This is a genomic window from Gammaproteobacteria bacterium (assembly GCA_016705365.1).
Classification (GTDB): Bacteria; Pseudomonadota; Gammaproteobacteria; order Pseudomonadales; family UBA5518; genus UBA5518.
Map to the genome: position 1 here is coordinate 634388 of JADIYI010000009.1, position 89324 is coordinate 723711.

An 89324-nucleotide genomic window follows, 5' to 3' on the forward strand; every position below is an offset into this window, starting at 1 on the left:
GCAGGCGTGGGTCACGCCCGAATCGAACCACACATCGAGGGTGTCGAGCACCTTGTCATAGTGCACGGCATCATCACCGAGCAGCTCCTCGGCATCGATGGCAAACCAGGCATCGATGCCCTGCTGCTCGATCCGCAGCGCCGCCGTCTCGATCAGCTCCGCCGTGCGCGGATGCAACGCCCCTGTCTGCTTGTGCGCGAACAGGGCGATCGGCACACCCCAGGTGCGCTGCCGCGAGATGCACCAGTCCGGCCGCTCCTCGAGCATGCCCTCGATGCGCGCGCGCCCCCAGGAGGGCACGAACTGCACGCTGTCGATCGCGCTGCGCGCACTCGCCAGCAGCCCGTTGCCGTTCATGCTCACGAACCACTGCGGCGTGGCGCGGAAAATAACCGGCGACTTGTGCCTCCAGCAGTGCGGGTAGCTGTGCTGGTAGGCCACATCGTTCAGCAACGCACCGCGCGCGCGCAACAACTCCACGAGGACCGCGTTGGCCTTGAACACGTATTGTCCGGCCACGAAGGGGGTGCCCTCGACGAACACACCCTGTCCGTCCACCGGGTTCAGCACCTCGAGCCCATAGGCCTGGCCGACCACATAATCATCCAGGCCATGCCCGGGAGCGGTATGCACCGCGCCGGTTCCGGCATCGGTGGTGACATGCGCACCGAGAATCAGCGGCACCTCGCGTTCGAGAAAAGGGTGGCGCAGGAGCTGGCGCTCGAGCGCCGCACCCGGCGCCTCGGCCAGCAACTCGAAGCTGTCGATGCCATAGCGCGCCAGCGCCTGGCGTGCCAGTGCTTGGGCCAGCACCAGGTAATCGCCGGCGGCACATTTCACCAGCACATAGGGAAGCGCAGGGTTCAGCGCCACGGCCAAGTTTGCCGGCAAGGTCCACGGCGTGGTGGTCCAGATGGGCACCGAGACCCGCGCGCCCGCTTCCAGCTCGATGCCAAAACACCTTGCCAGCGCAACACCATCCACCGCGTCAAAACGCACATCCACCGCGGGTGAGGTTTTTTCCAGGTACTCGACCTCGGCCTCCGCCAGCGCGGAACCGCAATCCATGCACCAGTGAACCGGCTTGAAACCCTTCTCGAGGTGGCCGTTGGCCACGATCTGGCCGAGCGCGCGCACGATGTCGGCCTCGAAGGCAAAGTCCATCGTCAGGTACGGATTCTGCCAGTCGCCCAGCACCCCGAGACGGATGAAGTCCTCCCGCTGGCGCTCCATCTGGGCACGCGCGTAGTGGCGGCAGTGGCTGCGGAATTCGTGATGGGAGATCTTCACCCCGGCCTTGCCGACCTTCTTCTCGACGTTGAGCTCTATCGGCAGCCCGTGGCAGTCCCAGCCCGGCACATAGGGCGCGTCGAAGCCGGCAAGCGTGCGCGACTTCACGATCACGTCCTTCAGGATCTTGTTCACCGCATGGCCGATATGAATCTCGCCGTTCGCGTAGGGCGGGCCATCGTGCAGGATGAATTTCGGGTGCCCGCGCCGCGCAGCGCGGATCTGCTCGTAGAGGCCTTCCTGCTGCCAGCGCGCGAGCGTCTCGGGCTCGCGGGTGGCAAGGTTCGCCTTCATTGCGAACCCGGTCTGAGGAAGATTCAGGGTGTGTTTGTAATCAGCCATGCCTTAGCCGTTCCATGCCTTTTGTGGCCCGCGCTCGAGCCCGAAATGGGTGCGCGCGATCGAGACATCGGTTCCGATCCGGGCCTTCAATTCATCGAGCGAACCGAACTTGCGTTCCTCGCGAATCCGCTTGCGGAAAATCACGTCGATGGTGCGCCCATAGATATCCTGCGCGAAGTCGAGGATATGCACCTCGAGATTTGCCTTGATCCCGTCGTCCACCGTCGGGCGCGTGCCCACGTTGGCCACCGCCGGCAGCAGCGCGTCGCCGATACCACGCACCTCGACGATATACACGCCGGCGAGCGCTGCCCGGTAACGGTGCAACTCGAGGTTTGCGGTAGGAATGCCGATCTTCGCACCGAGCTGGCGCCCGTAGACCACCTTGCCCGTCATGAAATAGGGTCTGCCGAGCAGGCGTTCGGCAGCAGCAAAATCCCCCTCGCCGAGCACCGCGCGCAACCGCGTGCTGCTTATCCGCTCGTCCTGCACCTCCACGGTACTGGTTGCCTTGACCTCGAAACCAACGCGCGCGCCCGCCTCGCGCAACATCTCGATATTGCCCTCGCGGTCGTGCCCGAAGCGCAGATCATCACCAACCACGATGTAACGCGCGCCGAGGCCATCCACGAACACGGTGCGGATGAACTCCGTCGCGCCCATGGCGCTGAAACTCCGATCGAAGCGGATGCGCAATACGCGATCGATGCCCAGATCGCGCAGCACGGCGAATTTCTCGCGAAAACTCATCAATCTCGGCGGCGATTGCAGCGGCGCGAAGTACTCCCGTGGCAATGGCTCGAACACGATCACGGTTGCGGGCAGGCCGAGCATGCGCGCGCGCGTCAGCACATCGCCGAGCACCGCCTGATGACCGCGATGCACGCCGTCGAACGCACCGATGGTCGCAACACTGCCGCGATGACGCTCACGCAGATTGTGCAGCCCGCGTATCAGTTCCAAGCCCTCGCTCCCGGGTACCGCGGCCAAAGCGGGCGATTATAGCCGAGCACGGGTTTCAACGTCCGCTACGAGCGCGTGCATGTTGCAGGAAGCGCGGCTGCTGCAGCCACAGCGCCCCGAAATACATGACCATTCCCGCTCCGCACACCCCGGCGAGGCGCAGCACGCGCTGCGGCCACGGCAGCTCCGCCAGGCCGTGCAGCCAGCCGCCGGCCAGCAGCAACACCCCTGCCATCAGCGCCGTCGCCAGCGCGATCCGTCCGATATCGGCCAGGAAGCCCCGCTCCGGGCGATAGATGTCCCGGCGCATCAGGCCGCTCAGCAGCAAGCCGGCATTGAGATAGGCTGAACAGGTGGTCGCCAACGACAGGCCTGCGTGACCAACCTGCCATAGCAGGTGCAACGGCACCACGAACAGCAGGTTCAGCACCATGTTGGCAACCATGGCCTTGATGCCGATCAGCACCGGGGTGCGCATGTCCTGGCGCGAGTAGTAAGCCGAGGCCAGCACCTTGATCACCATGAACGCGGGCAAGCCGAGCGCCATCGCCGACAGGCTGAGCGAAGCCATCTCGACATCACGCGCGGTGAGCGCTCCATACTGGAACAAGGTGGAGAGTATCGGCCGGGCAAGAATCAGCAGCGCGAAACTCGCCGGCAGCCCGATCATGCAGATCATCCTGATCGCCCAGTCGAGCGTATGGCGGAATTCCTCGGCGGACCGGGTCGAGAACTCGCGCGACAGGCCCGGCAGGATCACCGTCGCGATCGCGATGCCGAACACACCCAGCGGCAATTCGGTCAGGCGCTCGGAAAAATACAGCCAGGACACGCTTCCGGTTGGCAAAAACGAAGCGAGCACGGTATCGAGCAGCAGATTGATCTGGCTGACCGACACCCCGAACAGCGCCGGCAGCATCAGCTTCAGGATGCGGCGCACCCCCTCGTGACGGATATCGAGGCGTGGCCGCGGCAGCATGCCGATGCGCGCGATGAACGGGATCTGGAACACCAGCTGGACCAGGCCCGCCACCAGCACCGCCCAGGCGAGCGCAAAGGTCGGTTCGGCGAAGTACGGTGAGGCCAGCACCGCACCGGCGATCAGCGTCAGGTTCAGGAATACCGGCGTGAACGCGGGCACCGCGAAACGCGCATAACTGTTCAGCACCGCGCCGGCAAACCCCGTCATCGAAATCAGGAACAGGTACGGGAACGTGATACGGATCAGCTGGGTGGTCAGCGCCATTTTTTCCGGCATCTGCAGAAACCCGGGCGCAAACACCAGCGTCACCACGGGCGCCGCGATCACGATCAATGCCGTCACACTGAGCAGCGCCGCCCCGAGCACGCCGGAGACCGCATCGACCAGCACCTTGACCTCGGCCACGCTGCGGGTCGCCCGGTACTCCGAAAGCACCGGCACGAAGGCCTGCGAGAAAGCTCCCTCGGCGAACAGGCGACGCAGGAACTGTGGAATCCGGAAAGCGATATAGAACGCATCCGCGTTCGCGGCGGCACCAAACATCGTGGCCAGCACCACGTCGCGCACCAGGCCGGCGACACGCGAGATCATGGTCATCGCGCCCACGGTCAAGCTGGAGCGGAACAGGCGCTTGCCGGTCTGTGTCCGCGCGCTATCGGGCATGGTTCGCCCCCCTGCCGGCGGCGAGAGTGAACTGCGGCAGGTAACGCCCGTCACGGCTCTCGTACATCACGATGGCGTTCGCCACGCCCTGCAGCGCGATGGTCTCCTCCAGCGGCCGGGCCGGAGCCTGTCTGCCACGCCAGCGTGCGAGCGTGAGATGCGCACGAAAGGCGCGTCGTTCCACCGCGATTCCCCCCGCCTCGAGAGCCGCTACCAGCGGCACCTGCCAGCTCTCCAAAGCCGCCTGCCGCTCAGGCAAGGCCGCGATCGCGCGCGGACGCCGGGTATCGGGAAAGCAGCCGAGACGGGTCAGGCGATACCCGAAATGCTCGAGTCCCGCCATCACCAGGGCAAGACGGGGAGCGGTGCGGGCAATGTCCGAGCGCCGCACGGTGCCGATGAAGGCCAGCGTGAGATGGTAGTTTTCGCTCGCTACCCAGCGCCACGGCTCGGTGGCAAAACGCGGCTTCAGCGTTGCGCACAGGGATGCCAGCTGCCCACGCAGCAATTCGTCGGGCGCGATTGCCAGGAAAAAACGGGCTAGCTCCACGCGCGTCGCACCTCGTCACGCCGGCTGGCCAGCCATTGCAGCGCAATCAGGGTGTGGGCATTGTTGAACCGTCCCTGCTGCTGCATCCGCAATGCCTCGTCGAAGGCGATGACGTGCAGACGAATATCCTCGTGCTCACCCGGCTCGCCATGCAGCAGCCCGACATCGCTCAAGTCGGTGCGGGCGCAAAACAGGTGAAAATATTCGTCCGTGCCGCCGGGACTGGAGAAATACTCCGCCACCGGCAGCAATTCCTGCACCTCGCACCCGGACTCCTCGAGCGCCTCGCGTCGCGCCACCTGTTGCGGCGTCTCGCCTTCCTCCATCAGTCCGGCAACCAGCTCCAGCAACCACGGACTGCCCGGGCGAAATGCGGCACCGACACGGAACTGCTCCACCACGCCGATCGCATCGAGCAAGGGGTCATAGAGCAGCACGCCTACCGCCTCGCCGCGGCAATGCAGCTCCCGCCGCAGCGTCGGTGACCAGCCACCGGCAAACAAGCGATGGCGCAGCCTGAAGACCTTGAGCTTCCAGAACCCGCCCCAGGGAACAGACTCCTCGAGAATCTCGAAATCGGCGCGATCGAACTCAGTCACCGAAGCGCTTGCCCGTATACCAGCTCACCTTCGCCGCGTAGCTGGCGACCTGCGCCGTCACATCGAGCACCATGGCAAACAATGCCATGCGTACCAGCACGCCGTTGTCGGTCTGGCGGAAAATCGCGAGATTCGGGTTCTCGTTGAGATCGATGTCGAGTTCGTTGGCCTCCGAACGCGAGTCGCGTGGCAGCGGGTGCATGATCACGGTGTTCGGCTCGCAGAACTGGGTGTAGATCGCCTGGTTCAGGCGAAAGCGTCCACGGTAGAGATTGGCGTCCTCGCGGCTCGCGAACCGTTCCTCCTGGATGCGCGTTGCGTAGGCAATATCGACGTGCGCAATGGACTGCTCCATGGTGTCTGCCTCGAGCACCGTGTGTCCGCTCGCGCGCAGCTGCTCGACGATCTCGCCGGGCAGGCGCAGTTCCGCGGGAGATATGCACACCAGGCTGACGCGCCGGAAGCAGCACAACAGCTTGGCCAGCGAGTGAACGGTCCGCCCGTAGCGCAAATCGCCGATCATCGCGATGCGCAGCCCGTCGATGGTGCCGCCGCGATGGCGGACCTCCTTGCGGATCGTGTACAGATCGAGCAATGCCTGGGTCGGATGTTCGTTGGCGCCATCACCGCCGTTGATGACCGGCACCCGGCTCGCGGCCGCGAACTCGGCCACCGATCCCTCGCCTGGATGGCGCATTGCAATGATGTCGCTGTAACCGCTGATCACCCGCGCCGTGTCGTAGAGCGACTCGCCCTTGGCGATCGCGGAGTTCTCGATCCCGGTGGTCTCGCGCACTTCGCCGCCGAGCAGATTGAACGCACATCCAAAGCTCACCCGGGTACGGGTGCTGGGCTCGAAAAACATGTTGCCGAGAATCGCGCCTTCCAGCACCCGGGTGATGCGGCGCCGTTGCGCGTAGGGCAACATGGAGTCGGCCACGTCGAATACCTTTTCGATATCCGCGCGCTCGAACTGTGCGACCGACAGAATATGTGAACCGGCGAATTCCATCTGCGCTGTTCCACCCACCAGGAGATGCCCACAAACCGGCGGTAGTCTACCCGCTCGCCGCGCCTCATTCATCCACGAATTGCAGCGCCGCCCAGCGCGCGTAGAGCGGCGAGCCGGCCAGCAACTCCTCGTGCGAGCCGGTAGCGACAATACGTCCATGGTCCAGCACCACGATGCGATCAACCCGCCGTACCGTGGCCAGGCGATGCGCAATCACCAGCGTGGTGCGGCCCTGCATCAGGGTCTGCAATGCCTGCTGCACATGGAACTCGCTGTCGGCATCGAGTGCGCTGGTGGCCTCGTCGAGCAGCAGGATCGCCGGGTCGCGCAGAACCGCGCGGGCAATGGCAATGCGCTGGCGTTGCCCGCCCGAGAGCCGCACTCCGCCCTCGCCCACGAAACTGGCATAGCCCTCGGGAAGTCGCTCGATGAATTCGGCCGCATGGGCCGCCCGGGCCGCGGCAATGATCGCCGCCTCATCGGCATCGGGTACCGCGTAACGGATGTTCTCGAGCACCGATCCGGAAAACAGCACCGGATGCTGTGGCACGAGCGCAAAATGGCGCCGCAGTGCCTGCGGATCGACCCGCTGCGTATCGATGCCATCGACCCGGATACTGCCGCCGTCGGGCTCGTAGAAGCGCAACAGCAGATCGACCAGCGTGGATTTCCCCGCACCCGAACTACCCACCAACGCCACGCTGGAGCCGGCTGGAACCTCGAGGCTGATACCGTCGATGGCCGGCCGATCGGGATTCGAGGGGTAGGCGAAACGCAACCCGCTCAGGGTGATCTCGCCCACGAGACGCGCCGGCAATGGCAGCGGATCGAGCGGGGCGTGGATCTGCGGCTTTTCGTGCAGCAACTCCATCAACCGCTCGGTCGCGCCGGCGGCACGCTGCAGATCGCCGATCACCTCGGTCAATGCGCCGGTGGCGATCGCCACCATCACCGCGTAAAAAATGAATGCGGTGAGTTCCCCGGGCGTGGTCCGGCCCGAAATCACGTCGTGACCACCTACCCAGATCATTGCGGCGATAGCACCCAGCACCAGCACGAATGCAATGGTCGATAACCAGGATCGCTGCACGATACGCATCCGCGCGACCCTGAAGGTTTCCTCCACGTGTCCGGCGAAGCGCTCACGATCGACCTGCTCGTGATTGAAGGCCTGCACGGTCTTTATGTTGCCGAGTGTCTCGCCGACATAAGCCCCGGCGTCGGCGAGCCGGTCCTGGCTGCTGCGCGACAGCCTGCGTACCCGCCGCCCGAACACCACGATCGGCACCAGCACCAGCGGCACGGCCAGCAACACCACGCCCGTCAGCCGCGGATTCGATACAAACAGCAGCACCACGCCGCCGATCAATATCAGCAGGTTGCGCAGCGCAATCGACACCGTCGAGCCGATGACGGTCTGCAGCAGCGTGGTGTCCGCGGTGATCCGCGACTGGATCTCGCCGCTGCCGTTGGTTTCGAAGAATGCCGGATGAAGACGGATCACATGATCGAACACCGCGCGGCGGATATCCGCGGTAACCCGCTCGCCTATCCAGGACACGAGGTAGAAACGGGTGAAGGTTCCGGCCGCCAGCAGCAGCACGATCCCCATGAACACCAGCACGGCGTGGTTCAGCTGCTGCTGCGAACCCGAAACAAAGCCCTCATCCACCAGGATGCGCATTCCCTGCCCCAGGCTGAGGCTGACCCCGGCCGTGAACACCAGCGCCGCCGAAGCAGCGATTACCCGCCTCCAGTACGGGCGCAAAAAGCCCACCGCCGGCTTCAGCAGGCCGATGCGGGCGCGGGTCTCGCGCGCGTGTTCAATCCCGTTGCTCATCGAATATCTCGCGTGGTGGCTGCGCTGGCCCGGCAATTCCTGTCCGAAGGCTCAACAGGACAGCTCGAGCGCGTAGTCCTGCAACTCATCGAGCAGCGCCTGGGCGCGGGCATCGGTGGCGCGCTCCTGGCGCAGCTTCGCGATCGAGGCGTGGTAGCTTTCGCAGTTCAGCAAGCCCCTCTCCCCGGCCCCTCTCAGGCGCGCCGTGCAATGCTCCTGCCAAAGCAACCGTTCCGGCGCGCTCAATGTGTCCGGATAGTTGCGGGCACGATAGCGGAACAGCAGCTCCTGCAGGCGCGGGTCCGCAAAGGCAAAATCGCGTTCCGCCAGCTGATCCGGCGACAGTGTTCGCACCTGCGCCGCAAGCCGCTTGTCGGGTTCAGCGAGAAAGCTGCCTGCATACAGGGAGAAGTCCACGTCAACGGCTTCGCGTCCGCGTGGCGGCGTGAAAATCTCGCGCAGTTTCCGCGTCAGGTCCGGCGCGGCGTTCAGGCGCTCGAGATTGGCGTGGCAGCGCTCGATATCGATTCCCCAGCGCGCGGCGGCCCCGGCATCCAGCATCGCGGCAGGTACGACCATCGGGCACTTGTTGATATGGATTTCCTTGAGCGGGATACGGTCCATGCCCGGCGGCAGATCCCCGGTCCGGGTGTAGAGGTACTGGCGCAATACCTCGGCATCCAGGGTGAGTAGCGGCTCCGGGTCGAGCAACAGGTTGCAACTGATCACCGAATTCGCATTCGCCGGGTGGATCGCCAGCGGCACCACCAGCGCCGCACAACCCTGCTCGGCCGGAAAACGTGATGAAAAATGCAACAACGGCTTGCGCTCCACCACGTTCAGCACGCGCTTGGCCCAGGCCTTGTCACGCGCCAGCAGCGCGTATTCGAACAGCTTCGGTTGCTGCGCGCGCAGCAACCGCGCCAGCGCGAGCGTGGCACGCACGTCCGCCAGTGCATCGTGCGCGGCGCCATGTTCGATGCCGTTGGCACGCGTCAGGTCCCCGAGCCGGAAGCTTGGTCGCCCATCGTCCTTGCACGGCCATTCGATGCCCTGCGGGCGCAGGGTGCGCGTCATGCGCAGCACATCGATCAGGTCCCAGCGCGTGTTGCCATTGCGCCACTCGCGCTCGTACGGGTCGTGGAAATTGCGGAACAGGGTGTGACGGGTGACTTCATCATCGAAGCGCAGGCTGTTGTAGCCGACCCCGCAGGTGCCGGGCACGGCGAGCTCGGCGAGAATCCGCGCAATGAAATCGCGCTCGGCCAGACCTCGCGCGCGCGCCAGCTGCGGCGTTATGCCGGTGATCAGGCAGGCTTCGGGGTGCGGCAGATAATCCGGAGACGGACGGCAGTAGAGAAGCAAGGACTCGCCGATTTCATTCAGCTCCCCATCGGTGCGCACGCCCGCGAATTGCGCCGGCCGGTCGCGGACCGGATCGGCACCGAAGGTTTCGTAGTCGAGCCAATAGAACGTGTGCTGCATCCTTGCCCCCGATGGGTGGTCTCCGTTGGTGCGGGCGGAGCCGAAAGCCAGCCCCGCTTGCGAAGCCCCGGCCCGACGCGCTCCTAGCCTACCGCGATATGTTCGGCGGCGATCCTGGCCTGCCAGATTTTCGGGCCGGTGGTGTGCACGGATTCGCCGCGCGCATCCACCGCCACCGTCACCGGCATGTCTTTGACCTCGAATTCGTATATCGCCTCCATGCCGAGTTCCGGAAATGCCAGCACCCTGGCGCTGGTGATCGCCTTCGACACCAGGTAGGCCGCGCCGCCGACCGCCATCAGGTAAACGGCCCGGTTATCGCGGATCGCCTCGATCGCGGCCGGACCGCGCTCGGATTTGCCGATCATCCCGATCAGGCCGGTTTGCTCGAGCAGCGTGCGCGTGAACTTGTCCATGCGGGTCGCGGTGGTGGGCCCGGCAGGCCCTACCACCTCGTCACGCACCGGATCGACCGGGCCGACGTAATAGATGAAGCGGTTTTTCAGATCGACCGGCAGCGTTTCGCCACGCGCCAGCATCTCGGTGATCTTCTTGTGCGCGGCATCGCGCCCGGTGAGCATGTGCCCGGACAACAGCACGGTTTCACCGGTTTTCCAGTCCTGCAGATCCTCGCGGCTCAGTCCGTCGAGGTTCACCCGACGCGCGCTTCCCGCCTCCCAGGTGATATCGGGCCAGGCGTCGAGCGAGGGTGCCTCCTGGCGTACCGGGCCGCTGCCATCGAGCACGAAGTGCGCATGGCGGGTAGCGGCGCAATTGGGGATCATCGCAACCGGCAGGCTGGCCGCGTGGGTCGGATAGTCGCGGATCTTCACGTCGAGCACCGTGCTCAGCCCGCCGAGGCCCTGGGCACCGATGCCGAGCTGGTTCACCTTCTCGAACAACTCCAGCCGCAATTCCTCGATACGACTGCGGGGTCCGCGTTCCATCAACTCGTGGATATCGACCGGATCGAGCAACGATTCCTTGGCCAGCACCGCGGCCTTCTCCGCGGTGCCGCCGATACCGATGCCGAGCATCCCGGGAGGACACCAGCCCGCGCCCATGGTCGGCACGGTCTTCAGCACCCAGTCAACGATCGAATCGGAGGGGTTGAGCATCGCGAGCTTGGACTTGTTCTCGCTGCCGCCGCCCTTGGCCGCGACATGCACATCCAGCGTGTCCCCGGGCACCAGCTGGTAATGAATCACTGCCGGCGTATTGTCACGGGTGTTCTTGCGCGCACCGGCCGGATCGGAAAGGATCGAAGCGCGCAGCACGTTGTCGGGATCGAGATAGGCGCGGCGCACGCCTTCGTTGATCATTTCATCGACCGCCAGCGTTGCGCCGTCCCAGCGCACGTTCATGCCAACCCGCACGAACACCGTCACGATGCCCGTGTCCTGGCAGATGGGGCGATGGCCCTCGGCACACATGCGCGAATTGATCAGGATCTGCGCGATCGCATCGCGCGCGGCCGGGTTCTGCTCACGCAGCCACGCCTTGTGCATCGCCTGGATGAAGTCCACCGGATGGTAATACGAGATGAACTGCAGCGCGTCGGCCACGCTCGCGACCAGATCTTCCTGCTTGATCACAGCCATGGTACTGCTCCGGATGCGGGGTGCAGATTGTACACAATCGCCGGGCCCCGGATCCGCCCCCTGCTCCCTATTGCGCGGGCAGGGCCGTAGCGGGGTTCTCGAGACGCGTCAGGCGTTGTGCAACCTGCTTGCGGAATTCGATATTCGACTGCACCCACTGCTCGTTTTCCTTGAGCCGCGCCTCCTGCGCACGCTGGGTATTCGACAGCCCGTTGACGGTGCTGCCGAGGCGCGCGATCGTCGACTCCTGCTTTGCCTGCTGCTCCTTCACGGTTGCCAGTATCAGCGCGACACCCTGGTTTGCGGACACCTGCTGCTCGACTTTCTGCTGGGTGGCGGCAATGGCGGCGAGCTGTTTACGGTCCGCGGCGCCGGCTGCCGCGGCTTTCTGCAGCGCTGCTTCGAGTTCGTCGATGCGCGAGCCGTTCTTGCGCCAGGCCGAGGCCCACAGCTTGTCGATCTCGCCCGCCAGGTCCTTGATCTTCACCTGCATCGAGGCACTCGACTCGTTGACGCTGTCATCGGTTGTCGACAGGCGTCCCTCGAGGTCGGCAATGCGCAGGTTCGACTGGGCCAGTGCGGCGCTGAGTTGCACGCCCTGCTGGTAGAGCAAACCGGCGATGGCCGTGGCGGCAAGCGCGACCACCAGTGCAAGCGCCGCCACATAGCGCCAGCCCCCGGCGGCAGAACCCTCGCCGGCAGGTTTTGCGGCACGGGCTGTCTTGCGTGCTTCGCTGCTGCTGTCGGTGCGCTGGCGCCGATACGAGGCATCATCGTCGCGTTGTGGGACGATGCGCGGAATATCAGTCAGCTTGTCGTCTGAACTGGGCATGGAATTACGCGTCGGCTCGAAACGGTTTCATTATATTCAACAAGAAAGGGACCAGAGGCCCCTTTCTTGCCGAACTAGTACGGAATCACAACAGGTCCATGATCAGCCACAGTAGCACCGCGAGGGCGATCGAGCAGTGGATCACGCCCTTGACCGAAGCCAGCGGACCGACCTTGCCCTTCATTGCGTTGAACTGCAGCGCGGCGATGATCGCAACCACCAGCCACAGGGCCGGCCGACTGGCGCTGCCGAGCAGCCCGTGGGGAAGATGTGCGGAAGCGGCCATGAACATCAGCATCGGGCCCGAGAACAGGGTGTTGGTACGCGAGGCAAGCAGGGCCCTGGGCCCGGCGGCGGCCGCATCACCCTGCACGATACCGCAGATGATTTTCTGCGCCGGCCAGATGATCAGCCACACGTTCAGGAACATCAGGGTCCCGAGCAGGGCGCCGATCGTGATATCGAAGGTCCAGGCATTGGTCGGATGCCCGCGCCGCAGCAGGATGGCCGTGCCGGTCAGGAACGTGAACATCGCACCCCAGCGAAACCACCACAGCACACGCGGTACGAGTTTCTTGACCGCATCGGCTTTTGCGTCGGGGGTCGCTTCCTTGAAGTACTCGCCCTGCACGAAGTTGAAATAGTAGAGCAGCCCGATCCAGGTGATACCGGCCAGAAAATGTCCCCACCGCATGAGGAATTCAAATCCGGCAGCTGAAAGTATCGACATCTTCCCTCCGTTTCGTGAAATCAATCATTCGTCTTGTCGGGCGTCAGTCGTTCGGGCTTTTCCCGTTTGCGGCATCGCTTTCGTACCCGGTCGCCGACACCGCGGGCCTTGTTGACGATCAAAGCAGTGTATGCCCCGCGATTTCAATTTCCAAGCACCATAAAAAAACCCCGGACAAGCCGGGGTTTTCGTAGCGAACCGGGACGGTCTTGCAACCGTCCCTCCAGGGCAAACAGTTACATCATGCCGCCCATGCCGCCCATTCCACCCATGCCGCCCATGTCGCCACCACCGTGGCCACCAGCCGGCTTGTCTTCCGGCAGCTCGGCGATCATCACTTCCGTGGTGATCATCAGGGCCGCGATGGAAACAGCCGCCTGCAGCGCGGTACGCGTGACCTTGGTGGGATCCAGGATGCCCAGCTTGATCATGTCGCCGTACTCGTGATTGGCCGCGTTGTAGCCGAAGTTGCCCTTGTTGTCCTTGACCTTGGCCAGCACAACCGAAGGCTCGGCGCCGGCATTGGCCACGATGGCACGCAACGGCATTTCCATGGCGCGCAGACAGACCGCGATACCGTGGTTCTGGTCTTCGTTGTCGCCCTTGAGCTTCGAGATGGCCTGCACGGCGCGCACCAGGGCCACACCGCCACCGGCAACCACGCCTTCCTCGACCGCGGCACGGGTCGAATGCAGCGCGTCTTCGACGCGTGCCTTCTTCTCTTTCATCTCGACTTCGGTAGCCGCGCCGACCTTGATCACCGCCACGCCGCCGGAGAGCTTGGCAACGCGCTCCTGCAGTTTCTCGCGGTCGTAGTCAGAGGAGGTTTCCTCGATCTGTACGCGGATCTGCTTCACGCGCGCTTCGATATCCGCGGCATTGCCGGCGCCATCGATCAGCGTGGTGTTGTCCTTGTCCATCGTGATGCGCTTGGCGGTACCGAGATGCTCGAGCGTGGTGGTCTCGAGTTCCAGACCCACTTCCTCGCTGACCACGGTTGCGCCCGACAGGATCGCGATGTCCTGCAGCATGGCCTTGCGACGGTCGCCGAATCCCGGCGCCTTGCAGGCCGCTACCTTGATGATGCCGCGCATGTTGTTCACGACCAGGGTCGCCAGCGCCTCGCCTTCCACGTCCTCGGCAACCACGACCAGCGGCTTGCCTGATTTGGCAACCTGCTCGAGCAGCGGCAGCATGTCGCGGATGTTGGAGATCTTCTTGTCGACCAGCAGGATGTAGGGGCTTTCGACTTCAACGACCATCTTTTCCTGGTTGTTGATGAAGTACGGAGACAGGTAGCCACGATCGAACTGCATGCCCTCGACGATGTCGAGTTCGTTGTTCAGGCCCGAGCCTTCCTCGACCGTGATCACGCCTTCCTTGCCGACTTTCTCCATGGCTTCGGCAATGATGGTGCCGATGCTTTCGTCGCCGTTGGCGGAAATCGTGCCGACCTGTGCAATCGCCTTGGTATCGGCGCAGGGGGTCGACATCTTCTCGAGCTCGGCAACGGCCGCGGATGACGGCCTTGTCGATGCCGCGCTTGAGGTCCATCGGGTTCATGCCGGCCGCAACCGACTTAAGGCCTTCGTTGACGATTGCCTGGGCCAGTACGGTCGCGGTGGTGGTGCCGTCACCGGCGGTATCGGAGGCCTTGGAAGCCACTTCCTTCACCATCTGTGCGCCCATGTTCTCGAACTTGTCCTTCAGCTCGATTTCCTTGGCAACCGAAACGCCATCCTTGGTGACGGTCGGCGCGCCGAACGATTTGTCGAGGATCACGTTGCGCCCGCGCGGGCCCAGCGTGGTCTTGACCGCATCGGCCAGCAGGTTCACGCCCTTCAACATTTTCTGGCGGGCGGAGTCGCCAAATTTCACATCTTTAGCAGCCATTGTTCAGTTCCTTCTCTCGTTTGATACTTGCGGTTGTGACCAGCGATCGGGCGGCGTCTGCGCCGCCGGCGATCACTCGATCACGCCATAAACTTCGCTTTCGCTCAGGATGACCACTTCTTCGCCGTCGATCTTGACGGTATTTCCCGAGTACTGGCCAAACAGCACCTTGTCACCCACCTTCAGGGACATCGGGCGCACGTCACCGTTCTCGAGCACCTTGCCGGTACCGACTGCCAGGACATCGCCCTGGGTGGGCTTTTCCTTGGCCGAACCCGGCAGCACGATGCCACCAGCGGACACGGTTTCTTCTTCTTTGCGTTTCACGACAACGCGGTCGTTCAGCGGACGAATCTTCATCGCTTTTCTCCCAATCAATGGTTTGTGGTTACAAACACCCGAAAAAAACTGGAGGGAGGCTTGGCCTCTCCCGGTTAGCACTCTCCCTCGGGGAGTGCCAATCATATGCAGGAAACGCGTTTCGTCAAGTCTCGATCACCGGGCTCGAGCGTTTGTGCGTCCCTGATATGAGGCCATAACAGAGCAGTTCAAGGGGCCGGCAGCAAAAAATTCGCGGCGCGTCCGCGTTTCGGGAGAGAATTCGCGCCGTTTCAACCGCTTTTCGGGAGAATCGGGCGTGGACGTACGTGACAGGACTCTCGTCAAGACCCACGACGGCAGCCGGCCGTAGCCGATGCGCGATCGTCCCGGTCCCGGCGCTTCAGCCCGCGAGCCTTCGCCGCGCGAGCGGATCTGGCAAATCGTTGCGCTGATTCCAGCGGGCAAGGTCGCCAGCTACGGACAGGTCGCGACACTCGCCGGCATTCCCAACGGCGCGCGCTTTGCGGGCAGCGTGCTGCGCGAGCTGCCCGCGGGCAGCCGTATCCCCTGGCACCGCGTGATCAACGCGGCAGGCCGTATTTCGCTGCCCCCGGGCTCTACCTCGGCACAACGGCAACGCGCGCTGCTGCTCGCGGAGGGCGTGCTGGTGGTCAATGCGCGGCTCGATCTGAAACGCTTCGGCTGGGTTCCCTGATTCAGGTTTTCCGCTCCCACGGCGCGACTTTCAGCAACAGCAACATGCCGGGAATCGCCAGCACGAAACAGAGCAGGAAAAACATCGTCCAGCCGACCCACTCCACGAGGAATCCGGTGGCGGCATTGGCCAGGGTGCGCGGTAGCGCGGTCAATGCCGTGAGCAGCGCAAACTGGGTGGCCGCAAACAGCGGGTTGGTGCAGCGCGCAATGAATGCCGTGAATGCCGCCGTGCCGAGCCCGACCCCCAGGTACTCGAATACGATCACCACGGCGAGCGTCATTCGATCCGGGCCGGTCTCGGCAAGCAGGGCAAAACCGAGGATGCTGAGCAGCTGTACTCCCCCGAACAGCCAAAGTGCGTTGTTGATGCCGAGGCGGATCATCCACACCCCGCCCAGCAATGCGCCGATGATCACCGCCGCGAGCGATGCGGTCTTGGCGATCACGCCAATCTCCGTGAGGCTGAACCCGAGCTCGCGGTAGAACGGGTAGGACAGGGCCGTGGCCATGCTGTCGCCGAGCTTGTACAGGAACATGAAAGCCAGGGTCATCACTGCCAGCCGCCACCCGAGGCGCCCGAAAAATTCCTGGAAGGGCCGGGTAATCGCCTCACGCAACGAGACCGGCAGCACCGGCCTGTCGACCACTTCGCGAATGAACAGGGTGTTCATCACCCCGATCAGCATGAAGCCCGCGACCACCAGGTAAACGGAGGTCCACGGCAGGTACTCGGCCAGCACCAGCGCCAGCGAACCGGGAACCAGCCCGGCAATCCGGTAGGCCTGCACATGGACCGCGTTGCCGATACCGAGCTCATGATCGGGCAGCAGTTCGCGCCGGTAGGCATCGACCACGATATCCTGGCTGGCACTGAAAAATGCCACCGCCACACACAGCGCCGCCAGGTGCCACAGCGTCTTGCCAGGATCGAGAAATCCGATCGAGGCGATCGTGCCCAGCAACAGCAGCTGGGTCAGCAGCATCCAGCCGCGCCTGCGCCCGAGCAGCGGCACGCGGTAGCGCTCCATCAGCGGCGACCAGAGAAATTTCCAGGTGTACGGAATCCCGACCAGGGTAAACAGGCCGATGCCCGCGAGATCGACCCCCGCATCCTTCATCCACAGCGGTACCAGCTGGATCAGCACATACAACGGCAGCCCGGAAGTGAATCCGAGAAACACGCACTCCAGCACCCGCCGATTGAAGATCGAGGCGGCGATACCCGGCTCGGTCCGGCCCGCGAATGGATCGTTCAAAAAGCTTGCCCTGCCGACTTTGGGGCCAGGGCTAATCCCTGAAATTGTCGAACTGCAGCGGCACACCGAGATCGGTTTCGCGCAACAGCGCAATCACTTCCTGCAGATCATCACGCTTCTTGCCGGTCACCCGCACCTGCTCGCCCTGGATCGCGACCTGCACCTTGAGCTTCGCCTCCTTGACCATTTTCACGAGCTTGCGGCAGGTATCGATATCGAGGCCATGCTGCAGCGTTACTTCCTGCTTCACCACCTTGCCGGTTCTCTGCAGTTCGCCTTCCTTGATTGCACGCGGATCGATCTTGCACTTGATCAGCGCCCCGCGCAGGATGTCGAGCATCTGCTCGAGCTGGATATCGGCCTCGGCACGCATTGCGATCACCCGCTCCTTGCGCTCGAATTCCGCATCCACCCCCTTGAAATCGAAACGATTGCCGATGACCCGGCTGGCCTGGTCGACGGCGTTGGTCAGCGCATGCAGATCCACTTCGGAAATCACGTCAAATGACGGCATTCGATTGCTCCTTCAGCTCGCGCCGCGCTGCGCCTGCGCCTGCGCCGCGCGATCATGGATAATGGCCCGATGACAGCGAATCCGGCACCTACCTGGCACATCCTCGGCAGCGGCTCCATGGCCTGTTTGTGGAGTGCGTACCTGCTGGCGTCCGGGCACACGGTGCGGATGATCCGGCGTGAACCACCGCCGCGCGCAGAGTATCACGAGCTCGTGCTCGAGACAGCCGCGGCGGTGCGCGAATTTCAGCTGACGCTCGAGGCGCGTGATGCCGGTGATCCGCTCACCCGCCTGCTCGTATGCACCAAGGCGCACGAGGTGAGCGGCGCGCTGCGCCCGCTCGCCCCGCGCATCGCAACCGACGCTTGCGTTGTGCTGCTGCAAAACGGCATCGGCTTCCAGGACGAAGCCGCGCGCATCGCGCCCCGGGCACAGCTGTACTGCGCCCTCACGACCGAGGGCGCCTATCTGAAAGCGCCCTTCAGGGTGCGCCATGCCGGGATCGGACACACGCTCGTCGGAGGCTATCCGGCAGGAGACCTCACGCGAACCGGACAGCTCGCCACCGAATTGCGGGCGACCGGTCTCGAGATCCGGGTAACGACTGCTATCGACAGCGCCCTGTGGCGCAAGCTGGCGGTGAACTGCGCGATCAATCCGCTGAGTGCGGCGCACGGCTGCTCCAATGGCGCGCTGCTCGACGAACCGGCGCGCCACGCGGAATTTCTCGCCCTGTGTCGCGAGATCAGCGCAATTCTTCAAGGGCTCGGACGCAACGAGTTGGCCCTTGAGGTGGAGGCAGATGCCACCGCGGTGGCGCGTGCGACCGCACACAACCGCTCGTCGATGCTCCAGGATCTGGATGCCGGGAAACGCACCGAGATCGAGTACATCACCGGCTTCCTGTGCCGCCAGGCGCATCTGGCCGGCATTGCCAGCCCCCGCAACGATGCGCTGTACGCACGCATCCGCGCGCTGGAGCCGGCATGAGACCGAAAGCCCTGTTGCTGGCCAGCGGTGCGCTGGCCATGCTGCTGGCGCTTGCGGCGCGCGCCGCACCCGCGCAGCGCATCGTCTCGCTCAACCTCTGTACCGATCAACTGTTGCTGCTGCTGGTGCCACGCGAACGCATCGTCATGCTGAGCCAGCTGGCCACTGATCCGCAGCTGTCGGCGCAAGCGGTCCGCGCACGCGGCATCGCGCGCTTCGACGGCTCGGTCGAGAGCGTACTGAAGAAAGCTCCCGACCTGGTTCTCGCCGGCTCGATGGCCTCGCTCGGGACTACCCGGGTGCTGCAACGCCTCGGCTATCGGGTCGAGACCCAGGAGATGCCGGAATCCATCGACGCCGCGCTCGCGTTCATCGAGCAAACCGCCGCACTGGCCGGCGAACCGGCCGCGGGCCAGGCCTTGCGCCAGGCAACGCAGCAACGACTCGCCGCCGTGCAGGCCCGCGTGGCAAGCGGCACCCGTCCGCTCGTCCTGGTGTACCTGCCAAACGGTCTCACGCCCGGTACCGGTACCCTGAAGCATGAGCTGATCGAACTCGCGGGCTGGCGCAATCTGGCCGCCACGCAGGGAATTTCCGGCTACGGCACGCTATCGCTGGAAGACCTGCTGGCCCACGCGCCTTCGATGGTGCTGTTCGATTCGGTCGATCTGGAGCACGACTCGATGTCGCAGCAATTGCTGCATCACCCGGCCATCGACGGACGCTTCGATTCGCGCCGGATGCCAACGCGGGCCTGGATCTGCGGCGGCCCGCAGATCGCGGAAGCCGCCGAGATCCTCCAGCGCTTTCGCGACTCGCTGCCCCCTGCGCGCGATTGACACACCGGCACCCAGCGGGTAATTTGCCGCCCCATCGCGGACGGTGTCCGGCGCCAGCCTGAAATGGTGAGCGCCGGATGAAACGGGAAGACTGGTGAAAACCCAGCGCTGCCCCCGCAACGGTAAGTGAGCAGGAACGGCACAGAGCCACTGTCGGACACGCGCTTCAGGCGCGCCGATGGGAAGGCGCCGATTCGGGAGAAGGCTATCTCTCCCACTCACGAGCCCGGAGACCGGCCATCCGTGACAGCACTGCGATCGAGCGGCGGGCTCATCGGTAGGCGGCATTCAGTCATGAAGCCCCTCCATTCTCCCCTGCTCCTCGCGGACCATGTCCGTAAATGGGCCGGGGAGGCACCATGAAGACCATTCGTCCGTTTTACCCGCTCGCACTGTTGTGCGGCACATCGATCCTGCACGCCGCGGTGGCGGCTCCACCCGAACAGATCATCGTCACCGGCATGCGCACCGAGCAGTTGCAACTCAACAGCCCGGCCGCGGTCAGCGTGATCACCCGCGAGGAAATCGAGCAGAGCGGCGCGATCACGATCGCCGATGTACTGCGCGCGCGCGCCGGCCTGCAGATTCGCGACACCATCGGCGACGGTGGACGCGGGGTCGTGGTCAGCATGCGCGGCTTTGGCGAAAACGCGGCGAACAATACCCTGATCCTGGTCGACGGCCGCAAGCTCAACAACCCCACGCTGCAGCCACCCGACCTCAACAGCGTCGCACTGAAGGATATCGAGCGCATCGAGGTCCTGCAGGGTGGAGCCGGGGTTCTGTTCGGCGACCAGGCGGTTGGCGGAGTGATCAATATCGTCACCCGCACACCGGAAAAAGCCGCACTGGCGGTCGAGGCCGGCGCCGGCTCCGAGGGCGGCCAGCGGGTATCGGCCATCGCCAGCCAGCGCTTCGCCAACGGCGTCGGGGCGCGGCTGAGCGCGGAACAGCGCTCCAGCGACAATTACCGCGACAACAATGCCTCCGATTACCGCAATGTGCTGGGACTGCTGGAGTACGAGTGGAGTGAGGGCCGGGTATTCGGGGAAGCGCAGTACATCGACGACCAGCTCGAATTCCCCGGCGCGTTGCCGGTGGAAATGGCTGCCGCGGACCGGCGCCAGACGATCTATCCCGACGACTTCGGCGATCTCGAGACCTATTCGTGGCGCCTCGGCGGGCGTTATGCCCTGAGCGCACACTGGTCGGCGGAGATGGAACTCACCGAGCGCAATTCCGACGGCAATGGTTATCAGTTTGCGGCCAATACCACCGATATGCGGGTACGGACCGCCAACCCGCGCCTGATCGGCGAATACCGGAGCGCGGCGGGCCTCAGCACCGTGACCATCGGCTTCGATGCCACCGACAGCGACTATGAATTCGACATTCCGGAATACTTCTTCCTCACCGATTTCAGCCAGGAACAGCGCGACGTCTACGCGCAGATCGTGCATCCGCTCAGCGCCACCGTGCAGGTATCCTTAGGCGCGCGGCGGGCCGAGGTCGCGGATGAAAATCGCGGCAACGGCACCCGCAACAGCGATAGCGAAACGGTGACGACCGCGTCGATCGCCTGGCAATTCCACGAATCCATGCGTTTGCTGCTGCGCCGCGACGAAGTGCTGCGTTACGCGAACGTCGACGAGAACAGCTTCACCCTGCCGGCGGTGTCTTTTCTCGCGCCGCAGACCGGCACCTCGCTGGAAGGCGGTATCGAGTGGTTCGCCGAGCGCTTCAACGGCCGCGCCGTGGTGTTCGATCTGGACCTCGATGATGAAATCCTCTATGACCCGAGCGCACCCGGTCCGAGCGCCGAGTTCGGCTCCTTCGGCGCCAATATCAATCTCGAATCGTCGAGCCGGCAGGGAGCGTTGCTCGAATGGCAGTGGACTGCCTCGTCCCGGCTGAGCATCGGCGGCAGCTATACCTATACCGATGCCGAGGTCACGTCCGGAACCTTCGACGGCAATGAAATCCCCTACGTCTCGGAGCATGTCGGCGCGCTCAACGGCACCTGGAATTTCGGATACGGCATCAACGCTTACGTGGAATACGCCTACAGCGGTTCGCGGCGTGCGCTGGGTGATGACGCGAACACCTATCCGGGTGTCGATTCCGAAGGCCTGGTCAACATGGCGCTGCGCTGGGCCAGCGGTGACTGGTACACCAGCCTGCGTGCCAACAACCTGCTGAACGAGAAATACGATACCCTGACCACTGCCACGCCCTACGGCCGCAGTGTGTACCCGGCACCGGAACGCATGTTGTTCCTTAGCGTGGGTTACGCACTGTAGCCCTGATTGCAGCAAACAGGAGGACCCGGAACATGGGACACCGGCTTTCGAAAATCTATACCCGCACCGGCGACGACGGCAGCACCGGTTTGTCCGACCGCAGCCGCATCAGCAAGCACAGCCCGCGGATGCAGGCCATTGGCGCGATCGACGAAACAAACTCGCTGATCGGGGTGCTGGTGGCCGAGTTGCCGGCGGACGATCCGCTGGCTTCGATGCTCACCGTCATCCAGCACGATCTATTCGACCTTGGCGGCGAGCTCTCGATACCGGGCTCCGCGATGGTTGCCGCCCCACGCGTGGCATGGCTCGAGGAACAAACGGATGAGCTGAATGCGGAACTCCCGCCGCTGAAGAACTTCATTCTGCCGGGTGGCAGCCGGGCCGCCGCGTTCTGTCACCTGGCGCGTACCGTGTGCCGGCGCGCCGAACGCGAAATGGTCGGGCTGGCCGAACTCGAGGAGCTGAATGTCGAGGGACGCCGCTTTCTCAACCGCCTGTCCGACCTCTTGTTCGTCACCGCGCGCGCGATCGCGCGGCGCGACGGCGGCCAGGAAGTGCTCTGGCAACAACGCAAGCCGCCGGCGTGACACCTCGCAGCGAAATCCGACAGGCGCATGGAGAGGCCTGACTGAACGCCGGGTGATTCAGAAAATCATGACCAGCAGCGCGATCACCGCCAGCCACACCAGCAGCGCGCGGCGTTGCAAACCTTCGATCGCCACGATCTGCTGAGTGCCTCGCGCAATCAACGCTTCCCGCGTTTCTTCGGCGGGATCGGGGTCAACAAACTGCAGTGCCGCATTGCCACTGCATTCCAGCACCTCGCCGGCATCGGCCTGCACATCGTCCGCCAGCCGGCGCCAGGCCTTGGTGCAGGCATCGAAATCGGCCACCAGCGCAAAACCCAGACCCGCGAGGCGCACCGGCAGCCAATCGAGCCAGTGCACCAGCGCCAGACCTTGCGCCTCGCCTGACGCCTCGGCGCGCACCATGGCGCGATCCAGTGCCGCCAACCGGTAAACCAGCGCGCCGGCCGGACCGCATACCACGAACCAGAACAAGACCGCGAACAGCCGTTCGAAGCTCCGGTAGTAGAGACGGCGCCGGGCGCGCGTATGCAATGCCTGCGGATCCGGCACATCCGTCTCCACCGCGGTAGCGACTGCCTCCCTGCCCTCGTCCTGCAACTGCTCGAAAGCAGCCTGGAAGTCCCCTCGCCCCCAGCGCCGCAGGTACTCGGTAATCGCGCTGCCCAGATCGCCTCGCCCCAGCGAATAGAGCAGGACCAGCACGAACAGGGCGAGTTCGGCGAGACCATAGGCAACGCCGCCAAGCCACGTCTGCAGCACGACAACCGCAACGCCCGGCAGCAGCACCACCCCGAGTTGCCGGGTCAGGCCACCGGTGCGTGAACCGAACCAGCGCCGAAAGTCCAGGAACCATGCATCGTGCTGCACCGGGCCACCGGAACCCCAGACCTGGAGCAGTGCCAGTGCGATCAGTATTGCCAGAAATTCCACTACTGCGCTCCTCCCGCGGTGCGGTGTGCAACGGATCGTGCGATTTTCGCCAGCACCGCGCGATATAAATCCCAGTCAAACGCCGCGCCCGGATCGCTCTTGCGCCCGGGCGCGATATCCGCGTGCCCAACGATACGCCGCACGGAGATCGCGGGATACTCCCGCATCAGCGCCAGGCTCACCCGTGCCAGTCCCGCATACTGGGCCGACGTATAGGGTATGTCATCGGCACCCTCGAGTTCGATGCCAATGCTGAAATCATTGCAGTTCTCGCGGCCCTCGAAACACGACGCGCCCGCATGCCATGCCCGCAGATGAAACGGTACGAACTGGGTCATGCGCCCGAGGCGGTCGATCAGCAGATGGGCCGATACCGTCAGGCCGCGCAATCGTTCGAACCATGGATGAAGAGTGCAGTCGAGACAGTTGGTGAACAGCTGCTCGACGTAGGCGCTGCCGAACTCACCGGGCGGCAGGCTGATATTGTGCACCACGAGCAGGTCCACGACACTGCCCGGCGGACGTTCGTTGACATTTGGCGACGGGATGCGGCGCACGCCTTCCAGCCAGCCGCTCTCGATATTCACGCGCTTGTTCTCCACCGACCGTTGAAGCACCATGCCAGAGCGGGCCCGGCACGGTCAATCGCGCCTGCGGCGACCCCTTCAGCTTCCGTTTCCCGTATTTGTCATGATGCCGGCAATGGCATCGGCAAGGGTGGCGACAAAAGCGGCGCTCAGGTGGGTGCCATCGCGATAGATGATCCTGCCCCCGCGCTCGGCATTGCAGCGTCCGTCCATGCACACGAGTGCATTGAGGTCGAGCAGTTCGACATTCGCGTAGGCCGCTTGCGCCCGGCCCAACCAGGTGTAGACGTTTGTTTCCCTAACGCTGCCCGCGGGCGCGCTGCATTCGCTCGAAGCGGATGGCAACGGCGCCCGCCACGCGCGGCCCGACAGGCAGCCCGGACCATCGAAGGGCAAGCTATGGGTAGCCCTGATCAAATACACCTTGCCGGTTGCCGGCGCAATTGCATCGAGCACACGCCGGGTGCCCGAGACCCACTGTTCCTCGTCAAACGGATAGCTGAGTCCCGAGCCCAGGAACACGATATCGGGCTTGAAGGAAGCGAGCGTCCGCAGCGCATCGCGACGCCACACTTCGCACTCCAGGAATTCCCGCCCGATCCGTCCGTTCACATACGACTCGTCGACCATCGGACAGGATGACTTGGTAATCACGATGAGGCGCCAGTCGGGCTTGTCATATATCGCGGCGATTGCGGGAAACCACTGCAACATCACGCTGTCGCCCATGATCACCACCGTATTGGCCGCGTTCTCGGCACCGAACCCGCAACTCACCACGCGTGCGGAGCGAAACCACTCATCGCATCCCATTGCATAGAGCACCGGCAGGTCGGAGCGGACTTCGACGAAGCGCTTCTGCGCGGGCGACTGCGACCAAGCCATGGCCTTGTCCTGCCACAGGCCGGCCAGGGCAATGGTTGCAGCCATCAGGGCTAGCGATCCGCCGATCGCGATCAGCGGACGCCGCACCAGAAACTCGCTGCCGCGCACGGGTTTTTCGATCAGGGCATGGGAGGCAATCGCAATCAGCAGCGACAATCCCACCAGCGCAAACTGAACGACGGGGCGTCCCGATCCCAGCACCACGCCGCCGAACAGCAGCACGGGCCAATGCCACAGGTACCAGGCGTAAGACACCTTGCCGACGCCCTGCATCGGCGGCGAGCACTGCAGGCGGCGCAGCATGGATCCCGAAGGCACCGACCCCGACAGCAGGACCAGCGCCGCCCCGAGCGAGGGAACCGTCGCCCAGACCCCGGGGTAGCGCGCCGAGGCATCGAGCAGGAACGCCGGTGCCAGGATGAAGGCAATCCCCACCCAGCCGCAGAGCCCGAGCAGTCTGCTGGCCTGTGGCGATGCATTCGGCACCCTTATCGGCGTGGCGGACGCATCGGCGGTCGACGTCGAGAGCAGCGCCAGCGCGCCCAATGCAAATTGCCAGGCGCGCGAGGGCATCAGGTAGAAGCCCCATGACGCCTGCGCGTACGTCAGGAACACCGACAGCGGAAGACACAGCAATACCGTCGCCACCATGCCCAGACGCAAGCGGCGAAGATCGCGCTTCGCGCCCTGCCAGTGCCACGCGCCGAACATGAACATCACGAGCAACGGCCACACCAGGTAGAACTGCTCCTCGACGCCAAGCGACCAGGTGTGCAGGAACAGGTTGGTCGTGACTTCGGCGCCAAAATACTCGAGCTTCAGCAGCGCGAACCACATGTTGCTGAGCCAAAGCGTCGCCGCGCGTGCGCTCTCGGCCTGCTGAAGCTGTTCGAAGGGTGCAATCAGGACCGCCGCCACGCAGCCGACACCGACGATCATCGTGAGCAATGCCGGCAACAGGCGCCGCAGCCGGCGAGCGTAGAATTCGCCCAGCCGAACCCGCCCCCGGCGCTGGACCTCCTGGACCAGCAACCCGGTGATCAGGTATCCGGAAAGCACGAAGAAAACGTCGACGCCCACGTAGCCTCCCGCGAGCCACGGCACACCGGCGTGAGCGGCAACGACGAGCAGGATCGCGATCGCCCTGAGTCCTTCGATATCGGCACGGAAACCGAGGCGAAACCCGGCTGGCGCCGTTGCATCAGGCGCACGCGTGTCGCGCTGTTCAATCACGGATGAGGATCACAAATGTACCGGCCGAGGATGGGACCCGAAGGTTCTCCGCGCAAGGATAGCTCAGCGTCGCCCTGGAATACCATGCGACGGCGGCGCGGAGCCGCCGGCGCTACCGAGAATCACTGCCTCTCCATGCTCGATCGCCAGTGCAAGCTCCTCGAGACTCCAGTCGCTGGCCTTGGCGCCCTCACGGGTCACAAACAGAAACTGCCCGGTGCGGGGAATCTTGGTCAGCAACCGGGCACGATGTGTGGTGACGCCGGGCATGCGGAACTCGATCCAGGTGTCGGGCGCGAGTTTGTCGGCGATCTGCACGAAGCGCGGCGAGGCCGCCGCACGCACCGGGCGCGCCGGCGACGTGCCGGGCGCGGCAACCTTGTTGGCACCCAGTGCACTTTCGACGTCAGCCAGCATCGATTCCACAGTGGCCTCATCGAGCCCGAGCCGCGCCAAACCCGCACGAACACCGGCAGCGACCGGTGCAAAATCGCCCGCCGGAGTCGCTGCCCCTGCCAGCGCGATCAATCTGCCGGTCGCTTCCACGGCCAGACCCCACTCCTCGCTAGCGGCTCCGTCGCGGAGCCGGATCACGAACAGCGCGTCACTCCACTTGCCGCGCAGGAATCCGGTCACCACTTTCGGCAGCGCAATATCCGCCGTTGCACCACCGATCAGTTGCGCGATAACCTCGCGCGCGGCCTGGGCTTCCACCCGACCGGTCTCGGCAGCGAGCGTTCGCTGCTCGAGCACCCGCGCCGGTCCCTGGCGCGCCTTGGCATGACGTCGCAAATCCTCGAGGCACTCACGAAAAATTTCCAGATCCCGGTCGAAATCGCTGATCACGCGTATCACCAGAAGTTGCACAAAACGCAGAAACTCATCGTTTTCGGTATCGCCCTCGGGAGCCCATCCGATCGAGGCGGTGCCAATCTCGCGGCACAACGCCCGCACCGGATGCCCGCCATCGTCGAGTACGCCCGGGTCACGCAACGCTGCCCGCAGCAACGGTATCTGCAGCAAGCGGACAATACGGCGAACGGGTTGTGGTACCTGCGAATCGCGCAGTGCATGCTCGAACAGCATGCGTACCAGGTTGATCCCTTCGATCACATCGGGAGGCAGGGCCATGGTGCTGATAAAGCCGAGCTGCTCCAGCTCGGCATTGATCAGTTCGAAGACATCGAAAGGCTGTATCCCGGCACGCGGATTGAGCGCCCCGAGCTGGGTCTTGCGGTCCATCAACTGCCGCTGCAGCGTCGCAAGGATCTCGTCCATCAGCGTCTTGGGCATGGCCATGGCCTTGCCCGGGGTCGCAAGCAGCGGCGTGCGCGCCAGATCCCAGCCGATTTCGGGTGGCACCGGCGCTGCCTGCGCCAGCGGGTCGGCGAATTCGTCTCCCACCTGGCTTGTTGGCAATGCCTGCGGCACATGGGGCGCTGGCACCACCACCGGCGCCCTGGTGGCAGGCGATTCCGGCTCCGGAAATACCGCCAGGCATTGTTCGTAGAAAAGTCCGAGCTGATCCACGACGAACTGCGAAAACAGCCGCGCAAACAGCATTCGTGAGCGCTGATCGACGTGACTGTCCCTGCAGGCCGCCATGAAGGCATTGGTCAGGGCAAGCGGGGCGACCGGCAGCGCGTCGATGTCGAACCGGCGCTCGCCGAGTTCGACGGCAACGCGCTTGCCGAGTTGCACCAGCAACTCGTGGTTGGCATGGAGCGCGCGGCTGGCAATGCTGTCGATCGCGATTCGCTCCTCGAGCAGCGTGTCCTGCATCACGCCGAGCCCCGCAACCCCGGCTTCGGTTTCCGGGGGCGTCGCCATGTCCGGTGCAATCGCTGCGGGCGGCGCCGCTCCGATGCCATCGAATCCGGCCAAGGTCTTCAGCAGGAACTGTTCTTCGATCGCACGCCGCTTGAGCCGCAGCTCGCGCATCGCCTCGTAGCAGGAAGACTGCCCGGCGTTGCTGTCGGACTTGGCGGCCATGCCGATCAATGCCTGCTCGGCATTGGCAAACAGGAAATTCAGAAGAAATTGCAGACCTCTGCGCGCTTGTTCGTGCAAGGCCTCCATCCGGCCTTCCGGCGCGTCATTCATCAACGTGGTCCGTTCGTGATCTGCCCACAGCGTGCCGGGATGACTTGCAGGTCGACGTGCCCTCGCGGATTCGAGGCTACGCAGTTGTCGTGTCGCAAACGGAGTATACATGATGAACCGAGCATAGCTCCGGCAGCGCAAGCCAGGCGCGAACACGTTCACAAAACGGATGAGAGTCCACCGCCAATCCTGGACATCGCGGCTGCGTCGAGCGCCGTGCAAGGCGCCTGCAAGTACTGCTGCTACAATGCAATTTTCAACCGGCACGGCTTCGCATATGCATCTCGAATCACCCGCTCCGGACGCGGTGCGTGAAAACGTGCGGGCCGCGCTCGCCGAAGACATCGGCAGCGGCGATGTCACGGCCATGCTGGTCGCTGCCGGCACGCTTGCCCGCGCGCGCATCGTCACCCGCGAGCATGCCGTGCTGTGCGGTCAGCCCTGGGTAAGCGAAGTGTTTCGACAGATTGACCCGCGGGTACGGATCGAATGGCTTCGCGGGGATGGTGAGACCGTGAGCGCCGACGAGGTATTGCTCGAGCTCGAGGGGCCGGCGCGTTCGCTGCTCACCGGCGAGCGCACCGCGCTGAACTTCCTGCAGTTGCTCTCCGGCACCGCCACCCGATGCCATCGTTATGCCGGAGTGGTCGCGGGCCTGCCGGTGAAACTCCTCGACACCCGCAAGACCATCCCGGGATTGCGCATCGCCCAGAAATACGCCGTGCGCTGCGGCGGTTGTCACAATCACCGCATCGGGCTGTTCGATGCGTTCCTGATCAAGGAAAATCACATCGCGGCCTGCGGATCGATCGCAAACGCGGTTCGTACCGCGCGTGACAGCGCTCCCGGCAGGCCGGTGGAAGTCGAGGTCGAGAACCTCGCGCAACTCGGGCAAGCGCTGGAAGCGGGCGCGGACTCGGTATTGCTGGATAATTTCACGGAATCCGCGCTGCGGGAAGCGGTCGCGATCACGGCGGGCCGTGCACCGCTCGAAGCAAGCGGTGGGGTGAGCGAAAACACGTTGCGCTCCATCGCCGAGACCGGCGTGGACTATATTTCCATTGGTGCGCTGACCAAGGACTGCAAAGCCATCGATCTGTCGATGCGCATGATCGCGTAGCCTCGACGGGCGGGTGGCGGGAATTAAATGCTTCATATCGCCATCCTGACCCTGGACTTCCATCTCGAAGGCTGCGCCTCGCTGAAAGAGAAACGCCAGCGTCTGGGTGGATTGCGCGACCGCTTTGGCCGCCAGCCCAACATGGCGGTATGCGAAAGCGATCGGCAGGATGCGCTGCAGCGCGCGCAATGGACTTTTGTCGCGGTGGCGGGTGCCCGCGCCGTAACCGATCAGATGATCGCGGAGGTCGAGAAATTCGTTGCCGAGACGATCGATGCGCGGGTGTGCGGGAGGGAACTCGAATATGCGTAGAGCAACCACCGACCGCGACCGCGCGTGCAGTCAGGAACAATTGCAGATTACGGCAGAGAATGGTGCCGGAAAGAGGAATCGAACCTCCGACCTACTGATTACGAATCAGTTGCTCTACCGACTGAGCTATTCCGGCGTGGGGGCGCGAATTCTAGTTTCCCCGGCTCACAATGGCAACTGCGCCGGGCATCCGGCGATACCGTGGCGCCGATGACAAACGTATTGCTCACCGCCTCCTCCTATCCCCGCTCCGCAGACGACTGGCAAGGGATTTTCATCAGGCGAATCGCGGATGCGCTGGCCGGATCACCCGAGACCACGTTGCGCGTCTGGGCGCCGCCGGGGCCGTTGCACCCGAACGCGGAATCGGCGCTCGACAGCGCCGACTCGCGTTTTCTCGAACGCCTGGGCGCGGAGGGGGGCATTGCCCATTTGCTGCGCAGCAAACCGGTGCCGGGACTGCTGCGTGGCGCGCAACTCACGCGCCGCCTGCACCATGCCTATCGCCGCAACCGGGGCTGGGCGGACGTATTTCACATCAACTGGCTGCAATGCGCACTGGGGTATCTCGCGGTGCGCAAGCCCGCGCTCGTCACGGTACTCGGCAGCGATATCGCGCTGCTCGATGTTCCGGGCATGAAGCTCGCGCTCTCGCTTGCGTTGCGCGGCAAGCGCGTCGTGCTCTGCCCCAACGCCCAATGGATGGTGCCAACACTTTCCGCCGCCCTGGGGAATGTCTGCGAGGACATCGTCTACGTCCCGTTCGGCGTCGATGACAACTGGTTCGGGATCAGGCGCGAAGCAGTCAGCAAACCGCGAATATGGGTTACCGTCCTGCGTCTTACGAAACAGAAGATCGGCCCCCTGTTCGAGTGGACGCGCGACTCCAACCCGGAAAATGACCAGTTCCATCTGTTCGGACCGCTCCAGGAAGCGCTCGATATTCCACCCTGGATCCACTACCACGGCCCGGTCACACCCGAGGCGCTCGCGAGCGAGTGGTACCCGCGCGCAACGGGCCTGATCAGCCTGAGCCAGCACAACGAAGGCCGGCCACAGGTGATGCTGGACGCGATGGCGAGCGGCTTGCCGGTCATCGCCTCGCCGATCCCCGCGCATACCGACCTGATCACCCATCACCGCAACGGTCTCATCTGCGGCAACCGCGAGGAATTCGAGCGGGCGCTCGGCACGCTCGGCGATGGCGCGGGCGCCCAAGCAATAAGCAGCAATGCATTGCACATGGTGCGGGAAGAATACGGGAACTGGAACGATTGCGCGCGACGCTACCAGCTGCTGCATCGGCGGCTGACGACAGCGCCTCGGCCATGAACGCACAGACGCCACCCCTGCTGAGCGTATGCATCGCCAACTACAACGGTGCGGATTGCATCGGGGAATGCATCGAGTCGGTTTTTTCCCAGCACGATGCCCCGCCTTTCGAACTGATCGTTCATGATGATGCCAGCAGCGATGACTCGCTTGCGATAATCAGGAAGTTCCCGCGGGTCCTGCTGCTCGAATCCACGATCAATACCGGATTTTGTGCCAGCAACAACCGCATGGTGCAGGTAGCACGCGGCTCGCTGATCCTGCTGCTCAACAACGACACGGCCCTGCTCGCCGGCGCACTGCGTGCACTGAGCGATCTGCTGGACCGGGATCAGGGGGTGGGAATCGCGACGCTCGCACAATACTCCTACGAAACCGGGGAGTTGCTCGACCGCGGCATGCAATTCGATCCGCTTCTCAACCCGATTCCGGTAGTCGACGGGCAGATCCGCACCCTTGGCATGGCAATGGGATCGTGTCTGGCAACACGCCGCACGCTTTGGGATGCGGCGGGAGGCTTTCCCGGATTCTTCGGATCGATTGCCGAAGACATGTACCTTTGCCTGTATGTGCGGATGCTTGGATTGCGCGTCGCATGCGCCGCGACCTCGGGGTATCGTCACCGTGTCGGCACATCGTTTGGCGGCGGGAAGGTCATTGCCAATCGCCTGCAGACGAACTACCAGCGGCGTGCGCTCAGCGAACGCAACAAGACCTTCAATATGTATCTCTTCTACCCCTTCCCGGTATTGGCGGCAATCCTGCCCCTGCATCTCGCATGCCTGCTGTTCGAGGGCAGCGTGTTGTCGCTGATCGGCAGGAGCATGGATCCGCTCGAGCGGATCTATGCTCCTGCCATCATCGGGCTGTGGCGCCACATTCCGCGACTGCGCCCGCTGCGTCGCCGCATCCTGGCATCCTCGCAACTCGGAGTCCGCAAATTTCTCCAGCCGTTTCGTCTTGTCCACTGGAAGCTGAGGCTTGCCTTGCGGCACGGCATTCCGCGTATAGATGCGTGAGTCCTAGCGCAAGCGCTGAAACAGGAAAAACGGCTCCTCGGGATTGAGACCTAACTCGCCGGCATCCGTGTGCGCCAGCAACTCATGGTGCGCGCGGACACCCGATTCGAATCCGCAGGACGTGATGCGCTCGAAGATGTCCCGCCCGTAAAGCCGAACATGATCTTCCTGTCCGTAAGCCTGCAGGCGCGCATTCTCCTGCGTGATGCCTGGATCACTCCAGGTACGATGCAGTACCGCGCTGTAGGGAGTCTGCAAAACCGCCACTCCACCTACCTGGAGTACACGGCGGATTTCCGCAAGCGCGCGCCGATCGTCCGCTACGTGCTCCAGCACGTGGTTGGCAATCACCATGTCGAAAGAATGATCGGGAAATGGAAGGTGCTCGATATTCATCTGCTCTACGTCCTTCGCGCACGGATAAAGGTCGCACTTGCGGTATTCAACCGGGGCGAGCGCTGCGATCAATACCGCCAGATGGCGTTCCGGTGCGAAATGCAGGATCCGCATGCCGGGCAGGCGTGCAAGCAGGCCGGAGGCTTCCAGATACAACACCAGGTGCCTCTCGCGGTCATGGGCGCCACATCGCGGGCACTCGAAGTTGTCGAGATCGCTGCCGATGATGCCCAATGCGCGCATGAGCGGTGGCGATCCATGCAGCCCACCCCGGTAAGGAAGGAATCGACCGAGACGATGCCCGCAGATCACGCAACGATGCCGAGCCGGAACCGGAAGGCGCGCAACGAGGCGCCGGATATCCCTTGTCAAGCTCATATCCCGGAAGTCCTTCGAATAAATGAAAATTGAGCGCATGCACCGATGCACCAGGACGTCCTGGCCCTCGAGCACCGACAATCCTGGCTGGAATCACGAATCCAGCCGGCCGGCTTTTTTGGTGATTCCGTCGCGCAGGCCACGGGCGATCGCCTTGGCATTGGCAAACCTGGCGTGCGCGAACAGCGTGTGAGCATAAAGGTTTCCCGTCCAGTACCAGGCGGCACGGAGCCGCCAGCGCAACGGCACGTGGGGCAAACGGCACAGCAATACGAAATTCCGGAAGCGGTAGTAAAGGCGCGTCGGCGAATACTCGCTATGTGAGTGCCAACCGAAATACCAGACACGAAATGACGCGTCTCCGAGCCGGTGAAGCAGCCGTGTCGAGGAGGTGCCAAACAATCTGAATCCCATGGCGCGTGCGCGATGACACCATTCGGTGTCGACATGGTCGATGAAGAAGCTCTCGCGCATCGAGCCGACCTTGCGCAACGCAGCGCACGGGATGAGCATTCCGGAACTGATGGTGGTAATGATTTCGACACAGGGCGAAGCTTCGTCGGGAAAGACGCTGCTGTAGAACACGCTACCTGGCCGCTGTACCTGGAACGCAAACGCCTGCTGCGTGACCCTGTCGAAGTACATCGGGCAAATGCAACCAACGGATACGCCTTCTGCATCCATACGTAAACAGGCGGTGCGCAGGACGCTGACCATATCGGTATCCGGTAGGCTGTCCTGGTCGCTGAGAAGCACATAGTCGAAGCGCTCCTCCAGGGCGACCTCCAGCCCGATATTCTGGGCGGCGGCAATTCCGATATTGTGCCCCACCCTGAGCACGCGCAGATCCGGGTGCTTCGATTCCAGATCTCCGACGATGCAGGTAATGCGGTCGTCATCGGATGAGGTATTGTCGATGATCAGGAGCGTCTCGACCTGGGACTCCAGCGATTGCAACAACGGCAACAGTCCCTCACTCACGGGATTGTAGGTCACCACGATTCCCAGGACCTTGCCCGCATCCATGATCACTCCACCGGTCTCGCTCCGAATTTTCGGAACTCGAAGCGATGTTTCACATGCTCTATCGCGGCAAGCAGACGAAGCGTCAATCCACGAATCGACGGGCTGGAGCGAAGCACCCGCATCAATCGCACGCGCATGGGGTGAAGCCGCTCGGGGGCGTTCTGTTCCAGCCAGGACCAGGCGCGATCGAAGCAATGCCGGTCATCGGCCCGCAATGCCAACCAAAGCAATACCCGGTATTGCGCTGCGAGCGAGACCTCCCTGATCCCGGGGTCTTCCTGGAAGAAATCGCAGAATTCCTCCACCATCCTGATCGCGTCAAGGCAATACCTGACATGTGCTGAATCGCCCACGTTCATCATGGAGCCGGGGGTTCGCCGATAAGCGGCAAGCGGTTCGTTGATGAATCCGATTTTCGAGGCGCGAGCCAGATAAAGACAAAGTGGCCAATCCTCAACCAAATACCCCCTGTCGGCCAAACCCGAACGCAGGAATTGCTCAACAAGATCGCGGCGGCAGATCACCGTACAGGTCTGCATCCGGTTAGCCTGCAACATGGCCTCATAGATCTGGCCGTCCCGATGCTGCAACAGGCCCGAACTGCGGAATGCGACTCGCGCTCGCCATGCTCCCCCGATATGAATCAGCCGCAAATAATTGCTGTGCACGGCGCCCGCCTCCGGATGCAACTGCAGATACCCGACCTGCCTGGCCAATTTGTGGACATCGGTCCAGCAATCATCCCCTTCGCAGTACGCAATGTACTCGCCGCGGCAGGCGTTCAACAGACGCACGTGATTGGCGTGCATGCCGACGTTCACGCTGTCGGTAATCAGTCGGATGATCCCGGGATACAAGCGCTGAAAATCCTGCGCGACTTCGCGCGTGCGGTCCGAAGAGCAGTCCTCGCCAATCAATAACTCCATGGAAAACGGCACTTCCTGTGCCAGCACGCTTTCGATCGCCTGGGCAATAAAATCGCCATGGTTGTAGGCAAGCATGACAACGCTTACAAGGGGAATTTGCGCCGTTTCCGGGCCATCACCCGATTCAGCATTCGAATTGTCAAAGCCCGGATTGCTCATTTGCCGCGCCAGGATGCGGATGCGGATGCGGAATCGGTACCCGCGTGCTGCGGCAGGATGCCCTCGCGCAGGAAGGCAAGAACATCGTAAAACGCCTTCAGGCGGGCAATCCGTACCAACGCCAGGAACACCAGCACTCCCATGGCGGTCAAGCCGGCGAGTTCCTGCGCGGGCGACGGCGCCCAATAAAGGCTGACACCATACACACAACAGGCCATCAGGATGGCTGCAAGGAGCGGCGGCGTGAATTCCCGCAGTTGCGCCCACGCGCCGAAATCGAGAAATCGACCCGTGAAGCGGGTGTTGATGCCAAAGGCAATCAGGGAAAACGCAACCTGACTCCAGGCGATTCCCATCACTCCGTACATTGAACCCAGCGCTATCAGCAGTATGCCGATCGTCTTCTTGGCAAGCTCGAGGCGAAACATCAGGCGAGAATGCCCCTGTGCCATCAGTGCATGCAAATTTATCGCATGAAGCGGATACAACAATCCGGCAATACACAAGATACGAAGGATCGGTACCGAAGCCAGCCACTGTCGACCGAACATGAGCAGCACCAACGGTTCGGCAAGCGCCACGATACCCAGCAGGACCGGGGCACTCAGCAGCATCAATCCGCGAATCGACAACTGAACGCCCCTGCGCAGCATTTCCACATCACCGGCAACCGCGGAGAACATGGGAAGGGCTACCCGCGCCAGCAAACCTCCGATGAAACCAACGGGCATTTGCTTGGTGACTTCCGCATTGTTGTACAGACCAAGAACATGAGCACCGTACAGTCGCCCCAATATCAAGGTATAGAGGCGCGAATAGATCACCTCGAGCAGACTGGAACCAAGATGATAGCCGCCAAAGCCGGAAAGCCTGTACAGGGATTCCCGACTGCACCTCAGCGCGGGACGCCATCGATGCAGCCACCACAACAGAGCCGTGGCCGTGACCGCGAACACCACTGACTGTGCCGCAAGTGACCACACGCCGAAACCATGCCAGGCCAGGGCAATCGCAACAACCGCCGACAGAATGGAGGCGAGCACGCTCACTTTCGCCTGCGTGTGGAAATCGAGTTGCCTGGTCAGAAGCGTCGAGTGAATTGCGCCCAGAGCACCGAAAAGTACCACAAGCGCCATGGCTCTTGTCAGTGGTTCGAGAATCGGCAGGCGGTAGAAATCCGCGATGAACGGAGCAGCGCCGCACAGGGTCAGGGCGAGCAGCGCACCAACGCCCAGGTTGCACCAGAACACCGTCGATTCATCCACATGAGAGACCTGCTGACGCTGAATGAGCGCGGCGGAGAACCCCCCGTCCCACAAGACTCCGGCAATTCCAACCACAATGGACAGCATCGCGACCACGCCGAAATCGGAGGGTGTCAGAAGCCTGGCGAGCACCATGACCGCGACAAACTGAACGCCCTGACGCAACAGGAGTTCTGCCCCTCCCCATAGTGTTGCCGTGACAGCGCGCACCTTGAGCATCAATCAGCGGAATCCATTGCCTTGATATCTTTGGCTTCGGGGTCTATCTGCAGTTGCAGGAATATCCTCGCTCCGCTTTCAGGATCGATGAAGTAGGCATTCCTGTGACCATCAAAGCTCAAAGCGCGCAGTTGGTCATAAAACTCCCTGAAAGTGCCGATTCGAGCCAGATCGATTTCGCAGAAGCTGTCGAAGTCCTTCTTCATATACAAATGACCCTGCTGCTCGAGCTCGAAGGTGGTGTAATCACCCTCGACAAGTCGCCGAAAATTCTTGCTGATCCATGCGATCTCCGCAGAAAGAATTCGATCGTATGCTGTTTTTGAGGTATCCCATATCCGCATCGGAATCACGAACCTGTCGATCACGTCACCGTGATCGATCTCGGCGTCGATGCGATGAACGGTGACCCCGGCGTTGACTCCCCTGGCGATTGCCCAGACCTGCGGGAACCATCCGCGAGTTTCGGGATTGTATCCGGGATGGATGTTTATGCATTCGACACGCTCATGCAGCGACTCGGGAAAGAGCTGTTTGCAATGGGCCGATATGATCAGTTGATATTCTCTTGATAGACGCGCACTTTCCTTGCGGACATCAACGACATCGAATGCCTCGTTTCCCAAAACCACGGCCGGCGCCCGGGGCGAGCATGCAAGGCTTACATGCTCGCACAGCTCGCTCCGCGCTATGAATGGGGGGAAAAAATCCGCCAGCCTGGCGTTATCCGTGATGACAAGAGTCTGCCGTATCACGGCGCTTGTCTTCCCGATCTGGCGAGCATTGCCACAATGCGCGCGACGGTTTCAATGTCATCGGCACCCAAAGTGATTCCGGTGGGAAGTACAACGGCCTGACTTGCCACCTTGATCGTGTCGGGCAACAACAACGACGCGTGCGGATACAGATCCCGATACGGTTTCATCCGGTGACAGCCCGGCCAGAAATACTTGCGCGCAAGAATGTTTTCAGCATGCAGCGCAGCCACCATCGCATCACGACTGCCTGCAGCCGGCGATTCGAGTTCGATTACAACGTATTGGTAATTGGGAGTATCCGCTTCGTCGTAAGCGATCAAACGCAAGCCATCGACTCCGGCCAGGGCTTCGGAGTAGACCAGATAATTGCGCTTGTTGGCGGCGATGAAGTCAGGCAATGCCTCCAGGTTCACCAGGCCCATCGCGGCATTGATCTCGGGCATCTTGCCATTGGTGCCCGGATGAATGACGTTGTCGTAACCGCTGAAGCCGAAGTTGCGCATCAGGCGCATTGCCTGCGCCAGCTCGCCATCATTGGTAGCCACCGCTCCACCCTCGAAGGTGTTGAACACTTTCGTGGCGTGAAAACTCAGCACCTCGCAGCGGCCAAACCCACCGATGCGGCGACCGGCAGCGCTGCAACCGAATGCGTGCGCGGCATCGAACATCAATTGCAGGCCGTGCTCGTCGGCAATTGCCTGAAGCGCCTCCACGGGGGCAGGTCTGCCCCAAAGATGCACACCTATTATTCCGCTTGTGCGCGGCGTAATCATGCGCCGCACCGCGTCCGGATCCAGGTTATGCGTGGCCGGATCGATATCCGCGAATACGGGGGTTATTTCCTGCCAATGCAGGGCATGCGCCGTGGCAACGAAGGTATAGGAGGGCACGATCACCTCGCCATCGAGGCCCAGTGCGCGGATGGCGATTTCCAGCGCCACCGTGCCGTTGCACATCGCGACACAGTGCTCCACACCGATGCGCGCCGCAATCCGCGATTCAAGCTCCTGCACCAGCGGGCCATTGTTGGTCAGCCAACCGCGATCGTAGATTTCTCCGGTATACCGAAGGAGCGACTCCTTGCCACCCAGGTTGGGGCGGCCCACGTGGATGGGATCGACGAAGGCCGGTGCGGCGCCGTTTATGGCGAGATCATTGTGCGATCGAATCGCTTTCATTGGCGGTGCTTGCTTCCAACGCCCCGTGCACGCGCACCGGTTGCCCGGCAGAGTGTCTGGGCCTCAGACAGCGAGCCCGCAGATCCACTGCCAAGCGAACACCGAAGGCGCACGCTCACCGCGACAACTCATCGTGCTTGAATATCAGCGCGGTGATCTGCTCCGACACCAGCCCGATCAGAAATGTCGTCAGCGCACTGGTCAGAAACAGGACGCTCATGTTGGTGAACCGTCCCTCGGTGAAATAGGTGTATCCGTAGTAGCAGATACCCGTGGCGAACTGCAGGACGGCCAGCGGGAAAAAGAGCTTCAATGGCGAGTAAAGCGTGCATACCCGGAAAATGATCAGCATGAACTTCAACCCGTCCTTGAACGCGCTGATATGTGACTCCCCGTCGCGCCTGCCCACTTCGATCGGGAGGTACTTCACCGAGTAGCCCGATCGGAAAAACGCCATGGTGATGGTTGTCGGGTAGGAGAATCCGTTTGGCAGGAGGTAGAGAAATTCAAGAAATTTCTCCCGCCTTACCGCCCTGAAACCCGAGGTCAGATCCTCGATGTGGTGGCCCACGACCAGGGTGGCAAAGCGGTTGTAGACACTGTTCGCGAACAGGCGGCTCATGCTGGCCTGCCCGGCATTGGCGCGCGCGCCAACCACCATGTCATAACCCTCATCCATGGCCCGCAGCAGCGCCGCCATCGACTCCGCTGCGTGCTGTCCGTCGGCATCCATGAAAAACAGGATGTCGCCGCGCGCCGCACGGGCGCCGGTCTTGATCGACGCCCCATTGCCCTTGCTGTAGGGATGGTCGATGACGGTCGCTCCGGCAGCGCGGGCAACCGCGGATGTGGCATCACTCGAGCCGTCGTTTACCACGATGAGCTCCGCACCGGGCAGCAATTCGAGCACCTTTTTCACGACCAGGCCGACGGACGGGGCTTCGTTGCGCGCCGGGATCACCACCGATACCCGCACCTGTGTGCTCAGTTGTTCAGACATTGGCCACGTCCCTGCGCATCCGCTTGCTGTTTCCTGTGATTCCAGCCAATTTCGAATTCCTGCAACGCATCATTCGAGCTACTGCATACAACACCGCCACGCATCGGCGCAGGCCGGGCTCAGCGCGCACCGGTTCCCTGCGCAGGTGGCCCGGATGCCCGCGGCTGCGAGCCCGGTACCGGTTGCGCCTGTCCGGCACGGGTGCGTGCCTGGTCAATCTCCGCCTGCAACCCGGCCAGCGAATCCAGCCATTGGCGGCGCACAAAAGGACGCCAGGGTGCGGACTTGCGCAGATCGGCCAGCACAAGCGCCGCCTGATCCGGCAGTCCGGCCGACAACAGGACGTTTATCATGACCTGCGCTGATCCGAGCTGCGGCATCAGTTCAAAGCCTTTTTCGAGATGATACATGGTCTGCTCGAGCGATTGGCGCTCCATCCAGTATTTCGCCAGGTGGTAGTGCGCCCCGGCGATGGCGGTCGCTCCGGCCCGCGCACCTGCCTCGGTCACCAGTTCCAGCATGTGCCGGGTGTCCTCCTCGGAGATGCCCGGGCACTTTCCAGCGAGCTGCTTGTCCCTGATTTTCGCGATCTGGATCGCGCTCGATATGCCTGCCGTTTGTGTCTCCAGGGCCCGGATCGCCTCAATGGCCGCATCCCGAACCGCCGAACCCGGCTGCAGCTCGCACAGGACCTCCAGTCGGTAGAGCGAGAAGTCGACGCTCTGGCGCATCGCCTGCGGTGCACCCTCGAGGATATCGACGACCTTGGCCATCTCGCCCGCGCCACCCAGCACAAAGGCGTGCAGCTGAAGCGCCCGTAGCGAACCAGGGCTGTCGTGGTGCCACAGCGGCCCGGCGATGCGCGGATCGCTCCACACCAGCGCCGACTCGCGCAACACGAAAACCTGGTTCACCAGGAGCAGCGCGAACAGGGCGGCGCGGAACGCGAATGTGATCGGCGCGGCAAAGATCAGCGCAACCAGGGCGAAGTACACCCCGAATGCCGGCAGATAATTGCGGTGCTCGAAATACAACTCGAGCCCGAAAACCGTCGACTCCAGCAGCTGACCGATCAGGAACCAGCAAATGGCGAACGAGACCACGCGCCACCGGGTACCCGCCAGCTGCCACGCCGCCAGCATCGCACCGAGCCAGCCCAGGATCGCCAGCGCCGTTGTCCACGGATGCAGCAGGCCGGTGGAGAGCTCCGGCTCATCCTGGAAAGGACCGATCCCGGAGCGGGTCGGCAGCAGCAGCAGCCTGATGTAGCGAAAGAGAATCCGGCCCTCGGTCAGCAGCCGCTCGTGCATATCGAAACTGCGCCCGGGGTAAACAGGGCTGTTGCCGATCGCGACATTCAGGATGAACAACAAAAGCAGTGCGCCGGGAATGAGCAGGAAAACCATGGTCCACCAGGCAGGGGGAGCGGCGACGCGAGAAGCCGGATCAGCGGGGCGGAGCAGCAGCGCTTCAATCGCCAGGGCCAGCAGCGGCAGAAGCACGCCATTTTCCTTGCACAGTGCGCCAAGCAGCGTCCCGAGCCCCAGGCCCGCGCTCATCACCAGCAATCCCGCCCGGCGGCGATGCGCCAGCAACTCCCGCCCCATCACGAATGCGAGCAATCCGCCAAGACCGAACAGGGCAGCGAGTGAAGTCATGCGCTGGATCAGCATCATGCTGGTCGACAGCAACAGCGGACTCGAGGCCCAGGTTGCTCCCACCGCGAGCGCAAACCATTCGCGACGCAGGGGCAGCGCGGGAAGGTAGCGCGCCAGCCGGTAGCTCAACCAGATGACGAGCAGCGAATTGAGCAGATGAACAAGGGTATTGGCCCGGGCAAAATCGGCCGGTTCTGTTGGCCAGGACGGCATCTGCAACAGAAAACTCGTCAGCGCGAGCGGACGGCCCAGCGGGCCGGCGTGGCCGTCGAATACGAAGTAAAGCGCGGATTGCAGGTCATGGACCCGGTCGAGGCCCGCGAGATGCACTTCTTCATCGAAGGAATAGCCGAAGTAAAACCCCAGCGAATAGATCGCATAGGTGCCCGCCAGCAATATCAGCAGCGCGGCCAACCAGATAACGGGGGCGCCCCGGCGATCGCCCGCAACGCGCCGACCGGCAAGTTCAATCAAGCTTTATGCATCTGAAAATTCAATAAAAAAAAGCCCTCAGATCAACTGAGGGCTTTTGCTCCGTTGAGGAGTTGCAAATCGTTATTTGCAGCTTCCGGGACGGTACTTGGGAAGAACGGTCGTACCCGCTCCGCCGCAGGTCCACACCATGACGCCGCTGGCGTTCGCAGCGTTGCCGACGAACGTCAGCGTGTTGTTTCCGCCAAGTTCCACGATGCCGTTGGTGGCCGCAACGGTGTTGATCACGACGTTGATGCTGCCGTTCGAAGTGTTGGTCTTGGTCCAGCCAACGCTTTCCACCTTGCCAGCTCCGCAGGTGTTGAACACGTCGGTAGAGCCGTCCGTCGGCAGGACGCCCTTGGAGGCGAAGTATTCCGCAACCGAGGTCTTGGCTTCCGATGCACGTGCCATCGGCTCGCTCAGCTTGGCGCGTACCGTGTAGTCCTGGTACGCCGGCAGGGCAACTGCCGCCAGGATGCCCACGATCGCGATAACGATCATCAGTTCGATAAGGGTAAAGCCCTGTTGTACTCGCTTCATTTGTCTGCTCCTTGGTTTTGCAGAAGGTTTGGAAAAGCGCCGAGTTCAATATAGAACCGATTCCGGTTCCTGCAAGTCGGGTTACAAGGAGCGTGCCACACTCCGGAAGGGAGCAGTTATTTACTTGTAAATCAGACAATTGCGTCAAAAATGGCCGCCAGCATCAGATGCTGGAACTACTTCCCTGCGGCCTTCTGAAGCAACAAATCCGCCCTGTAACGCTCGATTGTGACCTTTTTTGTCACCATCAATTCCAGGTGATTGTCCGCTTTGTCATGGCTGTAGCCTGTTGCCGGCGAGGCGGCAGCCGCAGTTGGCCGGGTTCCACATACCCGGGACAGCCGCAGCCGGGATGAGGGTGGCGCCGGCCTCTATCGGACCTTGATTCCTGGCGCGCGCTGCCTGGCGTGTCTGTTGCTATACTTCAGCGCGAATTCGAACAATATATAGATGGGGTGCGGCGCTCGGCTGGAACGCCGCTCCTCGCGTTGCCGCTCATGGACAAGGCTTTGAGAACCCGATGCAGGATTCAGGGGTATGAACGCAAATAACCCGGTACCGCTCAGCGGCCTGGCCAGGCGGCTGGTGCAGGATGGCATCCTGGAAGAGAAAGTGGCCCGCGATGCGCTGCAGGAGTCGCGCACCCTGAAGCGCCAGTTCGTCGCCTATATCGTGGAACGCCAGTTTGCCGACAGTAGCCGCATTGCCGAAGCCGCCTCGGATGAGTTCGGAACGCCGCTGCTCGATCTTGCCGCGTTCAACATGGAGACCTGCCCCAAGACCCTCGTAGACCCCAAGCTGGTCGAGAAGCATCACACCATACCGTTGTTCAAGCGCGCCAACCGCCTCTATCTCGCGGTATCGGACCCGACCAATCTTCACGCGCTGGACGAGATCAAGTTCCACACCGGCATCAGCACCGAAGCGATACTGGTCGATGAAGGCGCCCTGATGCGGGTGATGCAGAAGTTCCTGAAATCGGCCGAGGAAGCAACCGGCGCCGTTTTCACCGACCTCGATGCGGTTGGTCTCGAGGACCTGGACATAGAAGGCGGCGAGCCCAAGGACGACGCCGGCGATATCAAGTCCGATACCGACGACACGCCGATCGTTCGCTTCGTGAACAAGGTGCTGCTCGATGCCATCCGCGGCGGCGCGTCCGACATTCACTTCGAGCCCTACGAGAAATACTACCGGATCCGCTACCGCACCGATGGCATCCTGCACGAGGTGAGCAAGCCACCGATCAATCTGGCGCCGAAGCTGGCCGCGCGTCTCAAGGTGATGTCGCAGATGGATATCTCCGAGCGGCGCATGCCGCAGGACGGACGCATCAAGATGAAGCTCTCCAAGACCCGCGCCATCGACTTCCGGGTCAACACGCTGCCCACGATCTTCGGCGAAAAGGTGGTGATGCGTATTCTCGATCCGGCCAGCGCCCAGCTCGGCATCGAGGCGCTCGGATTCGAACCCGAGCAGCGCGAGCTCTACATGAAATCGCTGTTCTCGCCCCAGGGCATGATGCTGTTCACCGGCCCCACCGGCAGCGGCAAAACGGTTTCCATGTACACCGGGCTGGGCATACTCAATACCGACGAGCGCAATATCTCCACCGCGGAAGACCCGGTGGAGATCAACATGGCGGGAATCAACCAGGTGCATGTGAATGCCCGGGTCGGCCTCACGTTCGCCGAAGCGCTGCGCTCCTTCCTGCGTCAGGATCCGGACGTGATCATGGTCGGGGAGGTCCGCGATCTTGCCACCGCCGAGATCGCGGTGAAAGCCGCCCAGACCGGTCACATGGTCATGTCGACCCTGCACACCAACAGCGCCTGCGAAACCATCACCCGCCTGCTCAACATGGGCGTCGCACCGTTCAATGTCGCAACCTCGGTCAACCTGATCATCGCCCAGCGTCTGGGACGCCGGCTTTGCACGCATTGCGCCAAGGAACTGGTCCTGCCCCGCGAATTGATGCTCGAAGAGGGATTCCTCGAATCGGAACTGATGGGGATCAACCTGAAAAGCCCCGGAGGTTGCGACAAATGCCTGAACGGCTATAAAGGACGAGTGGGAATCTATGAAGTGGTTCCCGTTACCGAGGAGCTGTCCGAGATTATCATGGCCGGGGGCAATGCCATCGAGCTTTCGCGCTGTGCACGACGCCAGGGCTATCCAGACCTGCGCCGTGCCGCATTGATCAAGGCGGCCAAGGGCCTCACCAGTCTTGAAGAAGTCAACCGCGTAACCAAGGATTGAACATGGCACAGGCGGCACAAGCAGTAAAAACCGAGACCTTTACCTTTCATGGCAAGGATCGGCGCGGCAACGCAACGAAGGGCGAGCTCCAGAGCGAGAGCGTCACCCTGGCGAAGGCACAGCTGCGCAAGCAGGGAATTACCCCGCAGGTGGTACGCAAAAAAGCGAAGCCGCTGCTCGGCGGGCGGAAAAAGGCAATCACGCCCGCCGACATCGCGATCTTCGCGCGCCAGCTGGCGACCATGATGAAAGCCGGCGTGCCGCTGGTGCAATCGTTCGATATCGTGGCCGACGGGCAGGAGAATGTCGCGTTTCGGGAGCTGGTCATCGCGATCAAGAACGATGTGTCCGGGGGCAACAGCCTGGCGTCCGCGCTGCAACGGCACCCGCGCCATTTCGATGCTCTGTTCTGCAACCTCGTCCATGCCGGAGAGCAATCGGGCAAGCTGGATTCGATGCTGGACCGGATCGCCATCTACAAGGAAAAGACGGAGGCGTTGAAGTCCAAGATCCGCAAGGCGCTGACCTACCCGATCGCGGTAGTCGGTGTCGCGATCATCGTCACGACGATCCTGCTGATCTGGGTCGTTCCCCAGTTCGCGGAGACCTTCGCCAGCTTTGGCGCCGACCTGCCCGCTTTCACGATGTTTGTGCTGATGCTGTCGCACTTTATGCAGGACTACTGGTGGGCAATTTTCCTTGGACTGGGCGCAGGCATCTACACCCTCAAGGAAATGCGCTTCAGAAACAAGAAGTTCGCGGACTGGATCGATGCGATGATGCTCAAATTGCCGATCATCGGGCCAATCCTGAAGGAAGCCGTCGTCGCGCGCTTCTCGCGCACCCTCTGCACCACCTTCGCGGCCGGCGTGCCGCTGGTGGAGGCGCTCGACTCGGTTGCCGGCGCCGCCGGCAACGAGGTGTATGCACGGGCCATCCGCCAGATCCGCGACGACGTGACGGTGGGCACCCAGCTCAACCAGGCCATCCGCACCACCGGGCTGTTCCCGATGATGCTGTTGCACATGGTGACGATCGGCGAGGAATCGGGCGCGCTCGATGCGATGCTGGACAAGGTCGCATCGCATTTCGAGGCCGAGGTCGACAACAAGGTTGATGGCCTCACCGCCCTGCTCGAACCGCTGATCATGTCGGTACTCGGCGTACTGGTCGGCGGACTGATGGTTGCGATGTACCTGCCGATCTTCATGCTCGGGTCCGTCATGTAAACAGGCGCCCAGGGAGTCGAGCCTTGCGCCCCGTTGAGGTCGGCCCGCCGGCAGGTGCCGGATCGCCGCGGGGGCAAGCCCGTCGCGGCGGGCTGAAGACGCAGGCGATGCGCTCAATTCCAGCAACCCCTCGCCGAACCGGCACAGAACATTGAACGACCTGGTTTTCGATCCCGCCTTCTGGCAACAACACGTGACGCTGTTTGCCGGCGCCGTGCTGCTGCTCTCCCTGATCATCGGCAGCTTCCTGAACGTCGTGATCCTGCGACTGCCGATGATGATGGAGCACGCGTGGCGCCGCGAATGCCAGGAGATGCTCGAGTCCGATGTGACTTTCAGCAACCGCAGCGGCGAACCGGTCTCACTGATGCATCCGCCGTCCACCTGTCCGAAATGCGGTCATCTCATCAGGGCGTGGGAGAACGTGCCCGTCATCAGCTACCTCGTGCTCCGGGGGCGTTGTGCGCAATGCCGCGAGCCGATCTCGGCGCGCTATCCCGTGGTCGAGTCACTGACCGCCGTGCTGTCGGTGGTCGTGGCGGTGCGATTCGGCGCCACCCCGGTCACGGTTGCGATGCTCATCCTGACGTGGTCACTGGTGGCGCTCGCCATCATCGATATCGATCATCAACTGCTGCCCGACAGCATCACCCTTCCCCTGCTGTGGCTGGGCCTGATCATCAACTCCGGGGGCTTGATCGTCCCGCTGGAACAGTCGGTGTGGGGAGCGATACTGGGTTATCTGTCGTTGTGGTCGGTGTATTGGGGCTTCAAGCTGCTGACCGGCAAGGACGGCATGGGCTATGGCGATTTCAAGCTGCTGGCCGCCGCCGGGGCCTGGCTGGGCTGGAAGGCGCTTCCGGTCATCATCATCCTGTCATCGTTTGCCGGCGCGGTCATCGGCCTTTGTCTCATCCTGATCATGGGTCGTGATCGCAATGTTCCCATACCGTTCGGACCCTATCTCGCCATCGCGGCCTGGATGACCGCGATGTGGGGTGAGGAACTGGTCGACACCTACCAGATGGTGATCACCGCACTCTGAGAAACGCCGGGGCGCGAGCGCTCTTCAGGAACGGGCGCCCTGGTCACCCGAAAATATGTAGTTCCTCCTGATCAGGTAATTCCAGAAAAAACGATGCCCAGCGCCAGCAGCTTGCTCAGCAGGACATGAAGCCGCAGTTCCTCGACGGCGAGATAAAGGATCAGCTGATGCCACAGCAGGCCGGTCGCGCTGACCGCGTAAATGACCGCCAGTTCGACACCGCGCGGGAACCGTGTCCCGGCGCTGAATACGAAACGGATGCTGAGCAGGTAATTGATCAGGGTGGCCACCAGGAACCCGCCGACCCCTGCCCAGAGATAATGTATGTGCAGCCCGTAGATCAACGCCGCAAACAATGAAAAATCAACCGCGGCCCCGGCTCCCGCAACCATCAGGTAGCGGATGATCTTCCTTTCGAAAATAGAGCTGAGCAATCCGCGCATGCGACTTCGCAACCCGGGCACTATGTCTTGCGCGCAAACACGGTGCTGCAGGCACCACGGCGGCGAGCGATGGAAACCGCGTTTTCGAGCAGCGCAATGGGCAACAGCATGGCGGCGGGAAGCAGCCAGAGTCCCAGTTCGATCAGGCGCGGAACGGACTGCGCGCTTCTCATCAACTGGTACAGCCGGTTGGCCCTGCGCGGAGCCATGCGGTTCAACGCGCTCTGCATGAACCCGAAAATATTCTGCACGCCATCGGAGGTCGTCGAGGCGAGCGTTGTGTAACCCTGTCTTTGCAGCAGCCGCTCCATCCCCTGGTGACCGAAAAAATGCAGGTGCCGCGGCGCGTCGATATGAAACCAGGCGTTGCGGAAAAAACCGGCCTGCCAGCTCGAATTGTTCGGGACCGCAATGACCAGCACGCCTCCCGGCTTCAGGATTTCGCCGACCGCCTCCAGGGTGGCCTGCGGATCGGGCAGATGCTCCAGCACATGCCAGATCACCACGGCGTCGAAGCTGTGGGGCGCGAACCGCTGTTCCCCGAGTTCCCCTGTCCGGTATTCGATCGCCGGGCTCTCGAAGCGCGAATCGAGCAGTGCGCGCTCGAGGCCGGTCCCGGTGACACCCGTCCTGCCCAGTTCCAGCAGCAAATCGCCCCTGCCACAGCCGATATCGAGCACTGCCAGCGGCCCCGGACCCGGCAGGTACCGGCGGATCGAACGGGCCCGGCGCCTGACCGACAGGTTGACCAGGGCCTGCAGCGGAGCCGCGAACTTGGACTCCCCGCCTCCGTAATAGGAGCGGTCATAATGCGCCGACAGCACCGCAGCGGAGGGAAACACCTCGATCCTGCCACTGCCGCACCCGGGGCACAGGAGCAGCGTGTACGGTTCGGTGCCGCGGTCGGCGTCCATGACATCCATCCGCGCAAAATTGCGATCTCGAGCACACACCCAGCAGTGATTCAACGCCAGCTCAGCCTCCGACGCGCTTCAGGTTGTTGCGGACCTTGTAAAGGTCCGGATCGCTCCGCAGGGCAGCATCGTAGTAGTACCTGGCCTCATCGAGGCGTCCCTGCTGCTCGAGCGCGGCACCGAGATTGTTCATCAGCTGCGCGTCGCCGGGCGATTTCTCGAGCGCGGTGCGCAACGAACGCTCGGCCGCGACATAGTCCCCCTTCACCATCAGGACTGCCGCAAGACCGGCATGCACGACCCCCATGTCGGGTTCGAGCGAAACTGCCCGCGTGGCATGCGCCTCGGCCTGTTCGACAAATCCCTCGCCCAGAAAGTAGGTGGCAAGACTGACATGCGCCTGGTAACTCTCGCCGACCACATCCAGCACGTGGCTGAACAGCATGTAGGGGCCGCTCCAGTAACCAACCTGCAGCCACGCCAGAAAGGTATAGAAGCACAGCGCCGGCGCCAGCCCGAACAGCGCCTTGCGCATACCGGCGCCGCCGAGGCGCGCCAGCACCGCGCCAAACGCGAGGAACAGGCCCAGGGAGGGCAGGTACATGTAGCGGTCCGCGCGCGCCTGACTCCCGACCTGTATCAACCCGATCACCGGCAACAAGGTCACCAGAAACCAGAGCCAGCCGACGATCAGCCATGGATATTTCCTGCGCAACGCGATCGCCGCCGCGCTCAACGCCCCGAGCGCCAGCAGCGATGGCACGAATGCGCCGAAAAAATCGATCGGATAAAGCGGGTAGAGCACCGCCAGCTTGGTCGGGACCAGCGTATCTCTCAGGTAAGCGGCATATGCAACCGCCGTATTCATCAGGCGGTATTCGATCGACAGATCATCGACGGGCGCCATTGCCTTGGTCTGCGCCGCGAGCGTGACCAGCCCCGAGGCAAGCGAGAGCAGGAACAGCGGAATCTTTTCCGCGACCAGGCGCAACCACAGCGACAGCGTCTTGTCGAACGCACCGCCGCCCCGGATGCCCGAGCGATCAAGTGGCCAATAATCGAGCAGCAAAAAGACGATCGGCAGCGTCACCGCCATGGGTTTCGAGAGCAGCGCCAGGATGAACGCGGTGACTACCCACAGGTACGCGCGAATACCCGGGCGATTCGCGTAGCGCAAGTAGGCAAGCAATGCGAGCAGGAAAAAGAAGCCGCAGAGCACATCCTTGCGCTCGGCAATCCACGCAACCGATTCCACGTGCAACGGATGCACGAGAAACAGCAGCGCAACCACCAGAGCGGCACTCCAGTTGCGCAACATCGCCAGCGCCAGGCAATAGGCCAGCACGCTGTTGAGCCCGTGAATGGCAACGTTGACCACATGCTGCGGCCCGGGTTCGATACCGAACAAGGTCACATCGAGCATATGCGACAACCACGTCAGCGGGTGCCAGTTGCTCATGTGGAATTCGGTGAACGCCCAGCGAACACCTTCCAGCGAGAGGCCGGAGCGCACCATCTCGGTGTAGATGACATAGCCCTGGTCATCTATCCCCGAATAGCCGAAGCCGGCAACTCTCCAATAGACAACGGCCAGCGCGACCAGCAGGATGAATATTGCCGCACAATGCGCCCGGTGCGGTTGCCCCAGGAACATTTCCGGATACACCGTGGGCTGATCTGGAAAAGCGTTTGCAGTACTCAAGACGATGGCCGATCGCTGTCCCGGTTCATGCCGCGCTCGAACAAGCCGAACTTCATCAGGCCCCAGACATGGGTGCGGTACTTGATCGCGGTCAGCAGAACGCCCACACCGTAGATCACGCTGCGCCGGAAATTTATCGAGGATGCATCATCGAAATAGCGGGTGGGACAGGAAATCTCGCCGATCCGGTAACCGAAATGGCGGGCCTGCACGAGCATCTCGTTATCGAACACAAAATCGTCGGAATTCTGATCGAGCGGAAGCGATTCGAGCAATTGGCGGCTCCAGGCCCTGAAGCCCGTATGGTATTCGGATAGCTTGTAGTTGATGAGGATGTTTTCCGCAAGCGTCAGGAAACGGTTGGCGATGTACTTGTAAACGGGCATTCCGCCACGCAACGCACCCCGCCCCAGGATCCGCGAGCCCAGTACGGCATCGAACTCTCCGCTGGTGATCATCGCGGCCATCGCGGTCACCAGCTTCGGCGTGTACTGATAGTCCGGGTGAACCATTACCACCACATCCGCGCCTGCCGCCAGGGCCTCGCGGTAACAGGTCTTCTGGTTGGCACCGTAGCCGAGATTCTCCGCGTGACGGATCGTGCGAATGCCCATGCTCATGGCGATCCGCTGGGTCTCGTCATGGCTGTGATCGTCGACCAGAATGACTTCATCCACGACATCCGCGGGAATCTCGCCAAGCGTGCGGCGCAATGTCTTCTCGGCGTTGTACGCCGGCATCACCACCACGATCTTCATGTTGTTCAGCAAGCGGAAGCTCTCCTCAGGCTGGATCGGTAACGGGTGGCAAAGCTTCACGGCACCACCGTTCAGGAATAGTAGTGCATGGCACGCCGCCCGATTCTGCATTCTACCGTCTTGGACCCGAATGCATGGGCTCGCGCTGCTGCAATCGCCCGCGCCTGGCGCGTCTTTCGACGTGACCACGCTTCATGTCCCCGCGCTGAACGCGCTAGAATCTCCCGCAACCTGCCAACCCGGGGTATTCACGTGAAAAAGCTCGTCATCGGCCTGACCGGCGGCATCGGCAGCGGCAAGAGCGCGGTGTCGCGCTGCTTCGAGGATCTCGGCATCGTGGTGATCGATGCGGACAAGGCCGCACGCGTGGTGGTTGAACCGGGCACGCCCGCGCTGGCGCAGATCGCCGAACATTTCGGCAACGGGATCCTCGACACGAGCGGAGCGCTGGACCGGGCTGCACTGCGCCGCATCGTGTTCAGCGATGCGGAAAAGCGCAAATGGCTGGAAGGCGTGCTGCACCCGCGCATCACCATCGAGATATTCAAGGGACTGCGCGAGGCAACCAGCCCCTACGCGATCCTCGCCTCGCCACTGCTGTTCGAAGCGCGGCAGGACTCGCTCGCCAACCGGGTACTGGTGGTCGATGTCGATGAATCGACCCAACTCCGGCGCACCATGGAGCGCGACGCCAATACGGAACAGCAGGTGCGGGCAATCATGGCGAGCCAGATCGCGCGCAGCGAGCGGCTGGCGCGGGCCGATGACGTCATCGAGAACAACGGCACTCTGGCCGAGCTGCGTCCGCAGGTCGCGGCGCTGCATGAACGATATCTCGTGCTCGCGGCCGAACTGCGGCGCCGCGGCGCCGATACGCCGCCCGCGGGAGCCTGAGCGGATGCACACCGTCAATTGCCCCGCCTGCCAACGCGCCGTACCCTGGAACGACGAGTCGCCGCACCGCCCGTTCTGCTCGCTGCGCTGCAAACAGGCGGATTTCTGCGCCTGGGCCAACGAGGAGCATGTGCTGCCGGCGGAACCCGATATCGACGACTACTTCAGCGAATCCGAGCAGTCACCGGCACGCCATTCCTGAACGGCACCCGGGCGTGGCGAAAACCAGCGCCAGGCCCACGGAAATCCGCGCTCGCCACCGGCCTCCCCGGCCACGCAATGGCAGGCATTCGCGGGGTCTCGGCAACCATCGGTACCGCGCCGCGATGGCGCAACAGCAGGCCTTCGAGCACAAAACAGCGGCGCTCGATGTACTCCGGCGTGAGCGCGCCGCGCACCAGGCCGCTGCTCGCGGCGCCGCGCGCGAGCAGCGCGAAGGAATGAAGATTCTGCAGGGCAAAGCGGTAGCTGCTGCCCCTGACGGAGTTTTCCAGCGCGGCGGCACCCATGTCGAGGTCTGCCAAGGGTTTGATGCGGGCGTCGTTCCACGCGCCGGCGGCGATATCCGGGCCCAGCGCATCGAACAATGCCACCGCATCGTCGAGGCCCGCATAGTCCCCGCCGAGTGCATCGCCAAGCGCGCTCGCGGTGGCCGCAATCGATCCGTTGTTGATATTCGAGCCGCCTTCGAGAATCGCCGCGACATCTTCGAATGACAGCGAAGCATCGATGGCACCAAAGACGCGGTACAGCGCCAGCGACTCGAGCAGGTACGTCATGGCATGGTTTTCGAGTGGCTTTGCACCCTCCTCCGAGTGGTCCTCGATAAACAGCGCCACATGCTCACCCGGTCGGTAGCCAAACGCGCCGGCGCCCGCTGCCTGCGGTCCCGGGTCGGCGTAGTAATTGTGCACCCGCGCCGGATCGAGCGAGGAAGCCGACAACGCCGGCAGGATGGTGTCACGCCACAGCGTTTCGAGAAGCAGCATCACCGGCGTCGAGCAACTCATTCCCGCGCCGTTGAAGGTGTCGACCCGCATGACCAATTCCGGATGTTCCACCGCAGCCCACAAGGCGAGATGTCCACCGAGTGAATGACCCGTCAACCGCAGTCGTCCAATGTATGCGGGATTTGCATTGCCCGCGGCGTCCAGTAGCTCTGCGGCACGCAGAAAGTCATCCACCACGCCATCACGCAGCAAGGCAGCGAGCCGGTCCGCGAATTCCTGGGCAAGTGCCACATCCTGCCACTCCTCACCGAACGCGGTGGAGCCACCGAACGCGAGGTGCAGTTCGCCGCTGCCGATGTGCTCGAACACGGTGGCGGAGAATCCGGCGCTGGTGTCGGGCTGGTGACAAAGCACCCGGTAGGCATGCTGCAGCTCGGCGAACTGCCGCCGCGTGAAGCCACGACCCGAGAACGTTGCCACGCCGGGCGCGCGCCGATTCCAGGCGGCGTCGGTTATCGCCTCCCCGACCAGGAAATCCTGATGCTGCAACGACACATAGGTCGCGGCAGACAGCAGGGCACTTTGATAGACAACATCCATGTTCCTGCTCATGATCAACTCCTTTTGATTCACTCGACTTCGCTGCGGCTTCCTGCCGCCGGTTCCGCGCCGGGCCGATTCCGCCCCAACATCAGGCCTCTGTAAACTTCGCCGCATGCCCCGCGCGCCCCTGCCGCATCCGCACCTCGGCCCAGGTGCCAACCAGGCGCGACATCTCGCGGAACACACTGTCCCAGTCGCCGGGGGAGGCCTGCCGGATGAGTCGCATCGTCGGATAGCTGGGCGTCGCCTCGCCACGCATGCCATATATCCAGCAGGGTTTGTACTGCAGCAGATTGAGCGCGGGCTTGCCCAGGCATCCGGCAAGATGCGCCACACCGCAGTCGGTCGTCACGACCAGATCCATCAACTCGATGGCCGCCGCGGTATCGCCGAAATGAATGCATTGCGCGGCCAGATCCACGATGAACCCGCCCGCTCCCGAGGTGTTGAGCTGCGTCGCGGACTTGCCCTTCTGCAGGCTGAAGAGTTGCACCCCGGGCATCGCCGCGAGCGGCAGCAGGCGCGCCAGCGAAACCGAGCGCCGCGCATTGTCCGCCGCCGCGGTACTGCCCGACCACGCCACGCCGATACGGAAACTCCCGGCATGGGGCGCGACCCGCCGACCCAGGAGAATCCGCGATTGCTCGGGAATACTCACCTCCAGCGGTTCCGGGATGCTCAAGCCGCGCGGATCGACCAGCCCGGGCAGACTCATCACCGGGCAATGAAAATCGTAATGGTGCCCGGCAATTGCCGGATCGGCGCAATCGAGCAGCTGCATCTTCGAATGGCCGAACAGCGGATGCAGCAGCGGGTGGCACGCGAAGCTCAGCTCCGCGCCACGACGCCGCAGCATGCCGAAATAACGTGCCGCCCACAGCATGTCGCCGAAGCCCTGTTCCGCCAGCAGCAGCAGCCGCTTGCCGCCGATCCGCTCGCCCTGCCAGCGCGCAGATGCATGCCGCGGCAAGCTCGACGCACCGCTGGCGTGGAAGCGCGCTTCGCAATCCGGCCACGCCTCGCGATAGCGCCCGGCATGCAGGCGCAGCAGCGCGCGCTCCCACACCAGATCGGCGCGACCCGGCTCCTGCCCGAGGCATTCCTGGATCAGTCCTTCCGCTTCCTCGAAGCGCCCCGCCTCGCGCAGGGCCATTGCATAATTGACCCGCAGTCCGAAGCGCCCCGGTGCGAGCTCCAGCGCACGGCGATGTGAACGCAATGACTGCTCGTGCTGTTCGAGGTCCATCCACAGCTTGCCGAGATTGCTCCATACGCCGGCGTCCAGCGGTCTCAGCCGCAACACGCGCTGGTAACAGACCAGCGCCGCGTCGAGGCGCCGCGTTCTGCGCAGCGCCGCACCGAGATTGAGCCACGCCGCGGGATCCTGCGGATTGCTTTTCAGATAACGCTGATACAAGGCGATCGCACCGCCCGTATCGCCCCTGCGGTGATGCTCGATGGCAGCGGTCCATAACGGATGCATCGCCGCCGCAAGCGTCTCTGGCGCATCTGTTCGTAGTGCCTGTTCCATGGCTATGGCTCCCTCATGTGGTCACGCACGGTCCTTGTCGTGGAGACGCCACGCGATCGATGGCGTGTCGTGCGGCAAGGATCGCGGCCGGCGTTGCGACGATGACGGGAGATTCCGGATTCGGCGCGCAAACATGCGCCAAACATCAGGCAACGCTGCCCGCGGTCATGACGCGACGGATCGGTGGAAGAGATGATGGCCTGGAGCATGTCACATCCTTGTAACGGTCAAGCGAAAATTACGCTACGCCCATCACCGAATCCGTGCAAGCACTTTTATTGACCCGTTTGAGTCTGCGATAGGAGTCGCATCCCTTGCGCATTACAGGGATGATGCTCAATCGAGACACGAGGCGGATGCGGTGCGGCGTTGAGCCTGTCACCGGATTTGTTAACTCCCCTATAATGCGCCCTGAGCAATCCGGGCCCGGCTGCGACCCATGCAACATACCGTGACTTCCCTGTTCGGCAATTCGGAGCAACAGCGCCCCCAACCGACCCGCGCCCGTGTCATCGCAATCACCAGCGGCAAGGGAGGCGTGGGCAAGACCAATATCACGACCAACCTCGCGATCAGCCTCGCGCGCCAGGGCAAGCGCGTCTGCATCTTCGATGCCGATACCGGCCTGGCCAATATCAATATCCTGCTCGGACTGACGCCGCAGCACACGCTGGAAGACTTTCTCGAGGGCTCGCTGCCACTCGAGGATATCCTGATGGAAGGGCCGCGCGGCGTGCGTATCGTGCCGGGCGCCTCCGGTATCGCGGAATACGCGGACCTCGACCGCCACCGCCAGCAAACGCTGCTGAACGGTTTGCGACGCATCGAGGACCAGTTCGATTATCTGTTGATCGATACCGCGGCCGGCATTTCGGATGCGGTGATCCAGTTCGTGCTCGCAACCGAGCTCGCCATCCTCGTGGTATCACCCGACCCGACCTCGCTCACGGATTCGTTTGCCCTGACGCGGGTGCTGAAACGCAACGAGTACGCAGGGCGAATAGAAGTGCTCGTCAATATGGCCGAAAGCCAGGATGCCGCGCAGCGCGTCTACCAGCGTTTCTCGCAGGCGGTCAGCAAATACCTGCAGCTCGATCTGAAATGGTTCGGCTACGTGAGCGCCGATCGCGCGGTGGTCTCGGCGATCCGCCTCCAGCATCCGGTGGTGCTGATGCAACCGGATGCGCCGGCGAGCCAGTGCTTCGAGCGCCTGGCAACCCGTCTGCAGGAAACATGCGCGACGGAATCGGGGCCGGGCATGAGCGAGTTCCTGCGCTCGCGGGTGCCGGAAACCGCGGTGGATCCGGCCCAGGCCGCGATCGATCTGATCCGTGGCGCGCAGCCGACGCGGCAGATCGCGCAGGAGGCAAACCTGGGAGATTTGCACCGCCAGTTCATCGATTGCATCCAGGGCAGCAAGGGTGGCGCCGAGGAACTGGTCGCCGCGATCAAGCCGATCATAGACGCCTACGTCGCCCGCTTTCACTCGTTTCCGCTCGATATGCGCGAGGCGATCTACCGTTATCTCGAGATGGGAGATTTCCCCGACCACGAGATCCGCAACCAGGTGATGCTGCTCGAACAGCTCTACGAGAAGCGCTACCAGCGTCCGCTGATGGACAAGGAAGACAGCCTGTTCCGGCTGCTGAACCAGGTTCGCGACTCGGAGCCCGAATTTGCCGATGCCATAGCGCGCCTGCAGCACAGCTACGAACGCCAGTACCATCCCGGCCCGCAGGAAGCGCTGTCCGCCCTGCTCGAGCGGCTGAAACAACCCGGGGTCATGGAAGACGATTTCGTCGATTGCATCGAGACGCTGCGTCACGAGTTCGCCGAGCGTTTCGGCCGCAATTACACCGTCAGCGACCTCGCGCTGCGCGAGCGCGTCAGCCAGCTGATCGCGGAACTCGCCGATCGCGAAGCCGCGCGCCAGGACACGCTGGCAATCCTGTCGAGCGAGATCGAGCAATCATCGGAACATCTCGCGCGTCTGCAGGCAGTCCTCAACGAACTCGACGGCTCGGGCTGACAGGTCCCGCGGCCGCCCAAACGCGCCGTGAAACCCGCGGCGCATCACGGCGCAGCGGGCTCGGCGCGAAACACCGCCCTGAACACATCGTCATAACGGCGCGCGAAATGCACCTCGAAACCCGCGCGCAGATACTCCGGCAATTCATCGAAGTCCTTGCGATTGGCTTCCGGCAACACCAGTTCGCGGATGCCGATGCGCCGCGCCGCGATCACCTTCTCGCGAATCCCGCCGACCGGCAGCACCTGCCCGGTGAGCGTGAGTTCACCGGTCATGGCCAGCGGCCGGTTGATGCCGCGCTTGCTCGCCAGCGAAATCAGGGCCGTCGCCATGGTCACGCCGGCGCTCGGCCCGTCCTTCGGCGTGGCTCCTTCCGGAACATGCAGATGCACCAGCGCCTCATCGAGAAAAGCGGGATTGGCGTGGTAGCGCGCCAGGTGTGACATTGCATAGCTGTAGGCGATCTCGGCCGACTCGCGCATCACCTCGCCCAGCTTGCCGGTGAGCTTGAATCCTCGCGCCAGCGAGTGCACCCGGCTCGCCTCGACCGGCAGGGTCGCGCCGCCCATCGAGGTCCACGCCAACCCGGTAACCACGCCGACACCGCGCATCACGCGCTCCTTCACGAACACCGGCGCGCCGAGCAGTTTCTCGACCTCCGCGCGTCCGATGCGCAGCCGCGCCTTCGGCTCCCCGAGCAGCCGCACCACGCTTTTTCGCACCAGGCTCGAGAGCCGCTTCTCGAGACCGCGAACACCGGCTTCGCGCGAATAGCCGTCGATCACATGGCGCAGCGCCGCATCGGTGATCGCCAGCCGTGCGCTCTTCACGCCGGCGCGTTGCAGCAACTTTGGCCACAGGTGATTTTTCGCGATCGCGAGCTTCTCTTCCGCGATATAACCGGCCAGCCGGATCACTTCCATGCGATCGAGCAAGGGACCGGGAATGGTATCGAGCTGGTTCGCGGTACACACGAACAGCACCTTGGACAGGTCGACCCGCATGTCGAGATAGTGATCCAGAAACTCCGAGTTCTGTTCCGGATCGAGCGCCTCGAGCAGTGCCGACGCCGGATCGCCGTGATAGGAGGCACCGACCTTGTCGATCTCGTCGAGCATGATCACCGGGTTGGCGACCTTGACCTGCTTCAGCGCCTGCACGAATTTCCCGGGCATGGCGCCGATATAGGTGCGCCGGTGCCCCTTGATCTCGGCTTCGTCACGCATCCCGCCGAGGCTGAAGCGATAGAATTCGCGCCCCAGCGCGTGCGCGATCGAACGTCCGATCGAGGTCTTTCCCACCCCCGGCGGGCCGACCAGCAGGATGATCGAGCCGCTGATTTCACCCTTGTAAGCACCTACTGCAATGAACTCCAGGATGCGCTTCTTCACATCGTCCAGCCCGTCGTGCTCGGCTTCGAGCACCCCACGCGCGTGCGCCAGGTCGAGCTTGTCGGTCGAATGCACACCCCAGGGCACCGAGGTCATCCAGTCGAGATAATTGCGCGTGACGCCGTATTCCGGCGAGCCCGTCTCCAGCACCGCGAGCTTTTCCATCTCTTCACGGATGCGCTCCATGACCTCCAGCGGCGCATTGAGCTTCGCCAGCCGCTCCTCGAACTTGTCCGCGTTCGCGGTGCGATCATCCTTCGACAATCCGAGTTCCTGCTTGATCACCTTCAACTGCTCGCGCAGGAAGAACTCGCGCTGGCGCTCGCTCACCGTTTCATTGACCTGGCTGCTGATCTTGTCCTGCAGCCGCGCGACCTCGATCTCTTTCTTGAGCAGCGGCAGCACCTTGTGCATGCGCTCGAGCACCGGCAAGGTCTCGAGCACATCCTGCAGCTCGCTCCCGCTGGCACTGGTCAGGGTGGACGCAAAATCCGTGAGCGGTGAGGGATCCTCGGGGCTGAAGCGCATCAGGTAGTGCTTCAGCTCTTCGTTGTAAAGCGGATTGAGCGGCACCAGTTCCTTGATCGCACCAACCAGCGCCATCGCATAGGCACGAGTCTCGTCATCGCGCTCGAGCGGGCTCTCCGGGTAGTCAACCTGCACGACATAGGGCGGCTTGCGACTTATCCAGCGGCGAATCCTCGCCCGCCCGATACCCTGCGCGATGAACTGCACCCGTCGCCCGTCACCCGAGGCGTTCAACAGCCGCACGCCGCAGCCGATCGCGGGAATATCGTCGGCCGCCACCGAGCTCGCATCCTCGGTATCGACGAAAAACAGGGCCATCGCCTTGTGATCGGTTTCCGCCACGCGCTGGATGGTATCGCCCCACACCGTGGCATCGGCCATCATGGGCTGTATCTGCGCGGGCATGAAGGGCCGCGTGGTCACCGGCATCAGGTAGAGAATATCGGGCAGCGCCTGGTTGGGAATGACCAGGCTGGTGTGGCCGGAAGACGTGGCCGGTGGCGCTTCGGGTTCGGTGGCTTCATTCTCGGACATGCGTGCTCTCCCGCGGGTACATCCGGAATATGGGGTCTGACGTAGACTAAATCAACGGCGCGCAGCCGCTGCCCATTCAACAGGATCGTCACATGCAAAGATACCTCGTCACCGGCGGAACCGGATTTGTCGGGCGCGCACTTTGCCAGCGGCTGGCCGAGCGCGGCGCGGAGCTCACCGTGCTCAGCCGCGATCCGCGCCGCGCCTCCGGCCTGCTGCCCGCCGGCACCCGCACCATCGGCAGCCTGGACCAGTTGTCGGCGATGGAGCACTTCGACGTGGTGCTGAACCTCGCCGGCGAGCCCATTGCCGACAAACGCTGGAGCGTGGGGCGCAAGCGCGTGCTCGAGGCGAGCCGCATCGAGCTCACCCGCCATCTCGTGCGCTGGATGCTTGCAAGCAGCAAGCCGCCACGCGTTTTTGTCAGTGCCTCGGCCATCGGCTATTACGGTGACCAGGGTGAGCAAACCGTGACCGAGGACAGCCCGCCGCATTGCGAATATTCCCACGAACTGTGCGCTGCATGGGAGGCAGCGGCACTGCGGGCCGCCAGCTCCGGCATACGCACCGTTATCCTGCGCATCGGCCTGGTGGTGGCGCCGGGCGGGGGCTTTCTCGCGCGGATGCTGTTGCCATTCCGGCTCGGTGTCGGTGGCCCCATCGGCAACGGACGGCAATGGATGAGCTGGATCCACCGCCGCGACCTGCTGCGGCTGATCGAGTTGCTGAGCGAGCGCGAGGAACTTGCAGGCGTGTTCAACGCCACCGCCCCGACCCCGGTCACCGGCCGCCAGTTCGCACACACCCTGGGGCGGGTATTGCACCGACCCGCGATCCTGCCGATACCAGCCCTGGTCTTGCGCATCGCGTTCGGCGAGATGTCACGGCTGCTGCTCACGGGCCAGCGCGTTTTCCCGGTGCGCGCCGAAGCGGCCGGTTTCGAATTCGAATTCCGCGACCTGGAAAGTGCCCTGCGCGATGCGCTGGCAGATCGAGCACCGGCATGAGCCGATGACATCCGGCGGCAATCGTCTTGCGTCGAACCGCAGACGGCGAAACAGAGCTAATTTCCATCCGCCTCGCGCAGCACCTGGACATGAACATCGACGCTGCGTGCCAGCGCATCGAGATCATAGCCGCCCTCCAGTACCGATACGATCCGCCCGGCCGCATGACGCGCGGCCACGTCGACGATCAGTTCCGTCACCCAGCGAAAATCCGCCTCGTGCAGTTCCAGCCCGCCGAGCGGATCGCGCGCGTGGGCATCGAAACCGGCGGAGACGAGGATCATCTGCGGCCGGTGCGCATCGAGCGCGGGCAGCCAGTCCGCCTCCACCCGATCGCGGAATTCGGGCCCGCGGGTACCGGCTGCGAGCGGGGTGTGAATGATGTTCGCCCGTCGTACATCGTGCATCCTGCCCGGATAAAACGGGTGCTGGAAACTCGAGCAGACCATGACCCGCGGCTCATCCTTGAAGATATCGACGGTGCCGTTACCGTGGTGCACGTCGAAATCCACCACCGCGACCCGCTCCAGGCCCCCGGCAAGCGCCGCGTGCGCGGCAACCGCCACATTGTTGTAAAAGCAGAAGCCCATCGCCAGGGCATGTTCGGCGTGGTGCCCCGGCGGGCGCACCGCGCAAAATGCATTGAGCAGCTCGCCGGCGAGCACCGCGCCAACCGCGGCCACGGCGGCGCCCGAGGCGCGAGCGGCGGCCCGCAGGGTGAATACATTCAGCGCGGTATCGGGATCGGCCCAGTTGAGCCCCTGTTCCGGGTGCAAGGCATCGAGCGCGGCGAGGTAGCGCTCCGGGTGTGCCCGCAGCAAGTCCACCCGCGACACACATTGCGCCAGGCGTTGGTCGAGCTCTGCCAGCAGGCCGCTCGCCTTCAGGTATTCCTGGATCGCGCCCAGTCTCGATGGCGCTTCCGGGTGCCACTCGCCCATATCGTGACGGGTACAGTCCTCGTGAAAATAATAGCCGGTCGTCATCGCGGAGCGCGCTCACAAGCAGCCGCGAAGCAATCCGCCCCGCGTTGGTTCAGCCACAGCAGCTCGGTTGATCATACGGGAACGCAGCACCATCGGGCGACCAATGTGCCGCGCGCTTGCACCAGATCAATGCAGCCGCGAGTTTCCGGATGCAGGCTGGAACCAGTGTGTTCGGCGAGGATCGTGCTCATGCATGAAGACATGATTCGGGCCATCGAAGACCATGTTCTCGATACCCGCTCGGAAACCGGGCGCGAGGCGCTTTCCGGGCGCGTGCTCGATGCCATGCGCCGGGTACCCCGTGAGCGCTTTGTGCCGCAATCCGAGGCGCGCTTTGCCTACAGCGACTCGCCGCTGCCGATCGGCTTCGGCCAGACCATCTCGCAGCCGTTTATCGTGGCCCTGATGACCGATCTCATCGAGCCGCAACCCCACCATCGAGTCCTCGAAGTGGGATCGGGATCGGGCTACCAGGTCGCGGTGCTGGCGCAGCTCGTCGAAGCGGTATACGGGATGGAGATCGTCGCGCAACTGGCCGAGCGTTCGGCCCGGGTGCTGCGCGAACTCGGCTATCACAATGCCACGATCAGGAGCGGAGACGGCTATCACGGCTGGTCCGAACACGCACCCTTCGACGGGATCCTGGTGGCCGCGGCGGGTTCCGGCGTGTCGCCGGCGCTGCAGCAGCAGTTGCGGGTTGGCGGCAAGCTGGTCCTGCCGCTGGAAAGCGCGGCCGGATGGCAAAGCCTCGACGTGATCGAGCGTGTCAGCGCGGATTCATTCAAGACACGGCATATCCTGCCGGTGCGTTTCGTGCCGTTGACCGAGAAGCACTGATGGCTTCCGGAGCATCGTGCCGGCGCGCTATCATCCGCGCCATGCTCATGTTCGCGAAACGGCACAAGCGATGAACTGCAACACAGCGGAACGCTGCGAGCGACCCGCCGCCGGCAGTGGCACTCGCCTCGATCGGGCGCACGCCGTGGCGGTACCCGCCGAACAGGCCTTCGCGCAGCAGATCGCCGCGTTTTATCCCTACGCTCACGATCCGGAAAATGCGCCGGGAAGACCGGTGTCCGGCGCGGCTCCCGAGCGCTCGCGCACGGCGGCAATGCAACCGGGTTCCGGACTGATGCGCCGCCGCCAGGCGCGCGATGATTGAAACGCCCGCCGTTACGGCCCCGTAAGATTCCGCCAATTGCCCCTCCATGGGCCGCTGGCTATAGTGACTCGCCCCTGCCTTTCCCGCAGGCCTGGCGTTCCCGGAGGTTCGGTTCATGTCCATCTACACACCGGTAGTGAAAGACGGCGAAACGCGCCGCGTACTGCAACTGCGCAGCCCGATCGACCTGGAACCGATCGGCGAACTGGTGTGCGCCAGCCGCGAGGATGTGCAGGGCGCGCTGGCGCGGGCACGCGCCGCGCAACCGGGCTGGGCGGCGAAGAGTTTCGCCGAACGCGGCGCCTACATGAACAAGGCCCTCGAAGTATTGCTCGCGCGCCAGGACGAGATCGTCGATACCGTGGTGCGCGAGACCGGCAAGGCGCGCGCGGATGCACTGAGCATGGAGATCTTCGCGGCCGCGGATTCGCTGTGCTATTACGCGAAAAACGCCGGCAAGTTTCTCAAGCCGCGCAAGGAGCGCGTACACGGCCTGCTCGGGATCATGAAGCAGTTGCGCATCGTGTACCGGCCGCTCGGGGTGATCGGCATCATCACGCCCTGGAACGGACCGTTCATTCTCGGCATGAATCCGACGGTTCAGGCACTGATGGCGGGCAACACGGTATTGCTGAAGGGTTCCGAGGTCACACCCTTTTCCACGCAACTGGTCGAGTCGATATTCCGCGATGCGGGCCTTCCGCAAAACGTTCTGCAGGTCATCATGGGCGATGGCGAGACCGGCGCCTGCATCACCGAGGCGGGTGTCGACAAGGTCTCGTTTACCGGCAGCGTACGCACCGGGCGGATCATTGCGCAGAGCTGCGGGCGGCAACTCATTCCGTGCACGCTCGAACTCGGCGGCAAGGACGCGATGATCGTGTGCGGGGATGCCGATATCGATCGTGCGGCTGCGGGTGCGATAGTCGGCTCGTGCATGAACACCGGGCACTACTGCTGCGGCACCGAACGCATCTACGTGGTGGAAAAGGTCTACGACGAATTTCTCGCCAAGGTCATCGAGGGCACCCGCAAGCTGCGCCAGGGCGCGGATCTCGGTTTCGAGGAAGATGTCGGCGCGGTGTTCTGGGACCGCCAGATGAGCATCATCGAGGATCATGTCGAGGACGCACGCACGCGCGGCGCGACGATACACGTCGGCGGGCAACGCAATCCCGGGCTCAAGGGCCTCTATTACGAACCCACCGTGATGAGCAACGTCGATCACGACATGAAGATCATGCAGGAGGAAACCTTCGGACCGATCCTCTGCGTGCAGAAAGTGCGCGACGTGGAGGAAGCGATCCGGCTCGCCAATGACTCCCCGTACGGCCTGAACGGCAACGTGTGGACCCGCGACAAGAACAAGGGCTTCGACATCGCGTGCCGCATCGACACCGGGGCGGTGTCGGTGAACGATATGGCGATGTCCTACGGCGTGCCTGCCGCACCGTTCGGCGGGCGCAAGGAAAGCGGTGTGGGGCAGGTCAACGGCGAAACAGGGGTTCGCGGCTATTGCCACGCGATGCCGATCCTGATCGATCGCTTTGGCGGCAAGGAACTGGCCTCGGGTTATCCCTACACGCTGAAGAAAGCCGAGGGCATGAAAAAGCTGATGAACTTCCTGTGGGGCACCCCGATCGGGCGCTGGCTGTCCTGAGCGCTCGCTAGGCCGTGTAGCGCTCGCGCAGCACGCGCAGTTCCATCTCGCCGATACCGAGCGCATCCGCCAGGAAGCGCTCGCTGGTGCCGTGGGTACGCGCGATTTCATCGAAGCCGGCACGCAGGTACTCCGCACGGGTCTGCATCATCGGCAGGATCTGGTCGACGTCCAGTTTCTTTCCCCCGCCCCCGGCATATTTGCGCCGCACCCGCTCGATTTCACGTTCGATCGGAAAATACCGCGCCGACAGCAGGTAATCCTCCAGGATGTCGTGCTCCGCGACGCCCAGTGCCGCGAGTATCATCGCTGCACCAAAGCCGGTGCGGTCCTTGCCGGCCGCGCAATTGATCATGAACCCGCCCTCGTCGAGCGCGAGCAATTCCTCGAACATGCGCCGGTATTGCGCGCTGTGGTGGTGCACGAACTCGCGGTTGACGGACTCCATGAACGCCGCCATGTCGGCCGGGGCCACGTTGCCACCGGCAACCTGCTCGAAAAACGACACGTTACTGCCCGGGCTGATGGTGATCGACACGATCCGCGTGGCGGGAGGCAGCCGCATGGGTTCGACCTGCAACTCCTCGGAACGCCGGAAATCGCAGCACACGCGGATATCGAGCGCGGCGACGTGCGCCTGGTCACGCTCGCTGAGACCCGCGGTGTGGCCGGAACGGAACAACCTGCCCCAGCGCACCCGACGGCCATCGGCAGCCCGATAACCGCCCAGATCGCGGAAGTTGGTGCCCCCTTCGAGCGGCACATCGCGTTGTGCCGCGGTGATCGGCTCGCCCCGCTCCGGCGTCAGGTGGAAATAATGCCTCTGCCCGTCGCGCGCCACGTTGACGCGCACGCCGGAGCTCGCGGCACCGGCCACCGGCACGGCCGCTGCGGCCGCATCCGGGCGCGCATGAGCGCGGACTTCCACCGGGCGCTCGCTGAACTCCTCGGTCCACGACAGCAGGTATTCGCCATCCGCGGTCCGTTCCACATGAATCGGAAATGCCTTGCTCATCGTTTTTCCGGCTCCGCCCCGAGGCCGCTGTTCCAGAACGTGTTGGTCAGCCGCGTAATGAATTCCACCTGTCGCTCCGTCGCTTGCGCGCTGAGCGGGTCGATGCCGAGCAAATCTTCGTAGAGCGGCGCCATCGTCACATAGGACATCACGATATTGTTGAAACCCATGATGATCCACGGCAGCAGCCCGCCATCGTTCGCGGCGAGCCCCGCGTCGGCCGCCGAGGAGCTGCTCGCGATCAGCGGTTTGAACAGGCGCTCGGAGATCATCGCGCGACACGGACCGCCGCAAAGCGCCTCGTGCTGGAGAAGGCGCGCCAGGTTGGGATTCGCGATGTGCATGCGTATCAGGCGTTCCTGCCAGGCGGCGATCCGTGGCCGCGTGATCGGTCCGTTCTGCAATTCCCTCAACGGCTGATTGAAGCGATCGAGCAGGCGCTCGAGTACGGCCTCGTACAGTGCTTCCTTGTTGCGGAAATGGTTGTACAGGCTCGGCGAGCGTATCCCGACGCCGTCCGCCACCTCGCCGAGCGATGCGGCCTTGTAGCCTTTTTCCGCGAACAGGGCTTCGGCGACGTCGAGCACGCGCTCGGCGGTTGATTTCATCCGGGTCTCCGTTGCAAACGGGATTGCGCGCGAGGGCCGGCAGTATATAGCATTGGGTCAACCGCCCAAAGGAGCTCGTCCATGAATCACGATCGCGCCATCGAGAACCTGCTGTACCGCTACGCCGAGCTCATCGACAACGGTGATCTCGAAGGCGTGGCACGACTGTTCGAGCACGGCGAGATTCTCGCCCCTGAGGCCAGCAGCGGCGTCAAGGGCTATGCTGAAGTCCTCGCGATGTATCACAAGTTCACGCGAATCTATCCGGAAACCGGCACGCCGCGCACCCGTCACCTGACCCACAACGCCATCATCGAGGTCAACGAGGCCGGTGACCGTGCCGAGGCCCGCTCCTGTTTCACGGTTTTCCAGGCAACCGACGCATTGCCGTTGCAGCCGATCATCTCCGGGCGCTATCACGATGTATTCGATCGCGTTAACGGTGCATGGCATTTCCGGACGCGCACGATGCTATCCGACCTCCATGGCGACCTGAGCCAGCACCTGTTGTCCGACGCCCCCTGAATACACACACCCGGATGCGGGGCCGAGACGATTCGCAGGCACTGCGCCCACAAAAAGCAAGACCGGCGCGAAGCCGGTCCTGCGGAAGTCGATGACTGGCGGCCCACGCGGGTCACCAGCGGCGTGGGTTCAGGCGGCTGCTTGCAGCGCCAGCGCCTTGATCTGCGCGTTCAGCCGGCTCTTGTGCCGCGCGGCCTTGTTCTTGTGGATGATGCCCTTGTCGGCCATGCGGTCGATCACCGGAACGGCTGCAACATAGGCGGCCTGCGCCTTGGCGGCATCGCCTTCGCCGATTGCCGCAACGACGCGCTTGATGGACGTGCGAACCATGGAGCGGAAGCTCGCGTTATGCTGGCGATGCTTCTCTGCCTGGCGTGCGCGCTTCTTTGCCTGCACAGTATTTGCCACGTTTGAACCCCTGAAATTCTGACCGGGAAAAAGGACGCGGGATTATTCAGTGTTGCCTGGCCAGTGTCAAGGCAACGGGGAATATGCACGGCCGCGAACGCTCACAGCACCACCAGGTTATCGCGGTGGATCAGCTCCTCGTCGTCCTTGTAGCCGAGCGTCTCCTGGATGTGCCGCGACGCCAACCCCATGATCCGCCTGGCTTCCTCGGCACTGTAGTTGACCAGGCCCTTCGCAACCTCGCGCCCGTCGGGCCCGACGCACGACACCAGCTCGCCGCGGGTGAACTCACCGCCGACCTCGCGCACCCCGACCGGCAGCAGGCTGCGCCCGGATTCGCGCAGCACGCGTACCGCTCCCTCGTCCAGCACCAGCCGCCCGCGTACCTGCAGTTGCCCGGCAAGCCATTGTTTTCGCGCGGCCAGCGGCTGCTGTTGGGTGTACAGGTAGGTTCCGATCTCCTTGCCGGCGGCGACTTCGAGCAACACCCCCGGCGCCCTGCCGCCCACGATCACCGTGTCGGCGCCAGAGCGTGCGGCGAGGCGCGCCGCGCGCACCTTGGTGCTCATCCCGCCCCGGCCCAGGTTGCCGGCGCTGGCACCGGCCATGTATTCGAGCGCCTCGTCATTGGCATCGGCGTGGTGCACCATCGGTGCGGCGGGGTCCAGCCGCGGGTCACGGGCGAACAGACCCGGCTGATCGGTCAGGATCACCAGCACATCGGCGTCGATCAGGTTGGCCACCATCGCCGCGAGGGTATCGTTGTCGCCAAAGCGGATTTCCTCGGTGGCCACGGTGTCGTTCTCGTTGATCACCGGCACGACGCCGAGCTCGAGCAGGGTCATCAGCGCGCTGCGCGCATTCAAATAACGACGCCGGTTGGACAGATCATCGTGCACCAGCAGCACCTGTGCGGTGTGCAGACCGTGCTTCTGGAAAAAGCTCTCCCAAGTGTGTACCAGGCCCATCTGGCCTACCGCAGCCGCCGCCTGCAGGCGATGGACCTCGGTGGGCCGGGTCTTCCAGCCAAGCCGTGTCATGCCCTCGGCAACCGAGCCCGATGACACCAGCACCAGTTCGATGCCACGGGCGCGCAACGCCGCCATTTGTTCAACCCATTCGGCGATCGCGGCATGATGCAGGCCGCGGCCGTTATCGGTCAGGAGGGCGCTGCCAATTTTCACCACCCAGCGCCGGGCGCGGGTCAGGTCACTTCGATCACTCATGAGGCTATTGTGCTCATTCCGCGGCGCTGCGGGCAGGTGTTGCGAGTGGTGAAATTACGCAGGCTCAGGGAGCGTAAAAAACCTCGGTATCGCCATCGTCATCATCCTCGCCCCAGTCCGCCTCATCGGCGGCATCTGCCGCGAGCCCGGCCCGCGCGCGCCGCCGCGCTTCGGCAAGGGCCGCTATGCGCTCGCGCGATTCCGCCTGCATGCGTTGCTGCACGGCCCGCTCGACGGCAGCCGCCTCGGGGTCGAGTTCCTCGGCCTGCCGCTGCTCCTCGATGTGGCGCATGATTGCCCGGCACAGCGCTTCGGTGCCATCGGCCGCGAGCGCCGAGATCCGGAACACCGGTGCCTCATGCCATCCCAGCCCGTCGACGATCGCCGCGCAGGCGCCTTCGACTTCATCGAGCGGCAGCAGGTCGGTCTTGTTCAGCACCAGCCAGCGCTCGCGCGCGGCAAGGGTTGGGCTGAATCGCTGCAGTTCGCGCTCGATCGCACGGACTGTTTCAACCGGATCGCTGCCATCGAGCGGCGCGACATCGACCAGGTGCAGCAGCAGGCGGGTGCGCGTCAGGTGCTTGAGAAACCGGATACCCAGCCCGGCACCCTCGGAAGCGCCCTCGATCAGCCCCGGAATGTCGGCGATGACAAAGCTGCGATGCTGCTCGACCCGCACCACGCCGAGGTTGGGAACCAGGGTCGTGAACGGGTAGTCCGCGACTTTCGGGCGGGCCGAGGAAACGGCGCGTATCAGGGTCGACTTGCCCGCATTGGGCATGCCGAGCAGACCCACGTCCGCCAGGACCTTGAGTTCGAGCCGCAGGTTGCGGCTGGCTCCTTCGGAACCCGGGGAGTTCTGCCGCGGCGCACGATTGGTGCTCGATTTGTAGCGCGTGTTGCCGAGACCGTGAAAACCTCCCTGCGCGACCAGCAAGCGGTCGCCGGCGCGGGCCAGATCGCCGATCACCTCGGCGGTGTCATCGTCCAGCACCGTGGTACCGACCGGCACCGGCAACAGCAGGTCCTCGCCACTCCTTCCCGTGCAACGGGCACCGGAACCGGCCTTGCCGTTTGCGGCGCGAAACTGGCGGGTATAGCGGTAATCGACCATGGTATTCAGCGCTTCGTCGGCGACCAGGTAGATGCTTCCGCCGTCGCCACCGTCACCGCCGTCGGGGCCGCCAAAGGGCACGGCCTTCTCGCGGCGGAAGCTGACACAGCCACTTCCGCCGTTGCCGGCCTGCACGTGGATGAGCGCTTCGTCGACGAATTTCATAAACAAAAACCCCGCCGGTCAGGCGGGGTCCGATGCATGCGCTGCGGGCTCAGGCCGGAACGATACTGACCGTGCGGCGGCTGCGCGGGCCCTTGATCGTGAACGCCACGCGTCCATCGGCCTTCGCGAACAGCGTGTGATCGGTGCCACAGCCAACGTTTTCGCCGGGGTGGAACTGCGTACCGCGCTGACGCACGATGATGTTGCCGGCTTTCACCACCTGGCCGCCGAATCGCTTCACGCCGAGCCGCTTGCTCTGCGAATCGCGTCCATTGCGGGTGCTGCCACCTGCTTTCTTGTGTGCCATGACTTTCTCCTTTGCGTCTTAACCAGCGGATATCCCGGTAATCCGGACTTCAGTGAACCATTGCCGGTGCCCGGTTTCACGCTTGTAGTGCTTGCGACGGCGGAACTTCATGATGCGCACCTTGTCGTGACGACCATGTTGCAGCACCTCGGCCGATACCGTGCTGCCGGCCAGGTAGGGACTGCCGACCTGCACCTCGGCGCCGGCACCCACCAGCAGGACCTTGTCGAAATTCAGGGTTTCGCCGGTAGCGACTTCCAGCTTCTCGAGTTTCAGGACTTCGCCTTCCTTCACCCGGTGCTGCTTGCCACCGCTCTCAATGACCGCGTACATGATGATTCTCCGTTTTCGCGCCTGAATGCATTTGTAAATTACCCCTCGAGGGGTTTGTGCGGCGAGGATTCGCCGGGGCATTCCAGGCACCCCGGGCCAGGATCAAGGCAGCGGGGTTTGTTCAGGGCCGCGAATTCTAGGTGATAGGCCCCCGGCCGGGCAAGTCGTTTGATGCCGTGAATAATCCTGTCTTCGCGCACCGTCGCGCGGGCGCCCCGTTAGCGGCGCACCGAATCCCGGTTTCCCGGCGGTTGACAGCCCGCCGCTGCGTTCCTAGCATGCCGTCGCCCCAGTGAAACGCAGCGCATCGATGAACCACATCTCGGCGGCCATTCGCGAGGATTTCGAGGCCGTCAATCGCCTCGTCGTCGCCAAACTCCATTCCGATGTCGGCCTGGTCGAGAATATCGGCCAATACATCGTCGAGGGTGGGGGCAAACGCCTGCGCCCGCTGATCACGCTGCTGTGCGCACGCGCGCTCGGGTATGCCGGAACGCGCCATATAGAGCTCGCCACCGTTATCGAGTTCCTGCATACGGCAACGCTGCTGCACGATGACGTCGTGGACGTGTCCGCCATGCGGCGCGGCCGCGCCACGGCCAATGCCAACTGGGGCAATGCTCCGAGCGTGCTGGTCGGGGACTTCATCTATTCCCGGGCATTCCAGCTGCTGGTCGGGATCGGCGATATCGCGATCCTGCGTCTGCTGTCGGACACCACCAACGAAATCGCGGAAGGCGAAGTCGAGCAACTCACCCGCGCCGGTGATCCGCAAACCACCACGGCGCAATACATGCAGGTGATCCGCAAGAAAACCGCGGTCCTGTTCGCTGCGGCCGCGCAGGGCGCTGCCCTGCTCGCCGGGGCCGACGCGGCCACCGAGCAGGCGCTGCGGACCTTCGGGCTGAACCTGGGTATCGCCTTCCAGCTGATCGACGACGTGCTCGATTACAGCGGGGACCCTAAGCTCATGGGTAAAAACGTGGGTGACGACCTCGCCGAGGGCAAACCCACGTTGCCACTGATCCACGCCATGGCGAATGCTCCCGCAGCCGAGGCACAATGCGTTCGCCAGGCAATACTCGAGCGCGACAGCAGCGCCATCGATGCCGTGCTCGGCACGGTTCAACGCTGCGGGGCGCTGGACTACGCGCGCTCCGTCGCGCTCGAGCACCGCGAACTCGCGATTGCCGCGCTGGACTGCATCCCGGAAAGCGAGTTCCGCCACAATCTGCTGACCATCACCGACCTCGCCATCGACCGCCAGGCCTGAGATCGCCGCCGCCCCGGGGCGCTTGGCGACCGGCAAGTGTGACCAGTTTCGCGGTTTCGCAACGCCAACACCCGTTTGACCGGACAGCGCCTTGCCATGGGCCAGTGGCGTCGTAGACTTTCAGCGCGGACTAAAATTCACCTCGAGGAGCATGGTATGCGCAAGCTCGTGTTGGCATCGGCTGTCGCGATGCTTGTCACCCAGGTCGCGGCGATCGATGCATTCGCTGTCGCGGCGCCGGACAACAGCACCAACCAGCCACCCATCGCCAACCCCGACTCGGCGAGCACACCGTACCAGACCCCGGTAACGATCGAGGTACTGGCCAACGACAGCGATCCCGACGGTGACTCACTTGGTGTGGGTTTGCGGACCAGTGGCGCCAACGGAAAGACGGTAAAGACCCACGACACCGTCACCTACACACCGAAAGCAGGATTCTACGGAACCGACACATTCACCTATATCGTTGCCGATGGCAGATTGGGACATGCTACCGGCACCGTAACGGTCACGGTCGCCCCACCCTCCAACTTTCCGCCGAAGGCGGTCGATGACAATGTGTCCACCCGGGCAGGCGAGCCTGTATCGATCGATGTACTGAGCAACGACACCGACCCCGAAGGCGATGCAATTGCGATAACGGCGACGTCCAAAGCTGCGAATGGCACCCGCAGCCGCAAGGGGGCAATCATCACGTATACGCCGAAGCCCGGTTTTGTCGGCACCGATACGCTCAGGTATGCCATTGTCGACAGCAACAACGGGCCTGACGTCGGCAGGCTGAACATCACGGTGTTGCCCGAGTCCGCACCGGAACCCGAGCCCATACCGCTGCCGACCCAGCAACAAAGCGGCGGTAGCGTGACCATCGAGGCGGAACAGTTCTCGGCCAATGTCAAGAACGGCGCACAGTGGATCGGCCCTGTTTCTCCTGCCGGTGCCTCGGGTGGCAAAGCCATGGAGGCTCCGCTCGATGGGCAGCCACGGCTCGAGTACCAGGTGAATTTCAGCCAGAGTGGCACCTACTACGTGTGGATTCGCAGCTATGCGCTGAATGCCAGCACCAACTCGGTGCGATTCGGTGTCGATGGCAGCTGGTCGGACACGGTCGTCTCGGTGTCGCCGTACAACAGCTGGCAGTGGGAAGGACCGTTCGCGATGACGGTGGCGAGCAAGGGAATCCACACGCTCGGCATCACCCGCCGCGAGTCCTCGACCCTGGTTGACAAGATTTTCATCGGCACCAGTTCAACCGCGGACCCCAGCGGCACCGAACCGGATCCTGCACCAGCGCCTGCTCCCGCTCCGGATCCAGCGCCTGCTCCCGCTCCGGATCCAGCGCCTGCGCCTGCTCCAGATCCCGCGCCTGCTCCTGCTCCTGCTCCGGATCCAGCGCCTGCCCCGGATCCGGCACCGGCTCCCGAGCCCGCTCCGACGCCAGCACCGGCTCCCGTCCCGGCACCCGTACCAGCCGGACAAGCCAAGCTGTCCTGGTCGATTCCGACCACGCGTGCGAACGGTTCGCCGCTGGCGCCCGGCGAACTTGCCGGCTACGAGATTTATGTCCTCCGCGAATCGTCCGGAGAGAGCATGGTGCTCAAGATCAACAACCCGCTCGACTCGAGCTATACGGTGAGCGGCATGGCCCCCGACGTCTATCATTTTTCGATGAGCGCCAAGGATACTGCCGGCAAACTGAGCGCCCTCTCCGCGGTGGTGAGCAAGAACGTGCAATAACCACGCGGTTCACCGGGGCGGCGACCGGGCCGATGCCGTAACGCAGCGGCTTGGCCTTCGGGCGCGATGGGGCCCGCCCTCGTGCCTGGCTGCCGTTCATTCCCTCGCCACGACCATTCCCGGTTGCGGGATCCAAATCCCCTGTCCCACGCCCCGATCCAGACTCCAGCGCGCGAATCGTGCGATAGTGCGCCCATGGGCGCTGCTATATTTAGCAGCTGATACTGTGAGAAAATCGATCGGATGAGTATCGAGCAAAGCAAACCCGAACTACCCCAGGCATCGCCGTCTTCACTGCTGGGCATGCTGTCCAGAATCACCGTCGTGGCACTCACCAGCCACCTCGAATCCATGTTCAATGCCTGCGACGATCTGTTTTTCGACCTCGCCAGTCGCGCCAAGAGCAACCAGGATCAGAACCTCTATTTCGAATCGCTGCGCGAGATCAGGCTGCGCAAGAGCGCCATCATTGCCGATGTGGGCCAGATCGTGGCCAACAACTTCGCCACCATCGATCGCAATGCGCGCAAACCCGCCAAAGGCCAGGACAAGCACCAGGCGCCCCGACCCGAAGACCTCGAGCTGATCACCCAGGACCAGGTCGAAAAGGACGTACTCGTTACCGACATGGTGTCGAACGCACGGCTCGACTTCCAGGCGGAACTCTACCAACTGCACGAACGCATGCTGCAGATCACGTCCAAGCGTTTTGAACTGCACGCCAATCCGTTCGACCCCGGCCAGATCACGGCCGCCTTCGTCAGCGCGTGCGAACACGCGGATATCGAGCTCAAGATCCTCAAGCTCCTCTACAAGCAGTTCGATCGCGACGTGCTGCGGCTCATTGCCGATCTCTACCACCGCGCCAACCAGGTCCTGATCGACGCCCACATCCTGCCGAATCTTTCGCCGCTGAGTCCGCGCAAGGCGAAAAAGTACGATCTCCCGGCGACACCGGCCGCCGCGTCTCCCGCTGCGCCGGCGCCGAACGACGAGAGCGCGGGAGGAATTCCCGTATCAAGCCCCGAAATGCAGGAGCTGGCGCACCTGCTCGGGCGCCTGCGCAGCAATGGCGTGCGCATGCCGATGTTCCCCAACTTTCCGCCGGCCGGCACCGCGGGTCCGCCACTGGAGCGCGACGAGCTGGTGTCGATGCTCTCGGAAATGCAGCTGCAACCGGCACAGCAGAACAGCGACGGCGTGACCCAGCCGATAGACATACGCCAGGCCATCGATTCGATCATGAGCTCGCGCGGCCAGGTCAGTGTCGGGCGGGCGGATGAGGACATCATCAATGTCGTTGCGATGTTTTTCGACATCATCCTCGATGACCGCAACCTGCCGATCGAGATCCAGGCACTGGTGAGCCGCTTGCAACTGCCGATACTCAAGGTCGCGCTGAAGGACCGCTCGTTTTTCACCGACCGCAAACATCCCGCGCGCCAGCTCATCAACGAGATTGCACGCACCAGCATCGGCTGGGAATCCAGCAGCAAGGATACCCAGGATGCATTGTTCATCCGGCTGACGGAGCTGGTGGAACAGGTGCTGCAGAGCGCGGATGACCAGAGCGGCATATTCGAGAAATGCCTGTCCGACCTGATGGGCTTCATCGAGCGCAACGAACAGCGCGTGGCCAAGGTGGAAAAACGCACGGCCGAGAAAGCCGCCGCCGACGCGCGCACCACCAAGGCACGCGACATGGTGCGGCACGTGCTGCACGAGCGCCTGGAAGGCAAGCAATTGCCGACCGAAATCACCAGCTTCCTGGTCGAGGACTGGCAGCAGTTCCTGCAACTCGTTTACCTCAGGCAGGGCAAGGACAGCGCCGAGTGGATCGATGCGGTGCAGACGGTGGATGACCTCGTGTGGTCGGTGCAGCCCCATGAAGACGAGAAATCACGCGTACGGCTCGAGCGCCTGCTGCCCGATCTCGACCGCCGCATGGCCGCCGGCCTCGAGAAGACCCGCAGCCATGCCGATGATGCGCGGGCGCGCCTGGAAGTGATACGCGAAGTACAGCGCAAACTTCTCACGCCGGACAGCACGCCGCTGCCGCTGGAGCCGCTTACGCCCTCGCAGCAGGAACAGATCACGCCGCAGCGATCGGACGAGGAAAAATCCTGGAAGGAGATGACGGCCGTCGAGCGCCAGAAGGTCAAGTACGAAGCGCTGATGTACGAATTCCTGAAACGTGTCGATGACGTGCCGATCGGCACCTGGCTGCTCTACGACGATCTGCGTCGCGGCGCGACGCGGCGCTGCAAGCTTTCCTCGCGCATCGACGAAACCCGCACCTTCCTGTTCGTGAATCGCGTGGGCGTGCAGGTATACGAAAAGCCACGCAAGGCGTTTGCCTACGATATGCAGATGGGGCACGCGCGCATCATCGAAGACACGCCGCTGTTTGATCGCACCATCGAGCGCATCTCGTCGAACCTGCGCAAGATGGCCGGCGATACCTGAACCGGACCTGGTACCGTGAACAACAGCACGATCCTGTTTGGCGCGGGCGCGGCGGGCTATCTGTTCGCGGCACTGGCGTTCTACCGCTACCGGCACAAGATCCTCGATGCCCTTTCCGGCGTGGCGTGCGTCACGGGCCTTGCGATCTGGCAGGCGACCCTTTCCTGGGACAGCGTGCAGGCGATTCCGCAAGGCGCGCTGATCCTGGTGGAACTGTTCCGGGCCGTGGTAATCATCTACTGCCTTCAGCACATCATGAAAACCGTCGTGGGCAGCGGCATCACCCGCGCCGCCATGAGCACCACCCTGGCACTCGCGATCGCGATGCCGCTGGCGATCGCACTCGGCTACCCGGCCCTGATCGCGTTCCCGAGCCCGGATTACTTGACGATCCAGCGTGCCTGGGTCGGGATCTTTGTCGCGCTCGGATTGCTGATCGCGATCGAGCAGGTATTCCGCAATACCGACACCTCGCTGGCGGTGCTGCGCTATGCCTGCATCGGACTGGGCGTGACGGCGGTATACGATCTTTATCTTTACGCCGACACGCTGATTTTCGAACGCCTCGATCTCGACCAGTGGAGCGCGCGCGGCGGCATCAATGCGCTGGTCTCGTTTTTCGTCGCGTTCGCGGTCGGGCGCAGCAGACCGAACCAGCTGATTTCGGTTTCACGCAACGTGGTGTTCTACACCACCAGCCTGACCGCCGCGGGGCTGTTCCTGCTGACGATTTCGGCGGTCGGTTACGCAATCCGCAAATACGGCGGCACCTGGGGCACCGTTTTCGAACTGATGCTGTTCTTCGGCGCGATAATGCTGGTGGCAATCACCGCATTGTCGCAGCGTGCGCGCGACCAGCTGCGCGTGTATATCTCCAAGAATTTCTTTGCCCTGCGCTACGACTATCGCAAGGAGTGGCTGCACCTGATCGCGCAACTCAGCGGCAGGGACAGCCAGGAACACCTGTACGTGAGGGCGATCCGCGTGCTGGCCGATCTCTACAAGTCTCCCGGCGGCCTTATCTGGCTCGCACAGGAGGAAAGTTTCGTGCCCACCGCGACCTTCCGGGTCAGATTGCCGGATGACTGCCGGGAGTCCATCGACTCGCCGTTCTGCAAACGCCTGGCACAGGAGTGGATATTCGAGATCGGGGTTCGCTCGCACCGCGCTCTCGATCTGCCGCCCCTGCCCTCATGGATCCCGAACGTTGCGGATATCGCCGTCGTGGTCCCGCTGCTGGACGAGGAAGCGCTGATCGGCTTTGTCGGTCTGCAGCGCTCGCTCGGCTTCACGAAGCTCACCTGGGAAGACCTCGACATCATGAAAGCTGCCGCGCGCGAGGTCGCCAGCAACGTGGCGCGCTACCAATCGGCCGAGCAGCTCGCGAGCGCACGCCAGTTCGACACCTACCATCAGCTGACCGCATTCATCATGCACGACCTGAAAAACCTGATCGCGCAGCAGGAACTGGTGGTGAAAAACGCGGCCAAGCACAAGGAGAATCCCGCGTTCGTCGAGGATGCGATCGAAACCATCCAGAACTCGGTGGCCCGGATGAGCTCGCTGCTCGGCAAGCTGCAACAGAAAGAACCCGCGGAACGGCGCCCGGTCGCGCTGCAGGACGTCCTGATCGAGGTCATGCGCAAATGCGAATCGCTCAAGCCAAAGCCCGCGCTGCGCATCGATGATCGTGAACTGCGCGTACTCAGTGACCGCGATCACCTGATCATGGTCATGAGTCATCTCATCAAGAACGCCCAGGAAGCCACCCGCGATGACGGATTCGTCGATGTGATCCTGAGCCGCCAGGGAGAATTCGCGCTGCTCGAAATCGAGGACAACGGCAGTGGAATGGATCCTGATTTCCTGCGCAACCGGCTGTTCCGGCCCTTCGAGAGCACAAAGGCCGGCAAGGGCATGGGCATTGGTGCCTACCAGGCGCGTGAATTCATCCATAATATCGGGGGTGACATCAAGGTGCAGAGCACACCGGGCACCGGCACGACGTTCCGCATCACCATTCCACTGGCCGACACGATCGCCACCGATACCGCCGAGCAGGGATTCAGCCGCCGATGAGCAAGAACGAAACCGCACGCACGCTGCTTATCGTCGAGGACGACGAGGGACTGCAACGCCAGTTGCGCTGGCACTTCGAGGGATATGAGGTATTGCAGGCACGCGATCGCGAATCCGCGCTGGCCGAGGTCCGCCGTGCGGAACCCGCGGTGGTATTGCAGGATCTCGGCCTGCCGCCCGACGAGGAAGGCGTCGAGGAGGGTTTCCGGTGCGTGCAGGAGATCCTCAGCATCAAGCCGACCACGAAGATCATCGTTGTCACCGGGCATCACGAGACACGCAACGCGCTGCGTGCCATCGAACTGGGTGCCTGCGATTTTTACGAGAAACCGGTCGATACCGACGTGCTCGATCTGATCGTGCAGCGCGCCTACCACATCCACGCGCTCGAGGAACAGAACCGCAAGCTCAGCGAAACCCATCGCTCGCCGCTCGATGGCGTGATCGCCGCCGACCCGCGCATGCTTGCGATCTGTCGCATGGTAGAGAAGGTGGCTCCGATCAGCGTCACCTGCCTGCTGCTTGGCGAAAGCGGCACCGGCAAGGAAGTGTTTGCCCGCGCCATTCACGATCTGAGTCCACGCGCCGGGCAGGCATTCGTGGCCATCAACTGCGCCGCGGTACCGGGAAACGCTGATGGAAAGCGAACTGTTCGGTTACGAGAAGGGAGCGTTCACCGGCGCACACAAGCGCACCTCGGCAAGGTGGAGTCGGCCGTCAACGGCACCCTGTTCCTGGACGAAATCGGCGATATGCCGCTCGCGCTCCAGTCCAAGATGCTGCGCTTCCTGCAGCAGCGGGTGATCGAGCGCGTGGGTGGCCGCGAAGAGATCCCGGTCGATGTGCGGGTGGTGTGCGCCACCAACAGGAACCTGCAGCAAATGGTGAGCGAAGGGACCTTCCGCGAAGATCTGTACTACCGCATCAGCGAGATCGTGATCGACATCCCGCCGCTGCGCGAGCGCCTCGGCGACCGGATCCTGCTGGCGCGCCACCTGCTCACATTGTTTGCAAAGGAACACAACCCGAAGGTCGGCGGACTCACGACCGACGCGGCGGCGGCCGTGGAGGAGTACCCCTGGCCAGGCAATATCCGGGAGATGCAGAATCGCATCAAGCGGGCGGTGATCATGGCCGAAAACAAGCTGGTTACTCCCGAAGACCTGGGCCTGACCGCCAGCGGCGAAATGGCCGACATGCCGCTGAACCTGCGCGAAGTACGCCAGGACGCCGAGACCACGGCAATCGTGCGGGCCATCTCGTTTTCGGGCGGCAATATTTCAAACGCCGCCAAACTGCTCGGCATCACCCGGCCCACGCTGTATGACCTGATGAACAAATACGGGATCGAATCGCCCGAGTGATCAGGGAGCCGGATCGCGATTGATCACGACTCCCGCCAGCTTGTCGCGGCCGATGGCGTCTGCCGCATCGCGTACCTGGCTGATGCTCACCTCGCCGTAGGGAACCACCAGCACCATGAAATCGCACCAGCGTGAGAGCGCGCGTGCGGTATCCGGCTGCGTCGAGGGAGGAACATCCACGATCACGTAACGGTCGCTGTAGCGCGAGCGCGCCGCCTGCAACAGGTGCTGCATCCCGGCGGAATTGAGCAGGCGCGTTTCCGCGAACGCCTTGCCATAGGGAATGACGCGCAAACGCGGAATGCGCGACGAATAGATGATGCCTTCGATATCGATCGCCGGATCCTGCAGGTACTCCGTGAGCCCGTAATCGGGAGGCAGCATCAGCAACTGCTGGATCGTCGGGTTGCCCGGACCGGCCTCGACCAGCAAGGCCGTGCGGTGGTGATCGAGCGCGACCGTGGCGGCCAGGTTCAGGCTGACGAAGCTGGCACCACCCCCCGGGGTAATGGAGGTCACACCAACAACAAAATTCTTGCGGTCGGCACGCTCGAGCAATTTTCCGAGCAAACCCTGGAATGACTCGAGTACCGCGGTGTCCGGCATCAGGGGATGAACGATCTGCAGCCGGTCGAGCTCCGCCGGCGCCAGCCGGGGAATATCCGCCATCTCGGTGATGCGGGCGCGCGTGCCGCCTTCCAATTCATTGCGGGGGCCATGCATGTCCGCGGGACTCATCCGAACACCACCGTGAATCCAATATGCGCGATCAGCGTACACGCGACCAGCAATGCCACCAGCATGACGCGCCAGCGCACCTCGCCCGCCGCCTGGGGCGGGTGGTACGCCGGGATCAACGCCAGCACGGCGACCTCCACATCGGTCACGATCGCACCCGGTGCGCGCACCTTGTCATCCACCAGAATGGCGCCCAGCAAACGTATCAGGGCCACGAACAACCCGCCCACCAGCGCCGCCAGTACAAACGCCCAAGCCGGCAAACCGTCCGGGCGCCCGGGCATGACCGGTGGCGTCACGATCTGAAAGGGCAGCTGCGCAGGAGTGGTGCGCATCTCCAGCTCCATGCGCGCCTCCTGGAGCCGCACCTTCAACTGTTGAGCGAGAGCTGCCGAGGTATCGTATTCATTCTGCAGCGTCCGGATCTGCTGGTTGGTCTGCTGCAGACCCGCGGTCTCGGAGCGGGCCGTGGAGAGCATGGCGGTCAGGTCCGTGCGCCGCTTCTCCCTGACCGACAACTCGTTTCGCAGCGAAACCAGGCGCGCGTCGATCTCGGCCTGCTGCGGCTTGAGCTCGCGCTCGATACGCGCCTGGACCCGCGCGCGCTCGTCCTGTGCTGCCGCCAGCTCGACATCGAGCCGCCCGATTTCCGCCTCCATGCTCTCCACTCGCCCCACGTCAGGGCTCCCGCCTGCCCGCAATGCCGTCAGCTGCGCGCGCAGTGTCACGATTTTCCGCTCGATGGCTCCGGGTGCGTCAAGCGCAGGCCGCAATGCCGCCTGCTGCTTGCGAACATCCTCCAGCCGCGCGCCCAGCAGCTTCTGCAGATCGTTGTTCTCGCGGATCTCCAGCGCCAGTGTATCCATCTCGCCCTGGAGCTGGCCGAGCCTTGCCCCATGCGCCGACTCGCCGCCCTCGGGCAATTCCGCGATTGCCGTGTTCAGCCTTTGCTCGGCATCGGCCAGGCGCTTTTCCGACTCGCGCAGATCGGTGAGCAAATCCTGTTCCTTGGCGCGCAGGCCGCTGCGCAAAAGCTCGGTTTCATCGCGAATCAAACCCACCAGCAGCGTGTTCATGCCGGCAAACGCCTGCTGGGCAGACGAGGCGGACAAATCGGCGTGCAGCAGCGCCCCGGAAAGATTCGTCACCAACTGCCCATCCGGGACATTGACGTTGGAACCCAGGTACTCGCGCACCCGGTTGCTCACCTCCTCGAGCAGCGGTGGCGCGACTTCGAAGCGCATTTCGGCGCTGGAAGTGTAATTGCGCGGATACAGGGCGGCGGCAACGAGCAACAGCAGGCTGGTGACACAAAACGCGACCACCGTGGACAGGCGTCGCCGGCGCAGTTCCTTTTGTGCAAGCTGCAGAATGCTCATCACTCGGCCTGAGCGCAGGACCATCGGTCCGGTGAAATCATGAGAGCGAACGGTCAGGAATGTTCATTATTGAGCCCCGACCGCTGATCGCTGGAGTATCGGCGCAAAGTATAGACGATGCCCGCGGCCCGCATCAAGACTTGCTACCCGGCGGTCGCCCGAGCAGACACCTGCCCGATGCCAATGGAAGGTCGCCGGGCCGCGGGCGTACACGAGATCCGAATTCGCGAGGGTGCCGAAAGCGAAGCGCATATAAATAGCCCATGGCACTGGCATCGATGTACTCGAGCCCGCTCACATCGATCTCCAGGCGTGAACCTGCAGTCAGCTCGCCCAGGGATTCCCGCAGTTGCGGCAAGCTGTCGCGATCCAGGCGGCCGCTCAGGCGCAAACGCGCGTGCGGGCGTGGAAGCCATGGCTTCCACGCCGAGCACGCCTTGGTCCACAGCCGCAGCACAACAGCGGCACCACGGAGCAGACGAACAATCGTCCCAGCAACAAGCCATCGAACAGGTAGCGCTTCCACAACGCCGGCTCTTCCCGAATTCGCCAGAGCCTCCAGGCCCAGGCGCTGCATAATCTGCGGTGCGCGATTGGCGCGCCCGGCAAGAAAATTGACCACCAGACGATCGCGGCCGCTCCTGACCCGGCCCACCGCCTCATCGAGCGTCAGCACATCGACGGGCAAACCTAGCAGCCAGAAAATCTCCTTCATCGGCTTTGGCCCGAAACGGATCAGGAACCGGCAAGCTCGGGCATCGCGATATCGACACCCTTGATTTCGAGCACCATCTCCCGCAACCGCTCCCGGTCGGTATCCGGTTTGGCCGCTGCGATCAGCTGGCGAATGATGCGCTTGGCGCGGATCACATCGAGCACCAGGTCCACCGTTATCAGGGTTTGCTCTTCGGCAAAGCCATAGACCAGGCACATATCGCAGATGTTGTTGATGCTGCGCGGGATGCCGCGGCAGTAGTAATCGATGGCCGCCAGCGCGTAGCGATCGAAGAGTTCGACCTTGCCGCCCGCGACGGTCACACGATGATTGATGTAATTGCGCGTTTCATTGAAATCGAGGGCGTTGACATGGTGCTCGACCGAAATCCGCTGGGCCAGCTGCCGCAGTTCGTTGCTGGCGAGAATATCGCTCAGTTCCGGCTGGCCGACCAGAATCAGCTGCAGCATCACCTGCTCGGTGATGTTGATGTTGCTGAGCAGGCGCAACTCCTCCAGCGTCCAGGTATCCATGTTCTGGGCTTCGTCGACGATCAGCACCACGCGCGAACCATTGGCATGCTGCTGGGCAACGAAGTCCACCAGGCGCTCGTACATGGTGACCTTGTCCTTGTCTCCCGTATCCAGGCCAAAGGCCCACAGGATCCAGGACAGCAGGTCGCCGAATTTCTGATGGGTATTGGTAATGACCCCGACCGTGCAATCCTGCGTGATGTGCTTCAGGAGGTAGCGGATCATCGTCGTCTTGCCGGCACCGATCTCCCCGGTGATCAGGGTAAACCCCGCCTGGTTGGTCAAGCCGTACTCGAGCATCGCCATCGCCACGGCGTGCTGCTTGCCAAGATACAGAAAATCGGGGTCCGGGGTCAGCGAAAACGGCTTGCGATTGAGCCCGTAGAATGCTTCGTACATGATTTTCGGCGGGTTCCGGATGCTGATCTGCTGAATCAGATTAGTATAACATCAGCCCTTCGCAACAGACTCGGATTGCCGAGACCTACGGCATGCCCGCAGGATCCAAGGGTCATTGCTATCGAAGGTATGGCCGCTGGAGGCGTCGCCGAATGAAAGTACTGGTCGTGTCGCACGGCTTCCAGGAGCATTACACGATCGGATTTGCGAACGGGCTCGCGCAAACCGGCATCGAGGTACTACTGGTGCGCTCGAGCACGCTCGACTCCAGCAGTCTCGACCCGGCGATCCGCTCGTTCGATCTCGGTCAGAATACCGGGGAGCGCTATTCGAAGTTGCGCAAAGCCGCACGCTTTCTCAAATATCACCTCTCGCTGCTCGTGTTGCCGATCATTCATTTCAACTCGAATATCCATATCATCGGCCTGCTGCGGCATGAACTGCTTACCGGGCTTGTCGAGGGCCTGGTCTTTCGGTTGTTGTCGAAGCGATACGTGCTGACAGTCCACAATATCCTTCCCCATGACCGCCACACGGCGTGGAACCGATTCCTGTACGGGGTGATATATCGCATTCCGCATGTGCTGGTCGTCCATACGGCCAAAATGCGCGATGAACTGATCAGCCAGTTCAATATCAACGCCGACCGAATCCAGATACTCGAGCACGGCCTGAATGACGCCGTGCCGGACCATGGCTGGAGCATGAAGCAGTGCAGGGAAGCGCTCGCCATACCCCAAAACGCACTTGCACTGCTCTTTTTTGGCCGAATTGCCCCGTACAAGGGGCTGGATACGCTGCTCGAAGCCTTCAAAGAACTCGGGGCGCCATATCATCTGGTGATAGCCGGTGCACCGATAAGCGAAGCCTACGGAGCCGAAATCCGCCAATTGATCGACGCCACCCGTCGAAATCACGCATCAGCGACATGCTCGACTGGATCGCGGACAAGGATATCGCGACGTATTTCCGAGCCTGCGATTGCCTGGTCATGCCGTACCGGCATATCGACCAGAGCGGGCTGGTGTTCCTGTCGCTGCGTTTTGGTTTGCCCCTGATATCCTTCGATGTGGGCTCGGTACGGGACTATATCGGAGAAGGAGTCGGCCTGGTCGTCGAGGAAAAGAGCAGCCGGGCGCTTGCCAGCGCGATCGAGCAGTTCCGCGCCAACCACGGTGCCTATTCGCGAGAAGCGATAATTGAATATTCAAAGCAATTCAGTTGGGAGAGTGTGATGTCAACCCTCACGCATGTTTACAAGCACTGAGGACAAGGAACTCACGGCGTGTTGATCAAACGAATATTTACATCACGCCTTCAAACGATCGCGCGGCCTCAGTTAATTGGCGTCGGTTGATGCGATTCACGATGCGAAGCAATCGCAAAACCGCGCGACGGTATCCAGAACTGTCGATGCCCGTGTTGTGGTGCTCAACTTGAGCGTACCGATGGTCCGACTCGACGTCTATTATTTCAGGATATTTATCGGGACGCCGAATTAATCGCTCTCCAAAATACGTTCCTGACATGATCTGAAAGCGGGTTTAGATTAATGCGCTCCAAGCAACATTCATGTTTTCCAAAAAAGAACTGGTCTCATTTACATCATCTGAATTTTCTCCAGGATATCCAATAATCAATGTAATACGTACGCTGATACCGGCAGTTCGTGCATCCAAAAGGAATCGGCTTGTCGTGTCGGGATCAGTACCTTTCGCCATTTTGGATAGTACCCTTGCTCCCGATTCCATGCCAGTAGTCAACCGCACCATGCCCGATTTTCGAGCTAGTTGCAGCTCTCGCAGGCTCAGTCCTTCCGAACTTCTATTTCCGACATGTACGGATCCGATCCAGCGGGCTCCGGGAACTATCCGCTGCATTTCGCCGATGATTGCATGCCAAATTTGCAGGTCAGAGTTCAGCTTGAGGTCAGTGAATACGAATAGCGAAGAATCATGAATGCTGGCCTGACGAGCAATCTCATCCAGTACCGATCCTGTTCGGATACAGGTGCCATGGAAAATCGGTATAGTCTGGAAATGCGACGCTATCCAAGTCGGTCAGGGGGGGAGATGTCAAAGGTGTTTTGCGATCACGATTCCAAACACCGGGAATATGCTCGAATGAACCGCCAGCTACAGCGGTCTTCAGGATCTCATCGAGATGAAGATCAACCTCTCCGCCCACAAGTGCAGTAAGCCCAGGGATATCCATCCATTCTCGAGCGACATCGCCGACCGAAAAGTAGGGACCTCCGAGCACAAGCGCAACTTTCCGATCATGGCAAACTTCACCAAGCGCAAAGCAGTGTTCGAAATACATAAGATAGGTTGAAATCAGAACTACGTCATAGCTCTTCTCGTCGAGTCTACGGGTGAACTCTTCAACCATTGGAACTTTGGAGCGATACAACTGAGACGACATTCTGGCGGCAAATCGCTTACGGATCGAACGAATAGTGCTATTTCTTGAGACACCTGTACCGTAACGTATGGCCTGATCAATCCATCCCCACGCCGGCGGCACAGGTTCTCGAGATACACCTTTTACGCCATTGGACATTGGCGCCATGACGTCGACTTCTATGTTTGCCCGTCGCAGGTTTGCCGCGAGATATCCGACGGCTATCGACGGGTAAAGCGCAAAATTGTTCAGGTCAATTATCAATGCGCGCATCAAATACCGCCTCTATATTTCTTTTCAACTGAGATTCTGATTGATATAGCTGCTATTGTCAGTGGAAATTTTCGGGAGTGTGATCTGCCGGTAATCCCCTCTTTTTAGCTGCCGACAGAAGTGGAGTTATGCGGCCACGGCCACTTTCTGCATTGGAGTGATGATCGATATGTTGGCGCATTTCTTAAAAGTAGATTTCGTATGAGCACCTATACTCGACGTCCCCCCAACTTTGAGTAGCGAAACGGTTTAGAGTCTAACCCCGGCGAGGAGGTTGGGAGACGGCAGCGGTTTACAGAAGAACAGATCATCGGTTTCCTGAAGGAATGCGATACCAGGTTCCGGTGAAGGAGTTGTGTCGGCGGCACGGGTTCTCGGAGGCGAGCTACTACCTGTGGCGCAGCAAGTTCGGCGGCATGGACGTCTCCGATGCCAAGCGGCTGAAGGCGCTTGAGGCCGAGAATGCCCGGTTGAAGAAGTTGTTGGCCGAATCGATGCTCGAGATGGAGGTGACCCGCGAGGCCTTGCGAAAAAAGTGGTGACCGCACCGGCGAGGCGAGAGTTGGTGCGGTGGTTCACTGGGCAGGGGGCTGACGGAGCGTCACGCGTTGCGTGGTGGAACATGAGCGCGAGCGCTGGGCAACAGCTGCGCCCGGTCGTACATCGTAGTCAACGCAATTGTCCAGCTAGCGCAGCGACACCGGCGCTATGGAGCCGAAATGATCTACCTGAAGCTTCGCCAAGCGGGCGAGTTGGTCAATCACAAACGTGTTGAGCGGCTGTATTCCCCGAAGCGCTGCAAGTTAAGCGTCGACGGCGCAAGAAGATCCCGGTGACAGACCGGCAACCGCTGATTCGCCCAGGGGCGGCCAACGAGATTTGGTCCAGTGGATTTCGCATTTGATCGCGTGGATCGGGACGAGAACTAGCGCCTGGTAGTCGTAGACGACGCGACGCACGAGTCGGTTGCGATCATGCCAGAGCACAGCATTGGTGGTGATCACCTGACGCGGCTACTCGATGGCATCTGCGCCCAGCGCGGCAAACCGGCGGTGATTCGTTCGGACAACGGGAAGGAGTTCACCGGGAAGGCGATGCTGACCTGGGCCCATCGAAACGGGGTGTCGCTCAAACTGATCGAGCCGGGCAAGCCGAATCAAAACGCCTACGTGGAGTCATTCAATGGGCGGTTCCGAGACGAATGCCTGAACGAGCACTGGTTCATCAGCTTCGGCCTGACGCGAGAGATCGAGCGCTGGCGCCGCGAATACAACGAAGAGCGACCGAAGAAATCCTCGGTGGGCTACCGCCTGCCGTTTATGCAGCAACTGGCCGACAAGGCGCACAATGCCCGGAGGACTCCAAACAATACCGCTACTCAAGGCGGAGGGACGTCGGGACGTCGGTTAATTGGTGAAAAGACTTAATGAAAGCGGAAAAGTCGTTGGATGTTTCGGTGATTGTCGTTAGCTATAACACGCGAAATTGTCCGAGAATTTGCCTTGATAGCATTACAAGCAGACCGCTGGCGTTTCATTCGAAGTGATTGCTGTGACAACGCATCCAGCGATCGTTCTCCTGAGATGGCAACGGCAGAGTTTCCTGGGTGCCATTTTTATACAAAATGAGACCACGTTGGATTTGGGCGGCGTGCAACGTTGGTTCGCAATAGCCAGGCCAACACCTATTCCTATTGAATCCAGATGCCATATTGCTCAACAACGTAATCGCGACATTGTTCTCTGTTATGGAAACGTATTCGAGTAACGAGCATTGGCGCAGCGGGATGCCTCCTCACAGATTCCAGTGGAAGGCCTGCTATTTCTTATGGGCAGTTCTTAAATTTTGGTGAGGAGACAGGGCACTCATCTCAGGAATCGGAAACAGGCTTTTAGGCATCCGGCCAAAGGGTCTTTTCGGGAAATCAATGAGACGGACTTTGGCAATCGAGGTATGGTCTCAGTCGACTGATGTAACAGGCGCGGACTTGTTTCTATCGAGGAGCGCGCTTGAAGCTGCTGGCACATTTGATAGCGCCTATTTCATGTATGCCGAAGAGATGGACTTGCAGTATCGGAATGATGCTGCTTGGATATAAACGCGTCATCGTCGATGGACCGAAATTGGTGCATAACGAAGGAACCAGTTTTAATGGATCAAGGAATCGCGCTGTGATGATGACGATTGGCAAACTATTGTTTGCTCATAAGCATTATTGCGCAATTCGATATCTCCTACTGAAACTGTTGATGTTAGGTGTTTTCTTTTTCGAGAGATTACTGGACGCCTATGCTGGGACTGGCACCTTTGAGGACGCTTGGGCTTTTACAATGCGGTGCTGGAAAGAAGAATATCCGCCATGATCAGTCGCGCGATCCCAGAACAGACTGACGCGATCACCGAAACTCAAATCAAAAAACATTTTTCCTTTTCAACTGGCCAAGAATTCTTGGAATTCCTTTTGAAATACCAAGGAGATACCCGGATATGGAACGTGGCATCCAGCAGATGGTTGTCTAGGCGATAGAACAATCCAGTGTGCTGGGAAACGGGTTTCATAGCCCAACAATACTTGCGCCTCACCGGCAATCCAGTCAAATCCGACGCTGACGGCTTGCGGCCAGTTGCAAATCGCTCCAGAGGATTGAAATCGGCGCTTTTCTCAACCGTATTCCAATGCACACTGCTACCAGCTTTCTTCTTTAACTCCGAAGAGCCGGTAACCCCCATCCGATCGCCGCGGAAAAATCGTACGATACCGGGGAAAGGTTCAGAAAAGAGAAAACATAGCTCAATGTTGAACCGCAGGTCTCCGTAGAGTTCCTCATAGCTGACGACCGGAATTTCTGCCCAAGCCGCTGCCTGGCGCCCGAAACCTTCGATTTCCCTGGCGGCCATGCCCAGTCTCTCATCGCCACCTCATAATTCCAATCGAAAGACTTCACCCTCGATTCGACCACTGAGCGGCCATCGCGAATGACCAAGATTAGTGATGCAGAAGAAACAGCTTAGTAAAATTATGCAGATTGCGCACGCTCGGAGTCTTGACGCAAACAACTTGTACGCGGAATGCACCACCCCCCACCGCCTTGGCCGGCCATCTCGGCATCCGTGTTCGATGCGGGAAGTTGCCTGTGCAAAACTCAGCCAGACCGCTCGATACACTTCCATAGCTGATCTGGCGGCCCGACCACCTCGTTGACCCGCCAACTGCTCACCCAAGTAGAATAGAGCGTGTTGACGTAATCCTCGAGCAATCGGAATGGTGCACTAGGAAATCCTCCCATATTGGCCCGGGATGAGCACAATCGGGGTGGAGTTGAAGCACCTCGCGAGGAAATTGGTACCGCTGCGTTGCCCCGATGCCAAGGATGAAACAGTTGTCGATATTCACCTAATAATCCACTTGACCAACGAAGCGTAGGAGAATTATCGCATGCCGCTATAATATGCGGTTAGCGCGGGCAGGTCATGCAGAATGCAAAACTATTCGGCAACGTGAGAAAATCCCCAAAATTGAACATTACATTACCACAGTACGCAAGGGTTCCATACCATTCAGTAGGAAACCTATACGAAACGATGGCTTACCAAGTTAAGGCGTTGCTATGAAATATGTTGTGGTAATTCCAGCCAAGAATGAGCAGGACTCTATACGCAACACTCTCGAATCAATAGTGGGCCAAACCATCCCTCCGAAATGCGTACTCGTCATGGATGATGGGTCCACGGACAATACTCCCAATATTGTTAGGAGCATGCAAATTCAAAATCCGGTGCTCAAACATCACACCGCCCAATCAGACAATTTCTATTCGCTCGGGGTCACGTGGTGCGTCTATTCAACCAAGGCAAGCAAATACTGGATCAACAGGACCTAGACTATGATTGGATTATCAAACTTGATGCCGATCTGTGCTTCGACACAATTTAATTGAAAGAATCGCTACCCGCATCGAAGGCCAACACGTTGGTATAGTTTCAGGTACCTTATATTATTTCGAAAATGGCAGAAAATATATGAATTGAGCCCCTCATGGCACACACACGGACAATTCAAGATTTACAACCTCCAATGCTACGAAGAGATGGGCGGCATTCCAGAAAGCCCCTAGGGCTGACATACAGCGGACAACATCAAGGCCATCAGTTCAGGATGGTTGACCTGCACTTTTACAGACATCAACTACTTAATGTGCCGCAAAGTCGGTGGCAAGGCTCGCTAAAAAAGGGCCGCGTGAATCATGGGGCCGGTTGCTATTTATTAGATACGATCCCCTTGTTTCATGCTCAAAACTTTGCATGATCTATTCAAGCCTCCGATTCTTCTTGGCGCATATTATTTGGTCAAAGGGTATTTGATCGCATGCATTCAACAACCCCAAAGGATTCTTTCTGATCCGCAGCGAAAGAGTCTGCAAAGAATGCTTTGGTCCAGTCTCATTCTACGTATGAAAAGCAAGGAATTTGTCGTGTTGCAGAAACTATTGCGCAAGTCGAAAGCAGATGATTTGTGACTTCATAATCTCAAGATCCAGAATAATTTTTTTAACCATTCGGAAAGATCTCGATGAATTAAAGACTGCAGCTTTTACAATGTCTTCCCCTATAAATCTCTTGCAGTGCCTTACGGCTAACCGAATTTATCGGATCCGCTTGTTTTATGAATAATCGATCCATGGAAACACGAAGCTTCTGATATGGTCTTGCAAGAAGAGTCTTCGGAAAAATCTTGCTATCCAGAAAGCGTATCGATCGATAAAGAATCGGTAACTTACTTTTCCAGAGGTGTTAAACTTCTCTCCCAATTTAAATGTATATTCAGG

General features: G+C 62.2%; 75 protein-coding genes, 1 tRNA gene, 3 pseudogenes and 1 riboswitch (1 of these 80 cut by a window edge). Of the genes and pseudogenes, 29 read left to right on the plus strand and 50 right to left on the minus strand.

Features of this window, described 5'->3' with window-relative positions; all coding sequences use genetic code 11:
* From ileS to IPF49_20975, 13 genes and pseudogenes are all read right to left on the minus strand, one after another.
* Window positions 1-1632 carry the 5' portion of an isoleucine--tRNA ligase gene (ileS, locus tag IPF49_20915; GenBank protein ID MBK6290051.1) on the minus strand. It extends 1182 nt beyond the left edge of the window, so 1632 of the gene's 2814 nt are visible here — the first part of the coding sequence; the start codon lies at window positions 1630-1632; its stop codon lies off the left edge, out of view.
* Window positions 1633-1635: 3 nt separating this feature from the next.
* Window positions 1636-2595, minus strand: coding sequence for a bifunctional riboflavin kinase/FAD synthetase (gene ribF, locus IPF49_20920; GenBank protein MBK6290052.1), 960 nt, complete (start codon window positions 2593-2595; stop codon window positions 1636-1638).
* Window positions 2596-2650: 55 nt separating this feature from the next.
* On the minus strand, window positions 2651-4240 hold the full coding sequence (gene murJ, locus IPF49_20925) for a murein biosynthesis integral membrane protein MurJ (GenBank protein MBK6290053.1): 1590 nt from the start codon (window positions 4238-4240) through the stop codon (window positions 2651-2653).
* Window positions 4230-4790 carry an RNA 2',3'-cyclic phosphodiesterase gene (gene thpR, locus IPF49_20930; protein ID MBK6290054.1) on the minus strand — a complete coding sequence of 187 codons (561 nt, stop codon included), beginning with the start codon at window positions 4788-4790 and terminating at the stop codon, window positions 4230-4232. The genes murJ and thpR overlap by 11 nt, the downstream gene beginning before the upstream one ends.
* Window positions 4781-5389: an NUDIX domain-containing protein gene (locus IPF49_20935; protein ID MBK6290055.1), complete on the minus strand. Its 609-nt coding sequence runs from the start codon at window positions 5387-5389 to the stop codon at window positions 4781-4783. The genes thpR and IPF49_20935 overlap by 10 nt, the downstream gene beginning before the upstream one ends.
* Window positions 5382-6401, minus strand: a complete 1020-nt coding sequence (locus IPF49_20940) for an aspartate carbamoyltransferase (GenBank protein ID MBK6290056.1) — start codon at window positions 6399-6401, stop codon at window positions 5382-5384. The genes IPF49_20935 and IPF49_20940 overlap by 8 nt, the downstream gene beginning before the upstream one ends.
* A 64-nt stretch (window positions 6402-6465) precedes the next feature.
* Entirely contained in the window at window positions 6466-8241 is a 1776-nt protein-coding gene (locus tag IPF49_20945; protein ID MBK6290057.1) for an ATP-binding cassette domain-containing protein, read from the minus strand.
* A gap of 51 nt (window positions 8242-8292) precedes the next feature.
* A complete protein-coding gene (gene sbcB / locus IPF49_20950) occupies window positions 8293-9726 on the minus strand; it encodes an exodeoxyribonuclease I (GenBank protein ID MBK6290058.1) in 1434 nt (477 codons plus the stop codon).
* 83 nt (window positions 9727-9809) lie between these two features.
* The gene (locus IPF49_20955; protein ID MBK6290059.1) at window positions 9810-11327 is read right to left on the minus strand and encodes a fumarate hydratase; all 1518 of its coding nucleotides are present in this window, start codon (window positions 11325-11327) and stop codon (window positions 9810-9812) included.
* Window positions 11328-11394: 67 nt separating this feature from the next.
* Window positions 11395-12159: a hypothetical protein gene (locus tag IPF49_20960; protein MBK6290060.1), complete on the minus strand. Its 765-nt coding sequence runs from the start codon at window positions 12157-12159 to the stop codon at window positions 11395-11397.
* An 85-nt stretch (window positions 12160-12244) separates the two neighbouring features.
* Window positions 12245-12889, minus strand: a complete 645-nt coding sequence (locus tag IPF49_20965; GenBank protein ID MBK6290061.1) for a urate hydroxylase PuuD — start codon at window positions 12887-12889, stop codon at window positions 12245-12247.
* Between the two features lie 236 nt (window positions 12890-13125).
* Window positions 13126-14782, minus strand: a pseudogene (gene groL / locus IPF49_20970) (chaperonin GroEL).
* 72 nt (window positions 14783-14854) lie between these two features.
* Entirely contained in the window at window positions 14855-15142 is a 288-nt protein-coding gene (locus IPF49_20975) for a co-chaperone GroES (GenBank protein MBK6290062.1), read from the minus strand.
* A 334-nt stretch (window positions 15143-15476) separates the two neighbouring features.
* Between IPF49_20975 and IPF49_20980 the strand changes: the two genes are divergently transcribed.
* Entirely contained in the window at window positions 15477-15818 is a 342-nt protein-coding gene (locus IPF49_20980; protein ID MBK6290063.1) for an MGMT family protein, read from the plus strand.
* 1 nt (window position 15819) lies between these two features.
* Here the strand turns inward: IPF49_20980 and IPF49_20985 are convergent, their stop codons facing one another.
* Together IPF49_20985 and IPF49_20990 are read right to left on the minus strand one after the other, a co-directional pair.
* Window positions 15820-17040: an AmpG family muropeptide MFS transporter gene (locus IPF49_20985; GenBank protein ID MBK6290064.1), complete on the minus strand. Its 1221-nt coding sequence runs from the start codon at window positions 17038-17040 to the stop codon at window positions 15820-15822.
* Between the two features lie 67 nt (window positions 17041-17107).
* Window positions 17108-17590, minus strand: coding sequence for a YajQ family cyclic di-GMP-binding protein (locus IPF49_20990; protein MBK6290065.1), 483 nt, complete (start codon window positions 17588-17590; stop codon window positions 17108-17110).
* Between the two features lie 69 nt (window positions 17591-17659).
* Between IPF49_20990 and IPF49_20995 the strand changes: the two genes are divergently transcribed.
* The 4 genes from IPF49_20995 (at window position 17660) to IPF49_21010 (ending at window position 22309) form a co-directional block, all read left to right on the plus strand.
* On the plus strand, window positions 17660-18580 hold the full coding sequence (locus tag IPF49_20995; protein ID MBK6290066.1) for a 2-dehydropantoate 2-reductase: 921 nt from the start codon (window positions 17660-17662) through the stop codon (window positions 18578-18580).
* A complete protein-coding gene (locus IPF49_21000; protein ID MBK6290067.1) occupies window positions 18577-19419 on the plus strand; it encodes an ABC transporter substrate-binding protein in 843 nt (280 codons plus the stop codon). Before IPF49_20995 ends, IPF49_21000 begins: the two co-directional genes overlap by 4 nt.
* Window positions 19420-19443: 24 nt before the next feature.
* A riboswitch (cobalamin riboswitch) is annotated at window positions 19444-19676 on the plus strand.
* A 102-nt stretch (window positions 19677-19778) separates the two neighbouring features.
* Window positions 19779-21719: a TonB-dependent receptor gene (locus tag IPF49_21005; GenBank protein MBK6290068.1), complete on the plus strand. Its 1941-nt coding sequence runs from the start codon at window positions 19779-19781 to the stop codon at window positions 21717-21719.
* 32 nt (window positions 21720-21751) lie between these two features.
* Entirely contained in the window at window positions 21752-22309 is a 558-nt protein-coding gene (locus IPF49_21010; protein MBK6290069.1) for a cob(I)yrinic acid a,c-diamide adenosyltransferase, read from the plus strand.
* Window positions 22310-22366: 57 nt separating this feature from the next.
* Here the strand turns inward: IPF49_21010 and ampE are convergent, their stop codons facing one another.
* The 4 genes from ampE to IPF49_21030 form a co-directional block, all read right to left on the minus strand.
* Window positions 22367-23242: a regulatory signaling modulator protein AmpE gene (gene ampE / locus IPF49_21015; protein MBK6290070.1), complete on the minus strand. Its 876-nt coding sequence runs from the start codon at window positions 23240-23242 to the stop codon at window positions 22367-22369.
* A complete protein-coding gene (gene ampD, locus IPF49_21020; GenBank protein ID MBK6290071.1) occupies window positions 23242-23862 on the minus strand; it encodes a 1,6-anhydro-N-acetylmuramyl-L-alanine amidase AmpD in 621 nt (206 codons plus the stop codon). The genes ampE and ampD overlap by 1 nt, the downstream gene beginning before the upstream one ends.
* A 45-nt stretch (window positions 23863-23907) precedes the next feature.
* Window positions 23908-25947 carry an acyltransferase family protein gene (locus tag IPF49_21025; GenBank protein ID MBK6290072.1) on the minus strand — a complete coding sequence of 680 codons (2040 nt, stop codon included), beginning with the start codon at window positions 25945-25947 and terminating at the stop codon, window positions 23908-23910.
* A gap of 63 nt (window positions 25948-26010) precedes the next feature.
* Complete coding sequence (locus IPF49_21030; GenBank protein MBK6290073.1) at window positions 26011-28050, minus strand: DUF1631 family protein; 2040 nt, start codon at window positions 28048-28050, stop codon at window positions 26011-26013.
* A gap of 277 nt (window positions 28051-28327) precedes the next feature.
* Here IPF49_21030 and IPF49_21035 point away from each other — a divergent pair, with 277 nt between their 5' ends.
* Window positions 28328-29170, plus strand: coding sequence for a carboxylating nicotinate-nucleotide diphosphorylase (locus IPF49_21035; protein MBK6290074.1), 843 nt, complete (start codon window positions 28328-28330; stop codon window positions 29168-29170).
* A gap of 27 nt (window positions 29171-29197) precedes the next feature.
* Window positions 29198-29482 (plus strand): DUF503 domain-containing protein, encoded by a 285-nt coding sequence (locus IPF49_21040; GenBank protein ID MBK6290075.1) that lies wholly within the window; start codon window positions 29198-29200, stop codon window positions 29480-29482.
* A 60-nt stretch (window positions 29483-29542) separates the two neighbouring features.
* Here IPF49_21040 and IPF49_21045 read toward each other — a convergent pair.
* Window positions 29543-29618: transfer RNA gene (locus tag IPF49_21045), tRNA-Thr, on the minus strand.
* A 74-nt stretch (window positions 29619-29692) separates the two neighbouring features.
* Between IPF49_21045 and IPF49_21050 the strand changes: the two genes are divergently transcribed.
* Together IPF49_21050 and IPF49_21055 are read left to right on the plus strand one after the other, a co-directional pair.
* Entirely contained in the window at window positions 29693-30814 is a 1122-nt protein-coding gene (locus IPF49_21050) for a glycosyltransferase family 4 protein (protein ID MBK6290076.1), read from the plus strand.
* Window positions 30811-31833: a glycosyltransferase gene (locus IPF49_21055; GenBank protein ID MBK6290077.1), complete on the plus strand. Its 1023-nt coding sequence runs from the start codon at window positions 30811-30813 to the stop codon at window positions 31831-31833. Before IPF49_21050 ends, IPF49_21055 begins: the two co-directional genes overlap by 4 nt.
* A gap of 3 nt (window positions 31834-31836) precedes the next feature.
* Here IPF49_21055 and IPF49_21060 read toward each other — a convergent pair whose 3' ends face one another.
* The 9 genes from IPF49_21060 to IPF49_21100 form a co-directional block, all read right to left on the minus strand.
* On the minus strand, window positions 31837-32607 hold the full coding sequence (locus tag IPF49_21060; protein MBK6290078.1) for a methyltransferase domain-containing protein: 771 nt from the start codon (window positions 32605-32607) through the stop codon (window positions 31837-31839).
* Window positions 32608-32700: 93 nt separating this feature from the next.
* A complete protein-coding gene (locus IPF49_21065) occupies window positions 32701-33633 on the minus strand; it encodes a glycosyltransferase family 2 protein (protein ID MBK6290079.1) in 933 nt (310 codons plus the stop codon).
* Window positions 33634-33635: 2 nt separating this feature from the next.
* Entirely contained in the window at window positions 33636-34718 is a 1083-nt protein-coding gene (locus tag IPF49_21070; GenBank protein ID MBK6290080.1) for a glycosyltransferase, read from the minus strand.
* Complete coding sequence (locus IPF49_21075; GenBank protein ID MBK6290081.1) at window positions 34715-36205, minus strand: lipopolysaccharide biosynthesis protein; 1491 nt, start codon at window positions 36203-36205, stop codon at window positions 34715-34717. Before IPF49_21075 ends, IPF49_21070 begins: the two co-directional genes overlap by 4 nt.
* Window positions 36202-36957: a hypothetical protein gene (locus IPF49_21080; GenBank protein ID MBK6290082.1), complete on the minus strand. Its 756-nt coding sequence runs from the start codon at window positions 36955-36957 to the stop codon at window positions 36202-36204. The genes IPF49_21075 and IPF49_21080 overlap by 4 nt, the downstream gene beginning before the upstream one ends.
* Window positions 36954-38138 (minus strand): aminotransferase class I/II-fold pyridoxal phosphate-dependent enzyme, encoded by a 1185-nt coding sequence (locus IPF49_21085; GenBank protein ID MBK6290083.1) that lies wholly within the window; start codon window positions 38136-38138, stop codon window positions 36954-36956. Before IPF49_21085 ends, IPF49_21080 begins: the two co-directional genes overlap by 4 nt.
* 115 nt (window positions 38139-38253) lie before the next feature.
* Window positions 38254-39138, minus strand: a complete 885-nt coding sequence (locus IPF49_21090) for a glycosyltransferase family 2 protein (protein ID MBK6290084.1) — start codon at window positions 39136-39138, stop codon at window positions 38254-38256.
* A 119-nt stretch (window positions 39139-39257) separates the two neighbouring features.
* Window positions 39258-41270 (minus strand): hypothetical protein, encoded by a 2013-nt coding sequence (locus tag IPF49_21095; GenBank protein MBK6290085.1) that lies wholly within the window; start codon window positions 41268-41270, stop codon window positions 39258-39260.
* Window positions 41271-41351: 81 nt separating this feature from the next.
* Window positions 41352-41810, minus strand: a complete 459-nt coding sequence (locus IPF49_21100) for a pilin (protein ID MBK6290086.1) — start codon at window positions 41808-41810, stop codon at window positions 41352-41354.
* A 537-nt stretch (window positions 41811-42347) separates the two neighbouring features.
* Between IPF49_21100 and pilB the strand changes: the two genes are divergently transcribed.
* The 3 genes from pilB (at window position 42348) to IPF49_21115 (ending at window position 46343) form a co-directional block, all read left to right on the plus strand.
* On the plus strand, window positions 42348-44069 hold the full coding sequence (pilB, locus tag IPF49_21105; GenBank protein ID MBK6290087.1) for a type IV-A pilus assembly ATPase PilB: 1722 nt from the start codon (window positions 42348-42350) through the stop codon (window positions 44067-44069).
* 2 nt (window positions 44070-44071) lie between these two features.
* On the plus strand, window positions 44072-45298 hold the full coding sequence (locus tag IPF49_21110; GenBank protein MBK6290088.1) for a type II secretion system F family protein: 1227 nt from the start codon (window positions 44072-44074) through the stop codon (window positions 45296-45298).
* 160 nt (window positions 45299-45458) lie between these two features.
* Window positions 45459-46343 carry a prepilin peptidase gene (locus IPF49_21115; protein MBK6290089.1) on the plus strand — a complete coding sequence of 295 codons (885 nt, stop codon included), beginning with the start codon at window positions 45459-45461 and terminating at the stop codon, window positions 46341-46343.
* Between the two features lie 71 nt (window positions 46344-46414).
* Here the strand turns inward: IPF49_21115 and IPF49_21120 are convergent, their stop codons facing one another.
* From IPF49_21120 to IPF49_21135, 4 genes are all read right to left on the minus strand, one after another.
* On the minus strand, window positions 46415-46786 hold the full coding sequence (locus IPF49_21120; protein MBK6290090.1) for a GtrA family protein: 372 nt from the start codon (window positions 46784-46786) through the stop codon (window positions 46415-46417).
* A gap of 20 nt (window positions 46787-46806) precedes the next feature.
* On the minus strand, window positions 46807-47700 hold the full coding sequence (locus tag IPF49_21125; protein MBK6290091.1) for a class I SAM-dependent methyltransferase: 894 nt from the start codon (window positions 47698-47700) through the stop codon (window positions 46807-46809).
* Between the two features lie 61 nt (window positions 47701-47761).
* The gene (locus IPF49_21130; protein MBK6290092.1) at window positions 47762-49354 is read right to left on the minus strand and encodes a tetratricopeptide repeat protein; all 1593 of its coding nucleotides are present in this window, start codon (window positions 49352-49354) and stop codon (window positions 47762-47764) included.
* A gap of 44 nt (window positions 49355-49398) precedes the next feature.
* Complete coding sequence (locus tag IPF49_21135; GenBank protein ID MBK6290093.1) at window positions 49399-50172, minus strand: glycosyltransferase family 2 protein; 774 nt, start codon at window positions 50170-50172, stop codon at window positions 49399-49401.
* A gap of 75 nt (window positions 50173-50247) precedes the next feature.
* Between IPF49_21135 and IPF49_21140 the strand changes: the two genes are divergently transcribed.
* Together IPF49_21140 and IPF49_21145 are read left to right on the plus strand one after the other, a co-directional pair.
* Window positions 50248-51054, plus strand: a complete 807-nt coding sequence (locus tag IPF49_21140; GenBank protein ID MBK6290094.1) for a dephospho-CoA kinase — start codon at window positions 50248-50250, stop codon at window positions 51052-51054.
* Window positions 51055-51058: 4 nt separating this feature from the next.
* Window positions 51059-51256: a DNA gyrase inhibitor YacG gene (locus IPF49_21145; protein MBK6290095.1), complete on the plus strand. Its 198-nt coding sequence runs from the start codon at window positions 51059-51061 to the stop codon at window positions 51254-51256.
* Here the strand turns inward: IPF49_21145 and IPF49_21150 are convergent.
* Window positions 51219-52604: a hypothetical protein gene (locus IPF49_21150; GenBank protein MBK6290096.1), complete on the minus strand. Its 1386-nt coding sequence runs from the start codon at window positions 52602-52604 to the stop codon at window positions 51219-51221. The two genes, IPF49_21145 and IPF49_21150, sit on opposite strands and share 38 nt — an antisense overlap.
* Window positions 52605-52695: 91 nt before the next feature.
* Entirely contained in the window at window positions 52696-54138 is a 1443-nt protein-coding gene (locus tag IPF49_21155; protein ID MBK6290097.1) for a glycosyltransferase family protein, read from the minus strand.
* Between the two features lie 439 nt (window positions 54139-54577).
* Here IPF49_21155 and IPF49_21160 point away from each other — a divergent pair, with 439 nt between their 5' ends.
* Entirely contained in the window at window positions 54578-56167 is a 1590-nt protein-coding gene (locus tag IPF49_21160; protein MBK6290098.1) for a MinD/ParA family protein, read from the plus strand.
* A 44-nt stretch (window positions 56168-56211) separates the two neighbouring features.
* On the opposite strand, the gene lon is transcribed toward IPF49_21160, so the two are convergent.
* Entirely contained in the window at window positions 56212-58620 is a 2409-nt protein-coding gene (lon, locus tag IPF49_21165; GenBank protein ID MBK6290099.1) for an endopeptidase La, read from the minus strand.
* Between the two features lie 92 nt (window positions 58621-58712).
* On the opposite strand from lon, the gene IPF49_21170 reads away from it, so the two are divergent.
* The gene (locus IPF49_21170; protein MBK6290100.1) at window positions 58713-59627 is read left to right on the plus strand and encodes a TIGR01777 family protein; all 915 of its coding nucleotides are present in this window, start codon (window positions 58713-58715) and stop codon (window positions 59625-59627) included.
* 56 nt (window positions 59628-59683) lie between these two features.
* On the opposite strand, the gene IPF49_21175 is transcribed toward IPF49_21170, so the two are convergent.
* Window positions 59684-60613: a histone deacetylase family protein gene (locus tag IPF49_21175; protein ID MBK6290101.1), complete on the minus strand. Its 930-nt coding sequence runs from the start codon at window positions 60611-60613 to the stop codon at window positions 59684-59686.
* A gap of 201 nt (window positions 60614-60814) precedes the next feature.
* Between IPF49_21175 and IPF49_21180 the strand changes: the two genes are divergently transcribed.
* From IPF49_21180 to IPF49_21190, 3 genes are all read left to right on the plus strand, one after another.
* A complete protein-coding gene (locus IPF49_21180; GenBank protein ID MBK6290102.1) occupies window positions 60815-61450 on the plus strand; it encodes a protein-L-isoaspartate(D-aspartate) O-methyltransferase in 636 nt (211 codons plus the stop codon).
* Between the two features lie 70 nt (window positions 61451-61520).
* Window positions 61521-61775: a hypothetical protein gene (locus tag IPF49_21185; GenBank protein MBK6290103.1), complete on the plus strand. Its 255-nt coding sequence runs from the start codon at window positions 61521-61523 to the stop codon at window positions 61773-61775.
* Between the two features lie 115 nt (window positions 61776-61890).
* Window positions 61891-63435: an aldehyde dehydrogenase family protein gene (locus IPF49_21190; GenBank protein ID MBK6290104.1), complete on the plus strand. Its 1545-nt coding sequence runs from the start codon at window positions 61891-61893 to the stop codon at window positions 63433-63435.
* Window positions 63436-63442: 7 nt separating this feature from the next.
* On the opposite strand, the gene IPF49_21195 is transcribed toward IPF49_21190, so the two are convergent.
* On the minus strand, window positions 63443-64450 hold the full coding sequence (locus tag IPF49_21195) for a tyrosine-protein phosphatase (GenBank protein ID MBK6290105.1): 1008 nt from the start codon (window positions 64448-64450) through the stop codon (window positions 63443-63445).
* Complete coding sequence (locus tag IPF49_21200; protein MBK6290106.1) at window positions 64447-65058, minus strand: TetR/AcrR family transcriptional regulator; 612 nt, start codon at window positions 65056-65058, stop codon at window positions 64447-64449. The genes IPF49_21195 and IPF49_21200 overlap by 4 nt, the downstream gene beginning before the upstream one ends.
* Window positions 65059-65139: 81 nt before the next feature.
* On the opposite strand from IPF49_21200, the gene IPF49_21205 reads away from it, so the two are divergent.
* Complete coding sequence (locus tag IPF49_21205; protein ID MBK6290107.1) at window positions 65140-65583, plus strand: nuclear transport factor 2 family protein; 444 nt, start codon at window positions 65140-65142, stop codon at window positions 65581-65583.
* Window positions 65584-65712: 129 nt separating this feature from the next.
* Here IPF49_21205 and rpsT read toward each other — a convergent pair whose 3' ends face one another.
* From rpsT to rplU, 5 genes are all read right to left on the minus strand, one after another.
* Window positions 65713-65991, minus strand: coding sequence for a 30S ribosomal protein S20 (gene rpsT / locus IPF49_21210; protein ID MBK6290108.1), 279 nt, complete (start codon window positions 65989-65991; stop codon window positions 65713-65715).
* Between the two features lie 101 nt (window positions 65992-66092).
* Window positions 66093-67217: a glutamate 5-kinase gene (locus IPF49_21215; GenBank protein MBK6290109.1), complete on the minus strand. Its 1125-nt coding sequence runs from the start codon at window positions 67215-67217 to the stop codon at window positions 66093-66095.
* Between the two features lie 64 nt (window positions 67218-67281).
* Complete coding sequence (gene cgtA / locus IPF49_21220; protein ID MBK6290110.1) at window positions 67282-68496, minus strand: Obg family GTPase CgtA; 1215 nt, start codon at window positions 68494-68496, stop codon at window positions 67282-67284.
* 49 nt (window positions 68497-68545) lie between these two features.
* Window positions 68546-68803 (minus strand): 50S ribosomal protein L27, encoded by a 258-nt coding sequence (gene rpmA / locus IPF49_21225; protein MBK6290111.1) that lies wholly within the window; start codon window positions 68801-68803, stop codon window positions 68546-68548.
* Between the two features lie 18 nt (window positions 68804-68821).
* The gene (rplU, locus tag IPF49_21230; GenBank protein ID MBK6290112.1) at window positions 68822-69136 is read right to left on the minus strand and encodes a 50S ribosomal protein L21; all 315 of its coding nucleotides are present in this window, start codon (window positions 69134-69136) and stop codon (window positions 68822-68824) included.
* Window positions 69137-69446: 310 nt separating this feature from the next.
* Between rplU and IPF49_21235 the strand changes: the two genes are divergently transcribed.
* The 5 genes and pseudogenes from IPF49_21235 to prsR all read left to right on the plus strand — a co-directional run bounded on the left by IPF49_21235 (window position 69447) and on the right by prsR (window position 78058).
* Window positions 69447-70409 (plus strand): polyprenyl synthetase family protein, encoded by a 963-nt coding sequence (locus IPF49_21235; protein ID MBK6290113.1) that lies wholly within the window; start codon window positions 69447-69449, stop codon window positions 70407-70409.
* Between the two features lie 156 nt (window positions 70410-70565).
* Window positions 70566-72149: a tandem-95 repeat protein gene (locus IPF49_21240; protein MBK6290114.1), complete on the plus strand. Its 1584-nt coding sequence runs from the start codon at window positions 70566-70568 to the stop codon at window positions 72147-72149.
* A 243-nt stretch (window positions 72150-72392) separates the two neighbouring features.
* A complete protein-coding gene (locus IPF49_21245) occupies window positions 72393-74615 on the plus strand; it encodes a DUF1631 domain-containing protein (GenBank protein ID MBK6290115.1) in 2223 nt (740 codons plus the stop codon).
* A 15-nt stretch (window positions 74616-74630) separates the two neighbouring features.
* Entirely contained in the window at window positions 74631-76694 is a 2064-nt protein-coding gene (gene prsK / locus IPF49_21250) for a PEP-CTERM system histidine kinase PrsK (GenBank protein ID MBK6290116.1), read from the plus strand.
* Window positions 76691-78058 (plus strand): annotated as a pseudogene (gene prsR, locus IPF49_21255) (PEP-CTERM-box response regulator transcription factor). The gene prsK and the pseudogene prsR overlap by 4 nt, the downstream one beginning before the upstream one ends.
* On the opposite strand, the gene IPF49_21260 reads toward prsR, so the two are convergent.
* The 4 genes from IPF49_21260 to IPF49_21275 form a co-directional block, all read right to left on the minus strand.
* Window positions 78059-78796 (minus strand): polysaccharide biosynthesis protein, encoded by a 738-nt coding sequence (locus tag IPF49_21260; protein ID MBK6290117.1) that lies wholly within the window; start codon window positions 78794-78796, stop codon window positions 78059-78061.
* On the minus strand, window positions 78793-80175 hold the full coding sequence (locus IPF49_21265; protein MBK6290118.1) for a hypothetical protein: 1383 nt from the start codon (window positions 80173-80175) through the stop codon (window positions 78793-78795). The genes IPF49_21260 and IPF49_21265 overlap by 4 nt, the downstream gene beginning before the upstream one ends.
* 133 nt (window positions 80176-80308) lie before the next feature.
* On the minus strand, window positions 80309-80890 hold the full coding sequence (locus tag IPF49_21270; protein MBK6290119.1) for an STAS domain-containing protein: 582 nt from the start codon (window positions 80888-80890) through the stop codon (window positions 80309-80311).
* A gap of 20 nt (window positions 80891-80910) precedes the next feature.
* Window positions 80911-81822, minus strand: a complete 912-nt coding sequence (locus tag IPF49_21275) for an AAA family ATPase (protein ID MBK6290120.1) — start codon at window positions 81820-81822, stop codon at window positions 80911-80913.
* A 152-nt stretch (window positions 81823-81974) separates the two neighbouring features.
* On the opposite strand from IPF49_21275, the gene IPF49_21280 reads away from it, so the two are divergent.
* Entirely contained in the window at window positions 81975-82880 is a 906-nt protein-coding gene (locus IPF49_21280; protein MBK6290121.1) for a glycosyltransferase family 4 protein, read from the plus strand.
* Window positions 82881-83802: 922 nt separating this feature from the next.
* On the opposite strand, the gene IPF49_21285 is transcribed toward IPF49_21280, so the two are convergent.
* Entirely contained in the window at window positions 83803-84498 is a 696-nt protein-coding gene (locus IPF49_21285) for a hypothetical protein (GenBank protein ID MBK6290122.1), read from the minus strand.
* Between the two features lie 306 nt (window positions 84499-84804).
* On the opposite strand from IPF49_21285, the pseudogene IPF49_21290 reads away from it, so the two are divergent.
* Both IPF49_21290 and IPF49_21295 read left to right on the plus strand, forming a co-directional pair.
* Window positions 84805-85822: pseudogene (locus IPF49_21290) on the plus strand (IS3 family transposase).
* A gap of 685 nt (window positions 85823-86507) precedes the next feature.
* On the plus strand, window positions 86508-86861 hold the full coding sequence (locus IPF49_21295) for a hypothetical protein (protein ID MBK6290123.1): 354 nt from the start codon (window positions 86508-86510) through the stop codon (window positions 86859-86861).
* Window positions 86862-86904: 43 nt separating this feature from the next.
* On the opposite strand, the gene IPF49_21300 is transcribed toward IPF49_21295, so the two are convergent.
* Window positions 86905-87396 (minus strand): hypothetical protein, encoded by a 492-nt coding sequence (locus IPF49_21300; protein ID MBK6290124.1) that lies wholly within the window; start codon window positions 87394-87396, stop codon window positions 86905-86907.
* Window positions 87397-88106: 710 nt separating this feature from the next.
* Here IPF49_21300 and IPF49_21305 point away from each other — a divergent pair.
* The gene (locus IPF49_21305) at window positions 88107-88379 is read left to right on the plus strand and encodes a glycosyltransferase (protein ID MBK6290125.1); all 273 of its coding nucleotides are present in this window, start codon (window positions 88107-88109) and stop codon (window positions 88377-88379) included.
* Window positions 88380-89324: the final 945 nt, after the last annotated feature.

Excerpts from the sequence above, each read along its gene's own strand:
- IPF49_21160 (MBK6290098.1), top strand. The coding sequence starts at position 54,578 with ATGCAACATACCGTGACTTCCCTGTTCGGCAATTCGGAGCAACAGCGC.
- sbcB (MBK6290058.1), bottom strand. The coding sequence starts at position 9,726 with ATGCAGCACACGTTCTATTGGCTCGACTACGAAACCTTCGGTGCCGAT.
- IPF49_21090 (MBK6290084.1), bottom strand. The coding sequence starts at position 39,138 with ATGTCTGAACAACTGAGCACACAGGTGCGGGTATCGGTGGTGATCCCG.
- IPF49_21260 (MBK6290117.1), bottom strand. The coding sequence starts at position 78,796 with ATGAGTCCCGCGGACATGCATGGCCCCCGCAATGAATTGGAAGGCGGC.
- IPF49_21270 (MBK6290119.1), bottom strand. The coding sequence starts at position 80,890 with ATGAAGGAGATTTTCTGGCTGCTAGGTTTGCCCGTCGATGTGCTGACG.
- IPF49_21195 (MBK6290105.1), bottom strand. The coding sequence starts at position 64,450 with ATGAGCAAGGCATTTCCGATTCATGTGGAACGGACCGCGGATGGCGAA.
- IPF49_21265 (MBK6290118.1), bottom strand. The coding sequence starts at position 80,175 with ATGAGCATTCTGCAGCTTGCACAAAAGGAACTGCGCCGGCGACGCCTG.
- ampD (MBK6290071.1), bottom strand. The coding sequence starts at position 23,862 with ATGGTGCTTCAACGGTCGGTGGAGAACAAGCGCGTGAATATCGAGAGC.
- IPF49_20975 (MBK6290062.1), bottom strand. The coding sequence starts at position 15,142 with ATGAAGATTCGTCCGCTGAACGACCGCGTTGTCGTGAAACGCAAAGAA.
- IPF49_21240 (MBK6290114.1), top strand. The coding sequence starts at position 70,566 with ATGCGCAAGCTCGTGTTGGCATCGGCTGTCGCGATGCTTGTCACCCAG.
- IPF49_21190 (MBK6290104.1), top strand. The coding sequence starts at position 61,891 with ATGTCCATCTACACACCGGTAGTGAAAGACGGCGAAACGCGCCGCGTA.
- IPF49_21305 (MBK6290125.1), top strand. The coding sequence starts at position 88,107 with ATGAAATATGTTGTGGTAATTCCAGCCAAGAATGAGCAGGACTCTATA.
- IPF49_21275 (MBK6290120.1), bottom strand. The coding sequence starts at position 81,822 with ATGTACGAAGCATTCTACGGGCTCAATCGCAAGCCGTTTTCGCTGACC.
- IPF49_21040 (MBK6290075.1), top strand. The coding sequence starts at position 29,198 with ATGCTTCATATCGCCATCCTGACCCTGGACTTCCATCTCGAAGGCTGC.
- IPF49_21170 (MBK6290100.1), top strand. The coding sequence starts at position 58,713 with ATGCAAAGATACCTCGTCACCGGCGGAACCGGATTTGTCGGGCGCGCA.
- IPF49_21085 (MBK6290083.1), bottom strand. The coding sequence starts at position 38,138 with ATGAAAGCGATTCGATCGCACAATGATCTCGCCATAAACGGCGCCGCA.
- IPF49_21055 (MBK6290077.1), top strand. The coding sequence starts at position 30,811 with ATGAACGCACAGACGCCACCCCTGCTGAGCGTATGCATCGCCAACTAC.
- cgtA (MBK6290110.1), bottom strand. The coding sequence starts at position 68,496 with ATGAAATTCGTCGACGAAGCGCTCATCCACGTGCAGGCCGGCAACGGC.
- rpmA (MBK6290111.1), bottom strand. The coding sequence starts at position 68,803 with ATGGCACACAAGAAAGCAGGTGGCAGCACCCGCAATGGACGCGATTCG.
- IPF49_21200 (MBK6290106.1), bottom strand. The coding sequence starts at position 65,058 with ATGAAATCAACCGCCGAGCGCGTGCTCGACGTCGCCGAAGCCCTGTTC.
- IPF49_21145 (MBK6290095.1), top strand. The coding sequence starts at position 51,059 with ATGCACACCGTCAATTGCCCCGCCTGCCAACGCGCCGTACCCTGGAAC.
- rplU (MBK6290112.1), bottom strand. The coding sequence starts at position 69,136 with ATGTACGCGGTCATTGAGAGCGGTGGCAAGCAGCACCGGGTGAAGGAA.
- IPF49_20960 (MBK6290060.1), bottom strand. The coding sequence starts at position 12,159 with ATGCCCAGTTCAGACGACAAGCTGACTGATATTCCGCGCATCGTCCCA.
- IPF49_20955 (MBK6290059.1), bottom strand. The coding sequence starts at position 11,327 with ATGGCTGTGATCAAGCAGGAAGATCTGGTCGCGAGCGTGGCCGACGCG.
- IPF49_21280 (MBK6290121.1), top strand. The coding sequence starts at position 81,975 with ATGAAAGTACTGGTCGTGTCGCACGGCTTCCAGGAGCATTACACGATC.
- IPF49_20940 (MBK6290056.1), bottom strand. The coding sequence starts at position 6,401 with ATGGAATTCGCCGGTTCACATATTCTGTCGGTCGCACAGTTCGAGCGC.
- lon (MBK6290099.1), bottom strand. The coding sequence starts at position 58,620 with ATGTCCGAGAATGAAGCCACCGAACCCGAAGCGCCACCGGCCACGTCT.
- IPF49_20990 (MBK6290065.1), bottom strand. The coding sequence starts at position 17,590 with ATGCCGTCATTTGACGTGATTTCCGAAGTGGATCTGCATGCGCTGACC.
- IPF49_21065 (MBK6290079.1), bottom strand. The coding sequence starts at position 33,633 with ATGGATGCGGGCAAGGTCCTGGGAATCGTGGTGACCTACAATCCCGTG.
- IPF49_21120 (MBK6290090.1), bottom strand. The coding sequence starts at position 46,786 with ATGCGCGGATTGCTCAGCTCTATTTTCGAAAGGAAGATCATCCGCTAC.
- IPF49_20980 (MBK6290063.1), top strand. The coding sequence starts at position 15,477 with ATGCGCGATCGTCCCGGTCCCGGCGCTTCAGCCCGCGAGCCTTCGCCG.
- IPF49_20965 (MBK6290061.1), bottom strand. The coding sequence starts at position 12,889 with ATGTCGATACTTTCAGCTGCCGGATTTGAATTCCTCATGCGGTGGGGA.
- pilB (MBK6290087.1), top strand. The coding sequence starts at position 42,348 with ATGAACGCAAATAACCCGGTACCGCTCAGCGGCCTGGCCAGGCGGCTG.
- IPF49_21110 (MBK6290088.1), top strand. The coding sequence starts at position 44,072 with ATGGCACAGGCGGCACAAGCAGTAAAAACCGAGACCTTTACCTTTCAT.
- IPF49_21060 (MBK6290078.1), bottom strand. The coding sequence starts at position 32,607 with ATGAGCTTGACAAGGGATATCCGGCGCCTCGTTGCGCGCCTTCCGGTT.
- IPF49_21300 (MBK6290124.1), bottom strand. The coding sequence starts at position 87,396 with ATGGCCGCCAGGGAAATCGAAGGTTTCGGGCGCCAGGCAGCGGCTTGG.
- IPF49_21235 (MBK6290113.1), top strand. The coding sequence starts at position 69,447 with ATGAACCACATCTCGGCGGCCATTCGCGAGGATTTCGAGGCCGTCAAT.
- IPF49_21000 (MBK6290067.1), top strand. The coding sequence starts at position 18,577 with ATGAGACCGAAAGCCCTGTTGCTGGCCAGCGGTGCGCTGGCCATGCTG.
- IPF49_21125 (MBK6290091.1), bottom strand. The coding sequence starts at position 47,700 with ATGGACGCCGACCGCGGCACCGAACCGTACACGCTGCTCCTGTGCCCC.
- IPF49_21010 (MBK6290069.1), top strand. The coding sequence starts at position 21,752 with ATGGGACACCGGCTTTCGAAAATCTATACCCGCACCGGCGACGACGGC.
- IPF49_21030 (MBK6290073.1), bottom strand. The coding sequence starts at position 28,050 with ATGAATGACGCGCCGGAAGGCCGGATGGAGGCCTTGCACGAACAAGCG.
- IPF49_21100 (MBK6290086.1), bottom strand. The coding sequence starts at position 41,810 with ATGAAGCGAGTACAACAGGGCTTTACCCTTATCGAACTGATGATCGTT.
- IPF49_21150 (MBK6290096.1), bottom strand. The coding sequence starts at position 52,604 with ATGGATGTTGTCTATCAAAGTGCCCTGCTGTCTGCCGCGACCTATGTG.
- IPF49_21070 (MBK6290080.1), bottom strand. The coding sequence starts at position 34,718 with ATGAGCAATCCGGGCTTTGACAATTCGAATGCTGAATCGGGTGATGGC.
- IPF49_21180 (MBK6290102.1), top strand. The coding sequence starts at position 60,815 with ATGATTCGGGCCATCGAAGACCATGTTCTCGATACCCGCTCGGAAACC.
- IPF49_21005 (MBK6290068.1), top strand. The coding sequence starts at position 19,779 with ATGAAGACCATTCGTCCGTTTTACCCGCTCGCACTGTTGTGCGGCACA.
- IPF49_21155 (MBK6290097.1), bottom strand. The coding sequence starts at position 54,138 with ATGGAACAGGCACTACGAACAGATGCGCCAGAGACGCTTGCGGCGGCG.
- IPF49_21185 (MBK6290103.1), top strand. The coding sequence starts at position 61,521 with ATGAACTGCAACACAGCGGAACGCTGCGAGCGACCCGCCGCCGGCAGT.
- IPF49_21245 (MBK6290115.1), top strand. The coding sequence starts at position 72,393 with ATGAGTATCGAGCAAAGCAAACCCGAACTACCCCAGGCATCGCCGTCT.
- IPF49_21205 (MBK6290107.1), top strand. The coding sequence starts at position 65,140 with ATGAATCACGATCGCGCCATCGAGAACCTGCTGTACCGCTACGCCGAG.
- IPF49_21050 (MBK6290076.1), top strand. The coding sequence starts at position 29,693 with ATGACAAACGTATTGCTCACCGCCTCCTCCTATCCCCGCTCCGCAGAC.
- IPF49_21215 (MBK6290109.1), bottom strand. The coding sequence starts at position 67,217 with ATGAGTGATCGAAGTGACCTGACCCGCGCCCGGCGCTGGGTGGTGAAA.
- IPF49_21285 (MBK6290122.1), bottom strand. The coding sequence starts at position 84,498 with ATGCGCGCATTGATAATTGACCTGAACAATTTTGCGCTTTACCCGTCG.
- IPF49_21035 (MBK6290074.1), top strand. The coding sequence starts at position 28,328 with ATGCATCTCGAATCACCCGCTCCGGACGCGGTGCGTGAAAACGTGCGG.
- IPF49_21175 (MBK6290101.1), bottom strand. The coding sequence starts at position 60,613 with ATGACGACCGGCTATTATTTTCACGAGGACTGTACCCGTCACGATATG.
- IPF49_20995 (MBK6290066.1), top strand. The coding sequence starts at position 17,660 with ATGACAGCGAATCCGGCACCTACCTGGCACATCCTCGGCAGCGGCTCC.
- IPF49_20945 (MBK6290057.1), bottom strand. The coding sequence starts at position 8,241 with ATGAGCAACGGGATTGAACACGCGCGCGAGACCCGCGCCCGCATCGGC.
- IPF49_21130 (MBK6290092.1), bottom strand. The coding sequence starts at position 49,354 with ATGTTCCTGGGGCAACCGCACCGGGCGCATTGTGCGGCAATATTCATC.
- IPF49_21140 (MBK6290094.1), top strand. The coding sequence starts at position 50,248 with ATGGCACGCCGCCCGATTCTGCATTCTACCGTCTTGGACCCGAATGCA.
- murJ (MBK6290053.1), bottom strand. The coding sequence starts at position 4,240 with ATGCCCGATAGCGCGCGGACACAGACCGGCAAGCGCCTGTTCCGCTCC.